This window comes from Niveibacterium microcysteis (assembly GCF_017161445.1).
Lineage (GTDB): Bacteria > Pseudomonadota > Gammaproteobacteria > Burkholderiales > Rhodocyclaceae > Niveibacterium > Niveibacterium microcysteis.
The window spans coordinates 3,261,311-3,374,746 of record NZ_CP071060.1 but is presented as its reverse complement, the minus strand read 5'-3'; the positions used below and the strand labels follow the sequence as shown (position 1 = coordinate 3,374,746).

Annotated in this window: 106 protein-coding genes and 3 tRNA genes (2 of these 109 only partly in view); 64 read left to right on the top strand and 45 right to left on the bottom strand. The window is 63.4% G+C overall.

Translation table 11 applies throughout. The annotated features are described in order from the left end of the window. The 3 genes from JY500_RS15270 to JY500_RS15260 form a co-directional block, all read left to right on the top strand. On the top strand, positions 1-132 hold the final stretch of the coding sequence (locus JY500_RS15270; protein ID WP_206253693.1) for a beta-ketoacyl synthase N-terminal-like domain-containing protein. 921 nt of this gene lie to the left of the window's left edge; the window shows 132 of its 1,053 coding nt (coding positions 922-1,053); its start codon lies beyond the left edge, outside the window; the stop codon is at positions 130-132. Next, the gene (locus JY500_RS15265) at positions 129-602 is read left to right on the top strand and encodes a hypothetical protein (RefSeq protein ID WP_206253692.1); all 474 of its coding nucleotides are present in this window, start codon (positions 129-131) and stop codon (positions 600-602) included. Before JY500_RS15270 ends, JY500_RS15265 begins: the two co-directional genes overlap by 4 nt. Before the next feature lie 164 nt (positions 603-766). Next, complete coding sequence (locus tag JY500_RS15260) at positions 767-1,201, top strand: excinuclease ATPase subunit (RefSeq protein ID WP_172197656.1); 435 nt, start codon at positions 767-769, stop codon at positions 1,199-1,201. A 45-nt stretch (positions 1,202-1,246) separates the two neighbouring features. Here the strand turns inward: JY500_RS15260 and glnE are convergent, their stop codons facing one another. Then, entirely contained in the window at positions 1,247-3,931 is a 2,685-nt protein-coding gene (gene glnE, locus JY500_RS15255; RefSeq protein WP_206253691.1) for a bifunctional [glutamate--ammonia ligase]-adenylyl-L-tyrosine phosphorylase/[glutamate--ammonia-ligase] adenylyltransferase, read from the bottom strand. A gap of 136 nt (positions 3,932-4,067) precedes the next feature. Here glnE and JY500_RS15250 point away from each other — a divergent pair, with 136 nt between their 5' ends. From JY500_RS15250 to JY500_RS15210, 9 genes are all read left to right on the top strand, one after another. Continuing rightward, entirely contained in the window at positions 4,068-7,928 is a 3,861-nt protein-coding gene (locus JY500_RS15250; protein WP_206253690.1) for a YhdP family protein, read from the top strand. A 29-nt stretch (positions 7,929-7,957) separates the two neighbouring features. Beyond that, on the top strand, positions 7,958-8,731 hold the full coding sequence (locus tag JY500_RS15245; protein ID WP_206256509.1) for a carbon-nitrogen hydrolase family protein: 774 nt from the start codon (positions 7,958-7,960) through the stop codon (positions 8,729-8,731). A gap of 10 nt (positions 8,732-8,741) precedes the next feature. Continuing rightward, on the top strand, positions 8,742-10,193 hold the full coding sequence (tldD, locus tag JY500_RS15240) for a metalloprotease TldD (RefSeq protein WP_172197665.1): 1,452 nt from the start codon (positions 8,742-8,744) through the stop codon (positions 10,191-10,193). A 10-nt stretch (positions 10,194-10,203) separates the two neighbouring features. Then, positions 10,204-10,968 carry a hypothetical protein gene (locus tag JY500_RS15235; protein ID WP_206253689.1) on the top strand — a complete coding sequence of 255 codons (765 nt, stop codon included), beginning with the start codon at positions 10,204-10,206 and terminating at the stop codon, positions 10,966-10,968. A 147-nt stretch (positions 10,969-11,115) separates the two neighbouring features. Beyond that, positions 11,116-12,105: a sulfate ABC transporter substrate-binding protein gene (locus JY500_RS15230; RefSeq protein ID WP_206253688.1), complete on the top strand. Its 990-nt coding sequence runs from the start codon at positions 11,116-11,118 to the stop codon at positions 12,103-12,105. A gap of 39 nt (positions 12,106-12,144) precedes the next feature. After that, the gene (cysT, locus tag JY500_RS15225; protein ID WP_206253687.1) at positions 12,145-13,029 is read left to right on the top strand and encodes a sulfate ABC transporter permease subunit CysT; all 885 of its coding nucleotides are present in this window, start codon (positions 12,145-12,147) and stop codon (positions 13,027-13,029) included. Beyond that, positions 13,026-13,928 (top strand): sulfate ABC transporter permease subunit CysW, encoded by a 903-nt coding sequence (cysW, locus tag JY500_RS15220; protein WP_206253686.1) that lies wholly within the window; start codon positions 13,026-13,028, stop codon positions 13,926-13,928. Before cysT ends, cysW begins: the two co-directional genes overlap by 4 nt. Further along, a complete protein-coding gene (locus tag JY500_RS15215) occupies positions 13,925-14,986 on the top strand; it encodes a sulfate/molybdate ABC transporter ATP-binding protein (RefSeq protein WP_206253685.1) in 1,062 nt (353 codons plus the stop codon). Before cysW ends, JY500_RS15215 begins: the two co-directional genes overlap by 4 nt. A gap of 230 nt (positions 14,987-15,216) precedes the next feature. Next, positions 15,217-16,242, top strand: a complete 1,026-nt coding sequence (locus JY500_RS15210; protein WP_206253684.1) for an SGNH/GDSL hydrolase family protein — start codon at positions 15,217-15,219, stop codon at positions 16,240-16,242. A gap of 27 nt (positions 16,243-16,269) precedes the next feature. On the opposite strand, the gene JY500_RS15205 is transcribed toward JY500_RS15210, so the two are convergent. Next, complete coding sequence (locus JY500_RS15205; RefSeq protein ID WP_206253683.1) at positions 16,270-17,448, bottom strand: esterase/lipase family protein; 1,179 nt, start codon at positions 17,446-17,448, stop codon at positions 16,270-16,272. Positions 17,449-17,564: 116 nt separating this feature from the next. Continuing rightward, positions 17,565-18,656, bottom strand: a complete 1,092-nt coding sequence (locus tag JY500_RS15200; protein WP_206253682.1) for a PA0069 family radical SAM protein — start codon at positions 18,654-18,656, stop codon at positions 17,565-17,567. A gap of 124 nt (positions 18,657-18,780) precedes the next feature. On the opposite strand from JY500_RS15200, the gene aroG reads away from it, so the two are divergent. Continuing rightward, the gene (gene aroG, locus JY500_RS15195; RefSeq protein WP_172197692.1) at positions 18,781-19,860 is read left to right on the top strand and encodes a 3-deoxy-7-phosphoheptulonate synthase AroG; all 1,080 of its coding nucleotides are present in this window, start codon (positions 18,781-18,783) and stop codon (positions 19,858-19,860) included. 63 nt (positions 19,861-19,923) lie between these two features. Here the strand turns inward: aroG and JY500_RS15190 are convergent, their stop codons facing one another. The 3 genes from JY500_RS15190 to moaC are packed head-to-tail and all read right to left on the bottom strand — an operon-like array spanning position 19,924 to position 22,421. Then, positions 19,924-20,376, bottom strand: a complete 453-nt coding sequence (locus tag JY500_RS15190; RefSeq protein WP_206256508.1) for a SixA phosphatase family protein — start codon at positions 20,374-20,376, stop codon at positions 19,924-19,926. 14 nt (positions 20,377-20,390) lie between these two features. Then, a complete protein-coding gene (locus JY500_RS15185) occupies positions 20,391-21,896 on the bottom strand; it encodes a CYTH and CHAD domain-containing protein (RefSeq protein WP_206253681.1) in 1,506 nt (501 codons plus the stop codon). Between the two features lie 33 nt (positions 21,897-21,929). Further along, positions 21,930-22,421, bottom strand: a complete 492-nt coding sequence (gene moaC / locus JY500_RS15180; RefSeq protein WP_172197698.1) for a cyclic pyranopterin monophosphate synthase MoaC — start codon at positions 22,419-22,421, stop codon at positions 21,930-21,932. A gap of 103 nt (positions 22,422-22,524) precedes the next feature. Here moaC and JY500_RS15175 point away from each other — a divergent pair, with 103 nt between their 5' ends. The 4 genes from JY500_RS15175 to JY500_RS15160 all read left to right on the top strand — a co-directional run bounded on the left by JY500_RS15175 (position 22,525) and on the right by JY500_RS15160 (position 27,570). Beyond that, complete coding sequence (locus tag JY500_RS15175; protein WP_206253680.1) at positions 22,525-23,961, top strand: M48 family metalloprotease; 1,437 nt, start codon at positions 22,525-22,527, stop codon at positions 23,959-23,961. Between the two features lie 70 nt (positions 23,962-24,031). After that, a complete protein-coding gene (locus JY500_RS15170) occupies positions 24,032-24,262 on the top strand; it encodes a sulfurtransferase TusA family protein (RefSeq protein ID WP_172197704.1) in 231 nt (76 codons plus the stop codon). Between the two features lie 113 nt (positions 24,263-24,375). Beyond that, on the top strand, positions 24,376-27,150 hold the full coding sequence (locus JY500_RS15165) for a M16 family metallopeptidase (protein ID WP_206253679.1): 2,775 nt from the start codon (positions 24,376-24,378) through the stop codon (positions 27,148-27,150). Between the two features lie 96 nt (positions 27,151-27,246). Then, positions 27,247-27,570 (top strand): hypothetical protein, encoded by a 324-nt coding sequence (locus tag JY500_RS15160; protein WP_206253678.1) that lies wholly within the window; start codon positions 27,247-27,249, stop codon positions 27,568-27,570. Between the two features lie 195 nt (positions 27,571-27,765). On the opposite strand, the gene aceA is transcribed toward JY500_RS15160, so the two are convergent. From aceA to clpS, 4 genes are all read right to left on the bottom strand, one after another. Continuing rightward, positions 27,766-29,070 carry an isocitrate lyase gene (aceA, locus tag JY500_RS15155; RefSeq protein ID WP_172197713.1) on the bottom strand — a complete coding sequence of 435 codons (1,305 nt, stop codon included), beginning with the start codon at positions 29,068-29,070 and terminating at the stop codon, positions 27,766-27,768. Positions 29,071-29,381: 311 nt separating this feature from the next. Further along, positions 29,382-29,876 (bottom strand): ribonuclease E activity regulator RraA, encoded by a 495-nt coding sequence (gene rraA / locus JY500_RS15150; RefSeq protein ID WP_172197716.1) that lies wholly within the window; start codon positions 29,874-29,876, stop codon positions 29,382-29,384. A 109-nt stretch (positions 29,877-29,985) separates the two neighbouring features. Beyond that, a complete protein-coding gene (gene clpA / locus JY500_RS15145; protein ID WP_172197719.1) occupies positions 29,986-32,265 on the bottom strand; it encodes an ATP-dependent Clp protease ATP-binding subunit ClpA in 2,280 nt (759 codons plus the stop codon). Position 32,266: 1 nt separating this feature from the next. Continuing rightward, on the bottom strand, positions 32,267-32,575 hold the full coding sequence (gene clpS / locus JY500_RS15140) for an ATP-dependent Clp protease adapter ClpS (RefSeq protein ID WP_172200639.1): 309 nt from the start codon (positions 32,573-32,575) through the stop codon (positions 32,267-32,269). Positions 32,576-32,959: 384 nt separating this feature from the next. Between clpS and JY500_RS15135 the strand changes: the two genes are divergently transcribed. From JY500_RS15135 to JY500_RS15125, 3 genes are all read left to right on the top strand, one after another. Next, positions 32,960-33,163, top strand: coding sequence for a cold-shock protein (locus tag JY500_RS15135; RefSeq protein ID WP_172197722.1), 204 nt, complete (start codon positions 32,960-32,962; stop codon positions 33,161-33,163). Between the two features lie 74 nt (positions 33,164-33,237). Next, the gene (locus JY500_RS15130; protein WP_206253677.1) at positions 33,238-33,822 is read left to right on the top strand and encodes a pseudouridine synthase; all 585 of its coding nucleotides are present in this window, start codon (positions 33,238-33,240) and stop codon (positions 33,820-33,822) included. Between the two features lie 63 nt (positions 33,823-33,885). Next, positions 33,886-34,317 (top strand): DUF192 domain-containing protein, encoded by a 432-nt coding sequence (locus JY500_RS15125; RefSeq protein ID WP_374605256.1) that lies wholly within the window; start codon positions 33,886-33,888, stop codon positions 34,315-34,317. An 11-nt stretch (positions 34,318-34,328) separates the two neighbouring features. On the opposite strand, the gene gspN is transcribed toward JY500_RS15125, so the two are convergent. The 13 genes from gspN to JY500_RS15060 all read right to left on the bottom strand — a co-directional run bounded on the left by gspN (position 34,329) and on the right by JY500_RS15060 (position 46,564). Next, a complete protein-coding gene (gene gspN, locus JY500_RS15120) occupies positions 34,329-35,075 on the bottom strand; it encodes a type II secretion system protein N (RefSeq protein ID WP_206253676.1) in 747 nt (248 codons plus the stop codon). Continuing rightward, positions 35,072-35,566: a type II secretion system protein GspM gene (gene gspM / locus JY500_RS15115; protein ID WP_172197731.1), complete on the bottom strand. Its 495-nt coding sequence runs from the start codon at positions 35,564-35,566 to the stop codon at positions 35,072-35,074. Before gspM ends, gspN begins: the two co-directional genes overlap by 4 nt. After that, positions 35,563-36,756 (bottom strand): type II secretion system protein GspL, encoded by a 1,194-nt coding sequence (gene gspL, locus JY500_RS15110; protein WP_172197750.1) that lies wholly within the window; start codon positions 36,754-36,756, stop codon positions 35,563-35,565. Before gspL ends, gspM begins: the two co-directional genes overlap by 4 nt. Beyond that, positions 36,753-37,721, bottom strand: a complete 969-nt coding sequence (gene gspK, locus JY500_RS15105) for a type II secretion system minor pseudopilin GspK (protein WP_172197753.1) — start codon at positions 37,719-37,721, stop codon at positions 36,753-36,755. The genes gspL and gspK overlap by 4 nt, the downstream gene beginning before the upstream one ends. Next, on the bottom strand, positions 37,684-38,313 hold the full coding sequence (gspJ, locus tag JY500_RS15100) for a type II secretion system minor pseudopilin GspJ (RefSeq protein WP_246479644.1): 630 nt from the start codon (positions 38,311-38,313) through the stop codon (positions 37,684-37,686). Before gspJ ends, gspK begins: the two co-directional genes overlap by 38 nt. 5 nt (positions 38,314-38,318) lie before the next feature. Continuing rightward, complete coding sequence (gene gspI / locus JY500_RS15095) at positions 38,319-38,690, bottom strand: type II secretion system minor pseudopilin GspI (protein ID WP_172197759.1); 372 nt, start codon at positions 38,688-38,690, stop codon at positions 38,319-38,321. Next, complete coding sequence (locus JY500_RS15090; RefSeq protein ID WP_172197762.1) at positions 38,687-39,199, bottom strand: prepilin-type N-terminal cleavage/methylation domain-containing protein; 513 nt, start codon at positions 39,197-39,199, stop codon at positions 38,687-38,689. The genes gspI and JY500_RS15090 overlap by 4 nt, the downstream gene beginning before the upstream one ends. Positions 39,200-39,204: 5 nt before the next feature. Continuing rightward, positions 39,205-39,645, bottom strand: coding sequence for a type II secretion system major pseudopilin GspG (gene gspG, locus JY500_RS15085; RefSeq protein ID WP_172197765.1), 441 nt, complete (start codon positions 39,643-39,645; stop codon positions 39,205-39,207). Between the two features lie 58 nt (positions 39,646-39,703). Further along, a complete protein-coding gene (gene gspF / locus JY500_RS15080; protein WP_172197768.1) occupies positions 39,704-40,906 on the bottom strand; it encodes a type II secretion system inner membrane protein GspF in 1,203 nt (400 codons plus the stop codon). A 10-nt stretch (positions 40,907-40,916) separates the two neighbouring features. Next, positions 40,917-42,389, bottom strand: a complete 1,473-nt coding sequence (gene gspE / locus JY500_RS15075) for a type II secretion system ATPase GspE (RefSeq protein ID WP_172197771.1) — start codon at positions 42,387-42,389, stop codon at positions 40,917-40,919. Beyond that, a complete protein-coding gene (gspD, locus tag JY500_RS15070) occupies positions 42,386-44,419 on the bottom strand; it encodes a type II secretion system secretin GspD (protein WP_206253675.1) in 2,034 nt (677 codons plus the stop codon). Before gspD ends, gspE begins: the two co-directional genes overlap by 4 nt. Before the next feature lie 38 nt (positions 44,420-44,457). After that, a complete protein-coding gene (locus tag JY500_RS15065; RefSeq protein WP_206253674.1) occupies positions 44,458-45,093 on the bottom strand; it encodes a type II secretion system protein N in 636 nt (211 codons plus the stop codon). 583 nt (positions 45,094-45,676) lie between these two features. Then, positions 45,677-46,564 (bottom strand): AraC family transcriptional regulator, encoded by an 888-nt coding sequence (locus JY500_RS15060; RefSeq protein WP_172197782.1) that lies wholly within the window; start codon positions 46,562-46,564, stop codon positions 45,677-45,679. A 230-nt stretch (positions 46,565-46,794) separates the two neighbouring features. Between JY500_RS15060 and JY500_RS15055 the strand changes: the two genes are divergently transcribed. After that, positions 46,795-50,661: an alpha-1,6-glucosidase domain-containing protein gene (locus tag JY500_RS15055; RefSeq protein ID WP_206253673.1), complete on the top strand. Its 3,867-nt coding sequence runs from the start codon at positions 46,795-46,797 to the stop codon at positions 50,659-50,661. A gap of 114 nt (positions 50,662-50,775) precedes the next feature. Here the strand turns inward: JY500_RS15055 and JY500_RS15050 are convergent, their stop codons facing one another. The 3 genes from JY500_RS15050 to JY500_RS15040 form a co-directional block, all read right to left on the bottom strand. After that, positions 50,776-51,807: an alpha/beta hydrolase-fold protein gene (locus JY500_RS15050; protein WP_206253672.1), complete on the bottom strand. Its 1,032-nt coding sequence runs from the start codon at positions 51,805-51,807 to the stop codon at positions 50,776-50,778. 199 nt (positions 51,808-52,006) lie between these two features. Beyond that, a complete protein-coding gene (gene rsgA, locus JY500_RS15045; protein ID WP_206253671.1) occupies positions 52,007-52,906 on the bottom strand; it encodes a ribosome small subunit-dependent GTPase A in 900 nt (299 codons plus the stop codon). Beyond that, positions 52,903-54,150: a M48 family metallopeptidase gene (locus JY500_RS15040; protein WP_206253670.1), complete on the bottom strand. Its 1,248-nt coding sequence runs from the start codon at positions 54,148-54,150 to the stop codon at positions 52,903-52,905. The genes rsgA and JY500_RS15040 overlap by 4 nt, the downstream gene beginning before the upstream one ends. Before the next feature lie 76 nt (positions 54,151-54,226). Between JY500_RS15040 and orn the strand changes: the two genes are divergently transcribed. Further along, the gene (gene orn, locus JY500_RS15035; RefSeq protein WP_172197797.1) at positions 54,227-54,775 is read left to right on the top strand and encodes an oligoribonuclease; all 549 of its coding nucleotides are present in this window, start codon (positions 54,227-54,229) and stop codon (positions 54,773-54,775) included. Between the two features lie 13 nt (positions 54,776-54,788). Here the strand turns inward: orn and JY500_RS15030 are convergent, their stop codons facing one another. Further along, a complete protein-coding gene (locus JY500_RS15030; protein ID WP_206253669.1) occupies positions 54,789-56,420 on the bottom strand; it encodes an ArnT family glycosyltransferase in 1,632 nt (543 codons plus the stop codon). A gap of 145 nt (positions 56,421-56,565) precedes the next feature. Next, complete coding sequence (rpmE, locus tag JY500_RS15025) at positions 56,566-56,769, bottom strand: 50S ribosomal protein L31 (RefSeq protein WP_172197803.1); 204 nt, start codon at positions 56,767-56,769, stop codon at positions 56,566-56,568. 137 nt (positions 56,770-56,906) lie between these two features. Here rpmE and JY500_RS15020 point away from each other — a divergent pair, with 137 nt between their 5' ends. Continuing rightward, positions 56,907-57,296, top strand: coding sequence for a thioredoxin family protein (locus tag JY500_RS15020; RefSeq protein WP_246479643.1), 390 nt, complete (start codon positions 56,907-56,909; stop codon positions 57,294-57,296). A 48-nt stretch (positions 57,297-57,344) separates the two neighbouring features. Here the strand turns inward: JY500_RS15020 and JY500_RS15015 are convergent, their stop codons facing one another. Continuing rightward, complete coding sequence (locus JY500_RS15015; protein ID WP_206253667.1) at positions 57,345-58,553, bottom strand: amino acid aminotransferase; 1,209 nt, start codon at positions 58,551-58,553, stop codon at positions 57,345-57,347. 142 nt (positions 58,554-58,695) lie between these two features. Continuing rightward, entirely contained in the window at positions 58,696-59,703 is a 1,008-nt protein-coding gene (gene glpX, locus JY500_RS15010) for a class II fructose-bisphosphatase (protein ID WP_206253666.1), read from the bottom strand. A gap of 175 nt (positions 59,704-59,878) precedes the next feature. Between glpX and uvrB the strand changes: the two genes are divergently transcribed. Then, positions 59,879-61,909 (top strand): excinuclease ABC subunit UvrB, encoded by a 2,031-nt coding sequence (uvrB, locus tag JY500_RS15005; RefSeq protein WP_246479909.1) that lies wholly within the window; start codon positions 59,879-59,881, stop codon positions 61,907-61,909. 75 nt (positions 61,910-61,984) lie between these two features. Further along, positions 61,985-62,452, top strand: a complete 468-nt coding sequence (locus tag JY500_RS15000) for a low molecular weight protein-tyrosine-phosphatase (protein WP_172197818.1) — start codon at positions 61,985-61,987, stop codon at positions 62,450-62,452. A gap of 98 nt (positions 62,453-62,550) precedes the next feature. Here JY500_RS15000 and JY500_RS14995 read toward each other — a convergent pair whose 3' ends face one another. Further along, complete coding sequence (locus JY500_RS14995; RefSeq protein WP_206253664.1) at positions 62,551-65,514, bottom strand: Rne/Rng family ribonuclease; 2,964 nt, start codon at positions 65,512-65,514, stop codon at positions 62,551-62,553. Positions 65,515-65,882: 368 nt separating this feature from the next. Between JY500_RS14995 and JY500_RS14990 the strand changes: the two genes are divergently transcribed. The 4 genes from JY500_RS14990 to JY500_RS14975 are packed head-to-tail and all read left to right on the top strand — an operon-like array spanning position 65,883 to position 68,764. Next, the gene (locus tag JY500_RS14990; protein WP_172200645.1) at positions 65,883-66,851 is read left to right on the top strand and encodes an RluA family pseudouridine synthase; all 969 of its coding nucleotides are present in this window, start codon (positions 65,883-65,885) and stop codon (positions 66,849-66,851) included. After that, positions 66,844-67,503 (top strand): HAD-IA family hydrolase, encoded by a 660-nt coding sequence (locus tag JY500_RS14985; protein WP_206253663.1) that lies wholly within the window; start codon positions 66,844-66,846, stop codon positions 67,501-67,503. Before JY500_RS14990 ends, JY500_RS14985 begins: the two co-directional genes overlap by 8 nt. After that, on the top strand, positions 67,482-67,835 hold the full coding sequence (locus tag JY500_RS14980; protein ID WP_206253662.1) for a Rieske (2Fe-2S) protein: 354 nt from the start codon (positions 67,482-67,484) through the stop codon (positions 67,833-67,835). Before JY500_RS14985 ends, JY500_RS14980 begins: the two co-directional genes overlap by 22 nt. After that, positions 67,832-68,764, top strand: coding sequence for a S49 family peptidase (locus JY500_RS14975; protein WP_172197830.1), 933 nt, complete (start codon positions 67,832-67,834; stop codon positions 68,762-68,764). Before JY500_RS14980 ends, JY500_RS14975 begins: the two co-directional genes overlap by 4 nt. Before the next feature lie 27 nt (positions 68,765-68,791). On the opposite strand, the gene JY500_RS14970 is transcribed toward JY500_RS14975, so the two are convergent. Then, positions 68,792-69,499 carry an SAM-dependent methyltransferase gene (locus JY500_RS14970; RefSeq protein WP_206253661.1) on the bottom strand — a complete coding sequence of 236 codons (708 nt, stop codon included), beginning with the start codon at positions 69,497-69,499 and terminating at the stop codon, positions 68,792-68,794. Beyond that, a complete protein-coding gene (locus tag JY500_RS14965; RefSeq protein ID WP_206253660.1) occupies positions 69,499-70,077 on the bottom strand; it encodes a Maf family protein in 579 nt (192 codons plus the stop codon). Before JY500_RS14965 ends, JY500_RS14970 begins: the two co-directional genes overlap by 1 nt. A gap of 74 nt (positions 70,078-70,151) precedes the next feature. Here JY500_RS14965 and JY500_RS14960 point away from each other — a divergent pair, with 74 nt between their 5' ends. The 9 genes from JY500_RS14960 to JY500_RS22450 all read left to right on the top strand — a co-directional run bounded on the left by JY500_RS14960 (position 70,152) and on the right by JY500_RS22450 (position 76,773). Further along, positions 70,152-70,670: a YceD family protein gene (locus JY500_RS14960; RefSeq protein WP_206253658.1), complete on the top strand. Its 519-nt coding sequence runs from the start codon at positions 70,152-70,154 to the stop codon at positions 70,668-70,670. A 55-nt stretch (positions 70,671-70,725) separates the two neighbouring features. Next, on the top strand, positions 70,726-70,905 hold the full coding sequence (rpmF, locus tag JY500_RS14955; RefSeq protein WP_172197842.1) for a 50S ribosomal protein L32: 180 nt from the start codon (positions 70,726-70,728) through the stop codon (positions 70,903-70,905). A 74-nt stretch (positions 70,906-70,979) separates the two neighbouring features. Beyond that, positions 70,980-72,005, top strand: a complete 1,026-nt coding sequence (gene plsX / locus JY500_RS14950; protein ID WP_206253652.1) for a phosphate acyltransferase PlsX — start codon at positions 70,980-70,982, stop codon at positions 72,003-72,005. Further along, a complete protein-coding gene (locus tag JY500_RS14945; protein ID WP_172197848.1) occupies positions 72,002-72,964 on the top strand; it encodes a beta-ketoacyl-ACP synthase III in 963 nt (320 codons plus the stop codon). Before plsX ends, JY500_RS14945 begins: the two co-directional genes overlap by 4 nt. Positions 72,965-72,981: 17 nt before the next feature. Next, positions 72,982-73,923, top strand: coding sequence for an ACP S-malonyltransferase (gene fabD / locus JY500_RS14940; RefSeq protein WP_206253645.1), 942 nt, complete (start codon positions 72,982-72,984; stop codon positions 73,921-73,923). Beyond that, on the top strand, positions 73,920-74,666 hold the full coding sequence (gene fabG, locus JY500_RS14935) for a 3-oxoacyl-ACP reductase FabG (RefSeq protein ID WP_172197854.1): 747 nt from the start codon (positions 73,920-73,922) through the stop codon (positions 74,664-74,666). The genes fabD and fabG overlap by 4 nt, the downstream gene beginning before the upstream one ends. Positions 74,667-74,773: 107 nt before the next feature. Further along, positions 74,774-75,010: an acyl carrier protein gene (acpP, locus tag JY500_RS14930; RefSeq protein ID WP_172197857.1), complete on the top strand. Its 237-nt coding sequence runs from the start codon at positions 74,774-74,776 to the stop codon at positions 75,008-75,010. A gap of 39 nt (positions 75,011-75,049) precedes the next feature. Beyond that, entirely contained in the window at positions 75,050-76,288 is a 1,239-nt protein-coding gene (gene fabF / locus JY500_RS14925) for a beta-ketoacyl-ACP synthase II (RefSeq protein WP_172197860.1), read from the top strand. Positions 76,289-76,305: 17 nt separating this feature from the next. Beyond that, positions 76,306-76,773 carry a protein YgfX gene (locus tag JY500_RS22450; protein ID WP_425493184.1) on the top strand — a complete coding sequence of 156 codons (468 nt, stop codon included), beginning with the start codon at positions 76,306-76,308 and terminating at the stop codon, positions 76,771-76,773. Here JY500_RS22450 and nadB read toward each other — a convergent pair. Beyond that, the gene (gene nadB / locus JY500_RS14920) at positions 76,718-78,334 is read right to left on the bottom strand and encodes an L-aspartate oxidase (protein WP_206253644.1); all 1,617 of its coding nucleotides are present in this window, start codon (positions 78,332-78,334) and stop codon (positions 76,718-76,720) included. The two genes, JY500_RS22450 and nadB, sit on opposite strands and share 56 nt — an antisense overlap. Positions 78,335-78,556: 222 nt before the next feature. Here nadB and rpoE point away from each other — a divergent pair, with 222 nt between their 5' ends. The 21 genes from rpoE (at position 78,557) to JY500_RS14815 (ending at position 93,844) form a co-directional block, all read left to right on the top strand. Further along, a complete protein-coding gene (gene rpoE / locus JY500_RS14915; RefSeq protein WP_172197871.1) occupies positions 78,557-79,156 on the top strand; it encodes an RNA polymerase sigma factor RpoE in 600 nt (199 codons plus the stop codon). Positions 79,157-79,163: 7 nt separating this feature from the next. After that, a complete protein-coding gene (locus JY500_RS14910) occupies positions 79,164-79,670 on the top strand; it encodes a sigma-E factor negative regulatory protein (RefSeq protein ID WP_206253642.1) in 507 nt (168 codons plus the stop codon). Next, positions 79,667-80,638: a MucB/RseB C-terminal domain-containing protein gene (locus JY500_RS14905; RefSeq protein ID WP_206253641.1), complete on the top strand. Its 972-nt coding sequence runs from the start codon at positions 79,667-79,669 to the stop codon at positions 80,636-80,638. The genes JY500_RS14910 and JY500_RS14905 overlap by 4 nt, the downstream gene beginning before the upstream one ends. Further along, the gene (locus tag JY500_RS14900) at positions 80,635-81,066 is read left to right on the top strand and encodes a SoxR reducing system RseC family protein (protein WP_206253635.1); all 432 of its coding nucleotides are present in this window, start codon (positions 80,635-80,637) and stop codon (positions 81,064-81,066) included. Before JY500_RS14905 ends, JY500_RS14900 begins: the two co-directional genes overlap by 4 nt. 32 nt (positions 81,067-81,098) lie before the next feature. Next, complete coding sequence (locus JY500_RS14895) at positions 81,099-82,496, top strand: DegQ family serine endoprotease (protein WP_206253628.1); 1,398 nt, start codon at positions 81,099-81,101, stop codon at positions 82,494-82,496. A 93-nt stretch (positions 82,497-82,589) separates the two neighbouring features. Continuing rightward, positions 82,590-84,386: a translation elongation factor 4 gene (gene lepA / locus JY500_RS14890; protein ID WP_206253627.1), complete on the top strand. Its 1,797-nt coding sequence runs from the start codon at positions 82,590-82,592 to the stop codon at positions 84,384-84,386. 23 nt (positions 84,387-84,409) lie between these two features. Next, positions 84,410-85,198 carry a signal peptidase I gene (gene lepB / locus JY500_RS14885; protein ID WP_206253625.1) on the top strand — a complete coding sequence of 263 codons (789 nt, stop codon included), beginning with the start codon at positions 84,410-84,412 and terminating at the stop codon, positions 85,196-85,198. A gap of 16 nt (positions 85,199-85,214) precedes the next feature. Beyond that, positions 85,215-85,586, top strand: coding sequence for a DUF4845 domain-containing protein (locus JY500_RS14880; RefSeq protein ID WP_206253623.1), 372 nt, complete (start codon positions 85,215-85,217; stop codon positions 85,584-85,586). A 3-nt stretch (positions 85,587-85,589) separates the two neighbouring features. After that, positions 85,590-86,261, top strand: a complete 672-nt coding sequence (gene rnc / locus JY500_RS14875) for a ribonuclease III (protein WP_206253622.1) — start codon at positions 85,590-85,592, stop codon at positions 86,259-86,261. Continuing rightward, positions 86,258-87,166 carry a GTPase Era gene (gene era / locus JY500_RS14870; RefSeq protein ID WP_172197902.1) on the top strand — a complete coding sequence of 303 codons (909 nt, stop codon included), beginning with the start codon at positions 86,258-86,260 and terminating at the stop codon, positions 87,164-87,166. Before rnc ends, era begins: the two co-directional genes overlap by 4 nt. A gap of 30 nt (positions 87,167-87,196) precedes the next feature. Continuing rightward, positions 87,197-87,913 (top strand): DNA repair protein RecO, encoded by a 717-nt coding sequence (recO, locus tag JY500_RS14865; protein WP_206253620.1) that lies wholly within the window; start codon positions 87,197-87,199, stop codon positions 87,911-87,913. Continuing rightward, entirely contained in the window at positions 87,910-88,674 is a 765-nt protein-coding gene (locus JY500_RS14860; RefSeq protein ID WP_172197908.1) for a pyridoxine 5'-phosphate synthase, read from the top strand. The genes recO and JY500_RS14860 overlap by 4 nt, the downstream gene beginning before the upstream one ends. 12 nt (positions 88,675-88,686) lie before the next feature. Continuing rightward, complete coding sequence (acpS, locus tag JY500_RS14855; RefSeq protein WP_206253618.1) at positions 88,687-89,067, top strand: holo-ACP synthase; 381 nt, start codon at positions 88,687-88,689, stop codon at positions 89,065-89,067. Between the two features lie 56 nt (positions 89,068-89,123). Then, on the top strand, positions 89,124-90,170 hold the full coding sequence (nagZ, locus tag JY500_RS14850) for a beta-N-acetylhexosaminidase (RefSeq protein WP_246479641.1): 1,047 nt from the start codon (positions 89,124-89,126) through the stop codon (positions 90,168-90,170). A 56-nt stretch (positions 90,171-90,226) separates the two neighbouring features. Continuing rightward, positions 90,227-91,969: an excinuclease ABC subunit UvrC gene (uvrC, locus tag JY500_RS14845; protein WP_218044790.1), complete on the top strand. Its 1,743-nt coding sequence runs from the start codon at positions 90,227-90,229 to the stop codon at positions 91,967-91,969. A 27-nt stretch (positions 91,970-91,996) separates the two neighbouring features. Continuing rightward, on the top strand, positions 91,997-92,572 hold the full coding sequence (pgsA, locus tag JY500_RS14840) for a CDP-diacylglycerol--glycerol-3-phosphate 3-phosphatidyltransferase (RefSeq protein WP_206253615.1): 576 nt from the start codon (positions 91,997-91,999) through the stop codon (positions 92,570-92,572). 39 nt (positions 92,573-92,611) lie between these two features. Then, a tRNA-Gly gene (locus JY500_RS14835) sits at positions 92,612-92,687 on the top strand. A gap of 73 nt (positions 92,688-92,760) precedes the next feature. After that, positions 92,761-92,834, top strand: a tRNA-Cys gene (locus tag JY500_RS14830). 8 nt (positions 92,835-92,842) lie between these two features. Then, positions 92,843-92,918: transfer RNA gene (locus JY500_RS14825), tRNA-Gly, on the top strand. A 135-nt stretch (positions 92,919-93,053) separates the two neighbouring features. Then, complete coding sequence (locus JY500_RS14820; RefSeq protein WP_206253613.1) at positions 93,054-93,419, top strand: hypothetical protein; 366 nt, start codon at positions 93,054-93,056, stop codon at positions 93,417-93,419. Next, positions 93,401-93,844: a hypothetical protein gene (locus JY500_RS14815; protein ID WP_206253611.1), complete on the top strand. Its 444-nt coding sequence runs from the start codon at positions 93,401-93,403 to the stop codon at positions 93,842-93,844. The genes JY500_RS14820 and JY500_RS14815 overlap by 19 nt, the downstream gene beginning before the upstream one ends. Positions 93,845-93,896: 52 nt before the next feature. Here the strand turns inward: JY500_RS14815 and minE are convergent, their stop codons facing one another. The 5 genes from minE to JY500_RS22380 all read right to left on the bottom strand — a co-directional run bounded on the left by minE (position 93,897) and on the right by JY500_RS22380 (position 97,317). After that, on the bottom strand, positions 93,897-94,169 hold the full coding sequence (gene minE / locus JY500_RS14810) for a cell division topological specificity factor MinE (protein ID WP_172197926.1): 273 nt from the start codon (positions 94,167-94,169) through the stop codon (positions 93,897-93,899). Between the two features lies 1 nt (position 94,170). Continuing rightward, positions 94,171-94,983, bottom strand: coding sequence for a septum site-determining protein MinD (gene minD / locus JY500_RS14805; RefSeq protein WP_218044784.1), 813 nt, complete (start codon positions 94,981-94,983; stop codon positions 94,171-94,173). 57 nt (positions 94,984-95,040) lie between these two features. After that, on the bottom strand, positions 95,041-95,832 hold the full coding sequence (gene minC / locus JY500_RS14800; protein WP_343073297.1) for a septum site-determining protein MinC: 792 nt from the start codon (positions 95,830-95,832) through the stop codon (positions 95,041-95,043). Positions 95,833-95,908: 76 nt separating this feature from the next. Beyond that, entirely contained in the window at positions 95,909-96,760 is an 852-nt protein-coding gene (hslO, locus tag JY500_RS14795) for an Hsp33 family molecular chaperone HslO (protein WP_172197929.1), read from the bottom strand. A 2-nt stretch (positions 96,761-96,762) separates the two neighbouring features. Continuing rightward, entirely contained in the window at positions 96,763-97,317 is a 555-nt protein-coding gene (locus JY500_RS22380; RefSeq protein ID WP_343073296.1) for an ArsC family reductase, read from the bottom strand. Between the two features lie 33 nt (positions 97,318-97,350). Between JY500_RS22380 and JY500_RS14785 the strand changes: the two genes are divergently transcribed. After that, positions 97,351-97,557, top strand: coding sequence for a cold-shock protein (locus tag JY500_RS14785; RefSeq protein WP_172197932.1), 207 nt, complete (start codon positions 97,351-97,353; stop codon positions 97,555-97,557). Positions 97,558-97,670: 113 nt separating this feature from the next. On the opposite strand, the gene JY500_RS14780 is transcribed toward JY500_RS14785, so the two are convergent. After that, positions 97,671-98,519, bottom strand: coding sequence for a 23S rRNA (adenine(2030)-N(6))-methyltransferase RlmJ (locus JY500_RS14780; protein ID WP_206253609.1), 849 nt, complete (start codon positions 98,517-98,519; stop codon positions 97,671-97,673). A gap of 93 nt (positions 98,520-98,612) precedes the next feature. Continuing rightward, on the bottom strand, positions 98,613-100,928 hold the full coding sequence (locus tag JY500_RS14775; RefSeq protein WP_206253607.1) for a Tex family protein: 2,316 nt from the start codon (positions 100,926-100,928) through the stop codon (positions 98,613-98,615). Positions 100,929-101,091: 163 nt separating this feature from the next. Here JY500_RS14775 and JY500_RS14770 point away from each other — a divergent pair, with 163 nt between their 5' ends. Then, a complete protein-coding gene (locus tag JY500_RS14770) occupies positions 101,092-101,745 on the top strand; it encodes a hypothetical protein (protein WP_206253599.1) in 654 nt (217 codons plus the stop codon). A 13-nt stretch (positions 101,746-101,758) separates the two neighbouring features. Here the strand turns inward: JY500_RS14770 and JY500_RS14765 are convergent, their stop codons facing one another. The 3 genes from JY500_RS14765 to JY500_RS14755 all read right to left on the bottom strand — a co-directional run bounded on the left by JY500_RS14765 (position 101,759) and on the right by JY500_RS14755 (position 106,083). After that, positions 101,759-103,423 carry a methyl-accepting chemotaxis protein gene (locus JY500_RS14765; RefSeq protein WP_206253597.1) on the bottom strand — a complete coding sequence of 555 codons (1,665 nt, stop codon included), beginning with the start codon at positions 103,421-103,423 and terminating at the stop codon, positions 101,759-101,761. 42 nt (positions 103,424-103,465) lie between these two features. Then, a complete protein-coding gene (locus tag JY500_RS14760) occupies positions 103,466-105,130 on the bottom strand; it encodes a methyl-accepting chemotaxis protein (protein ID WP_206253595.1) in 1,665 nt (554 codons plus the stop codon). An 89-nt stretch (positions 105,131-105,219) separates the two neighbouring features. Beyond that, positions 105,220-106,083, bottom strand: a complete 864-nt coding sequence (locus tag JY500_RS14755; protein WP_206253593.1) for a tetratricopeptide repeat protein — start codon at positions 106,081-106,083, stop codon at positions 105,220-105,222. 182 nt (positions 106,084-106,265) lie between these two features. On the opposite strand from JY500_RS14755, the gene purL reads away from it, so the two are divergent. From purL to JY500_RS14740, 3 genes are read left to right on the top strand one after another with little or no spacing between them, the layout of a single operon-like run. After that, positions 106,266-110,201 (top strand): phosphoribosylformylglycinamidine synthase, encoded by a 3,936-nt coding sequence (gene purL, locus JY500_RS14750; RefSeq protein ID WP_206253591.1) that lies wholly within the window; start codon positions 106,266-106,268, stop codon positions 110,199-110,201. Continuing rightward, a complete protein-coding gene (locus JY500_RS14745) occupies positions 110,159-111,328 on the top strand; it encodes a BamA/TamA family outer membrane protein (protein WP_206253589.1) in 1,170 nt (389 codons plus the stop codon). Before purL ends, JY500_RS14745 begins: the two co-directional genes overlap by 43 nt. Positions 111,329-111,388: 60 nt before the next feature. Continuing rightward, positions 111,389-111,889 carry a pullulanase-associated domain-containing protein gene (locus JY500_RS14740; protein WP_172197957.1) on the top strand — a complete coding sequence of 167 codons (501 nt, stop codon included), beginning with the start codon at positions 111,389-111,391 and terminating at the stop codon, positions 111,887-111,889. Between the two features lie 46 nt (positions 111,890-111,935). On the opposite strand, the gene JY500_RS22195 is transcribed toward JY500_RS14740, so the two are convergent. Beyond that, positions 111,936-113,436, bottom strand: partial view of an HD domain-containing phosphohydrolase gene (locus JY500_RS22195; RefSeq protein WP_246479640.1) — the 3' portion only. It continues 1,442 nt past the right edge of the window; only the last 1,501 of its 2,943 coding nucleotides appear in the window; its start codon lies off the right edge, out of view; it ends in the stop codon at positions 111,936-111,938.

Below are 113,436 nucleotides of genomic sequence, written 5' to 3'. Positions count from 1 at the left end.
GACGCCGCGGACCCTGCTCTGGGCATCGCGCCATCTACCACGGCGCGGCGCTGGGACGGTCGTCCGGCGCTCGTGCTGGCGATGGGTTTTGGCGGTCAGGTATGGGCTGGCGTGCTGGAGCACCGGGTATGAGTCGCGTCGTCCAACAAAGCCGCAATACCTTCGACGAGGCAGGTGCTCGCGCCTGTCTGCGGGCCCGGCTTGGGGCCGTGCCGCGCCGCTTGGGGGGCTGGACTGAACTTGCGCTGGCCGGCGCGTTGTCGATTGAAGTGCCCGCGGGTCCGGTCGGCTTGATCCTGGGGAGTGCGTTGGGGCCGGTGAACGAGACGCTCGGCGTGCTGAACGATGTACTTGATGGCGCACCCACGATGCCGTTTGGTTTCATGCAATCGCAGCCCGCGATCAGCTTGTCGGTGATGGCGGCGCAGTGGCCACAGATCATCCGAACAACCTGCATGCTGGCCGACGACGATTTCTGGGACTTTGCCGCACGGTTGGCGGACCACTGGGCATTGGACGGCGTCGAGTCGGTGCTGGCGGGTTGGGTAGATAGCGATGCGAGGCGATCGGATTGGATTTTGTTCGCCCTCGACGCCACCTGAATCGCTGTGCACTCGCGACACAGTGCGAAAGATTGCCGCGCCACATCGACGGGCAGGGACGTATAAGCTTGCCGGGCTGCGGTATGCCATTTGCAGTTTGCCTCGGCGTGCGCGCAAGAATCTGGAACAAGGGGAGCACGGCTTCCCGCATGGAAAGGAAAACGATGAAACGACAACTGTTGCTGGCCGCGATGGCCGTGAGCCTTGCCGCGCCGGTCTGCGCACGCGATACCGAACTGCACCTGCCGATCCAGGACGCGATGAACCGCGCGGATGCGCAGGCCAAGCTGAACGACGGCGTGAAGTTCTATTTCGGCAAGCAGAAGTACGGCAAGGTCGACAAGAGTCTCGGTGACGATGTCGCCAACACCAAGACCAACGCCTTCAACAAGAGCGACGAGGAAGCCTGTTACTGGACCTTCCTGTCCGCGATGATCAAGCTGCAAGAGAAGGCGAAGAAACTCGGCGCCGACGCGGTCGTGGACATCGAGAGCTACTACAAGAAAGAGCCCTTCGTCAGCGACACCGAGTTCGAATGCCATGCGGGCGGCCTGATGGCCGGTGTTGCGCTGCGTGGCCGCTACGTGAAGCTGAAGTAAGCGCTGTTTGGGCGGCGTGCAATGCGCCGCCCGCGCTGTGACGCCTCAGGCTGGCCGCCCGAATACGTCCATCCACAAGGTACGGATTGCCTCACGCTCGGCTTCGGCCGCGCCCTCCGGCAGCCGTGCTTTCTCTCCGTTGAGCCGCAGCCGGTGTTGCATGCGGCGCAGGGTGCGATAGGCGTCAGCCGCGGCTTTGGCATGGGCGGCGTCGACCAGACCGAGTTCCCCAGAGATCCGCGCGAGCGCGATGTTGCCGAGGTTGGCAACCAGCTTCGGATGCGCGTGGGCGTGGCCCAGCACGAGATACTGGATGATGAACTCGAAGTCGATGAGGCCGCCGGTGTCGTCCTTGACCTTGAAGCTCGCGTCGCGACTTGCGTGTTGGTCGAGCATCTTGCGCCGCATGGCGATCACTTCTTCCGCCAGCTTCGTGAGGTCGCGCGGGCGGCGCAGCAGTTCTTCGCGGGCGCGTTCGAACTTGGCACCGACTTCGGCATCGCCGGCGACAAAACGGGCGCGTGTCAGCGCCTGGTGTTCCCATAGCCACGCCGATTCGTCCTGGTACTTGCGGAACGCATCGATGCCGCTGACCAGCAGGCCCGATTCGCCGTTGGGGCGCAGCCGGGTGTCGGTGTCGAACAGGGTGCCGGCTGAGGTGCGTGCAGATAGCCAGGTCAGCAGGCGCTGTGCGAGGCGGGCATAGTTCTCGGAGGCGGACGGATCTTCGTCGTCGTAGAGGAACACGATGTCCAGATCGGATGCATAGCCGAGCTCCTTGCCGCCCAGCTTGCCGTAGCCGATCACCGCAAAGCGCGGCGTCTCGCGGTGGCGTTGCTTGAGCTTGCGCCAGCACTGGCGCAGCGTTTCCTCCAGCACCACATCGGCCAGCGCCGAGAGGTGATCGCCGATCGCTTCCACCTCCCATTTGCCGGCAATGTCCTGGTGCAGGATGCGGAATACCTGCGCATGGTGCTGCTCGCGCATCAGATCCATTTGCCGTTCGATATCCGGTTCGGCTGCGTCAAGCTGTTCGCGCAGGTGCTGGGCGAAGGCAGGCCAGTCCGGCGCTTCTTCCAGCTGACGTGCGTCGAGCAGTTCGTCGAGCAAGATCGGGTGCGTGGTCAGGTAGTCCGCCGCCCAGCTCGATGCGGACATCAGCTCCATCAGGCGACGCAGGGCTTGCGGGTACTGCTGCAGTAGCGCGAGGTAGGCACCGCGGCGGTTGATGGCATCGAGCAGCGTGAGGATGCGCGCCAGCGTGTCGTCCGGATTCGGTTGTGCAGCACAGCCTTCGATGATGCGCGGGATCAGCGCGTCGACGCGGCCGCGGATGCTTTCCGGCAGTTGGCGGTAGCGGTGGCCTTCGCGCATCTGCGCGAGGCGGTCGGCCGCTGCGGTCGGATTGCGGAACTGCATCGCCTCGAAGCGGTTCGCGACATGTTCCGGCGTGATCGTCGCATCCCACAGTTCATCGAGCGCGTGGTCGGCTTCGTTCGGGTCGCCGCAGGCGGCTTGGAAGCTGGCGCTGACGACTGTACGGTGATGCTCCAGCTCCGCCGCCATGGCGGCTTCGTCCGCAAAGCCCATGGCGATCGCGATGCGCGCGCGGTCTTCCGGCGTCGCCGGCAGGTCGTGCGTCTGTGCGTCATCGAGGTATTGCAGCCGGTGTTCGAGCCGGCGCAGGAAGACATAGGCATCGCCCATCGCGGTAACGGCGCCATAGTCGAGCACGCCGCGGTCGGCGAGCGCTTCGAGCACCTGCATCGTCGGCTTGATCTGCAGCCCTGCGTCGCGGCCGCCGCGGATGATCTGGAACACCTGCGCAGTGAATTCGATCTCGCGGATGCCGCCCGGCCCGAGCTTGATGTTGGTCGCCATTTCGCGCCGCGCGACTTGCGCCCGGATCTGCGCATGCAGCGCGCGCATCGCGTTGATTGCGCCGAAGTCCAGGTACTTGCGGAACACGAAGGGGCGCACGATGTCGGCCAGCTCATCCAGCCGCTCACCGCACAGCGGGCGTGCCTTGATCCACGCAAAACGTTCCCACTCACGGCCTTGTGCGATGAAGTAGTGCTCAAGCGCGTCGAAGCTCGATACCAGCGGGCCCGAGTCACCGTTCGGGCGCAGGCGCATGTCCACACGGAACACGAAGCCGTCTTCGGTGACTTCGCCGATCGCAGCGATGATCTGGCGCCCGAGGCGGGTGAAGAAGTCGAAGTGCGACAACGGCCGCGGGCCGGTGGTGTCGCCGTCTTCCGGGTAGGCGAAGATCAGGTCGATGTCGGACGATACGTTCAGCTCGCGTCCGCCCAGCTTGCCCATGCCGATGATCACCATGCGCATTGGCGTGCCGTCGGCGCAGGCCGGCGCGCCGTGGCGCTCGGCGAGCCCGGTGTGGAGCTGGTCGTGCGCATGCGCGATGCAGACCTCGGCGAGCCGCGTCATCGTCTCGGTGACTTCTGCGAGCGGGGCGAGGCCCAGCAGGTCGCGCGCCGCGGTGTGGCAGATCACCCAGGTGCGCAGGCGGCGCAGGCCACGTTTGAGCTGCGCCTCGTCGGGCGCCTCGCGGGCGAGGAAGTCGCGCATCGCCTCGGCGCCCATCGGTGCGTCGATTGATGCCTCCAGCAAGGGCGCCAGCCAGGGGCGCGCGGCAAGCTCGCGTTGCAGGTAGCGGCTCGCGGCGAGTGCAGGCGTAAGCCGTTCAGTCAGTGTGCCGACGGTTTCCATGGGGCCTCGGGTCGGGTTTCCAATAGAATTCGGGTTCGCATCGGTGCAATAGCCTGTTCGAAGCGGAGCCGGTGTGGCGGCGCGGAACAGGCCAGAGTGGGGTGCGTCTGTACCTCGATTGTATTCGCCGCCCCTGATGCTGCCTTCGTATTTCCGCTTTCAGCTTTCCCGCTATGCCCCGGCTGGCGCGCAGACCCCATGGGTGCGCGTGGCCGTGCGGCTGGCCGTGGCGGCCTTCTTCATCGCTGGCCTTGCGCTGCTGGCCCTGCGCTATGCCGTACTGCCGCGCGTAGGTGAGTGGCGCCCGCAGGTCGAGCAGCGCCTGTCACTGGCGATTGGACTGCCGGTCAAGCTCGCACGCCTCGACGCCGATTGGGATGGCTTGCGCCCGCGTCTGCGCCTGCACGACCTGCGGCTGCACGACGCCAACGGCGCCGAAGCGCTTCGGCTCGCGTCGGTTGATGCTTCCTTGTCGTGGCGTTCGCTCTTCGTTGGCGCGGTGCGCCTGCATCAGCTGACCGTCGATCGGCCGGTGCTGAGCCTGCAGCGCGATACCGACGGCGCCGTGCATTTGCAGGGCTTGCCTGCTACTCGCGGGGCCGATCACAACGCGCTGACCGAATGGGTCTTCGCTCAGCCGAGCATCGTGATTCGCGGGGCCCGGCTGACCTGGGTGGATCTGAAACGCGGTGCGCCCCCGCTGGCGATGACGCAGCTGAACCTGCGCCTTGAGAACGATGGCCGCGAGCACCGATTCGGCCTGACGGCGCAGCCGCCGATAGCGCTGGCCTCGCCGATCGACCTGCGCGGTCGGCTGGAAGGTGAGCGCGGCAGCACGGCGGACCATTGGTCCGGCCAGCTCTATGCAAGCGTCGATCGTGCCGATTTCGCTGCCTGGCACCCGTGGTTCGACTGGCCGATGCATGTGGCAAGCGGCGTTGGCGGCACGCGGCTGTGGCTGACGCTGGAGGCCGGGGCGCCGGTCGCAGCCGTCAGCGAGCTTGCGTTGCGTGATGTAAAACTGCTGTTCGGCGACCGGCTCGGCGCGCTCTCGCTGCGCCGCCTGACCGGCCATCTCGAAGCGGCGCGGCGGGGTGGCACCTGGCTGATTGGTGGGCGCGAATTGGCGCTTCATACCGGTGCGGGGCAGGCGCTTGCCCCGGCCAGCTTCCATCTGGAGCGCAGCGCGGCCGAAGGCGGCAAGCCGGCGCATGGCGAGTTTTCTGCAACCCAGCTGGATGTGGGCGCCCTGGCTGCCATGGCCGCGCACCTGCCGCTGCCTTCTGCGTGGCGCGACCGCTTGCAAGTGCTCGCGCCGCACGGCGTGTTCGAGCAGATCAAGCTTGCCTGGACCGGTGAAGACGGCGTGCCCGCGCAGTATCGGGTTGCCACCCGCTTCAAGGGGCTCGGGCTTGCGCCACACGGCCTCTGGCCTGGCGGCGACGGTTGGTCGGGTTCGCTGGAAGCGAATGAGCGCGGCGGGCGCTACGACCTCAGCGTCGCCAAGGGCGAGATCGCGCTGCCAGCGGTGTTCGAGCAAGGCGAGATCCCGATCGACGAAGCCGCTTTTGTTGGCGACTGGACGCTGCGCAAAGGCGAAGCCAGCGTACGCCTGACCGATGGCCGCTTCAGCAACGCCGATGCGGCGGGCAGCGCAAGTGGTGTGTGGCGCACGCGCGGCACCGGGCCCGGCGAGATCGACATCACCGCCCAGCTGAGCCGCGCCGACGGCCGCGCCGTGTGGCGCTACATGCCGTTGGTGGTGGCCGCCGACGTGCGGCACTGGCTGCGCGATGCGATCACCGGTGGTGTGGCCGAGGATGCGCGACTGGTGTTGCGCGGCGATCTGGCGCATTTCCCGTTTACCGACGATCCGAAGGGCGCCTTCACCGTCGACGCGCGTGTGCGCGGTTCAAGGCTTGCCTACGCGCCGGCTTGGCCCGCAATCGACGACATCGACGGCTCGCTGCACTTCAACCGCGCGCGGATGGAAATCGACGCCGATCGCGGCAAGGTGTTCGGCGCAAACGTATCGAAGGTGAAGGCGGTGGTCGCCGACCTGAACCAGGGGCATCTGGTGGTGGATGGCCATGCCGCCGGCCCGACGCGGGAGTTTCTGCAGTTTCTCAACGCCAGCCCCATCGCCGCGAGCGTCGGCTATTTCACGCGCGGCGTCGAGGCGGTGGGCGATGGTGCGCTGAGTTTGCATCTCGCCGTGCCCCTGGCCGATCCAGTGAAGACCACGACCGAGGGCGAATTCCGGTTTGCCGACAACCGGCTGCGTCTGCTGCCGGGCTTGCCGGAACTCTCGTCTGCCAGCGGGCGCTTCAGCTTCACCGAGTCGCGCTTCGCGATTCCCGAGGCGAGCGGCTTGTTCCTCGGCACACCGGTCAAGGTGCGCGGTGATACCCGGCGCGATGGCGCCATCGAGATCGAGGCGCGCGGCAGCGTCGCGGTGCGGCATCTGGCGAGTCAGTTCCCTTCGCCGGTATGGGATCACCTCGCGGGGGAAACGCCGGTCACGGCGCGCGTCGTAACGCGCGAACACGATGTCAGCCTTGCGCTCGACACCAGCTTGCTCGGCGTGGCATCCAGCCTGCCCGAACCGTTCAACAAACCCGCCAGCCAGGTGCAGCCGATGCATCTGGACTGGCGCTGGTCGGGTAGCGGGCAGCAGGGTCGGCAGCAGGTGGAGGGCGGATTGGCCGGGCGTGCGCGGGTCAGGTTCGAACTCTTCGATCGCCCCGAGGGTTTGCAGATCGAGCAAGGTGTGCTGGCACTTGGCGGCGCCGAGGCCAGCCTTCCGGCGCACGGGCTGGCGCTGCGTGCGCGACTCGATCGCCTTGACCTCGACGCGTGGCGCAGCGCGATCGGGCGTTCTGGCTATGACGAGGGTGCGCCGCCTTTCGACAGCATCGACGTGCGTGCCGGCGATCTGGTGCTCAAGGGTCTGCGCTTCCACGATCAGGGCTTCACTGCCCAGCGTACCGGTACGCTGTGGCAGGGGCAGTTGAAGGGCCCGGCAGCCGAAGGCGACGTTTCTATCGACATGGCGGGTGCAGGGCGTGTGCAGGGGCGGCTATCTCGCCTTGCGCTGTTGCCCGCGCAGCGCCGCACATTGCCGCTGGTTGAGCAGGTGAACGGTGGCGAGCGGCAGATGCCGCGGCTGGACATCAAGGTGGCGTCGTTTGCGCATGCCGCCCGCGAACTGGGCGCGCTGACCCTCCGCGGCACGCCGGATGGGAACGATTGGTTGCTCGATGAACTGCTGTTGAGCAACGACGACGGCAAGGTGGCGATGACCGGTGCCTACATCGATGGGCATACGCGGGTGCGCTTCGAACTGGATGCACACGATGCCGGCGCATTGCTGGGCCGGCTGGGCCATGCGGGCTTGCTGCGCCGGGGTGAGGTGAGCGCCAAAGGCTTCCTCGACTGGCAAGGGGCGCCGGAGGCACCGCAGCTCGCCTCGCTGTCCGGCGGCTTCGATATCAAGGCCTCATCGGGTCAGTTCAGCAAGATCGATCCAGGCATGGGGCGCCTGCTCGGCGTGTTCAGCCTGCAGGCGCTGCCGCGCCGCGCCACGCTGGACTTCCGCGACGTGTTTTCCGAAGGATTCGCCTTCGACAGCGTTTCCGGTAGCATGAAAATCAGCCATGGGGTGATGCGGACCGAAGACCTCTCGATCCGCGGGCCCGCGGCGCAGGTGTCGATGCGCGGTAGTGTGGACCTGAGCGCGGAGACCCAGCGGCTGCAGGTTCAGGTACAGCCAACGCTGTCGGAAACCGTTGCGCTCGGGGCGGCGCTGGGGCCGGCGATCGGCACGCTCAACCCGGCGGTCGGCCTGGTGGCGTATCTTGCGCAGAAGGTCTTGCGCGACCCGATCGAGAAGATCTTTACCTACGAGTACGCCGTGGACGGCAGCTGGGACGAACCGCGGGTGCGCAAGCTCTCGGGCGGCGCCGCACATTCGGACAACAACGGAGGTGAGCAGTGAGCAAGGCATACCGTGTGGCCGCGGTGCAAATGGTGTCGGGCCCCGACGTTGCGGCAAACCTGCAGGAGGCCGAGCGGCTGATTGCCGACGCTGCTGCGGGTGGGGCGCAGCTGGTGGTGTTGCCCGAGTACTTTGCGCTGATCTCGCCGGACGAAACGGCCAAGCTCGCGCTGCGCGAGCCCGATGGCGATGGCCCGTTGCAACGCTTTCTGGCCGAGACCGCCGTACGGCATCGGGTGTGGCTCGTCGGCGGCACGATCCCGCTCACCGCTGAAGCGGACGACAAGGTGCGTAACGCGATCCTGGTGTACGACGACACCGGACACCGCGTCGCGCGTTACGACAAGCTGCATCTGTTCGGCTTCCGCAAGGGTGCGGAAGCCTATGATGAGTCGCGCACGATTGAGGCTGGCGCCGAGGTCGTCACCTTCGATGCCCCGTTTGGCCGCGTCGGGCTCTCGGTCTGCTACGACCTGCGATTCCCTGAACTCTTCCGTGCAATGGGCGATCTGGCACTGATCGTGCTGCCCGCTGCATTCACCGAAACCACTGGCCGCGCGCACTGGGAAGTGTTGCTGCGCGCACGGGCCGTTGAAAACCTCTGCTACGTGCTGGCGAGCGCGCAAGGGGGTGAGCACCCTGGCGGCCGTCGCACCTGGGGCGACAGCATGCTGATCGACCCTTGGGGCACGGTGCTGGCGCACCTGCCACGCGGCGCCGGCGTGGTGCTGGGCGACATCGACACCGAACATCAGCGCACGCTGCGCGAGAGCCTGCCGGCCCTGCAGCACCGCCGACTTTGACTGGAACAACATGACGACTACGACAACCGAGCGCGCAATGGACACCGCCGAGCGCCTGCTGCTGGCACCGGGGCGCTTGAACCTGGCTTCGATCGAGCGATGCTTTGGCACGCTGATGGCACATCGCCTCGACTATGCCGACCTGTACTTCCAATACCAGCGCGCCGAGGGCTGGAGCCTGGAGGAGGGCATCGTCAAGTCCGGCTCCTTCAACATCGAGCAAGGGGTTGGCGTGCGTGCGGTGAGCGGCGAGAAGACCGCCTTCGCCTATTCGGACGACATCAGCGCCGCAGCACTGGAAGCGGCGGCGAAGACCACGCGCGCGATCGCTGCGGCGGGTGCAACCGCCGTGGTGCCGGTGCGCGCCGCAAAACAGCGGCCTGCGCTGTACCCGGCGCACGATCCGATCGGTTCGCTGCCGGATGCCGAGAAGGTGCGCCTGCTCGAACGCATCGAGCAGATCGCTCGTGGCCTCGACCCGCGCGTGACTCAGGTGATGGCCTCGCTCGCGGCAACCTGGGAAGTGGTCATGGTGGCGCGCGCTGATGGCCACATGGCGGCCGATGTGCGGCCGCTGTCCCGTCTGTCGGTGGTGGTGATCATGGAAGAGGGCGGGCGCCGTGAGCAGGGTTCGGCCGGCGGCGGCGGCCGTCACGATTACGCCGCCTTTACCGACGAAGTGCTGCGCGATTTCGCGCAGAAAGCGGTGCACCAAGCCAGTACCAACCTTGCCGCACGGCCCGCGCCGGCCGGCATGATGACGGTGGTGCTGGGCAACGGCTGGCCAGGCATCCTGCTGCACGAGGCGATCGGCCATGGCCTCGAGGGCGACTTCAACCGCAAGGGCAGCTCGGCCTTTGCTGGCCGCATTGGTGAACGCGTCGCCGCGAAGGGCGTCACCGTGGTGGATGACGGCACCCTGCCGGGCCGTCGCGGATCGCTGACGGTCGACGACGAAGGCAATCCCACGCAACGCACCGTACTGATCGAGGATGGCATCCTCACCGGCTACATGCAGGACATGACCAACGCGCGGCTGATGGGCGTGGCACCCACCGGCAATGGTCGCCGCGAATCGTTTTCGCACCTGCCGTTGCCGCGTATGACCAACACCATCATGCTGGCCGGCCAGCATGATCCGCAGGAGATCATCGCGTCGGTCGAGCGCGGCCTCTACGCGGTCAATTTCGGTGGCGGGCAGGTCGACATCACCTCAGGCAAGTTCGTCTTCTCTGCTGCCGAGGCGTGGATGATCGAGAACGGCAAACTGGCCTATCCGGTGAAAGGGGCGACGCTGATCGGCAACGGCCCTGACGCGCTGACACGGGTTTCAATGATCGGGAATGACCTTGCGCTGGATCCGGGCGTCGGCACCTGCGGCAAGGAAGGGCAGAGCGTCCCGGTCGGCGTCGGCCAGCCGACGATCCGGCTCGATGGCCTGACGGTTGGCGGTACCGCGTAAGGAGGCTTTGATGCGTAGACGTGAGCTTGTGCTGCTGGGCTTTGCCTCGCTGGTCTCGGGCCCGCTCGCCGCTGCGGTGAAGAAGGCCGCGCCGCAGGTGTCGCCACGCGTGTTGATCAACCAGGCGGGGCAACTCGCGATGCATGCCGAGCGGATCGGCAAGTACTGGATGCAGATGGGCGTGGGTATCGACGTTCAGCGCGCCGGCCTGCATCTGCAGGATTCGACCCGCGCGTTCGATCAGCTGTTCGCCGCCCTCGGACGCAGCGTGCATGGTGAGCAGATGCTGCTGATCGAACAGCGCTGGCGGGTGTACCGCATGGCCTGGGGAGCGAAACCCGCGCCGGAAGGCGTGCGCCGTGTTGCGTCGCTGGCGCAGGACCTGGGTGAGCAGGGCATGAAGCTCGTCAATCAACTTGCCAAGGCGCAGGCGGGTGACGAAGCGCGTCGCGTTGCGGATGCGAGCGAGGCACGCATGCTGACCCAGCGCATGGCCCGCATCGCGCTGATGCGCCAGTGGAGTCAGGCAGCGCCCGACGCGTCGCTGCAACTGGATCAGATGCGCAAGACGTTTTCCGCCCGCCTTGATTCGCTCAACGCGGACACTGGCTTGCCGGACACAGCGAAGGGCGATCTTCAACTCGCACGCCAGCAGTGGGCGTTCCTGGATCAGGCGCTTGCCACCAAGGAGGACCTGAAGGCGACCACGCAAGCTGCCAATCTCGCCGAACGCGAGCGCGAACTCCTCGACAGCTTTTGCGGTCACCTCGCCTGAGCCCGTTCCTGGCTGCCGTGCCACGCGCGCTGCGGTGGTGCGGCGCTCGTTATTCGAATTTCCTCTTTTGAAATACAGTTTTCGTGGTTTGTTGATCTAAAGCGTTCGCGGAAAATGCGGGCATTGCATCGCTGGACGATTCCAACAATGAAACGCACGCTTTTCGCTGCCGCGCTCGCGCTGGCCGCATTCGGGGCCCAGGCGCAGACTTCGCTGCTGAACGTGTCCTACGACGTGGCCCGCGATTTCTACAAGGACTACAACCCGCTCTTCGCCGCAGCGTGGAAAACCAAGACCGGCGAAGTGTTGGAGCTCAAGCAGTCCCACTCGGGCTCGACGAAGCAGGTGCGCGCCGTGGCCGACGGGTTGGAAGCCGACGTCGTGACGATGAATCAGGCCACCGACATCCAGTTCCTCGCCGACAAGGGGCTGGTAGCGGCCGACTGGGCCAAGAAGTTCCCGAACAACGCCTCGCCTTACACCTCGACGATGGTGTTCATCGTGCGCAAGGGCAACCCGAAGCAGTTGCGTAACTGGCCCGACCTGGCCAAGAGCGGCATCAGCGTGATCCTGCCGCACCCGAAGAACACCGGGAATGGCCGCTACAGCTACCTCGCGGCCTGGGGTTGGGCGCAACGCCAGCCGGGTGCCACCGAGGCGAGTGCGAAAGGCTTCGTGGCGGCGCTGCTGCGCAATGCGCCGCTGTTTGCATCGGGCGGTCGCGATGCGACGACGACCTTCATGCAGCGCAAGCTCGGCGACGTGCTGATCACGTTCGAATCCGAAGCCGAGCTGATTGCCCGCGAATTCGGCCGTGGCGAGTTCGAGGTGGTGTACCCGAGTGAATCGATCCTCGCGGAGTTCCCGGTTGCGCTGGTCGAGAAGACCGTGGACAAGCGCAACACGCGCAAGCAGGCGCAGGCTTACCTCGAATACCTCTGGTCGCCTGCAGGCCAGGAGAATGCCGCACAGAACTACCTGCGCCCGCGCGACCCGGCGGTGCTGAAGAAGTACGCGGCGCAGTTTCCGGCGATCAAGACCTTCACGGTGGATGAGGTCTTTGGTGGCTGGAGCAAGGCGGCGGCGACGCACTTCAAGGACGGCGGCAGCTTCGACCAGCTGTACGTCAACAAATAACCTGACGCGGGGCCGCTACCAGCGGCCCCAAGGCGCTTCATGACCAGCAGACTCGCTCACAATGTTTTGCCGGGCTTTCGGCTCTCGCTCGGCTACGCCATCACCTATCTATCGCTGCTGGTGCTGATACCGCTGGGTGCCCTGATCGCCAAGAGCAGCGCGCTGAGCCCGGCCGACTTCTGGGCCGTGGCGACCAACGAACGCGCCCTTGCGGCCTATCGTGTGACCTTCGGCGCATCGCTCGTTGCGGCACTGATCAACGCCGTGTTCGGGCTGATCGTGGCTTGGGTGCTGGTGCGCTATCCCTTTCACGGCAAGCGCTTTGTCGACGCGCTGGTGGACCTTCCTTTCGCGCTGCCGACAGCGGTGGCCGGTATCACGCTGACCACCCTGTACGCGGGCAACGGGTGGATTGGCCGCCTGATCGAACCGTTCGGTATCAAGGTGGCCTTTACACCGCTGGGCATCATGGTGGCGCTGACCTTTGTGACGCTGCCCTTCGTCGTACGTACGCTGCAACCGGTGATCGAGGACATCGAGCCCGAGATCGAGGAGGCAGCCGCGACGCTGGGTGCAAGTCGCGCGCAGACGCTGTGGCGCGTGGTGCTGCCCCAGCTTTTTCCTGCCTGGCTGACCGGGTTTGCGTTGGCGTTTTCGCGTGCCGTTGGCGAGTACGGCTCGGTGATCTTCATCGCCGGCAACATGCCGATGGTCTCCGAGATCACGCCGCTGTTGATCATCTCCAAGCTCGAACAGTACGACCTCGTCGGCGCGACGGTGCTGGCGGTGGTGATGTTGGTGATCTCGTTTGTGCTGTTGCTGTCGATCAACCTGCTGCAGTGGTGGGCCGCAAACCGGCACACCGGGCGTACGCCCGTGGAAGCGGCGGCGCCGGGTGCGCGTATCGAAGGGGCCGCAGCATGAGCGGCAGAATCGCGAACACCGAATCGCGCTGTGTGCGCTGGCTGCTGTGCGGCCTGGCCTTCGCTTTCCTGTTCCTGTTCCTCGTGCTACCGCTTGCGGCGGTGTTCAGCGAGGCGCTGGCCAAGGGCTGGGGCGCCTACCTTGAAGCCTTGAAGGAGCCGGATACCCTTAAGGCGGCAAAGCTGACGATCCTGATCGCGCTGATGGTGCTACCGCTGAACATTGCGTTTGGTGTTGCCGCGGCCTGGGCGATCGCGAAGTTCGACTTCCGTGGCAAGAGCCTGCTCACGACCCTGATCGACTTGCCTTTCGCGGTGAGCCCGGTGGTCGCGGGCTTGCTGTTCATCCTGATCTTCGGTGCGCAGGGTTGGTTTGGGCCGTGGCTTGCTGCGCACGACATCAAGATCATCTTCGCCGTACCCGGCATGGTGATCGCCACGCTCTTCATCAGCGTGCCCTACATCGCGCGCGAGCTGATCCCGCTGATGCAGGCACAGGGGCGCGACGAGGAGGAGGCCGCGGTGTCGCTCGGCGCTTCCGGCTGGCAGATGTTCTGGCGCGTGACGCTGCCCAACATCAAATGGGGCTTGCTGTACGGCGTGATTCTCGCCAACGCGCGGGCGATGGGCGAGTTTGGCGCGGTGAGTGTGGTGTCTGGCCATATCCGTGGCGAGACGAACACGCTGCCGCTGCACGTCGAGATTCTCTACAACGAATACAACGCAATCGGTGCGTTTGCGGCGGCGAGCATCCTTGCCCTGTTGGCACTCGTCACCCTTGCGGCCAAGACCTTCGTCGAGTGGCGCATGCGACGCGAAACAGAAGTGCTGTCGGCGGCATTGCCTCCGGAGCGCGGCGCCGCCGCCAGCGACCTGCGCATCAACGGGAACCCCTCATGAGTATCGGCATTCGCAACATCGGCAAGCGCTTCGGCAGCTTTGTAGCGCTCGACAACATCTCGCTAGAGATCCCCACCGGGGAACTGGTGGCGCTGCTGGGGCCGTCGGGCTGCGGCAAGACCACGTTGCTGCGCATCATCGCCGGTATGGAGGTCGCCGATTCGGGCCAGATCGCCTTTTCGGGTGAGGAAGCCACGCACCTGCATACGCGCGAGCGGCAGGTCGGCTTCGTGTTCCAGCACTACGCGCTGTTCCGTCATATGACGGTGTTCGAGAACGTCGCCTTCGGCCTGCGTGTGAAGCCGCGCAGTGAGCGCCCCTCGGAAGCGAAGATCCGCGAGAAAGTGATCGATCTGCTCAAGCTGGTGCAGCTTGACTGGCTTGCCGAGCGCTACCCCAGTCAATTGTCTGGCGGTCAGCGTCAGCGCATCGCACTGGCACGTGCGCTGGCGGTAGAGCCGCGCGTGCTGCTGCTCGACGAGCCCTTTGGCGCACTTGATACGCAGGTACGCAAGGAGTTGCGCCGCTGGCTGCGCCGTTTGCACGACGAAATGCACATCTCCAGCGTGTTCGTTACGCACGATCAGGAAGAAGCGCTGGAAGTCGCCGATCGCGTGGTCGTCATGAACCAGGGGCGAATCGAACAGGTGGGCTCGCCGGACGAGGTTTACTCGAATCCTGCGACGCCCTTCGTCTACCAGTTTCTTGGCAACGTGAACGTCTTCCATAGCCGCCTGCATGGCCCCTGGGCCGAGGTGGCGCGCGATTCGAATTCGCAGGCAACCGCCTTCGTGCGCCCGCACGATATCGAGATCCTGCGCGAAGCCGTGGCGGGGGCGCTTGCCGCCGAAGTGGCGCATGTGCAGGCGATCGGCCCGGCGGTGCGTGTCGAGCTCACTCATCAATCCGAAGTGATCGAGGTTGAGCTGTCGCGTGAGCGCCATCTGCAGCTCGGCTTGTCGAGCGGCGATGCGGTATGGCTGTTGCCAAAGAGCGTCACGGTATTTGACGCAGCGGGCAGTGAGCCGCGTCGTTGGGTGCCCGACTGGGTGATCTGATCTCCCGCCCTGTGAACTAAACCAGGCCGCAGAGTCGGAGGCGGCCGCTCGCGTTACATTCCGATTAATGCATTCGGCATTATCCGATAAGCACGTCACGGCGCGTCGCGAAAACACGACGCTGTCGCCTTTAAGCCTGTCGTAGCAGGTCTACATTCTCCATTGCGGCAGCCCTGAAGCCACCAGCTGAACGAGCCTGAGCCGCGGCCCTTTGTTGATGGAGACGAGTCATGACTTGCAGACCTGGTCTGCTGCGGACCTTGATCGCGGCAGCATCCCTTATCGTGGCGGCGCCAATGCCCGCCCACGCCTCGGCGTTGTTCAGTCAGATGGTGGTGTTCGGCGATTCGCTGTCGGACAACGGAAACTTCGCCGCAGCCACGGGCGGCATCCTGCCGCCGGCGACGGTCTACCCGGGGGGGCGCTTCAGCAACGGGCAGGTCGCCGTGGAGTACCTCGCCTCCCGGCTGGGGCTCGCGTCTTCGCAAGTTCATGACTATGCAACCGGCGGCGCGCTGACTGGTTACGATAACCTTGCCAAGCATGATCCGGCGCTGACGAGCGATCCGATCCTGAAGGGCATCATCGATGCGGCGGATCTGCCCGGCATGCGCACCCAGGTCGATCGCTACGCGTCCACGACGCCGATCGACCCGACCGCGCTGTATGTGGTGTGGGGGGGCGCAAACGACTTGTCCGCCGCGGCAAGCAGCCCGCTGGCAACCCCGGCCACGCTGGGCGCCGCGATCGCGGAAGCTGTTACCAACCTTGGCACCATCACGCAGCAATTGATCCTTGGCGGTGCGCAGCATGTGCTCGTCGCCGGGATGCCGAATCTCGGGCTGACGCCGTCTGCGCGCGCTGCCGGCCCGACCGTTGCGGCGCAGTCCGCGGCGCTGAGCGGCATGTTCAACACCGCGTTGAACGGCGTGCTGGATTCGGTCGATATCGCGGCGCCGGGCCGTGTCATCCGCTTCGATACCTACGGCTTTCTTGGCAAGCTCGTTGCGAACGCGGCGGACGAGGGCCTGGGCGACGTCGCCGATGCTTGCCTATACACCGCTTGTGCCGCCAATCCGGCGGACTGGAGCAGTTACCTGTTCTGGGATGCGCAGCACCCGACCACGCGCGGGCATGAGTTGATTGCCGATGGTCTCTACGACGCCGTGGTGCCCGAACCGCCGGCACTGGCGCTGAGTCTGCTTGGCGTCGCGATGCTTGGGCTCACTCGGCGATCGCGCGCGGCTCGCGTCTGATCGGGCGGATGCGCCACCAACGGTGGCTTAGTGTTGGGGCGCAGCCGTTTCCACCAGGCTGCGCCACGCCTGCCGCACCGCGCTCGCATGCAGGATCGAGGTGTGCGTCTCATCAAAGCCCAGCATGCGTTGCGCCTCGGTCTGTGCCTCGCTGCGCAGTTGGCTTGCGAGGCTGATCGTGCCGTCGCCAGAATCGCCGTGATAGCCGAAGAACAGGCCGAAGCGGGTTGTCGGAGGCATCGGGGTGCTGAAGAGCGCACGCTGAAAATCGCTATCGACCTGCATATCGATCCATGACGGGATCGCAACCGGCGCGTACTTCACACCGAGTTCGGCCGCTTCGTGACCACGCCACGGGGTCGAGAGTGTGACGAGCAGGGGCACCTGACGCTCGTCGCCCCGCGCCGCAAGCCGTTTCAGATAGCTCATCGAGACAAGCCCGCCCATGCTGTGAGCGGTCACGACAAGCTGCTCGAAGCCGTATTCGCGGCGCAGGCTGGTCACGATGCCATCCAGCATTTGCACAACGGTGCCGAGGCGCAGCCCGGAGGGGTAGTAGTACACCCAGGGTTGAAAGCGCTTGCGATCGAGTTCGGCGATGAGTGATTCAAACTCGCGCGGATTGCCGCCCGCGCCATGTACGAACAGCACTGGTGTCTTCTTCGGATCGAAGGCTTGCAGGAAGTAAACGCCGCCCCCTATTTCGCTGAGAAAGTCGGTCGGTGCCCACAAGCCCTTCTTGCCCCCGTCCGGTGAGAACGCCGGATCGTCCAGATCCACCTGATCACCGAGTGCGATCTGCAACTCCTGACGCTTCACCTCCGCCAGGCCAGCGAGCGCGGCGCGCTCGGCGGGCGATAAGGGTGCTGCGCTGTCCAGCGAAAAATCGAGGCGCCCCACGCTCCGACCACCCTGCGCCGTAACGGCGTGATCGAGGGCGCCGAACGGCTCGCTGGCATCGAGGCGCCGGTTGCGGTTGCGGTCGGCGAACGCCACCAGTCGATAGGTCTTGCCCGCCTGAACGCGCAACAGGTAACGCCCATTCGCCCCCGCTTCGGCGTAGTTGAGTACCGACTCATCGCCCTCAGCACCGGCCAGCGCGGCGACGATCACCGGCGCGGCGTCGCCTGCAACGCCGCTGACCTCGCCGTAAAGGCCGGATAGTGCTTCGAGGTCCCGCACGTTGCGCTGCAATTCGTTGAACATGCGTGGCATGCAAGCGGTGCAGCTCAGGCACAGGAGAATCAAAGCGAGTCGGCGGATGCTTGCTGGGTGCATGGCGATTGTCGAAGGTCTGCGTCCGGGCTGCGAACCCGGAATGGTTAGTCGAACAGATCGGCCTGCGGACCGGCTGTGCGTGGGGGACGAAACCCTGCGCAGTTTAGTGTGTCGCGGGTCTGGTTCAAACCGAGGCGCTCAACCGCGAGTGCGAAACGCTTGCGATACAGCTCGGCGAAAACGCCGCTACCTTTCATGCGCTGGCCGAAACGGCTGTCGTAGATCTGCCCGCCGTGCATCTGGCGCAATACGCTGAGCACATGCTCGGCACGCCCCGGCACGTGCTGTTGCAGCCACTCCGGAAAGAGCGTCTTTAATTCGTGTGGTAGGCGCAGCAGCACGTAGCCCGCATTGGTGGCGCCCGCTGCCTGGCTGGCCTGCAACACGGCTTCCATCTCATGATCGTTCAGCGCAGGAATCAGCGGTGCGAATAGCACACCGACCGGCACGCCCGCCTCATGCAGCGTACGCATCGCATCAAGGCGCCGGGCCGGCGTAGCCGCGCGGGGCTCCATCACGCGGGCAAGTTCGCGGTCGAGCGTGGTGATCGAGAACATCACATGCACAAGCTTGTCGCGCGCCATGTCGGCGAGCAGATCTGCGTCGCGTTCGATCAGCGCACCCTTTGTCACGATGCTGACCGGGTGTCTGGTTTCGCAAAGGACTTCGAGCAGGCGACGGGTGAGGCCGAGTTTGCGTTCGATCGGCTGCCAGGCGTCGGTGTTGATGCCGAGCGCGATGGGCCTGCACTGGTAGCGCGGGCGGGCCAGTTCACGCCGCAGCACCTCGGGTGCGTCGGGTTTCCAGAGAATCTTCGTTTCGAAATCGAGTCCGGCGGAGTAGCCGAGGTAGCTGTGCGTCGGGCGGGCGAAGCAGTAGCTGCAGCCGTGTTCGCATCCGCGGTAGGGGTTGATCGACAACTCGAACGGGATGTCGGGCGAGCGTGCCTCGACGATCACGCTCTTGGCCGTGTCGACGATCAATTCCGTCTTCGGCAGGGCGGCTTCTTCCTCCGCCGTCCAGCCGTCGTCGAAAGCCGCGCGCTGCCATTGTTCGAAGCGGCCGTCGGGGCGCGAAGCCGCGCCGCGCCCGCGTATCGGGACGCTCGGCGGCTTGGAGGGTGTGTCGTCCGTCATGCTGCGCTGCGGCGTTCTGGAAAATGTTGAGCTATAATCGTGCGCTCAATTCGGGATGTGGTTAAAAAAATTGCGCGCGGTCTTGCGCCCCATCTCCCGGCCGTCTGACCTGGAACCGGAAATTATGAACGCCTCAACCCGCCTGCACATCGACGACGTCCGCATCCGAGAAATCAAGGAACTGGTGCCCCCATCCCATGTTCTGCGCGAGTTTCCGGCCACGCCCCAGGCGGCGCAGACGGCGTATGACGCGCGCAGCGGCATCCATCGCATTCTCCATGGTCAGGACGATCGCCTGCTCGTCGTGATCGGCCCGTGCTCGATTCACGATACCGAGGCTGCCAAGGATTACGCCCGCCGCCTCAAGGCCGAGGCTGATCGTTTGAAAGACGATCTGCTGGTCGTGATGCGGGTGTACTTCGAGAAGCCGCGCACCACCGTTGGCTGGAAGGGCCTGATCAACGACCCGATGCTCGACGGCAGCTTCCGCATCAACGATGGCATCCGTATTGCCCGCGAGTTGCTGTGGGAGATCAACGAGATGGGCCTGCCCTGCGCGACCGAGTTCCTCGACATGATCACGCCGCAATACATCGCCGACCTGATCTCCTGGGGCGCGATCGGTGCGCGTACGACCGAGTCGCAGGTGCACCGCGAGCTGGCTTCGGGCCTGTCGTGCCCGGTCGGGTTCAAGAACGGCACCGACGGTAACGTCAAGATCGCGGTGGATGCGATCAAGGCTGCTGCCGCGCCGCACCACTTCCTGTCGGTGACGAAGGCCGGTCATTCGGCCATCGTGTCGACCGGAGGCAACGAGGACTGCCACGTCATCCTGCGCGGCGGCAAGACCACCAACTACGACGCCGCCAGCGTGGACGCGGCGTGCAAGGAACTGGCCGCATCAAGCGTGGCCGCCAAGGTGATGGTGGACTTCTCGCACGCCAACAGCAGCAAGAAGTACGAGCGCCAGATCGTTGTGGCGCAGGACGTTGCCGGCCAGATGGCTGCCGGTGAAGACCGCATCGTCGGTGTGATGGTCGAATCGCACATCAAGGATGGTCGTCAGGATCTGGTGCCGGGCAAGCCGCTGGAATACGGCAAGAGCATCACGGACGCCTGCATCGGCTGGGAAGACAGCCTGGGCGTGCTGGAAACGCTGGCCGCCGCAGTGCGTCAGCGGCGCGTTGCACGCGCTACCGACTGAGCGTGCTCACAGCATCAAAAAGGGCGCACTTCGGTGCGCCCTTTTTGTTTTGGGTCGGTCAGATCAGGTCAACTCGGCCGGGATCACGGCGCGGAGCACTGTCTCTGGCACGCCGTAGCGCTCGCGCACTCGGAACCACCACAGCGCGCCTTTCTTGAACGAAAGTTCGCCACCCGGTTGGCCAAGAAGCTCAGCGGCGACCTGGCCTAGCGTTGGCTGGTGCCCCACGATCAACACTGCACCACGTGCATCGGGCCAACCCGCGGCGCGCAGCAGATCTTCGGGCCCTGCCTCGGTGCCGACATCGGCGTTGATCTCATGCTCGCGACCCAGCGGGGCCACTGTCTGCCGGGTGCGGGTTGCGGGGCTGACAATGATCTTGAGCTTGTCGGGGGCATGGGTCTTGAGCCATGCCGCCATGCGTTCGGCCTGGCGCTGACCGCGCTCGGTCAGCTTGCGCTGTGCGTCCGGGTAGCCATCTTCCGCTTCGGCATGGCGCCAAAGCAGCAGGTCCAGCGTGTCGGGCTCGCTCATTTTGCGTTGCCTTTCTTCCAGGGGGCCGGGCTGCCGAGCAGGGCGTCGGCATCGACAAGCGCGTGGGCGCGCAGCTGCGCGATGCGTGGTGCGTGCCAACCCGCGGTGAATGCCCGCGCTGCGGCGAGCCCGGGGTCGCTGCCGGCAAGTTCGCCAAGCAGACGATTGCCCATCGCTGCGTCGTTGATCGCGCCCAGGCTCTCTTGCAGTTCCGCCAGCGCGCGTGCGTATTCCGGCACTTTTTGCGGCCACAGCGAGGCAAAGAAATCGAGGCCATAGCGCAAGCGTTTGAGCACGATGCGCAGTCGATGGAGCTGTGCCACATCGCCGGCAACCGCTTCAGCGAGGCTGGTGCGCGCGTCACGCCGCACCCGTTTCATGGCGCGACGTGCAACGCTGCCGACCAACTCGTCGGCGTCCGGTTTCAGTGCATGCAAGACCGCAGCGAATTCAAGTTGCGCACGGCCGCGTTCGGCGGAGGCTTCGATCTGCCGCAGGCTCGCGCGTTCGGTATCCCGATGGGCCTCGAGCGCGGCGACGAGGCGTTGCATGTCGCCGCCGACGGGGCCTTGTGTCGTGATCGGCGCGAGCAGGGTGTCCAGCACCACGTCGGCGTCGCGCGCCGCGCCAAGGCCGTTGGCGAGCGCGGCGAAGCGGGGCCGCCACTCCTGCGTCAGAGTGTTCGGCAGCGCGCGGCGGAACAACCCGAGCAAGGTGCGCAAGCGGCGTAGCGCCACTCGGGCCTGATGCACGTACTCGGGGTCGTCGAGGCGCAGTGCTAGGGCCTCATTCGTCTGCCACATCGCGAGTAGCTCGTAGGCAAGTTGCCGGAACGCCTCGCGTGCCTCGGTCTTGGCGCTGAGCGCTACCGGCCGGGCGCGCCGGGGGGCGGGCCTGAGGTTCTGGTACAGCTCATAACCGCGCTGCGCCTTGCTCGCGTCTTCGGGGCGCAAAGGCAAGTCGGCCGCGAGCCGGCAGGCGAGCGCATAGAGATCTTTGCCGTCACCGCTGACCAGTTCGAGTTCGAGTTCGCAGATCGGGCTGCTGCGGCCGCCAGCCTCAATCGTGCCCTCGTCGATCATCGCGAGGATCACGATACCGGGCGCGGGGGTCAGTCGCCGTGTCTGGCGGTGAAAGGTCGTTGTGAACACCGGCGCGAGTCGGCTACGGACGCTTTCTAGTTCGGTCCGCACATCCGGGATGTCGACAACGCTGAAGTCAAAGCGCTCGTCGCGGTAGGGGTGTTCCCACTCGGGTCGGCTGGCGAGGCCGCCCAGTGACGCGGCAGCGCATTTCACCGTCTGCAGCCAGCGCTCGCCATCCTTGCGCAAGCGAACCGCAATCTTGCGCGATCGCAGTTCAAGCCCGGGCGTGTCGAAGTAGGTGTTGAGCAGCACGCCGTCGGCGCCTTCAACCGGGGCGTCGGCAATCAGCGGGTGCGCGCGCAATGCGGGCAGCGCCTGCGCTGGTAGCGCGAGTTTGAGTTCGACTTCCTTGCTCATGGTCTCTGGTCGTTCCGCTTGCGGGGGCGTGCTTCAGTCTGCTTGCCAGTGACCGGACTTGCCGCCGAGTTTTTCGACGAGCCGGATCGCCTCGATCTGCATGCCGCGATCGACCGCTTTGCACATGTCGTAGATCGTCAGCAGCGCAACCGAGGCGGCGGTCAGGGCTTCCATCTCGACGCCGGTGCGGCCAACGGTCTCTGCGGTGACTTCGACTTCGACCGCCGATGCGGCAACGTCGGGCTTCAGGTCGACCGCAACACGCGTCAGCGGGATCGGATGGCACAGCGGGATCAATTCGGCCGTGCGCTTCGATGCCTGAATACCCGCGATGCGTGCGATGCCGAGCACGTCGCCTTTCTTCGCATCGCCGCGCAGGATCAGCGCGAGTGTTTCCGGTTGCATCGTGATTCGGCCGCGCACCCGCGCTACGCGGGTGGTTTCGCCCTTCGCGCCGATATCGACCATATGCGCTTCACCGCGCGCGTTGAAGTGGGTGAGCGGAGAGTCGGGGCTGTCGGGCATGGTGGGCGGGCGAGTGACGATGTCGGGCGACCGGAAGAGGAAGATTTGTTACCTTCTGTACCCCGGCACAAGGGCTGCGAAGGCCGCCCGGTATCATACCCTCATGAAAAAGCGACTGCTGGCGGGCCTGCTCGCCTTCCTGTTCTCCGTGCGCGTGCTGGCCGACGGCTTGCCCGATCTGGGTGATTCCGCGCAGGCCGACATCTCGCCGCAGATGGAACGCCAGATTGGCGCGGCGATCGTGCGCGAGATCCGCTTCGGTGACGCGCGCTATGTGGACGATCCCGAGCTGGAGGACTACCTCGAGCGCATCGGTTCGCGGCTAGTCGCCGTGAGCGCCACGCCGAGCCAGCAGTACCGCTACTTCGTGCTGCACGACAAGTCGATCAACGCCGCGGCAACCCTTGGCGGCGTGCTGTACTTCCATACCGGGCTGTTCGTCGCGGCGCAGTCCGAATCCGAGCTGGCCTCGGTGATGGCGCACGAAATCTCGCACGTGCAGCAGCGCCACATGGCGCGGATGGTCGCGCAGCAGCAGAACATGGGTTACATGATGCTCGCCTCGCTGGTACTGGCGATCCTTGCCTCCCGCTCGAGCGGCGATGCCGCAGGTGCAGCGCTTTCGGCGGGGCAGGCGGCGATGGCGAGCGCGCAGCTGGCGTATTCGCGCGACTACGAACGCGAAGCGGATCGCATTGGCCTACAGGTGCTCGACGCCGCGGGTTTCGACACGCGCGGCATGGTGAGTTTTTTCGAGCGTCTCGATCGCGCGACGCGGCTCTTCGATAGCGGCTCGTTTGCTTACCTGCGCTCCCACCCGCTGACCAGCGAGCGGATCGGTGATGTGGCCAACCGGGTGCAGCAACTGCCATATCGGCAAGTGGTCGATTCGATCGACTTCTCCTTGGTCAAGGCGAAGATCGAGAGCCTTGAGCAGGTGCCGGAAGACATCCTGACGCGCTTTGCCGGCGAGCCACCACAACGCGTGAATGCCGCTGCCGTCCATTGGTACGCACGCGGTCGCGCCCACCTTCGGCTCAACCAGGTCGCCGATGCGCAGAAGGATGTCGCTGCCTTGCGCAAGCTCGACCTCAGCAGCGCCATGGTCGATCTGCTTGATGCAGATGTGCACCGGGCCGCTGGCGCCAACATGGATGCGGTGCGCATCCTGCGGGCGGCGCGACAGCGTTTTCCGCAGAGCAGCGCGCTGGTCTACGGCGAGATTGATGCCCTGATGGCGGCCGGCAAACCCCGCGAGGCAGCGGCGCTCGCGAATGACCAGATCCGCTTCGACAGCGCCGACGAGCGGCTCTACAGCCGCCTCGCCAAGGCGAGTGCGGCGCAAGGCAAGCGCCTGTCGCAACATCGTGCCCAGGCGGAGGTCTACGTCCTGCGTGGGTCGCTCTACTCCGCGATCGAACAACTCACGCTCGGCCTTCGCGCGCGCGACGGCGATTACTACGAGAAGGCCGCCGCCGAAGCGCGCTTGGCGGAGCTGCAAGACCGGCGTCGTGAGCTGGAGAAGCAACAGCAACGATGACGTGCGCGGGGGCGGCGCGTGCCGCGCGCTAGAATGAAACTTCAGCCTTTACCTGTCTCGGGAGTCTTGGATGGACGTTAATCGCGATCTGGATGTGCGCGGGCTCAATTGCCCCTTGCCGATCCTGCGGGCGAAGAAGGCGCTTGCCGAAATGCACACCGGGGAGACGCTGCGCGTGGTCGCCACGGACCCTGGCTCGGTGCGTGATTTCCAGGCCTTCTGCCGACAGACCGGCCACGAGCTTGCATCGCACGCCGAAACGGCAGCGAAAGAATTCGAGTTCGTGATCCGCTGCAAGTGAGCTGAACTTCGTGCCGAACCCGTTTGGGAGCGGCCGGTCATAGCCAGACAGGCGGCCGCGATGCGGCCGTCGTTCATTCGTGGCACTTGGTGCCGAACCATCTGGGAGTATGCATGCACGTCCGTAGCGGCTTTTCGCGGGCCCTTGTGCTGGGGCTTTGGCTGGTAATCACACCTGCAGTCGGTTGGGCCGATGCGGCACCGGCTGCCGTCAGCGTTCCGCAAGGGATTCAGCGCGTGACCAGCGTGGAGGGCATCACCGAATACCGTTTGCCGAACGGCCTGCGGGTCTTGCTCGCGCCGGACGAGACCAAGCCCAGCACCACGGTGAATATCACCTATCTGGTGGGCTCCCGGCATGAACACTACGGTGAGACCGGCATGGCGCACCTGCTTGAGCACCTGATGTTCAAGGGGTCGAAGAATTTCCCCGGCAACACCATCGACTCCGAGTTCAAGCGCCGTGGCATGCAGATGAACGGCACGACGTGGTTCGATCGCACGAACTACTACGAGACGTTCACGGCCTCGGACGACAACCTAGACTGGGCTTTGCGTATGGAGGCGGACCGCATGGTCAATTCCTACATTGCGAAGGCCGATCTCGATTCAGAGATGACCGTCGTGCGCAACGAAATGGAGTCTGGCGAGAACAATCCGGGCCAGATCCTGTGGGAAAAGATGGCGGCCGCAGCCTACCAGTGGCACAACTACGGCAAATCGACGATTGGCGCGCGTGCTGACGTCGAAGGCGTGCGCATCGAGAATCTGCAGGCGTTCTACCGCCGTTACTACCAACCGGACAACGCGGTGCTGACCGTGACCGGCAAGTTCGATGCCGCTGCCACGCTGCAGAAGATCGCCAACTACTTCATGCCGATTGCGCGGCCTGCGCGGGAGCTGACGCCGACCTGGACACGCGAACCGGTGCAGGACGGCGAGCGCGAAGTCGCGCTGGCGCGGGTGGGTGACATACAGCTCGTTGGCACTCTCTACCATGTGCCGGCGGGCTCACATCCGGATACCGCGGCGCTCTCATTACTCTCATACATACTCGGTGATGCGCCGAGCGGCCGCTTGCACAAGGCCCTGGTGGAGCGAGGCAAGGCGGCGAGCGTCAGCGCCTGGAACTTCGAGTTGGCCGAGCCGGGCTACATGACCTTCTTCGTGCAACTCACGAAGCAGCAGTCGCGCAGCGAAGCCCGCAAGATCCTCGTCGACGTGGTCGAGAACCTCGCGCGCAAGCCGATCACCCAGGCCGAACTCGATCGCGCCCGCGTTGCCCTGCTCAATGGCTTTGAGAAGACGCTCAATGATCCGGCGCATTTCGGCGTGGGCCTGTCCGAAGCCATTGCGCTTGGTGACTGGCGACTGTTCTTCCTCGGGCGCGACCGTATTGAACAGGCAACGCTTGCCGATGTGCAGCGGGTTGCCAACGCCTACTTCAAGGCGTCAAACCGGACTTTTGGCCAGTTCATCCCGACCGACAAGCCGGTGCGGGTCGACGTGCCCGAGGCGCCCGCGCTCGCCGGCGTGCTGGATGGCTACCAAGGCAAGGAGGCCCAAGCAGCAGGTGAGGCCTTCGATCCGTCGCCGGAAACCATCGAAGCGCGGGTTCATCGCAGCGCGTTGCCGAATGGCGCAAAGATCGCCCTGCTGCCCAAGCGCACCCGCGGCAACACGGTGCATGGCCAGATCGTGCTGCGTATGGGCAATGAACGTTCCTTGGTGGGGCAGGAAACCGTTGCTGACTTCACTGCGGCGATGCTGACGCGGGGTGCTGGCGGTCAGAGCCGTCAGCAGATTGCGGACGCGCTCGACGCGATGAAGGCGCAGTTGTCCATTTCTGCGCAGGACGGCAACGCTGTTTTGATCAGTTTCGAGACGCGCCGTGACAAGCTTGCTGCCTTCCTCGATCTGCTCGAGCGCGTGCTGCGCAAGCCGGAGTTCCCGGCTGCCGAGCTTGAGCAACTCCGCACCGAGTCCCTCGCAGGGCTTGAGAGTGGTCGCCGGGAACCGCAGTCGGTCGCGATGCGTGCGATCGGCCGCTACGACAACCCATGGCCCAAGGGCGATGTGCGCTACGTTGGCACGGTGGACGAAGAAATCGCCGACATCAAGGCGGTGACACCCAAGGCACTGTCGGCCTTCCATCGGCGTTTCTACGGCGCCAGTAACGCGCAGGCAGCGCTGGTGGGGGACTTTGACGAGGCCGCAACCAAGGCACAGCTCACCCGCCTGTTGGGCTCGTGGAAGTCCGGCGAGTCCTACGCGCGCGTGCCGCAGCCGTTCCGCCAGAAGAAGCCGACCGAGATCTCGCTCGAAACGCCGGACAAGGCGAACGCCTTCTTCATCGGCGGATTGACGATGCCGCTGCGCGACGACTCTGCCGACTACCCGGCCGTGGTGCTTGCCAACCAGATCCTGGGCGGTGGGGCGGGTCTCAAGAGCCGGCTGGCAGATCGCTTGCGGCAGAAGGAGGGCCTGAGCTACGGTGCGGGATCGGCGCTGCGCGCCAACGCCCGTGAGGAGAACACCGGGCTCGTGCTTTACGCGATTTACGCGCCGCAGGGCCTGCAGCGTTTGCGCACGGCCTTGGACGAGGAGCTTCAGCGCTTCGTACGCGATGGTGTCAGCGAAGAAGAGCTGAACGAGGCGCGCACCGGGCTGCTGCAGCAGATCTCGCTCGGCCGTACTCAAGACGGTGGCTTGGCCGGCCTGCTCGCCGGGCAGCTCGATCTGGGGCGTTCGATGAGCTTCGAGCGGCAGCGCGAAGACCGCCTCAACGCGGTGACGCTCGAGCAGGTGAATGCTGCGATTCGCAAGTATTTCGACCCGGCCAAGCTGGTTCAGGTATTCGCAGGCGACTTCAAGGCGACCGCGAAGTAGTGAAGGGCGCCGCGCCGGTGATCCTGCGCGCGGCGACTATAGTGACGGCAGCAGAAGTGTTGTTCGTGTGACGACGTGAATGACAAGGAGAGCCAAATGCGCATCACCCACGCAAGCGTTTCATCCCTGATCGCAGCCACGGCTGCAGCCTGTTTGATGATGTCCGGTGCTGCGCTCGCGGCGGCCGAGAAGGACGAAAAGAAGGCGGACCCCTGTGCCGCACTGCCTGACGTTGTGAAGCTGGACGGCGGCAAGCATTCGCTCACCCGCAAGGGCGACCGCTGGCTGTTGAAGGCGCCTACGCCGTATGTGGATCAACTCGTGTATCAGGATGAAGGGCCAGACCGCCGCATCTACCGCTTCAAGCGTTGGACGAGCAACCAGTATTCCTGCTGGGATACCGGACAGACGGGCAAGTAACACCCTCGCCGCTTGATGCGGCGCCGTCGCATAGCATTCGCGGGGGCGCCGCCACGGCGTTCTGTACGTGCAAAAAAAGAGCGCCGCTGCGTCCCCCCACGCGATGCGGCGCTAGCCCCCGGGTCATAGACCCGGGAAGTGGCTTCTTGGACCTTCTACACAGTTGGCTTCTGTGACCGGGTGGCTCCCAGGGGTTCAGTGGTCCTTCTTATCAAAGAACTGCTCATCCTCGGTCGAGCCCTTCAGTGCCGCGGTTGAGGCATCGCGTTCGATCGTTGTCGTAACAGCGTCGAAGTAGCCGGTGCCGACCTCGCGCTGATGCTTGACCGCGGTGAAGCCGCGCTCGGCTGCGGCGAACTCGTTTTCCTGCAGTTCGACGAAGGCCTTCATTTGCTCGCGGGCATAGCCGTAGGCGAGGTTGAACATCGAGTAGTTCAGGCTGTGGAAGCCGGCCAGCGTGATGAACTGGAACTTGTAGCCCATCGCGCCGAGTTCCTTCTGGAACTTCGCAATCGTCGCGTCGTCGAGGTTCTTCTTCCAGTTGAACGACGGCGAGCAGTTGTAGGCCAGCATCTTGCCCGGGAACTTCGCGTGGATCGCCTCGGCGAAGGCCTTGGCATAGGCCAGATCCGGCTTGCCGGTTTCACACCAGATCAGGTCTGCGTACGGCGCGTAGGCGAGGCCGCGCGAGATCGCCTGCTCCAGGCCCGGCTTGGTACGGTAGAAGCCTTCGATGGTGCGCTCGCCGGTGCAGAACGGCTTGTCGGTGTCATCGACATCGCTGGTGATCAGGTCGGCGGCTTCGGCATCGGTACGCGCGACCAGCACCGTCGGCACGCCCATCACGTCGGCGGCGAGGCGGGCTGCGACGAGCTTTGCGACCGCTTCACGCGTCGGCACCAGCACCTTGCCACCCATGTGGCCGCACTTCTTTACCGAGGCGAGCTGGTCTTCGAAGTGCACACCGGCCGCGCCGGCTTCGATCATCGACTTCATCAGCTCGAAGGCGTTCAGCACGCCGCCGAAACCGGCTTCCGCATCCGCAACGATCGGTGCGAAGAAATCGACATAGCCTTCGTCGCCGACGTTCTTGCCTTCCGACCACTGGATCTGGTCAGCACGGGTGAAGGTGTTGTTGATGCGCTTGACCACCATCGGCACCGAGTTGGCCGGGTAGAGCGACTGGTCGGGATACATCTCGCCAGCGAGGTTGGCGTCGCCGGCGACTTGCCAGCCAGACAGGTAGATCGCCTTCAGGCCGGCCTTCACTTGCTGCATCGCCTGGTTGCCGGTGAGGGCGCCCAGCGCGTTAACGAAGGGTTCGTTGTTGATCAGGGTCCACAGCTTTTCAGCGCCGCGGCGGGCGAGAGTGTGCTCCACCTGAACCGAACCGCGCAGGCGCACGACATCCTCCGCGGTGTAGCCACGCTTGATGCCTTTCCAGCGCGGATTCTCGGCCCATTCCTTCTTCAGAAGCTCAACTTGCATGTCGCGGTTCATGGTGTTCCCCCTACAGAACTTGCGTCGTCCAATTTCAGCTCACGCCTCGAACGAGGGTTTGCTGTTCCCGTTGATGAGCAGTATAGGCAGCTTGATGGTCAGTAGCAATATGTCTTATATAAGATATAAGAAAAAATGTTGACCAATAAAAACAACGAGTTGCGCTTTGTGTTTCGTGATGTGGGATGGGTTGGCGTAAAATGAAACGGACGTTTGAATTATTCGACGCCGAGCGTTGCACAGCAGACGCGGCGCTCGGGCACAAAAAAGGGCGCGAATCGCGCCCTTGTCTCGAAGCTGGTGCCGTCCGCTCAGTCGAGCGCGGACTCGCTGACGAGGATGCCGTCTTCATCGGCGTAGACCCACTCACCCGGTTGGATGCGGACCCCGCCGAAACTGATGGTCACATCAATCTCGCCCACGTTCCGTTTCACGCTCTTCTGCGGGTGCGTGGCCAGTGCCATCACGCCGAGGTCGAGCGTCGCGATGGCGAGCGAGTCACGGATGCAGCCATGCACGACCACGCCAGCCCAGGTGTTGCGGACGGCCATTTCGGCGAGCTGATCGCCGAGTAAGGCGCATCGGAGTGAGCCCGCACCTTCGATCACCAACACCCGACCGTAGCCCGGTTGCTCGAGCATCTTGCGCACGAAGCTGTTGTCTTCGAAAACCTTCAGGGTCGTGGCGGGGCCGGCGAAGCGTTTGCGCCCGCCATAGTGCCGAAGGATCGGAGCGAGTATGCGAAGTCGTCCCGCCGTGATCGCTTCTTCGTTTGCGTCGCACAAATCCGTGGTCTGGAAACTCATCTGAACCTCCCCGGGTGGCTGCATGAAATCCTGTTCAGCATAACGCCCGGCGCCCGGAAAAGAAAAAGGCCGCCTTCCGGCGGCCTTTGGATGCCTTGCACGCATCGCATCAGACGTGCGCTGATTCCTTTTCCTCTTCAAAGGCGAGGGCGACCTTGCCGTCGCTGCCAACGTCGATCGTCACATGGCCGCCATCGACCAGGCGGCCGAACAGCAGCTCGTCGGCCAGCGCGGCGCGGATCGTGTCCTGGATCAGGCGTGCCATCGGGCGAGCACCCATCAGCGGATCGAATCCCTTGCTCGCCAGCCACTCACGCAGTGCATCGGTGAAGCTTGCCTCGACCTTCTTCTCGGCCAGCTGACCTTCCAGTTGCATGAGGAACTTGTCGACGACCTGCAGGATGATCTCCCGATCGAGCGGTTTGAACGAGATGATCGCGTCGAGCCGGTTGCGGAACTCCGGCGTGAACAGGCGCTTGATCTCGACCATCTCGTCGCCCAGTTCGCGCGTTTGCGTGAAGCCCATCGTGGCTCTCTGGATCGTCTCCTGCCCCGCGTTGGTGGTCATGATGATGATCACGTTGCGGAAGTCAGCCTGGCGGCCGTTGTTGTCCGTCAGCGTCCCGTGGTCAAGCACCTGAAGCAGGATGTTGTAGATGTCCGGGTGCGCCTTTTCGATCTCGTCGAGCAGCAGCACGCAATGCGGCTTCTTGTTGATCGCCTCGGTCAGCAGACCACCCTGATCAAAGCCAACGTATCCCGGCGGCGCCCCAATCAGGCGGCTCACCGCATGCCGCTCCATGTACTCGGACATGTCGAAGCGCACCAGCTCGATTCCCAGCGTATAGGCCAGCTGGCGAGCGACTTCCGTCTTGCCGACGCCGGTTGGCCCGCTGAACAGGAAGCCCCCGATCGGTTTCTGCGGATTGCCGAGGCCGGACCGCGACATCTTGATCGCCTTGGCCAGCGCATCGATTGCAGCGCTCTGGCCAAACACCACGTTCTTCAGATCGCGATCCAGGTTCCGAAGCGCGGTCTTGTCGTCGGACGACACGCTGCGCGGCGGGATGCGGGCGATCTTGGCGACGATCTCCTCAATCTCGCCCTTGCCGATGGTCTTCTTCTGGCGGGACTTCGGCAGGATCCGCTGTGCGGCACCGGCTTCGTCGATGACGTCGATCGCCTTGTCCGGCAGGTGGCGGTCATTGATGTAGCGCGCCGACAACTCGGCCGCACAGGTCAGCGCGGCGTGCGAATACTTCACGCCGTGGTGCTGCTCGAAGCGCGACTTGAGGCCCTTGAGGATCTCGATCGTTTCCGGCACCGACGGCTCATGCACATCCACCTTCTGGAAGCGGCGTGACAGTGCGTGGTCTTTCTCGAAGATCTGGCGGAACTCGTTGTAGGTGGTTGCGCCGATGCACTTGAGCTGGCCGCTGGAAAGCGCCGGCTTGAGCAGGTTGGAGGCGTCCAGCGTGCCGCCCGACGCCGCACCGGCACCGATCAGCGTATGGATCTCGTCGATGAACAGGATCGCGTTGTCGGTCTCGACCAGCGCCTTCAGCACCGCTTTCAGCCGCTGCTCGAAGTCACCGCGGTACTTGGTGCCGGCCAGCAAGGAGCCCATGTCCAGCGCGAACACCTGGGCATTTTCAAGGATCTCGGGCACGCGCCCTTCGATGATGCGGCGCGCAAGGCCCTCCGCGATTGCGGTCTTGCCGACGCCAGCCTCACCGACCAGCAGCGGGTTGTTCTTGCGGCGACGGCACAGCGTCTGGATCACGCGCTCGATTTCCTTGTCGCGACCGATCAGCGGGTCAATCTTGCCCACCAGCGCGGCCTGGTTCAGGTTCTGCGTGAAGTTTTCCAGCGCACCGTTGGTGCTGGCGGTTTCCTGTTCGCCTTCACCCTGTTCGGACTCGGATTTGTCCGACTGCGGTTTTTGCGAGGGCTGCGGCGTCTTCGTGATGCCGTGGGAAATGAAATTCACCACATCCAGCCGGGTAATGCCCTGGCGGTTGAGGAAGTAGACCGCGTGCGATTCCTTTTCGCCGAAGATCGCGACCAGCACGTTGGCGCCGGTCACTTCCTTCTTGCCCGAGGATTGCACATGCAGGATCGCGCGCTGGATCACGCGCTGGAATCCGAGGGTCGGCTGTGTGTCGATGTCTTCTTCGCCACCCACGGTGGGGGTGTGTTCTACGATGAACTGCGTGAGCTCACGGCGCAGTTCGTCGGTATTCGCGGCGCAGGCGCGCAGCACCTCCGCCGCTGAAGGGTTGTCCAGCAGCGCCAGCAGCAGGTGCTCGACGGTGATGAACTCGTGACGCTTCTGGCGTGCTTCCACAAACGCCATGTGCAGGCTGACTTCTAGTTCCTGGGCGATCATCTCAGTTCTCCTCCATCACGCAGGCCAGCGGATGCTGGTGCTGCCGCGCGAACGCACTCACCTGTTCAACCTTGGTCGCGGCGATGTCCTTGGGAAAGACTCCGCAGACGCCACGACCCTCCCTGTGCACTTGGAGCATGACTCGTGTTGCTTGTTCGCGATCTAGCGAAAAAAACTTCTGCAGGACAATCACCACGAAATCCATCGGGGTGAAATCATCATTGAGAAGGAGCACCTTGAAGAGCCGGGGCGGCCGGGTTTTCGTGTGCTCAACGTCAAGAACGAATTCGGACTGCTTTTTTGTTGCCATGCGGCTCATTCTAAACACTCCGACTGATACTTCAACAACACGGAATGTCGGGGCTTTCGGCTGTTTTTCCACACTATCGGTGTAGTGCTGGTCAGGCTGCCGGCAGCGCGATAAATTAATGATCTGTTACCAGTCAGCACTTGATTTTCCGGGCTAACTATTTGTCATGGGTGGGCCGGCATGCACAAAGTGCTTGACGGCGACTTCCTGCAAGGCGTAAAAGCCGCGGGAACACGCGCTTTCGAGGCTTGGGCGCGCCGCGAATCCCGGCTGTCAATGGATTGCGGTGACGACCCGCCGTAGAGCGGCTTCGCAGGCCGCGTGTCGGACCGCCCGGAAACGGGAGCATCGACAGCAACACACCGAAGGACTAGAGGAAGCAATATGGCAACTGGCACCGTCAAGTGGTTCAACGACGCCAAGGGTTTCGGATTCATCACGCCGGACGACGGCAGCGAAGACCTGTTCGCGCATTTTTCCGCCATCAACATGAACGGCTTCAAGTCGCTCAAGGAAGGCGAGAAAGTTTCGTTTGATTCCGTGCAAGGCCCAAAAGGCAAGCAGGCATCGAACATCCAGCGCGCCTGACCCGCGTCCGCCGCATCTCGGCGTGACAGCGAAGCCCGCCCGCCCCGGCGGGCTTCGTTCTTTTCGGAAGCACCATGTCTCGCGTCATCCTCCTCAACAAGCCGTTCGGCGTCATGAGCCAATTCACAGGCGAGCCGCACCAGCGCACGCTGGCAGAGTGCGGATTGCCGGCCGGCGTCTATGCGGCCGGCCGCCTCGATGCCGACAGTGAGGGTCTGTTGCTGTTGACGGACGATGGTGCCCTACAGCACCAGTTGGCCGACCCGCGATACAAGCAAGCCAAGACCTATCACGTGCAGGTCGAACGAGAACCCGACGACGCTGCGTTGGCGGCTTTGCGCGGCCGCCTGGATCTTGGCGATTTCGTAACCATGCCGTGTGAGGCCCGCCGAATCGACGAACCAGACTGGCTCTGGCCACGCGATCCGCCGGTGCGTTTTCGGAAATCGGTGCCTACGGCGTGGATCGAGATCCGTCTGCGTGAAGGCAAGAACCGCCAGGTGAGGCGGATGACCGCGAAGGTTGGCTTCCCGACGCTGCGCCTGGTTCGCGTGGCGATCGGGCCCTGGCAGCTGGGCGCCTTGCAGCCCGGCGAATGGCGCGAGGCGATCGCGGAGCCGCCCGCACCGGCGCGGCGAATTGTCGCGCGACGGCGCTGATGGGTGCCGACTGCTAAGATCGCGCCCGATCGTGTCCACCCCTGATCGAACGAAAGGCCCAATGTGCTGAAGAACCTGTTGATCGCCGCCTGCTATGCGGTGCTACCCGTTGCAGCGTTGGCGGATGTGTTGCCGCACGCTGAACTGAACATCGGCATGCACCGTATCGACGCCGAGGTGGCCGCGACAGACGAATCGCGGATGGTGGGACTGATGCACCGCAAGAGCATGCCGGAAGCGCGCGGCATGCTATTCATCTTCGATGGTGTCGGAAGCCACTGCATGTGGATGAAGGACACCTGGTTACCGCTGTCGGTGGCCTTCATCGATGAAAGCGGGCGCATCACCAACGTTGAAGACATGGCGCCAGAGACCGAGGACAGCCACTGTGCCGCAAGCCCGGCCCGTTACGCGCTTGAGATGAACCGCGGTTGGTTCAAGACCCGCGGCATCAAGCCGGGCGCACGCATCAGCGGCTTGCCGCGCCCGCGCTGAGCGCCGATTAATCAGTTCTGCACGCGGAAACGGTATTCGCCCGGCGTGGCGCCCGGTTGCACCCAGTTGCCTGCCACCGAGGGCAGTCGTTGCAGGAATGCGGGATCGCCGCGAACCGTGCCTTCGAAATGCCCATGACCGCCCTCGATCTGCCCCTGGGCATTGATCTGGGTCTCGCCGCGCAGCGTCAGCCAGGCGATTGCGAGGCGCTCGCTCTCACCGCGCAGATCGATCTGGTAATCGCCCAGGGGGCGGCCGCGCAATACGTCAACCGCCGCGCCTGACCAACGCAGGCCGGCGCGGCCCTCGCAGCGCATCTTCCAGCTGCAGCGCCACTGCGTTGTTTCAAACTGCAGGTCACCACGCCAGCCGAGACGCCCGAAGGCATGTGGGATACGCTCCATGGCAAAGCGCGCCGGCGCGGCCAGCGATACACCGTCCGCGCGCCAGCCGCGCACACCTGCTCCGACTTCGCCCGCCTGTTTGTCGTCGGCGGTGAGCTGCCATGCCGCTTCGCCACGCAGCAGGGAACCAGGCAGCCAGCGCCACTGTAGCGTCACCCACGGCTGCGCACGTAGGCTGACCGGATCGACCGCCGTGAGCGTGCCACGGCCGTTCCAGAGAGTGCCTTCGATCAGCGCCAGGCGAATCTCGCCCGACGTGGCGCGACTGACCGCCTGGTCAATCAGCCAGGACGGCGCCCGGATTACAAGCGAGAGCGCGAACAGCGCGAGAAACAGCGCGAGGCGGCGGATCACTGTGCGCCCGACGGTTGCAGATCGGCTTCGATGGCGACGCCATTCGGCCCGCGATTGGTGATCAGGCGTGCGACGCCCAAACCGTGGTCGCGCTGTGCTTCAGCCAACCATTCGACGATCAGGTCGAAGCTGCCGCCGCCTTTTGCATGCACGCCACCACCATCGACACGCACGTCCATCGTGAGGCCACGCGCACGCGCGCTGGCCTGCAGCGGCTCAGCAAGGCTTGCCGGCGGCACAGCGGGGCGCGCCTGCATGCGCTGCAGGCGCTGCACCTCTGCGGCGTCATCCCGCATGGCGGCGAGTCGCGCCTTGGCTTGCGGCAATGCCCGTGCCAGGCGCTTGCGCTCGGCCTGCGTCCAATCGGCGAGCGACCAGATTGCCGCGATGCCCAGTACCGCAACCATCGCGGCCACCAGGGCGCGCTCACGCGGTACCAAACCGGACCACCAGGCGCGAGCCTCTTGCAACTTGGCTTGCAGCGCGTTCATTGGGACACCTCCTTGCGGATCGCGAGCTGTTTGTCGCCTTGCTGGACGACGATCAGGCCGCGCGCCGTCAGGCGTTGTTGAACTGTCGCGATGTTGGCGCTCAAGCGTGGCGAAAGCGTCAGGTCGAGCCGCCCATTTTCATATTTGAGTCCGTCCAACCCGTCGCGGGCATCGCCCGCGAGCGCCTCGCCAACCAGCGAGAGCAGGGCGAGCGCATCGTCATCGCCAAGCTGCCCGTGCGCGCGTTTGAGTTGATTGAGCTGGCTGCGCATCTGCGCTGCCGGGTCGACGATCGGCTGATTCGGAAACGCTGTTTTGAAAACGGCCTGCATGCGTTCGCGAGCATCCTTCAGCTGACCGCGCTGCACCAGCACCTGACCGGTTGAAAGCAGCAGCTCCAGTGCGATCGCGGCACCTGCCGCCCACAGCACCGGCTTGGCGCGCCGCAGCCATGCGGACCGTTCCTTGTCCGGCATGAACTCGCCGTGCAGCAGGTTGGTGCCTGTCGAGAATGCGGACCACTGATAGGGCGCTGCTTCCTCTACGGGGATGCCCAAGACATGTTGCCAAGCCTCGCAATCCAGCGCGACGCTATCCGGCGCGCGGTGCACCACGCAACGTCCTGGCAGGCGATTGGTTTCGCGCGCATGCGCTGCGGCGGCGATCAAGAGGCTGGGCGGGGCAGTGCCATCGAGATCGAGCGCGAACGGCGTGGGTCCGATGCCGCTGGCCACGGCCTGGGCCGGGCCGCAGTGAAGCACCCACTCGCCTTCGGCTGCGGCGCCCACGGTTTGAATTTCGGCAAGCGCCCGTATCGGGGCGCGCCCCAGCGCGTCGAGCTGGGCAACGATCTGGCGCAGGCGATCGCGCGCGCACACCAGCACGCGTGCGGCGTCGCCGTCGCGGTCAGTGATCGTGTAGTGCTGGCTATCCGGCTCCTGAACCAGTTGGTCTTCCAGAGCGAAGCGCACCAGCTTGTCCTGCTCGCGCTTCGGTGCGCGCGGGAGGCGCGCGGAGAGCCAGACCGCCTGGGTGCCGGCCAGCACAAACTCGGTTTGCTCCGCGGCGGGCCAGTGCCGTGGCTCCGAGCGGCCTGCCGAAGTGGCCCGGCCGTCGGGGCCCACGAGCTCCCAGTCGCAGATCGGATCCTGCGGCCAGGTTTCGGTGATGTAGAGGCGAAGCTGCGTCATAGAATCTTCTGCCAGATGATTTCGGGCCAGTTCTTCCTGACCGAGTTGGCAATAACGCCACGGGCCAGAAGAACCTGCATGCGGGTGGTGGCGGTGCCGAAATGGGCGCGACCGGAAACGAGAAAGTAGTAGCTTTTGAGGCTGAAGCGCGATTCGTCGAGCGTCAGCCCGGTGCGTCGTTCGAAGTCCGATTTTTGCGTGAACCAAGCGGTGTTGCGACCACTCACCAAGTTGCGTGCGCGGTCCAGCGAGTAGTTTTCGAGCGTTGCAGCGAGGACTTCGGCTGGCGCCGTGTTCACGTTGATCAGGCTGCGCGCCGGGCTGGCCGGCACGGCAGTGACGAATGGGCGCAGACGCTCGACCGTTGCAGCATCGAAGCCCGGCACGTTGGCCAGTTCATCGACGCTCACGAAGGGGGCGTTGAGTGGTTTGACCGTCGTGGCGCTGTCGGTGGGCTGCGGGTAGAAGCTCGGATCTTCCTGCGCAGCGTCGATCCAACCGCCAAGAATCGTGGCCATGCTCGCCGCTTGCGCCCCACTCACGCCCACGGCTTCGAGCAGGCGACCAAATTGCTTCACGGCATCCTTGTCGACCACGCCGTTCGGGGCCAGGTTGTTGAGGTTGAAGCGGCCGGAAAGGTCTTCGATCTCGCCGCTGACTTCGCCCTCATCGACCGGGGTAGGCGGAACCTTGACGGCCCACGTTTCGCCAAGATGATCGATGTCGCCGGTGCGGCGCGAATCGTCGGCCAACACGTTGCGTGCCCAGTCTATTGCGCCGCGCGCCAGCCAGCGCGCCTGCGCGAGGTCATGGCGGCCCGACAGGCTTTCGACCGCAAAACCGAACGCGGCGACCACCGAGGCTGCGAGCGCGGCGACCAGCGCGACGGTCAGCATCGCCATGATCACCGCCACGCCGCGTTGGCGCTCAATGCACGGCGAAGAGTCGCGTGACCTTGCCGACATCGTCGAGCTCCAGTTCCATTTTGATTGCAGCGGGCAGCAGGCCATTCAGGTTTGCGCCGGGTGGCCAGGTGTCGGTCTCTTTTCCGTCAGACGTAACGAAGCGCCAGTTCAACGCCTTCACCCGATCGAGCATGGCGTCGTTGCGCGCGGTTGATGTGTCCGCGCCGGTACTGGCGTTGGCGTTGCCGACGTCCGCACTTTTGTCCTTTTTCTGTGTCGTGGTGGCTTCACGCTGACGTGTCAGGAACAGCGTGCCGTCATCGACGTGCCAGGTGTGAGTTTCCACGCCGCCATTGCTGCCATCGTGGCGGACCAGCATCAGCTGTGTCTGCGTGCCGCCGCGCATCAGCGTCAGGGCGTCCTGCACCTGGACCGTGCCGCCGGTAGGGCGGGGGGCGAGTTGGGTGAGGTCGTTGTCGATCAACTGCATCACGCGGGCGATCTGCCGCCACCGCGCGTACTCCGCTTCCATGCGATCACGCGTGGCGATCATGCTGCTGACAGCGCGATAGGACAGCACGCCGAGCACTGCAAAGATCGCGATCGCGACCATCACCTCGATCAGGGTTAGCCCAAGTGCTTTACGGCGCATCGGCATCATGGGAGTGGCTTGACCATGAAGCCCGCGAGCCGAGACAAGGCATGATCGCCTTCGCCCGCCAAGGTCACACGTACATCGATGCGGCGAAACAGGGCGTTGGGGGTGGCGGTCACTTCCTCGTACCAGCGGTATTCGCGGCCGGCTTGGGTGACGCTGCCCTCGTAACGACCGACCTCAAGAAAGTGCTCCATCGCGCGGTGCTCGGCGAGCCGGTCTTGGGCGATCCAGTCTGCGATCAGGCGCTCACGCAACTCACCAGCGCTGCCGGTGGCGAGGCTCACCGCGCGGAAGCCGGCGGCGAGCACGATTGCGAGGATCGCCAATGCGACCAGCACTTCAAGCAAGGTGAAACCGGCGGCGCGCTTCACGGCGCGACCTCCGTCGCGGCGATGCGTTCGAGTACGACTTCACCACCCGGTCTTGAGCGGTAAAGGCGTTCGCCTTCCGGCGTACGCAGGCGGACTTCAAAATCCGGCATCTCGGCGCCGAACACCAGTGGTGGCTCCACGCTGGTGGGCCGGCCACGCAACTTCACGCCGAGCCACACGAAGCCTTCCGGCAAGGGGCGCTCGGCGAGTGAATCGCCTTCCGCGATCGGGCGCCAATGTCCTTCGGTGTCGAGCGTGCTGAAGCGATAGCGGCCCGGCAGGAACTCGGCCGCTATCGGCGTGCCATGTACTGCAGCGCGTTCGCCCGCAGCCTCCAGAACCAGGCGCAGCCGATCGACCTCGCGGTCGTCATCGCGTCGAGACATGCCTTCAAGACTGAAGGTGACCGCCGAAGCGGTAATCGCGAGCACGACGAGCACCACCATCACCTCGATCAGGGTGAAGCCGTGCGCCGGACGCGCAGCGGGGCGTGGTGCCGGTCGAGCCATCGAGGTCAGAGCGCCCAGTTACCGATGTCGGCGTCGTTGCCTTCGCCGCCGGCCTGGCCGTCAGCGCCGAAGCTGAAGACATCAAATTCGCCGTGCACGCCGGGCGAAAGATACTGGTAGGGGCTGTTCCACGGATCCTTCGGCAGCTTTTCTAGGTAGCCGCCAGCCTTCCAGTTGTCTGGCACAGGCGCAACCGTGGGCTTCTGAACGAGGGCCTGCAGGCCTTGCTCGGTTGTCGGGTACTTGCGGTTGTCCAGCTTGTAGAGCTTCAGCGCCTGGCTGATCGCGGCGATGTCCTGGCGGGCGGCGACGGCGCGCGCTTCGTCCGGGCGGCCCATCACCTTGGGCACGATCAGGGCGGCGAGTACGCCGAGGATGACGATGACGACCATCACTTCGATCAGCGTGAAGCCGCTGTTACGGCGGAGGTTGCGTGTATTCGACATGGTTCAGTCCTGAGGGTTTGATCCGTGTGGTTGCCGCGGCTTGCGGCGTGTTCTCTGGCTATTTGAGCAGCGTGTTGATTTCGATGATCGGCTGCATCACTGCAAGCACGATGATCAGCACCATGCCGCCCATCATCAGCAGAAGCAGCGGTTCGAGCAGGCTTGTCAGCACCGCGGTGCGGGTTTCGAGTTCGCCTTGCTGGAGGCGGGCGGCGCGGTCGAGCATCGCGTCGAGCTGGCCGGTGGCTTCGCCACTGGCGATCATGTGCGTCAGCAGGGGCGGAAAGCGGCGGGTCGCGCCGAGCGCGCGGGACAGGCTCATGCCTTCGCGCACGCGGTCCGATGCCTGGCCGATTGCATCGCGCAGCGGCAGCCGCACGACCACCTGCCGCCCGGCGTCGAGCGCTGCGAGCAGCGGTACGCCACTGCCGACCAGGATGGCCAGCGTGCTTGCAAAGCGTGTGGTGTCGAGCGCGCGCAGATGGCGGCCGATCAGCGGTAGCCCCAGCAGCCAGGTATCCCATTTGCGGCGCACCGCATCCTCACGCAACGACTGGCGCAGGCCGAAGATGCCGCCAGCGATGGCCAGGGCGAGCAGCCAGCCCCAGTTGCGCAGGAAGTCCGATACGACGATCAGCGCGCGGGTGAGCCAGGGCAAAGTCTGCTTGCTGCTCTGGAACACGCCGACGACCTGCGGCACCACATACGTCAGCAGGCCGATCACAACCATCAGCGCCACCGCGGCGACGATGGCAGGGTAGATCAGGGCCTGCAGCGTTTTGCGTCGCAGCTCGTCGCGCCGCTCGAGGTAGTCGGCAAGCTGGTTCATCACCGTGGCGAGTTCGCCGGACTTTTCGCCGGCAGCCACCGAGGCGCGATAGATCGTCGGGAACGAGGTTGCGTGGCGATCCAGCGCGGCGCGCAAGGAGTAACCCGCCAGGATCTCGCTGCGCACGCCCGCCAACACCTGTCGCGTTGCTTCGCGCTCGGCCTGATCGCCGAGGGCTGAGAGCGCCTGTTCGACGGTGAGGCCGGAGGTCAGGAGTGCTGCCCACTGGCGCGTGAGCAGCACGAGTTCAGACTCTCGCAGCTTGCGTGTCGAGCCGAGGCCCGACTTCTTGCTGCCGCTGGCCGCCACTTCGAGCGGGAACAGTCCGCGTTCACGCAACTGCGTACGTGCCGAGCGCGCGCTATCGGCTTCAACGATGCCACTGAGGTTGCGACCGTCGGCGTCGACCGCACGGTACTGGAATGCCGCCATCGTGCCGCCCTCAGTCGCGCGTCACGCGCAGCAGCTCTTCCGCCGAGGTGATGCCCTCTGCCAGCAGTCGCATGCCGTCTTCGCGCAGCGTTCGCAGGCCGCTATGGCGGGCCACGTCGCGCAGGTCGTTCTCGGACGCGCGGTCATGCACCAAGCGCTGCACCGAGTCGTCGACCGTCAGCATCTCGTAGACGCCGGTACGCCCGCTGTAGCCGGTGTGGCCACAGGCGCTGCAACCCACCGCATGCCACAGCGTGGGCGGGCAGCCTTCGCCAACCGCTTGCCGATCGGCGTCGTCCGCCGGCCGCGCTTCGCGGCACTGCGGGCAAAGGCGGCGCACCAGGCGTTGCGCGAGCACGCCGCGCAGCGTGGAGGCCAGCAGGAAGGGCTCGACGCCCATGTCGATCAGCCGTGTCACAGCCGACGGCGCGTCGTTCGTGTGCAAGGTGGCGAGCACCATGTGGCCGGTCAGCGAGGCTTGCACCGCGATCTGCGCGGTTTCCAGATCGCGGATTTCACCGATCATGATGACGTCCGGATCCTGACGCAGGATCGAGCGCAGCGCCCGTGCAAACGTCAGATCAATCCGGGCGTTGACCTGGATCTGGCCGACCCCGGCGAGGTCGTATTCGACCGGGTCTTCCACCGTCACGATGTTGAGCGTGCGGCCATCGAGCGTGCGCAAGGCGGCATACAGCGTGGTGGTCTTGCCGGAGCCGGTCGGGCCAGTGACGAGCAGGATGCCGTGCGGCTGCGAAAGGATGCCGTCGAACGTTTTGCGGGTCGTGTCGGCCATGCCGAGGGCGTTGAGGCCGAACTGTGTGGCGTCCTTGTCCAGCAGGCGCAGTACGATACGCTCGCCATGCGAGGTGGGCAGGGTCGACACGCGCACATCGATCTGGCGGCCTGCGAGGCGCACACCGATGCGCCCGTCCTGAGGCAGGCGCTTCTCGGCGATGTCGAGGTTGGCCATGATCTTGATACGCGACGACATCGCGGCGTGCAGCGCACGATGCGGCCGTGCGATTTCGACCAGAACGCCATCGCGGCGCAACCGGACCACCGAATACGTTTCGTAGGGCTCGATGTGGATGTCAGACGCCCGTTCGCGCACCGCTTGCGTGAGTAGCGCGTTGATCATGCGGATGATCGGCGCGTCGTCCTCCGCCTCGAGCAGGTCCTCGACCGGGGGGAGCTCCTGCATCAGCTGCGAGACGTCGATGTCCTGACCCACGTCCGCGGCCACCTCGGCAGCGTTGCTTTCGCCCTGGCTGTAGATCTCGGAGAGCCGGGACTCGAATGCGCCGCGCCCAATCGGCGTGATCTTCAGCGGGCGCGCGGTCAGCCTGCGGACCTCTGCCAGTGCGACGGGATTCGCATCCTCGCGTGCAATGACTTCGGCGCTGTCGTCCGAGACTTCGCCGAGCAACACGCCGTTCGCCCGCGCGAAGGCGTAGGGCAGCCGGGGGAGTGGCGCGTTCATTTTGTTGCGCTGGCCGGGGCCGAACTGGGATCAGACTCCGCAGCCGTTGCCGGCGCAGCGGCTGGCATCAGCGAGCGAGCAGGCAGTTGAGGCGGCGCGCCGTCATCCGGCATCAGATAGTTGCGCGTGGTGCCCGGCTGTCGCTGGAGGCCGAGAATTTCGTCGTAGCGCTCATGCGTGAAGCTGCGGGCGTCCATCTCGCTGCGAACGATCTTCGGGCGCAGGAAAACCACAAGATTGGTCTTCTTGCGCGAGCGCGTGTCGTAACGGAACAGGCTGCCGATGATCGGGATGTTGCCGAGATACGGCACCTTGTCCGCGCCATCTTGCGATTCGTCCTGGATCAGGCCGCCGAGCGCGATGATTGAACCGTCATCGACAATGACATTGGTGTCGATTGACCGCTTCTTGGTGGTCGGGCCGGCAGCGGTGGTCGCCTTGACGGTCGAGTTCTCCTCGGAGATCAGCATCCGGATCGATCCGCCCTCAGAGATCTGCGGCTTGATCTTCAAGGTCAGGCCGACGTCTTTTCGTTCAATCGTCTGGAACGGATTGTTCGGTGTCGTGCCGCCGCCGGTATTGCTGTACTGGCCGGTCAGGAAGGGCAGGTTTTCGGCAACGACGATCTTGGCCTCTTCGTTGTCGAGGGTCAGCAGGGTTGGTGTCGAGAGGATGTTGGCCTTGCTTTGCGACTCAAGGAAGCGCGCCAGCACCTGCAGGTTCAGGATGTCGCCGATGCCTGGAATGTTGACCTTGCCCGAGCCCACCAGCACGTTCAGACCGGCGCCAAGCAGGCTTTCCGTACCTGTGGACGCCCCCAGCAAGGAGGGCGTTGCACCGGTGAAGTTCGTGCCGCCGCCGACGAAGCTACCGTTGCTGCCCGGCTTCTCGCCAGCGAACCACTGCACGCCAAATTCGGCCGCATTCTCCGAACTCATCTCGGCGATCAGCGCTTCGACGTAGACCTGCGCCCGGCGGCGATCGAGCTGATCGATCACTTTGCGCAAGTTGTTGTAGACCGGCTCAGGTGCAGTAATGATCAGCGCGTTGTTCGTCGTGTCGGCCTGGATCATGCCGCCACCGCTCGGTGTGCCGGCGGTGCTGGTACCCGAACTGGAAAACGAGCTGCTGTTGCTTTGACCGCCCTGAGCGTTTCCGGACGGCGTGCTTGATGTCGTCAGCGAGCTGGAGGTGTCGCCCGTCATGATCGCGCGCAGTGTTTGCGCGACCTTGGCGGCTTCTGCATTCTTCAGGTAGACGACCCGGATGTTCCCGGCCGCGCCGGGCTGGTCGAGCGTCGTCACCAGCTGCCGGACGGTCGCGAGCTTGGACGGGTTGTCGCTCCGCACCAGCAGGCTGTTGGTGCGGTTGTCCGCCTGGACGCTGATCTTCTGGCTCTGGTCGCCACCACCGGCGCCCTGATCGGCGAGAAGCCGGTTGATCGACTGCGCCAGATCAAGTGCTGACGCGTTTTGCACCGGAATTACACGGATGTCGCCCTGCGGCACGTCGATCGACGCAAGGACTTGCCCGATACGAGCAATGTTCTCAGCGTAGTCGGTGACGATCAGCGTGTTGTTGCCCGGATAGGCCGTAACGGTGTTGTTGGGCGATACCAGAGGGCGAATCACCGGCACCAGTTGAGCCGCTGATTCGTGACGGACCTGGAAGATCTGCGTCACGATGCGATCGCCCGCAGCCGTGGTCTTGCGGCCGCTCGGCACCGCATGCAGTTTGGCATCGACCTCGGGGAGGATCTTTACCACCCCGTTTGACTCGACCGCGGTGTAGCCCTGCATCCGCAAGGCCGAAAGCAGGATCTGATAGGTCAGCTCCTTCGGCACCGGGGTCTGTGTCGTGATGTTCAGCGTGCCGCGGACGCGCGGATCCACCAGAAAGTTCTTGCCTGTGATCTTGCTGATCGCGCGGATCACCGCGTCAATCTCCGCGTTTACGAAGTTCAGCGCGACGGTCTCGCCTTCTGCCGCCGTGGCTGGTGCGACGTGAGCTGCAAGGGTGGCTGCAATCATCAGTCCGGCGATGCTTCGCCGGGCAAAGTTCGAGTGGATCATGGGTTCGGTTGATTCTCGGGGCTGCTGACGGGCTGTACTTGTGGTGCTTCACCCGCCATGCCGGGGGCGCCGCGTTGGGGCTGCATGCCTGGCGGCTGTCCGCCGGCTTGGTTGACCTGATACTGAAGCTGGGGCGGCAGCCCGGGGGCCGCCGCGGGCGGAGGGGTGGCGCCACCGGCTTGCCGCGGCGCTTCGCTCAACATGATCCGCTCGCGAGCGCCGCTCCGTTCGATTTCGACACTATCGGGCAAAACGCTGACCAGTTTGACGCCAGGCGCAATTTCGTCGCCCAGCACGAAGCCTTGCGCGGGCTTGCCGTCTTCAGCGATCACAGCCCAGCCTGGGCTCTTGCGCGAATGGGCGGCCACGCCGACCAAGGTGTAGCGGCTTGCAGTAACGACCTGCTGTTGGACGATCACCTCGCCAAACAAATGGCGGGTGCCGATTTCCCGTGCGGCAGTTGATGGGTCTGTTGCGAGTTGATTGGGCGCGGAGGCGGCCGGCGGCGCCGACAATCGCCAATACCAGCTCGCGGCAAACCAAGCCCACAGCGCAATCACTGCCAACCATAGCAGGCCGGTACCTGCGGCAGGGGCAATTGACTGGAGACGGCGAATCGGGAGGGCGGGCACTTAGGTGAATCCCTTTGTCTGCTCTGGCACAAAAACCGACGAATCGTACGCGAGCGCGTTGCGAGTTTGAAGCATCATCGTTGTCGGGTTTCGCGTCATTACCGCTTGCTACAAAAAAATTGACCGGATCGACCCAAGGGTCGTCCGGTCCAACGGCTGCGCGTAATGAAAAGCTTGCGTACCGTTTCCGATACGCCGCGACAGGTCTTGAGCTCGGTGCAGTCCGGATCCGAAGGGGAGGAGGGTGAGGCTGGCAACACCTGCGGCATAAGCGCCGCGACTGCCTGTGTGCCGGCTTCGAGTGCCCGGGGGAGCGTGTTCGAAGCGCCTCGCGAATCCTTCGTGACCGTGCATCAAGTTGCGCGTTCGGGATGAATACTCGTCCGCAGTGGCGCTCAAGTCTTGATCGGGATTGCTGTTGATGATTATTGCGCTGCAGCAACGGTCGCGGGCTGCTGTGGGCAGAAGCTTGGCGGGGAATTGTCAGGGCTTTGGGGGCTCGTGCTCACCCCCAAAGTCCAGTCGTTCAGAAATTGCTTTTGATGTTTTTTGCGCCCCGGGTGTTTTGGGGCCGGGCGATCGGCTACTTGAGCGCGAGCCAGTAGTCCATTTCCGGATCGGCCGAAAACGGCGAGTGCGTGGTGTCAAAGGTGAAGTAGGCAGGTTGGTCCGCGACCGCAAAGTGGCTGTCGGGAAGCCAGGCGCCAAATATGTACTGCAGTGTGTATTCCCAAGTTTGCCCTGCACCACGGTGGTGAAAGCGCGCTTCGCGGCAGGGGGGGCGCATCAGTGCGACGACGCCTTCAGGAAGACCGGCGAACTCCGTTACCTCCACGCACGCCATGACGTAGCCCTGGATGCTTCGTTCGTCGGCCGCAACAATGTCGCTGCACAGGCCGGCGAGCGTGTTGGCTCGCACCGGGATGCGCGCGATCAATGGTTCAAACGTCTTCCAGGCTTCCGATCCCAGTTCGATGAGGTCGAAAGCCTCCGGTGCCACAGAGAACTCAGTCTTGATGCCGACCAATCGTCGCGCGGGGCTGTCAATGAACTCGGGGGTCGTTGTAAGCCCCGAATGCATGTGCGCCAGATACTCGGTAGTGATGTGCGGGATCCCACGGGGCAGCTGCGGCGGCTTGCCGGCGGTCCGGAACTCTCGCGGGCTGGCGCCGAACTGCGCTCGAAATGCCCGCGTGAATGCTTCATGCGTCTCGAAACCTGCACCGAGCGCGATGTCGATAATGTTCTGCTGAGTCTCGAGCAACTCGTAGGCCGCGCGTGTAAGGCGCCGTCTGCGGATGTAGTCCTTGACGGTCTCACCAACGGTCGCCCGGAACACACGCAGGAAGTGCCAGAACGACATCTCGGTCTGGGCGGCAAGCTCCTGGATGTCCAGCGGATCGTCGAGATGATCGTCGATGTAATCGATGGTGGCCTGGATGCGAACAATACTGGCTGGTAGACGTTCCATGGCGAGACTTTACCGTAGAGCGGGGCGGCGTCGAAATCAGGAGGCGCAAGGATGCCTTGAAGGCCGTTTGACTGTAGTCAAACTACGTTATGAGTCCATAAGAATTCTTGACATATGTAACCCGAACGAGCACATTTGCGCCTCGATCGCCCCCCGGCTGCGCGCACACATAAGTAACAAAACTACAACATGGGGCGGTCTCGTAACCACACTTTCCTTGGAGGTGACATATGACAAGGCAAAGCGCTGGGGCGATCTGGAAGCGTGCGCGCTCACTGGTAGCTCTTTCATGCTTGGCTATTCTGGCCGCTTGCGGTGGTGGTGATGACGCACCTCCTCCGCCTGCGCCCGAGACTGAACTCTCGTTCCTGGATTCTTCGGACTTCCAGAAGGTGCTCCATGCTGTCCCCGCAGATTCTGCGGCAAACGCAAAGGCGGCTGCAGCCACCACTACCACCCTTACCGTTCACTACAAACGCAAAGCTGGCGACTACACCGGCTGGCAGCTTCATACTTGGGGCGCTGGCGCTGATCCGGGCTGGAACAAGGGTTATGACCCGACCGGCACCGATTCCTTCGGGGCGATCTACAAGCCCACTCTGAGTGCAGACAGTGGCGCAGTGGGTTATCTGTTCCACAAGGGCGAAACCAAGGATCACGGTGGTGCTGACCAGAGCTACACGCTTGCTCCGGGCGCCAACGAAATCTGGCGCATCGAAGGTGATACCGTCACCTACACGAAGAACCCCGATGCGGCAGGCCCCGTCGATATCAAAACCGTTCGCGTACACTACAAGCGCTATGACGGCAAGTACGCCGACTGGGGCGTGCATATGTGGAACGGCGGTGGTGTGGACGTAACGAAGTTGCCGGCCGGCACCACAATCGACGTCTGGACGAACCCTGTGGCGTTCGCCGAGCTTGCCGCTCCGGGCTATACGCCTTCTGCGTCGGAAGTGGTGTTTGATATTCCAGTCGTGAATCCGAAGACTGACAGTACCAAGAAATCGCTGACCTTCATTATTCATGACCGAACGGGCGGGGGATCTGACGCGAACAAGGACGGTCGCCATGATGATATCGTCATCAACTATGCGAATCTGACCGTCAATTCGCAAGTGGGAGAGGTTTGGCTGGTACAAGAGGATGCGACGGTTTACACGGCCGTGCCCGATACGCGCTCGGCCTCGACCAAGGATGCGAAGGCGTATTGGCTGACCAAATCGCTGATTCAGTGGCCGCGTGTCGATAGCACGGGCGTCTTCAAGCTCTACTACTCGAAGAATGCTCAGATCGTCGCGAAGAAAGATTCTGCTGTTGCGGGCGCTGACGGCTCTGTGACGCTGGATGTTGGCGGCACTGTGCCGGCCGACGTTGCGACCCGCTTCAAGTATGTCTCGGCAGGTGTCGTGCTGTCCGTGAAGGCGGCGGATGTCGACAAGCTCGCCGCCCTGCACACCAACCAAGTTGTGCTGGTTCAGGAGAACGACACGGGCAAAGTCCAGAACGCCACCACCGCGCAGATCGCTGGTGCGATGGACGATCTGTATGCCACAGCGAAGGATGTCAAGGATCTGGGTGTCACGCTTGTTGGTGGCAACACGGTCTTCAAGGTTTGGGCTCCCACTGCGCAGCAGGTCAAGCTCGGCCTGTACGATTCCGCTACGAGCAGTGGCAAGTCTCTTGACCTGATGACGTTTGATGCAGCCACTGGTGTGTGGTCGATCACCAAGACCGGTGACCTGACCGGTAATTACTACGTCTACGTCGCCGACGTGTTCGTCCGCGGTGTCGGTGTCGTGCGTAACCGTGTGACCGATCCGTACTCGATCAGCTTGAACGCCAACTCCAAGCGCAGCTACATTGCGAATTTGGATTCCGATAGTCTGAAACCTGCTGGTTGGGCTGATTCAGTGGGCCCGGTGCTTGCGAATCAGGTCGACATGTCGATCTATGAGTTGTCGGTGCGCGATTTCTCCGCGAACGACCCTTCAGTGTCGGCAGCAAATCGCGGTAAGTTCCTTGCTTTCACGGAAGAGAACTCCAACGGTATGAAGCACCTCAAGGCGCTCCAGGCTGTTGGCCTTACCGACGTACATCTTCTACCGGTGTTCGACCTTGCAACCGTGCCAGAAGTTGGCTGCAAGAACCCAGATATTGCTGGTTCGACGAACGACTCGATGGTCGCTCAAAATGCTATCAAGGCCGTTCAAGACACCGATTGTTTCAACTGGGGCTACGACCCATTCCACTACACATCACTCGAGGGTAGCTACTCAACTGACGCAAATGATGGTGCGAAACGCATCGTCGAGTTCCGTCGGATGGTCATGGCGATGCACAAGGCGGGACTCAGGGTCGGGATGGACGTGGTGTACAACCACACCAGCGCTCATGGTCAGAATGCCAACTCAGTGCTTGATCGGCTTGTACCTGGCTACTATCAGCGCTTGAATTCGATTGGTGGCGTCGAAAATTCCACTTGTTGCTCGAATACGGCTACTGAGAACCTGATGATGGGCAAGTTGATGACCGACTCGGTCACGACTTTGGCAACGCAGTACAAGATCGACTCTTTCCGCTTCGACCTGATGGGTCACCAACCGAAAGATAAGATGGTTGCCTTGAAGGATGCTGTCAAGACCGCCGCCGGTCGGGACGTCTTCCTGATTGGTGAGGGTTGGAACTACGGTGAGGTTGAAAACGGCAAGCGTTTTGTGCAGGCGTCGCAGCTTTCGCTCAACGGTACGGGTATCGGTACGTTCAGTGACCGTGGTCGCGATCGGATTCGTGGTGGTAACTATCAAGCCTCTCGTGACCAAGGATATGTCACTGGTTATTTCTATGACCAGAATGATGTCGCCAAGGATCAGACCAAAGAGGGCCTGATGGACATGGCCGACATCGTCCGCGTTGCATTGGCTGGATCGCTCCGTACGTACTCGTTTGAGAGTCGCAAGGGCACTGTTACTACCGGCGAAACGTTCCTATACGGTTCGGATCCGGCGGGCTACGTTAGCCAACCGCAGGAAGTCGTCAATTACTACGAGAACCACGACAACGCTACGTTGTGGGATGCGATTGTCGCCAAGATGCCCAAGGCGACAAGTCTCGACGACCGTGTCCGTGCTCAGACTCTTGCCGCGGCCCTGAACAGCTTCAGTCAGGGTATTGGTTACTTCCACGCAGGTTCGGACATCCTTCGCTCCAAGTCGATGGATACCAATAGCTACAACTCGGGTGACTGGTTTAATCGTCTCGACTGGAGCTACACCAGCAACAACTTCGGCGTTGGCTTGCCTTTCAATGCTGACGACATCGCCAGAATGTTCTTGGCCCCCGCAGATGCTGGCAAGTACGCGCCCACTTCGGCTCAGATTCAGAACGCTGGCAGCATGTTCCGCGACCTGCTGGCGATCCGTAAGAGCTCGCAGCTGTTCCGTCTGCGCACCGCCGATGACGTGAAGAAGTGTTTGAAGTTCTACAACACGGGCACCGCGCAGGAACCGACGGTGATCGCCGGTCACCTGAACGGTACGGTGTGTTCGGAGAACGCCGGGTTCAAGCAGGTAATGTACTTCATCAACGTCGACAAGGTTGCTCATGACCTGACGATCGAAGCGCAGAAGGGCATGTCCTACGCGCTGCACCCGGTTCAAGCTTCTGGCTCGGATGCGCGCGCAAAGACCGCCACGTATGACAACGCAACCGGCAAATTCTCGATCCCGGCACGCACTGCAGTTGTGTTCGTGACGAGCAAGGACGCGCCGGCTGCGCCGACCGGTCCTGTGACGGTTACCTTCAAGGTGACGGCAAATACCAACTACGGTCAGAACATCTACATCGTTGGTGATCAGCCGGAGCTTGGTAAATGGGGTACGACGGCGAGTGATTCGCGTAAGTGCACGACAGGTGCAGACTATCCGGTATGGACTTGCGCGGTAGTCTTTCCGACGCCCGGTACGGCTATTGCATACAAGTTCCAGAAGTATGGAAGCGACGGTTCGTTTATCGGATGGGAGGGCGGCAGTACCAACCGCACCTATGTGATTCCGACAGCGAATGCAGTTGTCGACTCAGGCGCCTGGACGAACTAAGCGCCAGTCTGTAACGGGCACTCGTTGCGAGTGCCCGAAAAAAAAGCCCGGAGCGCCGTTGAAGTCCGGGCTTTTTTACTTCCCGCCGCCTGTCGTTGGGGGCAGAAATACTGGTTAGGTAGCCCGCTTGAGGGCGCGATGGAAATGATCTGAGACTGTCGCCAAAAATTCCGGCGTCATTTCGTTCCAGTTGCGCCACGTCGGCACGCCATCCAGGCGCATGAATGGTACGGTGATGCCAAGCGAACGCGAGCGCTCCATGAGCTGCCGGTATTGTGGCGGGGCACAGCCTTCGGTGGTGCAGAAAAGGTGCAGCCGGAAGGGCTGTTTATCGAGTTGGCCTGCGATCACCGCGTCGCTGAAAGTCTCATTCATCGGCACCACAAGGCTGAATGCCTTGGGGTGAGCGAGTGCGATGGCGAGTGGGCCATATTCACTGATTGACATGCCACCGATCGCCCTCTGTGCAGAGTCGTTGGTGATCGGCTGCTGTTTGGCCAGCCAGGGCAGGGCAGTTTGAATTACCGCGTCGGCGTATTTTGGCATCGCGTGGCCCGCGTGACCGCCTGGCAGGTAGATCGCGAAGGGGCGCAGCAGCCCCTGCGCGAGCAGGTTGTCCATGTACTGCTTGATGCGGCCGTTGGTTGCCCACTGATTGGCGCGCATCTGGTGCCCGTGCATCAACACGAGGAGAGGCAGCTTGTCTTTTTCTCGGGTGCCGGGCGGGAGGTAGAGCTGGCCGGGCAGGACACCGCCGAGTTTGGTGCATGGGATGTTCAGATCCAGCAACTCTCCGCGCGGCACTTTCGGCTTGTCGAGCCAGTCGCCTTCACCGAGGAAAAGGTACGAGTGACACTCGCCCATGCCCATTCCGTCTTCGGCCACCAGAGGATTGAGCGGATCAGGGATCCGGCGGGTATCAACATCGAATTTGTAATGCCACTGCCCGCGTCGCAGCTGAAGCTTGAGGTGCCAGACGCCATCTTCACCGCGGGTCATCGGGACTTTGCCGTCCTGCCAATGAGTCATGTCCCCAAACAGGAACACTTCTTTGGCCGATGGCGCATAAAGCGAGAATTCGCACGGCAGAAGCGAGCCTGCGAGGTCCGATTGGGTGAGGATGAGCGAGTGAAGTCCGAACGGCATGCATACCTCCTGGGCCCGCAATTCTATCAGCGGGTGTTTGCATCACTGTGGCCGCAGCCATTGCAGGTGTTGCTGCGTTGATTCGGCGCAACATGTTTAGCGCCGCACCTGGGCTGGCGTAATTGTTCCATCGAACGTGCAGCGAGTGCGAGTAGGGCTTGGGCGTTGTGGCTGATGGCCTGAAAACCAGCCGGCCGTACTAGTGGCCGACGCGTGCTTGATGCGCACGCGCGAGCTCGTCCCGCAGCATCTGATACTGCGCAAAGCGGAGCGGCGAAATCGTTTTTTCCGACAGGGCGGATTGCAACGCGCAGCCGGGCTCGGCCTCATGTCGACAATCCCTGAAACGGCATTGTCCAAGGAAAGGCCGGAATTCGCGGAACGACCAAGCGAGCGAGGTCTGCGTAAGCTGTGCAAGACCGAACATTTGCAGCCCCGGGCTATCAATCAAAGTGCCGCCGCCGGGGAGACGATAAAGCCGCGAGAAGGTCGTTGTATGTCGGCCAGAATCGAGTGCGGTCGAGATCGTCGCAGTCGTGGCGTCGGCCTCTGGAATCAAGGCGTTGGTCAGCGTCGACTTGCCCATGCCGGATTGCCCGACCAGCAGGCTTGTCTCGCCAGCAAGGCGCGAGCGGAGAATCTCGACGGTGTCCTTGGCGCAGGTTTCGATGACCTCGTAGCCCAAGGCCGCAAAGGGAGTCAACAGAGCCCGCGCGGCATCAAGCCCGCCGGTCAGATCTGCCTTGTTGAGGATGATCAGCGTCTTGACCTCCTGATCCTCCGCCGCGCAAAGGCAGCGGGTGATCAGTTCGGGGCTGAAACTCGGTTCGGTTGCCACTACGATCGCCACCTGGGTGACGTTGGCGGCGATCAGCTTCAGCTTGAACGCGTCTTCCCGATACAGCAGGCTGCTGCGGTCAAGCAGGCGTTCGATGACGCCTTGGTCAGGTGCGGTTGCGCTGACCTGGACACGATCACCGCAGGCGTAGCTGCTCTTTTTTGCTCGGGTAAAGCACAGGAGGCGGGCACCGTCCGCCAGTTCGACTTCGTATTGCCGCCCGAAGGCGGCCACGATAGTGCCGTCTACGCCGGACTTCATGCGCTTCGCAGGTGCGCTACGCGAATCGGCGCAGGCGGGTGAGAGTCATAAAACGCCGAGTAGAGCGGATCGGGCGTGAGCGTGCCGGCGTTGTCACGATAAAGCTTGACCAAGGCGGAGACGAGGTCCTCCGCCTGTGCATGATGTGCGGCGTAGGCGTCCGCCTGAAACTCGTGTCGCCGCGACCACAAGCTGGTCAATGGTGTGAGCGGGAATGTAAAAACCGGTAGAGCGAAGAGCACCAAGGCCAGAGCGGCCGCCTCGCCGTGCGACTGCATGCCCAGTCCGGCGAAGAACCAGTCTTCGCCCATCAACCAGCCGAGCAGGGCGAGGATTGCGAGGCTCATCGCGGCCATCACCGCCACACGCTGCCACAGATGCCTTAGCTTGAAGTGGCCGAGTTCATGTGCAAGAACGGCCTCCACTTCCTGAGGTGTGAGGCGTTCGACCAGCGTATCGAAGAAAACGATGCGCTTGGCGGCACCCAGGCCCGTGAAGTAGGCGTTTCCGTGGGCGGAGCGCTTTGATCCGTCCATCACGAAGAGGCCCGAGCTCTTGAACCCGCAGCGCGCGAGAAGCGCTTCAATGCGTTCCTTGAGCGGTCCATCTTCCAGTGGCACGAATTTGTTGAAAAGTGGCGCAATCACGACCGGGTAGAGCACCATGATCAACAGGTTGAAACTGAGCCAGAACGCCCACACCCAAAGCCACCAACGGTTCCCCGTTGCCTGCATCATCCACAAGACCAGCGCGATGACCGGCAGCCCAATTGCGGCGCCGACGAGCACGCCCTTGGCGAGATCACCGATGAAGGTCGCCGGGCTGGTCTTGTTGAAGCCGAAGCGAGCCTCGGTGACGAAAGTCCGCCACACGGAGAACGGCAGGCCGACCACGAACGAGACGATCGCAATGAGGGAAAGGAAGGCGACGCCGTGCCAAATGCCGCCTGCATCGAAGATGCGCGCGGCGCTGTCGAATAGCCACTGCAAACCGCCGCCCACGGTGAGTGCCAGCAGAAGACCTGTTTCGACGATGAGTTCGATTGCGCCGACTGCAAGGCGAGCCCGCGTATAGTCGGCCGCCTTCTGGTGTGCATCCAGCGGGATGCGGTCCGTAAACGGGGACGGCACCGAAGCGCGATGCGCGGATACCGCCCGGGCCTGACGCCAGGACAGCCACAAACGCAGACCGAGCGTCAGCGCGACGACAAACAGAAAAACCAGCGAAAAAACAGAGGCGGTCATGGGCAGTCGGTGGCCGCGTTGCGAGAGCCGGCAACGCGTATGAGAGAATGGGGCTTTGAATCAGGAGCTTGCGATTATGGCACAGGATCCAAACCGCCTCGTCTGGGTGGACATGGAGATGACCGGGCTGGAGCCCGACCGCGATCGTGTACTGGAGATTGCGGTCGTGGTGACCGACGCGGCGCTTACCGTGGTCGCCGAAGGTCCGGTCCTGGTCGTGCATCAGCCCGATTCAGTGCTCGATGCCATGGACGACTGGAACAAGAACACCCATGGAAAGAGTGGCTTGATTGACCGTGTTCGCGCCTCGACCACCGATGAGGCGGAGGTTGAGCGGCTGATGATTGCGTTTCTCGACCAGCATGTGCCGCGTAGAACCAGCCCGATGTGCGGCAACTCCATCTGTCAGGATCGGCGCTTCATGGCGCGCCACATGCCCGCGCTGGAGGCGTGGTTCCATTACCGCAATCTCGATGTCAGCACGCTCAAGGAGCTTGCTCGCCGCTGGAATCCGCCGGTATTTGCCGGCCTGAAGAAGCAGGGCGCGCACACCGCGCTAGCAGACATCCTCGAATCGATCGAAGAGTTGCGCTACTACCGCGATACCTTCATGCGCGTGGTTTGACGCGCCGCGTGACTCAAAGGCGCCGGTAGAGTGTGAATTGCTCGCCGGTCCGGCGCCTGCCTCGGGAGAGGTCCCAAACCGGCACCCACGCGGCGCCCGGTTGTAGCGCCATAGAACGTCCGCTGCGATAAACGACCAGAAGTTCGCAGCGAGTCACGCCACGGTCGGCGGCCTCGAAGCGCAGGTTGGCGAAGTAGAGCAGCGCGGCGCGCTGCGATTCGCCCATGCCGCTCTCGGCGACACAGGCATGGGGCGTATCGGATATCCGCGCTGCAAGGTCGCCCGCAACAAGTTCGTAGCTCTTGTCGTGATTGACGAAGGGTAGGAATAGCGCGATCGCCAATGCCCACAGGAAGCTGGTGCCGACCGCCCAGGACAGCGGGCCGCGTAGCATCGAGCGCGGCGGACGAACGACCAAGGCCAGCCAGCCTAGCGAAAGGACGATGCCCGCTGCGACCGCAGGTGCCGACAGTGTCGGCACGTAATCGGGCACCAGCCGCGCCACGTTTCGCGCCAGCGGTGCTGGCCAGCCGAAGTGCATCGCGTACCAGGAGAGCCAGACGAAGACGCCAAAGGCCAGGAAGGTCATTCGGCCGAACCAGTCGAACGCACTGGCTGCGCCACGGCGCAGGCTCAGTGCGCCGTCCGACGCGAGCAACACAAGCGGCGGGATCAACGGCAGCGCGTGGGCGGGGCGCAGCGGGCCTGTTGTTGCGACGAGCAGGATCGCAAGAAGCAAGGACGCCAGTGGCAGCAGGATCCTCGTTTCCTTTATCCGCTTGCGTTCATGCCAGACAGTCCAGACTGCAATTGGCCACAACGGCCACATGAACCAGCCGAGAAGCTCAAGCAGCTGACGAATGTTCGTCAGGTGGGCAAAGTGGGGTGTAATCGACTCAAGCTCGTTCGACCACCAAAGGCGCAGATGTTCGGGCCGGAAGGTGACCAGAAGCAGCGGCCACAGCAGCGCGATCACAGTGGCAATGCCGGCGCCCAGCGCAAGTGCTCGTTTTCGGTCGGGGGTGCGGCATTCGCTGCACAGGCCGGGGAGTAGCGCCCATAGCGGCATCAGAATCAACAGAGCAGGCAGGCCGGCCGCCAGCGTCGCCAGGCCGATTGCGCTGCCCGCAATGATCGCGCCGTGTCGCGGTACGACAAGGAATTCCGCGAAACCAAGGAAAGCCGCTGCGGTGCAGGCGAGTAGCGCGAGCTGTGGCTGAAACTCGTGGGCGTGCGTCAGCAGGCCAAGCGTACCCAGGCCCAGAAGCACAGCAGCCCGATCCGACGGTGCGCCGTAGAAGCGTCGCGCTGCGCGGGCCAGGCAATAAAGCGTGATGGCGACGCAGACGCCAGACGCCAGGCGTGCCGCGTTGTGGATTGGCAGCGCCCAGCCGAGCAGTTGGCTCAATAGCGCGCCGAGCCAGTAGTAGAGCGGCCCGGTGTCGAAGGTCGGACGGTCCGCCACCGCTAGCGTAAGCCAGTCTCCGGTGCGGAGCATCTGATGGATCACGCCGAAGTGCGCGGCGTCGTCGCCGCGCCAGGGTGCGTGGTCGATGAGGCCTGGCAGTGCGTATAGCGCGAACAGCGCCCACAGGGCCCATGAGGGGATAGTCAGCGTCGAGGGTGCGCGCGGTTCGTTGGCCATGCGGTTTCTTCTGATTATTCTGAACGAGCGGATCGCCGCAATTCTAGCGGCTTGGGCGCCAGGCCGCAGGTCGCGACTGTGTCAGGCGGTGATACAAACGAAAAAGGCAGCCGAAGCTGCCTTTTTTCGGAATGCCGAAGTCGGCTTAGCGGCCGTACTTCTGGCGGAAACGCTCGACGCGGCCCGCGGTATCGACGATCTTCTGCTTGCCGGTCCAGAACGGGTGGCACTCTGAGCAGACTTCAACGTGATAGGCGTCTTTCGCCATCGTCGAACGGGTCGTGAAGTTGTTGCCGCAGGAGCAGGTCACCTTCACGTCGTGGTAATTCGGGTGGGTATCGGCTTTCATTTCGAATCCTTGTGCGCGCAGTCGGCGAATGTGACCGACCAAGTCGGAAAGTCGGCAATCATCCCACGCGCAGACTGCGCAAGTCAAGGCCCGCAGCGCTGGCATAATGCGCGCTGTTCCCGATTGCGATGCAACGAATGACGCCTGTTCCTGTCGATCCCGGCGAAGAGTTCTTTGTCGCCTGCCTCTGTGCGCAATGGTGCGGCACCTGTCGTGACTACCGTACCGGTTTCGAGGCGTTGGCTGCGCAGTTTCCGAAGATGGGCTTTGCTTGGGTAGACATCGAAGATCATGCCGACCTGATTGGCGACATCGACGTCGAGAACTTCCCGACGATCCTCATTCAGCGTCAGGAGTCGGTGCTGTTCTTCGGTACGGTGTTGCCGGACCACGCTTTACTCAAGCGTTTGCTTGAGACCTATGCTGCCCAGACGCCGGATGAGTCGGAGCGTTATGCGCTGGCGACGCCGGAGCGCCGTGAGTGGCAGCGGGATGCCAATTTGCGGGCGTTGCTGCGCGCGAACTGAAAGAAAAAGCGGCGCCGAGGCGCCGCTTTTGTTTGACTGGGCGAATGGTCAGCCCTTCATCACGCTCGCCAGGGCGTCCGCGACGTAGTCAAGGTTCTTGCTGTTGAGCGCGGCGACACAGATGCGGCCGGTCGAGACGGCGTAGATGCCGAATTCATTCTTCAGCACTTCGACTTGCGCAGCCGAAAGGCCCGTGTAGGAGAACATGCCGCGCTGGCGGGTCACGAACGACAGATCGCGCGTCACGCCGCGAGCGGCGAGGCGCTCGGCGAGGCCCTTGCGCATCTCACGAATGCGCAGGCGCATGCCGGCAAGTTCGTCTTCCCACTGCTGGCGCAGTTCCGGGCTGGAAAGCACTGCTGCGACAACGGCGCCGCCATGCGTCGGCGGGTTGGAGTAGTTGGTGCGGACGACGCGCTTCACTTGCGACAGCACGCGGGCCGACTCTTCCTTCGATGCGGTGATGATCGACAGCGCACCGACGCGCTCGCCGTACAGCGAGAAAGACTTCGAGAAAGAGCTCGACACGAAGAACTGCAGGCCGCTGGCCGAGAATGCGCGCACGGCAACCGCATCGGCATCGATGCCATCGGCAAAGCCCTGGTAGGCCATGTCGAGGAAGGGCACTAGACCCTTCGCGCGACAAACGGCGACGACTTCTTCCCACTGGGCGTCCGTGATGTCCGCGCCGGTCGGGTTGTGGCAGCAAGCGTGCAGCACGATGATCGAGCCGGCCGGCAGGCTTTCGAGCTTGGCTTTCATGCCAGCGAAGTTCGCACCGCCGGTCGCTGCGTCGTAGTACGGGTAGGTGTCGACCGGGAAGCCGGCGGACTCGAACAGGGCGCGGTGGTTTTCCCAGCTCGGGTCGGAGATGTAGACCGTGGCACCCGGGTTCAGGCGCTTGAGGAAGTCGGCGCCGACCTTCAGTGCGCCGGTGCCACCAAGCGCTTCGACGGTGATGACCTGGCCGTTGGCGATGAGTGCCGAATCCTTGCCCAGCAGCAGTGCTTGCACCGCGTTGTTGTAAGCGGCGAGGCCTTCGATCGGCTGATAGCCGCGCGCCGGGGCGGCTTCCAGGCGTGCCTTTTCGGCGGCCTTGACTGCGCCGAGCAGCGGGATCTTCCCGTTGTCGTCGTAGTAGACGCCCACGCCGAGGTTCACCTTGGTGGTGCGGGTGTCAGCGTTGAAGGCTTCGTTGAGGCCGAGAATCGGGTCACGCGGGGCCATCTCCACCGCGGCGAAAATCGAGGCAGTCATCGGAACTCCAGTTGCAGGTTTGGGCGACAGACGGGGGGAAAGTCGCAGGAAATCAAGCTTTTAAGTTTAGCACGCGGCCATGCGACTGTCGCCCGGATGGCCGTCCCGCCCGGGGCGTCGGTGGCCGACGTGCTGTCGCTTGTCAGAGGATCAGCGACTTGATCGCGTCGTCCTTGCGGGCGAGGTAATGCGTCGAATGGATACGGCGGATCGTGCGCGATTTGCCGCGGATCAGCAGCGTTTCGGTGGTCGCGAAGGTGCCGTCACTGGTGACCCCTTCGAGCAGATCGCCCTTGGTGATGCCGGTGACCGCGATGATCACGTTGTCGGTGCGGGCCATCTCGTCGAGCGTCAGCACCGTGTCGACCGCGATGCCCATCTTTGCGCAACGTGCGCGCTCTTCGGCGCCGAGCGCCACGTTTTCCGGCGTCGCGCCCTTGGCGATATCCCTCGGTATCAGGCGGCCCTGCATGTCGCCATCGAGCGCGCGGGCGACTGCGGCGGAGACAACGCCTTCCGGTGCGCCGCCGATGCAGTACAACATGTCCACTTCGTTGTCCGGCATGCAGGCCATCACCGACGCGGCGACATCGCCGTCGGGGATCGCGAAGACCTTGCAGCCAAGCGCATGCATTTCCTTGATGGCGGCCTCATGGCGCGGCTTCGCCAGCGTGATCACGGTCAGCCGGTTGAGCGGCTTGCCGAGTGCGGCGGCGACCGAGCGCAGGTTGTCTTCGAGCGGCTTGTGCAGATCGATCGCGCCCTTGGCCGGGTTGCCGACGATCAGCTTCTCCATGTACATGTCCGGCGCGCGCATGAAGCTGCCCTTGTCGCCCGCGGCCAGCACCGCTACCGCGTTGTTCTGGCCCATTGCGGTCATGCGGGTGCCATCGATCGGGTCGACCGCGATATCCACGCCGTCGCCGCCACGACCGACGTGTTCGCCGATGTAGAGCATGGGGGCCTCGTCGATCTCGCCCTCGCCGATAACGATCTCGCCGTCGATCTGGATCTGGTTCAGCACGAAGCGCATCGCCTCGACGGCAGCGCCGTCGGCCTTGTTCTTGTCGCCGCGGCCAAGCCATTTGTAGCCGGCGAGGGCGGCGGCTTCGGTTACGCGGGTGAATTCGATCGCAAGTTCGCGTCTCATGCTGTGGGATTCCTGTTGTGGGCCGCGACGCTCGTGGCGTGCCGGCGGGTCAATTCAGGGGCGGGATTGTAAACGGATGGGCGCCGTCCTGCCGGCTCGCCGAAACAAGCCGCGGCCGAACTTGCGATGCGGCATACAATCCAAGGTTCGGCCAGTTTTCCGGAGCGCCCTTGTGATCGTCGAATTTCCTGGAAGTCCGTTCCGCCTGCATCAGCCGTTTCCGCCCGCTGGGGACCAGCCCACCGCGATCGCAAAGCTGACCGAAGGGGTCGAGGACGGGCTGATGTACCAGACCTTGCTCGGCGTTACCGGCTCGGGCAAGACTTACACGATGGCCAACGTCATCGCGCGCACTGGCAAACCCGCGCTGGTGCTGGCGCCGAACAAGACGCTCGCCGCGCAGCTTTACGCCGAGTTCCGCGAATTCTTCCCCGAGAACGCGGTCGAGTACTTCGTTTCCTACTACGACTACTATCAGCCCGAGGCCTATGTGCCGAGCCGCGATCTCTTCATCGAGAAGGATTCGGCGATCAACGAGCACATCGAACAGATGCGGCTGTCGGCGACCAAGAGCCTGCTGGAGCGGAGGGATGTGGTGATCGTCGCGACCGTGTCCTGCATCTACGGTATCGGCGACCCGGTGGACTACCACTCGATGATCCTGCACCTGCGCGAGGGCGAGAAGATGCCGCAACGCGATGTCGTGCAGCGCTTGGTTGGCATGCAGTACTCGCGTTCGGACCTGGATTTCAAACGCGGCACCTTCCGCGTGCGCGGTGATGTGATCGACATCTTCCCGGCCGAAAACGCCGAAATGGCGGTGCGGCTGGAGTTGTTCGACGATGAGATCGAGCACATCACGCTGTTCGACCCCTTGACCGGGCATCTGAAGCAGAAGCTTGGCCGCTTTACGGTATTCCCATCCAGCCACTACGTGACGCCGCGTGCGACAGTGCTCAAGGCGATCGAGGGCATCAAGGAGGAGTTGCGTGAGCGCATCGACTTCTATGTGCGTGAGAACAAGCTGGTCGAAGCGCAGCGCATCGAGCAGCGCACCCGCTTCGATCTGGAGATGCTGACTGAGGTGGGTTTCTGCAAGGGCATCGAGAACTACTCGCGGCATCTCTCCGGTCGTGCGCCCGGCGAGCCGCCGCCGACGCTGATCGACTACCTGCCGCGCGATGCGCTGATGTTCATCGACGAATCGCATGTGGCGATTCCGCAGGTGGGCGGCATGTTCAAGGGTGACCGGGCGCGCAAGGAGAACCTGGTGGGCTACGGCTTCCGGCTGCCCTCGGCGGTCGACAACCGACCGCTGAAGTTCGAGGAGTTCGAACGCCTGATGCCGCAGACGATCTTTGTCTCCGCGACGCCAGCGGCCTATGAAGAGCAGCATCAAGGACAGGTGGTGGAGCAGGTGGTGCGACCGACTGGTCTGGTCGACCCGGTGATCGACGTCCGGCCGGCGATTACGCAGGTCGACGACTTGCTGACTGAGATCCGCAAGCGCACCGCGGTGGAGGAGCGTGTGCTCGTCACCGTGCTGACCAAGCGGCTGGCCGAGGAGCTGACCGATTACCTCGGCGAGAACGGCATCCGGGTGCGCTACCTGCACTCCGATATCGATACGGTCGAGCGGGTCGAGATCATCCGCGATCTGCGCCTGGGCGAGTTCGATGTGCTCATCGGCATCAATCTGCTGCGCGAGGGGCTGGATATCCCTGAGGTCTCGCTGGTCGCGATCCTCGACGCAGACAAGGAAGGCTTCCTGCGTTCCGAGCGCAGCCTGATCCAGACGATTGGCCGCGCGGCGCGCCATTTGCACGGCACAGCGATCCTCTACGCCGACCGTATCACCGATTCGATGCGGGCCGCGATGGGCGAAACGGAGCGCCGTCGCGCCAAGCAGATCGCGCACAACGAGGCTAACGGCATCGTGCCGAAGTCCGTGCACAAGCGAATCAAGGACATCATCGATGGCGTCTATCACGAAGCGGAGGCCGGCAAGGCCCTCAAGGTCGCCGAGGCCGATGCCGACTATGCGTTGATGGACGAAAAGGCGCTGGCCAAGGCGATCAAGAAACTGGAGAAGGACATGCTTGAGCACGCGCGAAACCTGGAGTTCGAGAAGGCGGCCGCTGCGCGAGATGAACTGTTCCGGCTGCGCCAGCGCGCCTTTGGTGCCGATCAGCACGGCACACCCTGATTCACTCTCGGCTTCGATCCGCCTGTGCGGTGGGCGGCCGGCAATACGAAGACAACAACGAGAAAAACTCAGAGCATGAAGCGCGTACTGTTCATCTGTACTGGAAACATCTGCCGCTCCCCCACCGCAGAGGGGGTAGCGAGGGCCATGATCGCGGCATCGGGCGCCGACGTCGAAGTGGACTCGGCCGGGATTCAGGGCATGCATGCTGGCGAGGCGCCTGATCCGCGTTCGCAACGCGCGGCCAAACGGCGTGGCTACGAGCTTGGCAAATTGCGTGCGCGCAAGCTGGCTGCGGCGGATTTCGAGGTATTCGACTTGCTGGTTGCGATGGATCGCGGCCATCTCGCCCACATGAAACGACTCTGTCCGCCGGAGCATGCGGGCAAGCTGCACTTGTTCCGGGATTTCATCGCCGACGGCGTGGGTCTTGACGTGCCCGACCCCTACTACGGCGGTGACGCGGGTTTCGAGCATGTGCTCGATCTGTGCGAAGACGGTGTGGTGGCCATGTTGGCGGCCATCAAGGCGGGCAAGGTGTAGGTGCGTCGGCTACCGGCGCTGCGGTGCCGACCTCAAATGAGAACGCCCCGCTGACCAGAGGACAGCGGGGCGTTTTGGTTTGTGCGGCCCGAGCTGGTTTACTCGTTGCGCGTTTCGACTTGCTGCAGCGGCTCGTCGGCGACGACCGGGCGCGCCGGCCGTTGGCGACGGCGACGCGCGGGCGCTTCGTCCGAGCTTACCGGGGCGGCGGCAGGTGCTGCCGGTGCGTCGCTGCGCGTTTCGATCATGACGAGCTCATCGCTCTTCAGCACCGCGCTCAGGTCGAACGGCAGTTGAGCCTGGGTGCGTGCAGCGGCCGCGCGAACGGGCAGTGGTTCCTCTTGAGCAAGCTCGGCCTGCGCAACCGGAGCGATTGGCGCCGCTTCGACCACGGCAGGGGCCGGCTCGTTCGCGATTGCCTCAACGACTGCGGTGACGGCGACGGTTTCGCTTGCTGCGGTGGCTGGCGCGGCGACAGGCTCGACCACCGGCGCACTGCTGGGAAGCGCTTCGGTCGTCGCGGCCTCTTTCGCTGCAGCAGCGGCGGCAGCGGCTTCCGGCGTCGGGTAGAACATGATTTCTACCGGTGCCTGGCGTTGGCGACGTTCGCGGTGAGCTTGGCGCTCTGCGTCACGTTCGGCTCTGCGGGCTTTGGCTTCCGCACGGCGCGCAGCGTCGGCTGCGGCTTGTGCTTCCGCAGCGGCTGCGGCGGCCTCCGGTGTTGGATAGAACATGATCTCGACCGGGCGGTTCGCGCTATCGCCTTGCTCCTGCGCCGCAGCTTCGTTGTTACGGCGTTCGCCGCCGCGGCGGCCGCGGCGGTTGCGACGGCGGCTAGTGCCTTCGCCTTCATCCGCTTGCGGTGCGATCTCGGGGGCGGCGCTGGCACCTTCGATGGCGCCGGTGTCGATCACGGTCGCGATATCGGCTTCAGTTGCGGCCGGTTTCGGCTGACGCGGCTGACGCGGTTCACGTGGCTCGCGCGGCTGGCGTTCGCGGCGTTCCTGCGTCTGGCCCTCAGGCTTCTCCGCGCGTTCGCCACGGTTTTCATCGCGACGACCGCGTTCTCCACCTTCGCGTTGCGGCTTGGTTGCCTGTTCGGCAACGGCTTCGGGCTTGGCGCCCTGGCGGTCACGGCCTTTTTCGCCACGCGCTTCGTTGCGGTTGCGTTGCTCGTCGCGGCCTTTCTGGGCGTCGCGATTGCGCTCGCCGCGTTCGCCGCGTTCTTCCCGGTTGCCACGGCCACCGCGCTCGCCACGGCTACGCTCGTTGCGACGTCCGTTGCGGCCCGCGTCCTTGGTCTCGGCAGGCTTCGCGGCCGGCGCCGCGGTGGTGGCGTCACCACCACGGAACCAGTTCAGGATGCGTTGGAACAGGCTGGGGCCCAGCTGCACAGTCGCGCTAGGGGCGACCGGTGCGGCCTCGGTCTTCGGCTCAACGATCGGGGCCGGCTGGTCCGGCGTGAACGAGCGGATCGCGGCTTCCTGGCGCGGGGGCTTGCCTTCGGTGTTGGCGGACGGCGGCGCATAGGTTGCGTCGGCCGGCATCTGCGCCATCTTGTAGCTGGGCAGGTTCAGCTCTTCCGAGTTCAGCTGGTCGTGACGCAGACGGACGATCTCGTGCGCCGGCGTTTCCAGATGGCGGTTCGGGATCAGTAGCAGGTTGACCTTGTGGCGCAGCTCGATCTTGGCGATGTCGTCGCGCTTTTCGTTCAACAGGAAGGTTGCGACATCAACCGGTACCTGACAGTGCAGCGCGCCGGTGTTCTCCTTCATCGCTTCCTCTTCGAGGATGCGCAGGATGTGCAGCGCAGCCGATTCGGTCGAGCGGATATGGCCGGTGCCGGTACAGCGCGGGCAGGTGATGTAACTGGTTTCGGCGAGCGCCGGGCGCAGGCGCTGACGCGAGAGCTCCAACAGGCCGAAGCGGCTGATCTTGCCGGTCTGAACACGGGCGCGGTCATGGCGAAGGGCGTCGCGCAGGCGGTTTTCCACCTCGCGCTGGCTCTTCGGGTTTTCCATGTCGATGAAGTCGATGACGATCAGGCCGCCCAAGTCACGCAGGCGCAGCTGGCGGGCCACTTCGTCCGCGGCTTCGAGGTTGGTCTTCAGCGCGGTTTCTTCGATGTCCGCGCCGCGGGTTGCGCGGCCCGAGTTCACGTCGACCGCGACCAGCGCTTCGGTATGGTCGATCACCACGGCACCGCCCGAAGGCAGATTTACCTGGCGCGAGTACGCCGATTCGATCTGGTGTTCGATCTGAAAGCGCGAGAACAGCGGAACATCGTCGCGGTAGCGCTTCACGCGATGCACATTGGTCGGCATCACATGCGCCATGAACTGGCGCGCCTGCTCGTACACGTCGTCGGTGTCGATCAGGATTTCACCGATGTCGGAGGAGAAGTAGTCGCGGATCGCACGGATCACGAGGCTGCCTTCCTGATAGATCAGGTAGGCGCCGCTCTGGCCCTTGGCTGCTCCTTCGATTGCTTTCCACAGCTGGGCGAGGTAGTTCAGGTCCCACTGCAGTTCTTCGGCTGCACGGCCGATCGCTGCGGTGCGAGCGATCATGCTCATGCCGGTGGGCACGTCCAGTTGATCCAGCGCGTCGCGCAATTCCGCGCGGTCGTCACCCTCAACGCGGCGCGAAACGCCACCGCCGCGGGGGTTGTTCGGCATCAGCACCAGGTAGCGGCCGGCCAGTGAGATGAAGGTGGTCAGGGCTGCGCCCTTGTTGCCACGTTCGTCCTTCTCAACCTGGACGATCAGTTCCTGGCCTTCCTTGATCGCGTCCTGAATGCGGGCGCGGGAAGCTTCTACACCTTCCTTGAAATAGGCGCGGGAAATTTCCTTGAACGGCAGAAAGCCATGGCGTTCGGCGCCATAGTCAACAAAGGCTGCTTCGAGGCTGGGCTCGACGCGTGTCACGACGCCTTTGTAGATGTTGCTCTTGCGTTGTTCCTTGGCGGCCGATTCGATATCGAGATCGATCAATTTCTGACCATCTACGATCGCGACGCGCAGTTCTTCGGCCTGCGTCGCATTAAAAAGCATGCGCTTCATTGGTGTTGTTCTCCCGCGCGCAAGCGGGCAGAACGAACCGCACCGTCCGATTCGGACGGCGTACTCAGATTGTCGGGAACGCTGTCATGCGATGGTTCGTTTTCAAAAAGAGTCGCGGGATTCGTACTGATCGGTCCTGCAGTCTCGGCGAGGTTCGGCCGACCGCTCAGGGCCTTGCATTCTGCGAGTTGCGCGCCAACTATGTGGTCAAGTGTTTTTTGGGTACCATCGCGAGCTTTTGTGCTCCAGCGACGGTTGGCTTGGCGTTCCTCTGGGAGCTGAGCTCATCGCCGACTGGTCCGTACCTGCATCCTGCGAGGTGCGGCCCGAGCCGGACGTACCGGACGAACCCAAGCAGTATATTCAACATGGTCTTGCAAGGCAAAACCCCGTCCGCCCCCCCAGCCGTCCAGCGAGTGCTGATCGACGAAAACGATGCAGGTCAGCGCATCGACAATTTTCTGATCCGCGTCTGCAAAGGCGTGCCCAAGAGCCTGATCTACCGAATCTTGCGCAGCGGCGAGGTGCGGGTGAATAAAGGGCGCATCGATCAGACCTACCGGCTCGCGGCGGGCGATGAGGTGCGGATTCCGCCATTGCGCCTGGCTGAAAAGGCCGACAAGGCGCCGGTGCCGGGCCGTGAGTTCCCGATCCTGTTTGAAGACGACGCGCTTCTGGCGATCAACAAGCCGGCAGGTACTGCGGTGCATGGTGGCAGCGGGGTGAGCTTTGGCGTGATCGAGCAGTTGCGACAGCAGCGGCCGCAGCAGCGGTTTCTCGAGTTGGCGCACCGGCTCGATCGTGAGACCTCCGGCATCCTGCTGATCGGCAAGAAGCGGTCGGCGCTCAGCAAGCTGCATGATGTGCTGCGCGAAGGCGGCTTGGACAAGCGCTATCTGGCGCTGGTGGTTGGCAAGTGGCCGAACCCGGTTCAGCACATCAAGCTTGCTCTCACCAAGTACCTGACCGAAGAAGGCGAGCGGCGCGTTACGGTGGATAAGGATGGCAAGGCTTCGCACAGCATCGTACGGCTCGTGGCGCGCTGGGAGCGTTTCAGTCTGGTCGAGGTGCAGATCAAGACCGGCCGGACGCACCAGATCCGGGTGCACCTGACTCATCTTGGCTTCCCCTTGGCGGGTGACGATAAATACGGCGACTTCGCGCTGAACAAGGCGCTGCAGAAGGAAGGTCTGAAGCGCATGTTCCTGCATGCGGCGAGCCTGGTTGTGCCGCATCCGGTTACCGGCGAGCCCCTTGCGCTCTCCGCGCCGCTGCCGGATGAGTTAGCCGCTTTCGTGGCGCGCCTTGATGAGAAGGAGGCGCGTAGCTATGGCTGAACGCCGGTTTGACCTGGTCGTATTCGACTGGGATGGCACTTTGATGGATTCGACTGCCACGATCGTCGCAGCGATTCAGGCTGCGTGCGCGGATCTGGGTTTGCCGGTGCCCGATCGTGCTCAGGCGAGCCACGTCATCGGCCTGGGCTTGAACGACGCGTTGCATACGGCGGTGCCAACACTCGACCCGGCCGACTATCCGAGAATGGTTGAGCGTTATCGCCACCACTATTTCGCGCGCGACGGCGAACTGGTGCTGTTCGACGGCGTGCCGGCGCTGATCGATCGCTTGGCGGCTGAGGGCTACGGTCTTGCTGTGGCCACCGGCAAGAGCCGCGCCGGGCTTGATCGCGCTTTTGCTGCGAGCGGCCTGGGTGCGCGCTTCCACGGCTCGCGCACGGCGGACGAAACATTCTCGAAACCGCACCCGGCGATGCTGCTCGAATTGATCGACGAATTTGCCGTCTCGCCAGAGCGCACCTTGATGATCGGCGATACGACGCATGACTTGCTGATGGCGCAAAACGCCGGCACGCCAGCGGTTGGCGTGACCTACGGCGCGCACCCGCTCGATGTGCTCGACGCCCTTGCGCCGCTTGGTTTGGTGCATTCCGTTGCGGAGCTCGATGCATGGCTGGCAGCGAACGCCTGATCTGCACGAGCGGAGAGGTTCAGGAGGGGGGCGATGGCGTGCGCTTCCCGCTACGCACGGCTTTTGGTGACGAGACCGGTTTTGTCGTGCGCTACCGGGGTGAGGTGCGGGCGTACATCAACCGGTGTGCGCATGTGCCGGTTGAGTTGGACTGGCAACCGGGCAAGTTCTTCGATGACTCGGGCTTATACTTGATTTGTGCAACGCACGGTGCGTTGTACGACCCGGTCGGTGGGCATTGTCTGGCCGGCCCGTGTCGCGGCGGCCGTCTGCCGAAGCTCGATGTGATCGAGCGCGATGGGCATATCTACCTCCTTGAGAAAACTGCATGAGTGAACAAGTCTGGGAACGCAAGCTGATCGAAGATCTCGCCACCGAGGCGCTCAAGGAGCAGCGCCGCCGGCGCCGTTGGGGCATTTTCTTCAAGCTGCTGGGCGTGGCGTATTTCGGCGTGTTTCTCTGGATCATGTGGTCGGGCCGCAGCCCGGAAGGCGTTGATGGTCACCCGCATACAGCGGTCATCGAGCTGGATGGTGTTATCGCGGCGAACAACCCCGCGAGCGCGGCGCGCGTAAATACCGCGCTGCGTGAGGCGTTCAAGAACGACGCTGTCAAGGGCGTGGTGATCAAGATCAACAGCCCGGGCGGTAGCCCGGTGCAAGCCGGCGCGATCTACGACGAAATCAAGCGCCTCAAGGCGACAAAGCCTGCACTGCCGGTGTATGCGGTGGTTGAGGAGTTGTGTGCTTCGGGCGGTTACTACGTTGCGGCCGCTGCGGATAAGATCTACGTCGACAAAGCGAGCCTGATCGGTTCGATCGGCGTGATCATGGACGGCTTTGGCTTTACCGAGGCGATGCAGAAGTTCGGCGTCGAGCGGCGCGTCTATACGGCGGGGGACAACAAGGCGTTCCTCGATCCGTTCTCGCCGTCAGTGCCGCGCCATGTCGAGCACGCCAACGCGATGTTGCAAGAGATTCACTCGCAGTTCATCGATGCGGTGCGCAAAGGTCGTGGCAAGCGCCTGAAGGAAACCCCGGAGACATTCTCGGGGCTGGTCTGGACTGGCCAGAAGAGCATCGAACTCGGCCTCGCCGATGCGACCGGGACGGTCAGTTCGGTGGCGCGAGATGTGATCAAGGCCGAGAAGCTGCGCGACTACACCGAGCGTGAGCCGACTTTTGAGCGCCTTGCGCGCCGGCTTGGCGGCGTTGCGGCGCAAGCCTTCTCTGAGGGGATGGTCGAGACCCGCTATCGCTGAGCGTTTCTTCGGCGGCCGGCCCGGCCGCTAGGCGAGGAACAGGAATACCGTGGGGCGCCGATCCAGATCGGGCGCCTCACTTTTTTTCCAGCTTGCGATGCTGCGCGTGGCGATCCATTCGCCAGCTGTCGTCAGTTCGCGCGCGACGCAAAGCTGCGTTTCCGCCGAAAGGCCGGCAAGCAGGGCCGCAAACATCGCCTGGTTACGGTACGGCGTCTCGATGAAGAGTTGCGTGCGCTTGAAGCGACGCGACTCCTTTTCGAGTTCGCGCAGCGCGGCCGCACGTTCGGCTTCCTTCACCGGCAAATAGCCATGGAACGCAAAGCTCTGGCCGTTGAGCCCGGAGGCCATCAGGCTGAGCAGCAGAGACGATGGGCCGACTAGGGGTGCTACGCGAATGCCAAGCCGATGGGCTTGCCGGACCAACAAGGCACCGGGGTCTGCGACGGCTGGGCAGCCCGCTTCGGACATCAGGCCGATGTCCTGCCCTGCGAGGGCTGGGGCGAGCAGGGCGCTCAGGTCGGCATCGGTTGGGGTCTTCGGCAGTTCTCGAACATCCAGCGCTTGCAGCGGTTGCGGATGGCCGATGCGTTTCAGTTCGGCGCGCGCGCTTTTGGCGTTCTCTACCACGAAGTGCCGCAGCAGATGAGTGGTTCTGAGCGTCGCAGGCGGGTGAAGCGCGTCTGAGTCCGCGGGGCCGAGCGCGACAGGCAGCAGGAAGAGGGTGCCGGGCATCAGATCGTCTGGATCCCGGCTTCGCGCAACAGGCGGCACAGCGCAATCATCGGCAGGCCGACCAGCGCATTCGGATCGTCGCCGCGGATGTGGTCGAGCAGCGTGATTCCCAGGGCTTCGGATTTTGCGCTGCCGGCGCAATCCAGTGGCATCTCCCGTGAGACGTAACGCTCAATCTCTGCGTCGCTGAGGTGCCGGAAACCGACCTCGGTGGGCACGCATAGTGTCGAAGCATGCCCGGTGTTCGTGTCGAGCAGGCTTACGGCGGTATGGAAGATGATGGATCTGCCGCTCATCTGCTTCAGTTGGGCAATCGCCCGTTCTACGGTGCCTGGCTTGCCAAAGCGCTCATCTCCAACGCTGGCCACTTGATCAGAGCCGATGATCAGGGCGTCCGGGTGCCGTGCGGCGACCGCGCGCGCCTTGGCTTCGGCGAGGCGAATCGCTGTTTCGACTGGCGCTTCGCCAGCGAGTGGCGTTTCGTCGGTGTCCGGCTTGTCGGTTACGAACGGAAGTTCAAGTCTTGCGAGCAGTTCGCGGCGATAGCGGGAGGTGGAGGCCAGGACAATTGTGCGCATCGGAGCGGGCGTGTCGCCGGCGGCGGCGATTCGCCTTTGACAGAAAGGGTCTTGGATAATATCATTGCTCGTTTATGTCGCAACAGCAGGCTGGTTTTGCCTCGTGGTTGATTGCCGATCCGCTCGAATTCGCGCGGCGCGGCGAGCGTCTCGCGGGTGCAGTCGAGATTTCCGCACTCTCGCGTTTGCGTGCAGAGTTGGTGGATACGCAGGGCTCGGTTCAGGTTGAGGTGGTCGGAAGCGAGGTCGGTGACGACCGGTTTCTGCTGGTCTCAATCGAAGCGAAGCCTCGGGTTGAATGTCAGCGGTGCCTTGCGCCGCTTGCGCTTGATCTGGCGTTGGATGTTCGATTCCTGCTTGTTCCGCTCGGGCAGCCGATGCCGGATGACGAGCTGGAGGATGACTCCTTCGATCCGATTCACGCCGAGCGCAATCTCGATGTGCTGGCCTTGGTCGAGGATGAGCTGCTGCTGGCGTTGCCGATCTCGCCGCGACATGAGGTGTGTGAAACCCCGCAACCCCGCGAACGGGACGACAGCGCGTCGCCCTTCGCCGCGCTGGCGAACCTGCGCGGGGCGGGAAAGAAAGTTTGAGCCCGATCCGGTTTTCGGCGGGTCTGATTACTGAAATTGAGCGAAGGAGCATCAAATGGCTGTTCAACAGAACAAAAAGTCGCCGTCGAAGCGCGGCATGCATCGTGCCCACGATTTTCTGACCGGTCCCGCGACTGCCGTCGAACCGACCACCGGTGAAGTGCACCTGCGCCACCATGTGTCGCCGTCTGGCGTGTACCGTGGCCGCAAGGTCATGAAGGCTAAGGGCGAATAATTCCCTCTTCGACGAAAACGGCGCCAGAGTGCCTGGCGCCGTTTTCGTTCGTCCCTACCCACCAGTCACTATCGATGCAGGTAACGCTCGCGATCGACTGTATGGGCGGTGATTTTGGCCCTTCGGTCACACTGCCCGCAGCCCGCCAGTTCCTGCGCGACGATCCATACGCCAGCGTACTGCTGGTCGGTCTGCCCGAAGCCATCGAAGCGGAAGCTTCTAGGCTGGCTGGCGAATTCCCTGGTCGTGCCCGTTTTGTGCCGGCGACGCAAGTCGTTGAAATGCACGAAGCGCCCGCAAGCGCTTTGCGCGCCAAGAAAGACTCGTCGATGCGCGTTGCGATCGACCAGGTCAAGTCTGGCGATGCGCAAGCTGCGGTGTCGGCGGGCAATACCGGGGCGTTGATGGCGATCGCGCGTTTCGTTCTGAAAACCATCAATGGCATCGACCGGCCGGCAATCGCGACGATTCTGCCTGCGCTGGATGGTCACACCTACGTGCTCGACCTCGGTGCCAACGTCGATTGCACCGCCGAACACCTGCTCCAGTTCGGCATCATGGGGGCCATGCTCGTTTCCGCGCTTGAGCACAAGGAGCGCCCCACGGTTGGGTTGCTCAACATCGGCGAGGAAGAGATCAAAGGCAACGAGGTCGTCAAGCAAGCGGCAGAGTTGCTGCGCGGCAGCGGGCTCAACTTCTACGGCAACGTTGAGGGTAATGACATCTACAAGGCGACCACCGATGTGGTTGTCTGCGATGGTTTTGTAGGCAACGTGGCGCTGAAGGCTTCGGAGGGTGTGGCGCAAATGATGGCGACCACGCTCAAGCAAGAACTCAAGCGCAACCTGTACACGAGGCTGGTCGCGCTACTGGCAATCCCGGCTCTGCGTCACTTCAAGCAGCGCGTTGATCATCGGCGATACAACGGTGCCGCACTCCTTGGGCTGCGCGGGGTCGTGTTCAAGAGTCATGGTTCCGCCGATGCGTTTGCGTTTGAACAAGCGCTCCGCCGCGCGGCGGATGCCGCACGCAATCAGGTTGTCGATCGCATCACCGCGCGCGTCAGCGCGCACCTTGCAGCAGAAGGAGTGACGCAGTGATCTATTCCAGGGTCGTGGGTACAGGCAGCGTGCTGCCGGGAGATCCCGTCACCAATGATGATCTGGTGGCACGTGGCATCGACACGTCCGATAGCTGGATCATCGAACGTACAGGTATTCGGTCCCGCCACCTCGCGCCCGCCGGCGTTACTTCGAGTGTGCTGGGTGCAGAGGCTGCACGTCGTGCGCTCGAGGCGGCGGGGCGCACGGCCGCCGACGTCGATTTGATCATCGTCGCCACCTCCACGCCGGACAAAGTGTTCCCGAGCACAGCCTGCCTGATTCAGGCGGAGCTCGGGGTGTCAGGGTTTCCGGCCTTTGACGTGCAGGCGGTCTGCAGCGGCTTCGTCTACGCCCTGACGATTGCGGACAAGTTCATCCGCTCCGGCTCGAATCGTCGCGCGCTCGTTATTGGTGCTGAAGTGTTTTCCCGCATCATCGACTGGGAGGACCGCCGTACCTGCGTTCTGTTTGGCGATGGTGCAGGCGCTGTGTTGCTTGAGGCGTCGGAAACGCCTGGCCTGCTCGCGACTGCGCTGCATGCAGACGGCAGTCTGCACGAGATCCTCGAGGTGCCGGGCAATATCCGCGATGGTCATGTCGAGGGCTCGCCGTTTATTCACATGGACGGCGCTGCGGTCTTCAAGGTGGCCGTTCGCGTGCTGGGCGATATTGCCCATGAAGTGCTCGAACAGGCCGGCATGACGGCCGAGCAACTCGATTGGCTGATCCCGCATCAAGCGAATATCCGGATTCTTCAGGCGACCGCCAAGCGCCTGCATTTGCCGTTTGAAAAGGTGATCGTCACCGTCGACCGGCACGGCAACACGTCGGCGGCGTCCGTGCCGCTCGCGCTCGACGCAGCGGTGCGGGATGGTCGTGTGCGGCCGGGGCAGAGCGTGATGTTGCAGGGTGTGGGCGGTGGCTTTACCTGGGGTGCAGCGCTGCTGCGCCTGTAATACCGAGTGAGGGTGCGATGAGTTTTGCTTTTGTCTTTCCCGGCCAGGGGTCGCAGTCGGTCGGCATGATGGCGGCGTATGGCGAGTCCGAAGTGATTCGCGCGACGTTTGCCGAAGCGTCCGCCGCGCTTGGTGAGGACCTCTGGGCGATGGCTGCCGAAGGCCCAGCCGAGCGGCTGTCGCTGACGGTCAATACGCAGCCGCTGATGTTGACCGCCGGCGTCGCAGTCTGGCGCGCATGGCGTGCCGCGGGTGGCGCGACGCCGACTGTCGTCGCGGGTCACAGTCTTGGCGAGTATTCCGCCCTGGTCGCGGCAGGCGCACTTGAGCTTGCGGATGCGGTGCGTCTGGTGCGTTTGCGCGCACAGGCCATGCAGGATGCTGTGCCGGCCGGTACGGGCGGTATGGCGGCGATTCTCGGGTTGTCGCCGGAATTGGTGGCTGAAGCCTGCGCCGAGGCTGCGCAAGGCGAAGAGGTTGCCGCGGCTAACCTCAACGACCCGGGGCAAATTGTGATCGCCGGCCATGCTGGCGCGGTTGCGCGAGCCTGCGAGGCTGCCAAGGCGCGAGGCGCGAAGCGTGCGTTGCCGCTTCCGGTCAGCGCCCCTTTTCATAGTGCCCTGATGCGTCCTGCTGCTGAGCGTCTTGCGCTGGCGTTGCAGACGGTCGACGTTCGCACGCCTGCAATCCGCGTCGTCAACAATGTCGACGTCGCAATCGAGTCGGATCCGGTTCGCATCAAGGATGCGCTGGTGCGCCAGGCTTACTCTCCGGTTCGCTGGATCGAGACGGTGCAGGCCCTGGCCGCCCATGGTGTCACACAAGTCGTCGAATGCGGCCCCGGCAAGGTGCTGATGGGGCTGGTGAAGCGCTGTGGCGCGGGTCCGGAGGCACTTGCAATCTCGGATGCGGACACACTGGCAAAGATTCTCGAAGTGACCAAAGGGGCTGCAGCATGATGGCACTTGAAGGGCAAATTGCGCTGGTAACCGGCGCGAGTCGCGGCATCGGGCGTGCGACTGCGCTTGAGCTTGGGCGCCAAGGTGCGGTCGTCATTGGTACTGCGACGTCGGATTCCGGGGCCGAAGCGATCTCGGCGGCCCTCGCCGAGGCCGGTATCAAGGGTACCGGCTTGCGCCTGAATGTTACCGATGCCGCGGATTGCGAAGCTGCGCTGGCTCGGATCGAGAAGGAGTTCGGTGCGGTGTCGGTGTTGGTGAATAACGCCGGCATCACGCGCGACAACATCGCGATGCGGATGAAGGACGACGAGTGGGATGCGGTGATCGACACCAATCTCAAGGCCGTTTTCCGTATGTCCAAACTTGTCATGCGCGCGATGATGAAGGCGCGCTATGGCCGCATCGTCAACATCACCTCGGTGGTTGGGTCCTCCGGTAATGCCGGGCAGGCGAATTACGCGGCCGCAAAGGCGGGCGTTGCCGGCATGACGCGTGCCCTGGCGCGTGAGCTTGGGAGCCGGAACATCACCGTGAACTGTGTTGCGCCGGGTTTCATTGATACCGACATGACGCGCGCGCTTGGGGATGAGCAGCGCGACGCCCTGCTTGGTCAGATTGCCCTTGGGCGACTCGGGCGTCCTGAAGAGATTGCCGCTGCGGTGGCGTTCTTGGCCTCTCCCGCAGCCAGCTATGTTTCCGGCGTTACGCTGCACGCGAACGGCGGAATGTACATGTCATAAGCACCTGGTGAGTGCCTAGGCAGGATGGGCAGATGCCCGCATTTTATGGTTTCTTTTTGGTAAAATAGTGGGGTTATTCACCCCCGAATTTAGAGAAGGAGTGGTCAATGGAGAACATCGAACAACGCGTCAAGAAGATCGTTGCCGAACAACTCGGCGTCAACGAGGCTGACATCAAGAACGAGTCTTCCTTCGTGGACGATCTGGGCGCTGACTCGCTGGACACCGTTGAACTGGTCATGGCCCTCGAAGAAGAGTTCGAGTGCGAGATTCCGGACGAAGAAGCCGAGAAGATCACCAGCGTTCAGCAGGCAATCGACTACGTCGTTGCCAACAAGAAGTAGTCGTAGTTTTTAACCTCGTAACTCGATCCGGAGCGCACTTTGGGCGGTCGTAGAGTCGTCATCACCGGTCTCGGTATCATCAGTCCGGTCGGTAATTCCATCTCCGAAGCCTGGGACAACATCCTTAATGGGCGTTCCGGCATCACCCGCATCACTCGTTTCGATGCGTCGACCTTACCGGTGCAGATTGCCGGCGAGGTCAAGAACTTTGACGTGACGGCGTACGTTTCCGGTAAGGAAGCGCGCCGTTACGACAAGTTCATCCACTACGGCCTGGCCGCGGCAATCGACGCGCTCAAGGACGCAGGGCTCGGGGAGCATCCAGACAACGCAGAGCGTATCGGCGTGTGCATCGGTTCGGGCATCGGCGGTCTGCCGATGATAGAAGACACGCACAACGCAACGCTGGAGGGCGGCGCGCGCAAGATCTCGCCGTTCTTTGTGCCGGGTTCGATCATCAACATGATCTCCGGGCTGCTGTCGATTCAGTACGGCTTCAAGGGGCCGAACTTCGCCACCGTGAGTGCCTGCGCGACAGGTAATCACGCAATTGGTGAGGCTCAGCGCCTGATCGAGTACGGCGATGCGGACATCATGGTTGCCGGCGGAGCCGAAGGGACCGTTTCCTTCCTTGGTATGGGTGGCTTCTGTGCTGCGCGTGCCTTGTCGTGCCGCAACGATGACCCAACCGCGGCGAGCCGCCCTTGGGATGCTGGTCGCGATGGTTTCGTGCTCGGCGAAGGCGCCGGTGTTCTGGTGCTCGAAGAGTACGAGCATGCCAAGGCTCGCGGCGCAAAGATCTACGCCGAGCTGGCCGGTTACGGCATGAGTGCGGATGCGAACCACATCACTGCGCCTTGCGAGGACGGTGAAGGCGCCTCGCGCAGCATGCGCAATGCCTTGCGTAACGCCAAGACGGAGCTCGACGAAATCGACTACGTCAATGCACATGGCACATCCACGCCGCTCGGCGACTTGGCCGAGACGACGGCAGTGAAGCGCTGCTTCGGTGAGCATGCCTACAAGCTCTCGGTTAGCTCGACCAAGTCGATGACGGGTCATCTGCTGGGTGCTGCCGGGGGTATCGAGGCGGTATTTACCACGCTCGCAATTCGCGACCAGGTGGCGCCACCGACCATCAACCTCGAGACGCCAAGCGAAGGCTGTGACCTCGACTATGTGCCGAAGCAGGCACGGCCGATGACTATTCGCGCAGCGATGTCTAACTCGTTCGGTTTTGGTGGCACAAACTCAACGCTGATCTTCCGTCGCGTTTAGTCGGCGTCCACGCTGAGATGAGGCTCGCAGGCGATATACGGCTGCGGGCCTCTTTGCTTTTTGGGGTGGCGCTCGTGGCATTCCACGTCACGGCGCTGCTTTTGCTTTTCTACCCTGGCGTGGATGGCATGCTGCGCTGGTTTGGTATCCCGATCATCGCGGGCTCGGCGTTCCTTGCGTGGAGGCGGCGGTCCGCTACCGGCGGCGCGTCTTTGCGCCTTCACGATGACGGGTCGGCGGAAGCCTTGGCCTCAGACGGCCAGTTCTTGCCGATCGTGTTTTGCCGAACCACTCGGGATGGCGGCTGGTTTCTCGCTTTGTGTTGGCAGGAACTGGCAACAGGCAAGCGTCACCGGCTGTGGCTTGTCGCATCCGCCATGCCGGCCAGCGAGTGGCGATTGCTACGTGCCTGGTTGCGCTGGCGGGCCTTCAGTCGCGAGCGGATATCCAGCGAACCAAGCCGGACGGCCAGCGCGGATTCCTGAGGACGGTCGGTTTGCCCTTCGGCAGCGTTTCCGGATAGTCGCGGCTGTAGTGTAGACCGCGGCTCTCCTTGCGTGAGAGCGCACCGCGAACGATCAGATCGGCGCTTACAACCAGGTTGCGAAGTTCGATCAGGTCATTGCTGACACGGAAATTTGCGTAGTACTCGTCGATCTCGCGACGCAGCAGGGCGATCCGGTGTTGGGCGCGCTGCAGTCGTTTGGTTGTCCTGACGATTCCGACGTAATCCCACATGAAGCGGCGCAGTTCATCCCAGTTATGGGCAATCACGACTGCTTCGTCGGCATCGGTAACCTTGCTTTCGTCCCATTCCGGCAGCCCCTCGGCGATCGCCCTTGGGTGGGCCAGAATGTCGGCCGCGGCGGCCTCACCAAAAACGACGCATTCAAGCAGAGAGTTGCTTGCGAGGCGGTTGGCGCCGTGCAGGCCGGTGCAGGCGGTTTCGCCAATTGCGTAAAGGCCGGGCAGATCGGTTCGTGCGCGCAAATCGGTCAGCACTCCGCCACAGGTGTAGTGCGCGGCGGGTACGACGGGAATGGGTTCCTTCGTGATGTCGATGCCGAGCTCAAGGCAGCGCGCATAGATCGTCGGGAAGTGCGTGGTGATGAACTCGGTCGGGCGATGGCTGATGTCCAGATAGACGCAGTCCAGTCCGTGCCGCTTCATTTCATAGTCGATCGCTCTCGCGACAATGTCGCGCGGCGCCAGTTCGCCTCGTGGGTCGTGCTGCAGCATGAAGCGCGTGCCGTCAGGCAATTTCAGCAGACCGCCTTCGCCGCGAACCGCTTCTGAAATCAGGAAGGATTTAGCCTGCGGGTGGTAGAGGCAGGTCGGATGGAACTGGATGAATTCCATGTTCGCAACGCGACAACCCGCGCGCCAGGCCATGGCAATACCGTCACCGGTCGCCGTATCCGGATTGGTCGTATAGAGGTAGACCTTGCCTGCACCACCTGTGGCCACCACCGTATGGCGTGCCGCGAAGGTGACGACGTGATCTTCAGCGATGTCGAGAATGTAAGCGCCAAGGCAGCCTTGGTCTGCTCGGCCCAGGCGATGCCCGACGATCAAATCGACGGCGATGTGGTGTTCGAAGACGCGAATGTTCGGATGTGCGCGAACCTTCTGTGTCAGCGTCTCCTGCACGGCGGCGCCGGTAGCATCCGCCACATGAACGATGCGCCGGTGGCTGTGGCCGCCTTCGCGCGTCAAGTGCATGTGAAGCGGGCCTTCTTCCGCTGGTGTGAAGGGGACGCCTTGCTCCGCCAGCCATTGGATGGCCTCCCGTCCATGTTCGACAACGAAGCGGGTGGCTCCATCGTCGCAAATGCCCGCGCCGGCAATGTGGGTGTCGCGTGCATGGGACTCGGTTGAGTCCATCGGGTCGACGACCGCGGCAATGCCGCCCTGCGCCCAAGAACTGGCGCCGTCTTCAAGCTGGCACTTTGTAACCAGCGCTACGGAATGATGGTCGGCGAGACGGAGTGCGAGCGATTGGCCAGCAAGGCCGCTGCCAAGGATCAGGACATCGAACTGGAGCACGGCGGTCAGGGCGCGCGGAAGGCGCCGCCAGATAGGGACGGCCGAATATATCACGCGCTCCCTTGAGGTGCCGGCGTCGGGTGGCAGCAATACCCATGATGCCGGCTGAACTATTCTGCGCCCGTCGGGTCAATGGACGCATAAGCTGTCGCCTTCAGGGGCTGGGGTATACTGGATCGGCGCCGCCCAGAGCGCGAACCAATCCAGAAAATACCCCGTCCCATGAGTGATCGTCAGATAGACCAGCAGTTGGTCGAGCGTGCGCAACGCGGCGACAAGCATGCCTTCGGGCTGCTTGTGTCCAAGTATCAGCGCAAGCTTGCCCGTTTGCTGTCTCGAATGATCCGCGATCCGGCGGAAGTCGAGGACGTTGCGCAAGAGGCCTTCATCAAGGCATATCGCGCACTGCCCTCGTTCCGTGGCGACAGTGCGTTTTATACGTGGCTGTACCGTATCGGCATCAACACGGCGAAGAACTACCTCGTATCGCAGGGGCGGCGTGCGCCGACCTCGACTGATATTGATGCCGACGAGGCAGAGAACTACGACGACGGTGATTTGCTGCGCGACTACGACACGCCGGAGCGCCTGCTTGCGACCAAGCAGATTGGTGAAACGGTGAACGTCGCGATGGAAGCGTTGCCGGAGGAGTTGCGCACGGCGATCGTGCTGCGCGAGATTGAAGGCTTGAGTTACGACGAGATTGCGACGGTGATGGGATGTCCGATCGGTACCGTGCGATCGCGCATTTTCAGGGCGCGTGAGGCGATTGCCGAGCGCCTGCGCCCCTTGCTCGATACAAGTCCGGAAAAACGATGGTGAGTGAGACATGAAACAGCAGATTTCCGCCCTGCTGGATGGCGAGTTGGAGCCAACGGGCGTGCAGGCGATTTTGTCGCGGACGAAAACGGATCCGGCGTTGCGCGAATGCTGGGATGAGTACGCCTTGATCGGCGACGCGCTACGCGGCGAAACAGAATTATCCAGCGACTTCACCGCGAAGTTAATGGAGCGGCTCGAAGCCGAACCTACCGTTCTTGCTCCTGCCGCCAGTGCGGCTGTCGCCAAACGCCGATCTGCGCTCGACACCCTCTTGCCGATCGCAGCGACAGTTGCGGGCGTTGCCGTGGTGGCCTGGCTCGGCTTGCGTGTCGAGCCGGCTGCAGAGCCGGCTCGCGTGGCACGCGCTGCGGGGCAGGCGCACGCAGTGTCCGTCGGTGATGCAGATCGTGCCTACCTGCTTGCGCATCACGGCTATGCGGGTGCTCAGGCCGTACCTGGCGTCGGCTACTACATGCGTACTGCTGCCGAGCAGGTTGGGGACGGGGTTCAATGATCGGCAGGGCTTGGGTTGGCGCCCTACTGCTATTGTTGGGCGGCTTGGCGCACGCCAGTTCGCCGCAAGACGCCATTGCCTGGCTTGCCAAAGTGAGCGCTGCGTCGCAGACGCTCAACTACGCGGGCACGTTCGTTTATCAATCCGGCCGGACAACCGAGACCTCCCGCATTGCGCACATTACCGATGCGACAGGTGAGTACGAACGTCTGGAGACGCTGGACGGCGCTCCGCGCGAAATCGTGCGGAGTAACGGTGAGGTGCGGTTCTATCTCCCGCAGGAGAAGATGATCATCGCGGACCATGCGATGCCGCGTCGCTTTCCGGCGTGGGCGCACGTGTCGCCGGATCAGCTGATGGCCAACTATAGCCTTCGCCTCGGAACACTCGATCGCGTGGCAGGTTTGCCAGCGCAGCAGATCGTGCTCGAGCCGCGCGATGGATTTCGATACGGCCATACATTCTGGGTGGAGCCGGGCAGTGGGCTGATGCTGAAGTCGCGCATGCTTGACGCCGCGGGCGCCCTGGTCGAACAGTTTGCGTTTTCCGACGTGACGATCGGCGGCCTGATCGAGCGTGACAAGGTGCGCTCGCGTTATGCCGCAACGGCCAGTGGTTGGCGGGAAGTTAACGCGCGCGGCGTGGCGGTAACCCCCGAGGAGGCGGGCGTAACATGCCGTGGCTTATTGCCCGGGTTTCGCCCGATCAGCACGGTGCGCCGCCAGGTCAAGGACGGTGGTGCCGATGCGATCCATCTTGTGTATTCCGATGGTTTGGCAACGATCTCGGTGTTTGTCGAGCCGCTATCCTCCGGACGAAAGGCCCCGGTTGGTGGCGAGAGTGCGGCCGGGCCGACTCGAATTTTCAAACGCTTGATTGGTTCGCAGTACCTGGTGACTGCTTTGGGTGAAGTGCCGCCGGAATCGGTGCGGCGGCTGGCCGAATCGGTTGAGATCCGGCAGAAATGAATACCCGTAAAGCAATCGTGTTGCGCGTTGAAGGCGCCACGGCCGTGGTAAAGGTTGGCGGCGACGGGGGGTGCGGGCGGTGTTCGGAGACCGGCGGTTGCGGCAGTGACGTGCTCGGAAAGCTTTTTGGCGGGCGCTGCAGCAGCTACAGCGTCGTGACCGATCGCCCACTCACGCCCGGGTCCGAGGTTGAGGTTGCCGTCGAACCGCGAGCCCCCTTGCTGGCGGCTACACTGGCTTACGGTTTGCCATTGCTGGGCCTGCTTGTGGGTGGCGCGATCGGCGAACAGTATGTAGGCGATACCGGCGCGGTTCTTGGTGCCGCGTTGGGCTTGGCGGCTTTCTCCGTTGGCGCTGCATTCCTTGCGCGTCGACGGCTGGCAGGCGGGCTTGCGGTGCGCGTGGTCGAATCGTCGATATCGCATTGATGGGGGCTGCGATGTTGCTGCCAGAGAAGTACATGAACGTTCTGCGTCATATCGCCTTGCTGTTGGTCCTCATTGGGGCGACGGCCGTGCAGGCGCGCGACCTACCTGAGTTGGCGGACTTGGTCGATCGCTCCGCCGCTGCGGTGGTCAATGTCAGTTCCGAGCAGATTCGCCCGCGTGCAAAGTCTGATGCACGTGACCCGATGCAGGAATGGTTCCGCCGTTTCATGCCGAAGCACCCCCAGATTCCGCGCGACGGCGAGGAGGGCGATTCGATGGGGTCCGGCTTCATCGTTTCGGCAGACGGCTACATCCTGACCAATGCACATGTGGTCGAGGATGCCGACGAGATCCTGGTGCGGCTGACCGACAAGCGTGAATTTCGCGCTCGTTTGATTGGTGCGGATCGTCGCAGCGATGTGGCGGTGATCAAGATCGAAGCGACCGGTTTGCCCAAGGTTGCAATTGGGGATCCGGGCAAACTACGCGTCGGCGATTGGGTGGTAGCAATCGGCTCGCCGTTTGGCTTCGACCACACCGTTACCGCCGGTATCGTCAGTGCCAAGGGGCGTTCGCTGCCGGATGAATCCCTGGTGCCCTTCATTCAGACCGACGTCGCAATCAACCCGGGTAACTCTGGCGGCCCGCTGTTCAACCTGAGGGGTGAGGTCGTCGGTATCAACTCGCAGATCTACAGCGAGACCGGCGGGTTCATGGGCCTTTCGTTTGCGATCCCGATTGACGTGGCGATGGATGTGCACAACCAGCTGCGGACGTCCGGAAAGGTAACAAGAGGGCGCATCGGTGTCGTGATTCAGGAGGTCACCAAGGATGTGGCAGACAGCTTTGCTTTGAAGACGCCGCAGGGTGCGCTGGTGAGCGAAGTGGAAAAGGGTGGGCCGGCGGACAAAGCGGGTGTCGCGATCGGCGACGTGATTCTGCGGTTCGACGGCAAGGCGGTAAATGGTTCGTCGGATCTGCCGCGCATTGTCAGTGGTACTCGACCTGGCGCCCGGTCTTCGATGCAGGTCTGGCGCAAAGGGGCGGTTCGCGATGTGGCGTTGGTTGTCGATGAGTTCGCTGAGGAGTCGCCGACACCGAAGAAGCCGCCGTCCAAGCGTGTCGAGCCTGCTGGGGCGAATCGGCTGGGCCTCGTCGTCGGGCCGTTGACGTCCGAACAGAAGCGTCACTTCAAGAGTGACGGCGGCGTTGCGATCAAGGATGCCAAGGGGCTCGCCGCCCGCGCGCAGTTGCAGGGCGGCGATCTGATTGTTTCGGCGACACGCAAGGGCCTGCCGGTCGAATTCCGCAACGTTGAGCAGTTCAATCGATTCGTGGCAACGGTGGAGCGGGGCGAGAGCGTGTCCCTGCTGGTCAAGCGCGGTGACACCCAGAGTTTCGTCAGCCTGCGCGTGCCCGAGCAGCCGTAAACCGACGCGGCTGAGTGGATCGGCTATACTCGCGCGTTCTCCAACCCGATGGATTCCAGAGAAGGGTGCGGCAACGCACCCTTTTTTCGTGGCATGCAGCACATCAGAAACTTCTCGATCATCGCCCACATCGACCATGGCAAGTCGACCCTTGCCGACCGGCTCATCCAGCGCTGCGGGGGCCTCTCCGATCGCGAGATGGAGGCGCAGGTACTAGATTCGATGGATATCGAGCGTGAGCGCGGCATCACGATCAAGGCACAGACTGCGGCGCTGAGTTACCGCGCGCAGGACGGCCAAGTCTATAACCTGAACCTGATCGACACCCCGGGGCATGTGGACTTCTCGTACGAAGTCAGCCGCTCGCTGGCGGCCTGCGAGGGGGCGCTGCTGGTCGTTGATGCGTCTCAGGGCGTTGAGGCGCAGACCGTTGCGAACTGCTACACCGCGATTGAGCAGGGTGTTGAAGTCGTGCCGGTTCTGAACAAGATGGATCTGCCTTCCGCGGACCCGGACACCGCGCGCCAAGAGGTCGAGGACGTGATCGGCATCGACGCGACCGAGGCGATTCCGTGCTCGGCCAAGACCGGCATGGGCATCGACGAGATTCTTGAGGCGATCATTGCCAAGGTGCCCGCGCCGCGCGGGAAGGCTGATGCGCCGCTCAAGGCACTCATCATCGACTCGTGGTTCGATAACTACGTTGGTGTCGTGATGTTGGTGCGGGTTGTCGATGGGGTGCTGCGTCCGAAGGACAAGATCCTCTTCATGAGCACCGGCGCGCAGCATCTGTGCGAGCAGGTCGGTGTGTTCACGCCGAAGTCGATTTCTCGGGATCAGTTGTCGGCCGGAGAGGTCGGCTTCGTTATCGCGGGCATCAAGGAACTGACTTCCGCAAAGGTGGGCGACACCATCACGGTCGCGAACAAACCGGCGAGCGAAGCGCTGGCCGGCTTCAAGGAGATCAAGCCGCAGGTGTTCGCCGGGCTTTATCCGGTTGAAGCCAGCGAGTATGACCAACTGCGCGAATCGCTGGAAAAGCTGAAGCTCAACGACGCATCGCTTCAGTACGAACCGGAAGTGTCGCAGGCGCTGGGTTTTGGTTTCCGCTGCGGATTCCTTGGCTTGTTGCACATGGAGATCGTCCAGGAACGCCTCGAGCGCGAATTCGACATGGACCTGATTACCACGGCGCCGACCGTGGTTTACGAGGTCGTGCTTAACAGTGGTGAAGTTATCAAGGTCGAGAACCCGTCAAAGCTACCTGAGATCTCGAAGATCGAAGAAATCCGTGAGCCGATCATCACGGCAACGATCTTCGTGCCGCAGGATTACCTTGGGCCCGTGATCACACTGTGCAACCAGAAGCGCGGTAACCAGGTCGATATGCACTACCACGGCCGTCAGGTGAAGTTGATTTACGACATGCCGATGGCTGAAGTGGTGATGGACTTTTTCGACAAGCTGAAGTCCGTCTCGCGGGGCTATGCGTCGCTCGATTATGACTTCAAGGAGTACCGAACCGCTGACGTGGTGAAGCTCGATATCCTGGTCTCAAGCGAAAAGGTCGATGCATTGTCGGTCATCGTGCACCGCGCTAATTCGCAGTACCGTGGTCGTGAACTGGCCGCCAAGCTGCGCGAGCTGATTCCGCGCCAGATGTTCGATGTCGCGGTGCAGGCGGCAATCGGATCGCACATCATCGCTCGCGAAACGATCAAGGCGCTTCGCAAGAACGTGCTGGCCAAGTGCTACGGCGGCGATATCACGCGAAAGAAGAAGCTCCTCGAGAAGCAAAAAGAGGGCAAGCGCCGCATGAAACAGGTCGGTAACGTTGAGATTCCGCAGGAGGCGTTCCTCGCCGTGCTGCGCGTCGAAGACAACAAATAACCCCCGAAGAGTCAGGAGAGGTCGTGGATTTTGCGTTGATTCTGTTCGTGCTGTCCGTCTTGACCGGCGCCTTGTGGTGCGCGGACCGATTTGTGTTCCGAAAAAAGCGGCCGCAGGGCACGCCGGAGCCGGTCTGGGTTGAGTGGGGCGCCGGCTTCTTTCCGATCCTCCTTGCGATCTTTCTGCTGCGTTCGTTTCTCGTTGAGCCCTTCCGTATTCCGTCTGGCTCGATGATTCCGACGCTGCTGGTTGGGGACTTCATCCTTGTCAACAAATTCGCCTATGGTATTCGCCTGCCGGTGATCGACAAGAAGATCATCGACTCGGGTTCGCCGAAGCGCGGCGACGTGGTTGTTTTCCGGTACCCGCAGAATCCTTCGCAGGACTACATCAAACGGGTAATCGGCCTCCCCGGTGACAAGGTCGAATACATCAACAAACGCTTGCGCGTTAATGGCGAAGAAATCGCCGTCAAGCAAATCGAGGACTACCTGCATACCGACCGTCTGCAGTATTCACATCGCTATGTGGAAAAGATCGGTAGCGTCGAACACCAGATGCTCAACGACGCGGATGCGCCACCGTTCGTGAGTCAAACCCTGCCTTATCCGGGGCGTGAGAACTGTGTCTATACTGTTGAAGGCCTGCGATGCACCGTGCCGGCTGGGCACTACTTCATGATGGGCGACAACCGCGACCAGAGTTCCGACTCTCGGGTGTGGGGTTTCGTGCCGGACGCAAATCTGCGGGGCAAGGCTTTCTTCATCTGGTTCCATTTCGGCGATCTCTCCCGAATCGGATCCTTTCACTAATCGTCGGGAGCGATTGATGCGAAATCGTCAGCAAGGGATCTCCTTGATCGGCGCGCTAATTTCGGCGGCGTTGATTCTTGGAGCGCTAATACTTGGGATGCGAATTGTTCCCGTGTATACAGAGTACTTTGCCGTTAAAAAGGCCCTTTCTGGATTGGCGTCTAGCGCAGAGGCGACGAGCCCCGAAACGATCCGAATTCTGTTTGATCGTAGGTCCGGCGCTGAGGACATTAATTCGGTGCGTAAAGAGGACTTGGTCATCAGCAAGGAAAATGGTCGTTGGGTCATATCGGCCGACTGGCAGCGAACGATTCCTGTCGTTGCAAATGTTTCGCTGCTCTTTCAGTTTTCGGCGTCAAGCACCACAAATGCTGCTGCCAGCCAATAGCCCATGAGCCGTGCCGGGTTTCAGGAGGCGCTTGGGTATCATTTCTCGAGCCCAGCGCTGCTTGCCCAAGCGTTGACGCACCGAAGCTTTGGGACGCCCCACAACGAGCGACTTGAGTTCATCGGTGACTCGGTTCTGAATTGTGTCGTTGCGCGCGCGCTGTTCGATCGCTTCCCGGAGCTTGATGAAGGCACCTTGTCCCGCTTGCGGGCTGGGCTGGTCAAACAGGATGCGCTTCACGCTCACGCCCTGAGCTTGTCGCTCGGAGACCTCTTGCGCTTGGGTGAAGGCGAGCTGCGCAGTGGTGGGCATCGGCGTCCATCGATCCTCGCAGACGCGCTCGAGGCCGTGTTTGGCGCAATCTTTCTTGATGCCGGATTTGACGCGGCGAGCGGTGTTATTGATCGCTTGTATGCTGAATCGATCGCTGCGATCGACCCGCGTACTGCCGGCAAGGACCCGAAGACTGCGCTGCAGGAGTGGCTGCAGGCACGCCGTCACCCGTTGCCGAACTACGAAATGGCGCAAGTGCGCGGAGAAGCGCATGCGCAGGAATTTGAAGTGTCATGCCGGATCCCGGCCCTGATGCTAGAAACAAAGGGCCGTGGCGCGAGTCGTCGCGCGGCGGAACAGCAGGCTGCGCGCGCAGCGCTGGATCGGATCGAGAAACTATGACAGAGCTTCAGGCGCCGGACGCAAACGGATTCCGTACGGGTTTTCTCGCGATTGTTGGTCGGCCGAACGTTGGCAAGTCGACGCTGCTGAACCATTTGATCGGCCAGAAGATCAGCATTACCTCACGCAAGGCGCAGACGACGCGGCATCGGGTAAATGGTGTGCTGACCAACGATACACACCAGTTTGTGTTTGTCGATACGCCGGGCTTTCAGAAACAGCATTCGAACGCCCTCAATCGCGCGATGAACCGCAGCGTTACGCAAGCGCTTGGTGATGTGGACGTTGTGCTCTTCGTTATCGAAGCCGGGAAGCTGACTGCGGCTGATCGCGCAGTCATGGAACTGCTTCCGTCGCAGATTCCCGTGGTACTGGTCATCAATAAGGTGGACCGGATTGCGGATAAACGTCAGTTGCTCCCATTCATCGCAACCGTCGCGGCAGAGCGAGAATTTGCCGCGGTCGTCCCTTTGTCCGCTGAAACTGGTGCGAACGCAGACGAGCTGTTGAAGGCATGTGGGCCACTGCTCCCAGAGCAGCCGGCGATTTTCGATGCAGACGACATCACCGATCGAAGCGAACGCTTTCTTGCTGCTGAGTTCATTCGGGAGAAGCTCTTCCGCCTGCTTGGCGAAGAGCTGCCTTATGGCTTGGCGGTCGAAATCGAAAAGTTCGAGATCGACGGGCCGGTGCGTCGCATCTTTGCAGCCATCATCGTCGATCGGCCGAGCCACAAGGCCATGGTCATTGGACGCGGTGGTGAAAAGCTCAAACGCGTGTCGTCCGAGGCGCGTGTCGATTTGGAGAAACTGTTCGGCGGCCCCGTCTACCTTGAGGTGTGGGTGAAGGTCAAAGGCGGTTGGGCGGATGATGAGCGTGCGCTCAAGAGTCTCGGTATCGAATAACACTTCGCACCGATGGACTGACTGCGCCTGATGAGTAGCAAACGCGTCGAGCAGCAGTCGGCCTTCGTTCTGCACACCCGTCCGTGGCGAGAAACCAGCTACGTTGTTGACATGTTCTGCCGTGAACATGGCCGTGTGGCCATGGTCGCCAAGGGCGCGCGGCGTCCGCGTGCTGCGCTGCGTGGCGTCCTGCTCGCCTTTCAGCCGCTGGAGATCGGCTGGAGCGGCGCCGGGGAACTCAAAACGCTGGTCGCTGCGGAATGGCAAGGCGGCCAGCCGATGCTCGCCGGCAGCACGCTCATGTGTGGTTACTACGCCAACGAGTTATTGGTGCGCCTGCTGCCGCGCGAAGATGCGCATCCGCGTCTCTTCGATGCCTACGCGAGCCTGCTGCGGCGCCTCTCGGCGAATGCGCCGCAGGACGTCGCGCTGCGGACTTTCGAGCTGGTGCTCCTGCAGGAACTCGGCTATGCCCCCACCTTCGATACGGACGAGCATGGCGACGCCGTCCGGCCCGAGTGCGACTACCTCTTTATAATCGAGCGTGGACCGGTACTGGCGACCGACCCGGAGCAAAATGAGGCGACCCTCTCGGGGCGCGTACTGTTGGATCTCGCCCGCGAAGACTTGTCGAACCCCGAGACTCTTGCTCAGGCAAAGAACCTGATGCGGCGGCTCATTGCTCACCTTGTCGGCGCACGTGCGCTGGAATCGCGGCGAATTTTCATGGAGTTGCAGGAACTGTGATCGAACTCGGCGTCAACATTGACCATATCGCCACCCTGCGCCAAGCGCGCCGGACCTATGAACCGGACCCGGTATGGGGGGCGGTGGAAGCTCACCTGGGCGGCGCTGACGGAATTACGGTGCATTTGCGCGAAGACCGTCGTCACATTCAGGACGAGGACGTACGCCGTTTGCGCGAACTGACTCACATCAAGCTGAATCTTGAGATGGCCGCGACCGACGAAATGGTCGCAATCGCCTGCCGGCTCAAGCCCGAGATGGCTATGTTGGTTCCGGAGGGGCGCCAAGAGGTGACCACCGAGGGTGGCCTCGACATCGTCGCCAACGAGGCGCGTATTCGCGAGTGCATTGCGCGACTCGCCGACGCCGGGATCCAGTCCAGCGTTTTCATCGACGCTGAGCTGGCGCAGGTGGAAGCCGCCGCGCGAGTTGGCGCGCGGGTGTGCGAGATCCACACAGGCCCTTACGCGGAGGCCTTCCACAAAAAGGGCCGCGATGCGCGCAGTCCGGCCGTATTGGCTGAGATCGAGAAGATTCGTGCCGCGGGCGCCGCCATCATCGGTCATGGGATGCGCTTCAATGCCGGCCATGCGCTGAACTATTTCAATGTCCAGCCCGTCGCCGCACTGCCCGGGATTCGTGAATTACACATCGGCCACGCAATCGTGAGCCGTGCGGTATTCGTTGGCTTGCGCGAGGCGGTCGGCGAGATGAAGCGTCTGATGCGCGAATCTGCCGCGTCACCCCATCTGTACGGCTGAGTAGCCCGCACCATGATCGCTGGTATCGGCACCGACATCGTGTCGATCGCGCGGGTTCGAGCCTCGCTCGATCGACACGGCGAGGCGTTTGCCGAGCGCATCCTCGCGCCGCAAGAGCTGCTGGAGTTTCGTTCGGTACGAGACGGTGCTCGCTTTCTCGCCAAGCGTTTTGCTGCGAAGGAGGCTTTCGCCAAAGCCTTCGGCACCGGCTTGCGAGCACCTGCCACCCTGCATGCGATCGCAGTCGCCCATGACGAACTCGGCAAGCCGGTTTATGTCTTTGATGCGGCGCTCGAGGGGGCGATGCACGCGCGAGCATGGGCGGCGCATCTTTCTATCAGTGACGAGAAGGACAACGTCGTCGCATTTGCGCTGATCGAGCGCGATGCTTGACTGTGGCTGTGGGGCCAATCCCGCCCGGATGAAGTCCAAGCTTTAGGAAGCGCGCAATGAGTCCGCTGCAAATACCTCTCGGCCCGGTGATGTGCGATGTCGCCGCGTATTCGCTGACCGACGCTGAGCGCGAACGCCTCAAGCATCCGCTCGTCGGTGGTGTGATCCTCTTCGCGCGCAACTTCGAGTCGCCCGAGCAACTCACGGCGTTGACCCAGGAAATCCACGCGCTGCGCTCTCCGGCCTTGATCATCGCGGTCGATCACGAGGGTGGTCGTGTCCAGCGCTTCCGGAGTGGCTTTACCCGCTTGCCCCCGATGCGCGCACTGGGCGCGGCCTGGACGCTCGATCACGTGCGTGGCCTAGAGCTCGCGCGCCATACCGGCTACGTGCTGGCCGCGGAGTTGCGTGCCCACGGCGTCGATCTGAGTTTTACACCCGTGCTCGACCTTGACTACGGCCGCAGCGCGGTGGTCGGCGATCGCGCATTCTCAGGCGATCCGGCTGTTGCCGCGTCGCTCGCGCAGGCCCTTGTCGCCGGCTTGCGCGAGGCCGGCATGGGGGCGGTCGGCAAGCACTTCCCCGGCCACGGCTGGGCCGAAGCGGACTCGCATGTCGCGATGCCTCGCGACGAACGCAGCTTCGATGCCATCTGGGAGCAGGACATCGCGCCCTACCGTCATCGCCTGGGCCGCCAATTGGCCGGCGTGATGCCAGCCCACGTGGTGTATGAACAGGTCGACCCGGAGCCGGCTGGGTTCTCGCGCTACTGGCTGCAGACCATCTTGCGCGAGCGGCTCGGATTCGATGGCGTGATTTTTTCGGACGATCTGACGATGGAAGGGGCGACCCTGGCCGGCGATATTGTTGCTCGCGCATCCGCCGCACACGCGGCGGGCTGCGACATGGTCCTCGTCTGCAATCGGCCAGATCTGGCGAACGATTTGCTCGCCAAGTGGCAACCGCAGGTGTCCGCGCGCAGTGCGGCGCGCATCGATGCCTTGCGGCCCGCGACGGCGATCGATCCGTTCGCACTGGCGGTCGAGGCCCGCTATGTCGATGCGCAGCGCGCGGTCAGTGACCTCGTCGCAAGTCTGACGTGAGTTTCGACGCACGCGAATTTCTGCGGACGCTGCCTGACGCGCCCGGCGTCTACCGCATGATTGGTGCGGACGAGGAGGTGCTCTACGTCGGCAAGGCGAAGAACCTCAAGCGGCGTGTATCGAGTTACTTCCAGAAGAACCACACCAGTCCGCGTATCGCGCTGATGGTGACGCGGATCGAGCGCGTCGATACAACGGTCGTGCGCTCCGAGACCGAGGCGCTGATCCTCGAAAACAATCTCATCAAATCGCTCAAGCCGCGCTACAACATCCTGTTCCGCGACGACAAGAGCTATCCCTACATCATGCTCAGCGGCGATGCCTTCCCCCGCATCGCCTACTACCGTGGTGCCTTTGCAAAGGGCTCCCGTTACTTTGGGCCGTTCCCCAGTTCCTGGGCGGCGCGCGAGAGTGTCGCGCTGATCCAGCGCATGTTCCGTCTGCGCACCTGCGAAGAGAGCGTGTTCGCCAATCGCTCCCGTCCGTGCCTGCTGCACCAGATCAAGCGCTGCACCGCGCCGTGCGTCGATCTGGTTTCACCGGAAGACTATGCGCGTGATGTACGCATGGCGACGCTGTTCCTCGAAGGGCGTCACGGCGAAATCGTCGATCAGCTTGGTGTGCAGATGCAGCAGGCGGCTGAGCGTTTCGCCTACGAGGAGGCGGCGTTCTTTCGCGACCAGATCCGCGCCTTGCAGACGGTGTTGCACAAACAGTTTGTCGACTCGGGGCGCGACGAGGACGTCGATATCGTGGTGGCTGTCGAGGTGGCCGGCGTAGTCTGTGTGAACCTCGCGATGGTACGGGGCGGCCGCCATCTCGGTGATCGACCGCAGTTCCCGCTCGCCGGGGAGGGGCTCGGCGCAGCCGATGCCCTGCTGGCTTTCATTGAGCAGCACTACCAGGAACACCCCGCGCCGACGCGTCTAGTTCTCGTCGGCGCACCGCTGGACGAGGCTCGCCATCTGATCGACGAGACGCTGGATCTGCGGATGGGCGTTGTCGCACCACGCTTTGAGGCCGAGAAGGCGTGGGCCGACATGGCGGATCAGAATGCGCGTCTGGCGATCGAGGTGCGGCTGCGGGAGTCCGGCCGTGTGACGGACCAGTTGGAAGCGCTACGTACGGCGCTCGATTTGCAGGACCCTCCACAGCGTATCGAGTGCTTCGACATCAGCCACACCATGGGTGAAGCAACTGTCGCATCGTGTGTCGTGTGGGAAGGCGGCGGCATGAAGAAGTCCGAGTACCGTCGCTTCAATATCAGCGGTATTGAACCGGGTGACGACTACGGTGCGATGCGACAGGCACTCACGCGACGCTATGGCAAGGTTGCCGCGGGTGAGGGCGTTCGTCCGGATCTGATCCTGATCGACGGTGGCAAGGGCCAGGTTGGCGTGGCGCACGAGGTGCTCGTCGAGCTCGGACTTGAGTCGATTGCCATGCTCGGTGTGGCCAAGGGCGAGGCACGCAAAGCTGGCCTTGAGCAACTCGTCTTTGCCGATGGGCGAGAACCGCTGGTACTTGGCGGTGAACATGCAGGCCTGCATTTGATCCAGACCGTCCGTGATGAGGCGCACCGTTTTGCGATCACGGGCATGCGTGCCCGCCGAGCCAAGACCCGGATCGGATCGCGACTGGACGATATCCCCGGAATCGGGCCGACTCGCCGCAAGAAGCTGATCGAAACCTTCGGCGGTCTTGCTGGCGTCAAGAACGCAACGGTCGAAGATTTGTGCCGCGTGGCGGGCGTGAATCGAAAACTCGCTGAAGCGATCTACAATGCGCTACGCGACTGATATCGAGCCGCTACACGATCCTTATCCATGCAGCCAAATATCCCAAACACTCTTACTTGGGCACGAATTGTCCTGATTCCGTTGTTTGTCGGCGTCTTCTACCTGCCCGCGAGCTGGCTGGGGCTGGCTGACAAGAATCTCTGGGCCTGTGTCATGTTCGTACTGGCGGCCGTGACCGATTGGTTCGACGGCTACCTGGCGCGCAAGTTGGGCCAGACCTCCGCATTTGGCGCGTTTCTGGATCCGGTGGCCGACAAACTGATGGTGGGCGCCGCCTTGGTAATGCTGGTCGAGCTTGGGCGCGTTGATGCGCTGATCGCCTTCGTCATCATCGGTCGCGAGATTACGATCTCGGCGCTGCGTGAGTGGATGGCGCAGGTGGGGGCGTCGCGCAGTGTCGCTGTGTCCTTCATCGGCAAGCTCAAAACCACCGCCCAGATGATTGCGATCCCGGTCTTGTTGTACGACGGCACGCTGCTCGGTTTTCATGTGCGCCAAACCGGCACGGTACTGATCTGGGTTGCGGCGGTTCTAACCCTGTGGTCAATGGGCTACTACCTCAAGCGCGCTGCTGTCGCGTTATCGGAAGTTGAAAAGAGTTGACGCTGAGAGATTTCAGGCTATAATGCATCTCTCTGCGACGCGGGAGTAGCTCAGTTGGTAGAGCGCAACCTTGCCAAGGTTGAGGTCGCGAGTTCGAGACTCGTCTCCCGCTCCAGCCCAATTCAGGGGGAAAGCCTGGTGCTTTCCCCTTTTAGTTGAGCTGCGGGTCGTCAGGTTGATCCGCACACGGCGCGGTAGCAAAGCGGTTATGCACCGGATTGCAAATCCGTGTAGGTCGGTTCGACTCCGGCCCGCGCCTCCAGAAAATTTGCGGGAGTAGCTCAGTTGGTAGAGCGCAACCTTGCCAAGGTTGAGGTCGCGAGTTCGAGACTCGTCTCCCGCTCCAGTAGTAAGAAAAGGGAAGGCTTGATGCCTTCCCTTTTTGTTTTTACGCCTTCGGTTCGCTACGGTTAGGTCGTACCCGGCGCAGGGCTCCGGTAGAATCCCGCAGGTCAAGCGCAGAGCGGTTCTGGAGGGTGTGATGGTTCGCCGTCGAATGCAGTTTCTTGTTGCAATTATCGTCGCCGCGTTCGCTTCATCGTCTGCGCACGCATTCAACATGCAGTTTGCAAGCGATACACCGATCGCGAATTTCAGCAGTGAGGATCGTGCCAAGCACGAAGCCATGCTGACCGAGTTGCTTGAAAGCACGCCCGACGGCAAATCGGTGAGCTGGGCGACCGAATCGACCCGTTCAGGCGGGCAGGGGGTGGCGCTTCGGACGCTCAAGCGCCAAGGCAAAACCTGTCGCGATATACAGATCAAGACCTACTACCGCGCGCTGAAGGCGACAAACGGCCTGCGCGCATGTCGTGGAGAGGACGGAAAGTGGTCGCTGGAAAACTGATCGTTGCTGCGCTGCTTTGCGCGGCCGCCGTGGCCGCGCAAGCGGCGGATGTGAAGCTGCCGCAGACGCGGGAGGACTTCCGCAAGCTTGATGCGGCGGCAGCGCCTGCCGATTCGACGCGTCGTGGTGTGGTTCAGCGTGTAACCCCGGTCAAGACGACGAGCAAGGCGGCATCGCCCATGGATAACCAGGCGAACCGCACCAGCGCCGACATCATGTCGGATCGCCCCTTGGTTGTGGCCCCGCAGGTCGGCAAGGGGAACAAGGATGCAACGACCGCTGATACCACCAAGACCGAGTACCAGGTGGTGGTGCGTTGGGAGGATGGAACGGTTGGTGTCGTCCGAGTGGAGCGGGATCCCGGCGTCAAGAAGGGCGACGCAGTGGGTGTGATCGACGGCAAGCTGGTTCGCCTGGCGCGCTGACCGACACTAGGTCGAAATAGAAAACGCCGCGAATGCGGCGTTTTTCTTGTGCTTAGCGCGCTGCGCCGTGCTCGGGCAGCACGATGTTTACCTTGAGCGCTTCGTAGTTGTCCTGCTTCTCAAGCTGGACGGAAATATCGTTCGGATTCACCGTCACGTATTTCGAGATCACCGCGATCAAGTCTTTTTGCAGGTCTGGCAGGAAGTCCGGGCTCGAGGCGCTTTCATCCGAGCGCTGACGGGCGATGACGACCGTCAGGCGCTCGCGCGCGATGTCAGCGGGCCGGGGTTTCTTCTGAACGAAGAGGTCGGACAGCCACGACATCTCAGGCACCTCCGAAGAAACGCTTGAGCAGGCCCGGCTTCTCGTAGGCCACGAAGCGCAGTTCGCGTTGCTCGCCGAGGAAGCGTGCGACGACGTCCTGGTAGGCCTCGGCGACATCGGTGTTTTTCATGTGGATCGATGGGATGCCCTGGTTCGATGCCTGCAGCACGACCTCCGACTCAGGGATCACGCCTAGCAGCGGCACGCGCAGAAGTTCCTGCACGTCCTTGTAGGAGAGCATTTCACCTTCTTCCACGCGCTTGGGCGAGTAGCGGGTGACGATCAGATGTTCCTTGACCGGCTCGCGACCCTCTTTTGCGCGACGGCTCTTGCTCTGCAGGATGCCGAGGATGCGATCGGAGTCGCGGATCGATGAAACTTCCGGGTTGGTGACGACCAAGGCTTCGTCAGCAAACGTCAGCGACATCACTGCGCCATGCTCAATACCGGCCGGCGAATCGCAAACCGCATAGTCGAAGCCGAGGTGCTCAAGATCCTTCAGCACCTTTTCGACGCCTTCCTCAGTCAGCGCATCCTTGTCGCGAGTCTGCGAAGCCGGCAGAACGTAGAGGTTCTCGCAGTGCTTGTCCTTGATGAGCGCCTGATTCAGGTTTGCTTCGCCGTTGACCACATTGATCAGGTCGTACACCACGCGGCGTTCGCAGCCCATGATCAGATCGAGGTTGCGCAGGCCGACGTCGAAGTCGATCACGGCGGTCTTGAAGCCGCGCAGCGCCAGGCCGGAGGACACCGAGGCCGAGGTGGTGGTCTTGCCAACCCCACCTTTGCCAGAAGTCACCACGATGATTTTCACGATCTCCCCTTCAATTCAACGTCATTCATTTTTCTGGATGGTAATGCGGCGCGCTGCTCAGCTCAGCTGCAACGGGTCGAGACGCAACTGCGCCTTGTCGCCCTCGCCGGTCAATGTGATCAGTGCGGCACGGCCAGCAACCTCTTCGGGCAGGCCGCGCTCGAATGTGCGGAACACCCCGGCGATCGAGACGAGCTCGGCGCCTAGCGAAGTCGTGAAGATGCGCGCTTGATGGTCGCCCTGCGCGCCAGCTATCGCACGCCCCCGTAGTGGGCCGTAACAGTGGATGTTGCCGTCGGCAATGACCTCCGCACCGTTGCTCACGCCACCAATCACCACAAGATCAGCGCCGCGCGCATAGATCTGCTGGCCAGAGCGCAACGGACGGTCAATCACCATTGTGCGTCCGGCCGACACCGTGGGCGATTCGGCCTTTGGCGGTGCGGCGGGGGCAGGTGCTTCGGGTGGGGCTGCATCGAGCGCGCTGACCCGGCTGGCGGCGGATGAGGGTTTGCCGGCATCGGGTGGCAGCACTGCCAACCCGGCCTTGCGGGCGCCATCTGCATGCTGCTCCGGCGCGCCGCGAACCGCCACCGGCTGAAGGCCGTAACGCCGCAGCAGACTTGCCACGCCGGCCCAGTCCATGCGCTCGGGCAAGGATGTGCCGGAAACATCGATGACGGTCGGCTCGCCGGCGAAGAATTCGCCCATGCCGCCCAGCATCGCGTGCATGGCATCGGCAAGCTTCATCACGTTGGGATCCCGCACCACGGCCGTCATGGCCTGGAGTGTTCCGCCCTTGAATTCAATCGTTTTGCCGTTGCTGCGATTGGCCTGCATGCCTGTCATGTACCGGTAATTTTGCGCAAAGTTTACCATCGCCCCCGGCCTGCGCCGGCGGAAATGCTGCTGTCTGTTGAATCTGTCAGTGCAGGTTCGGCGGCGGGGTGTCGAAGAGCGCCCGCGCCTCGTCTGCGCTGAAGCGGTATTCGTGGTTCGACAGGTCGTCGGAGACCACCACTTCGCCGTGATCCGCGAGCAGGCTCTCGATCTCTTCCCGCCCGAGGGCGCGCAGCGTCGCGCTAATTTTTTCCCGGTCGGGCGGATAGTCATGCCTAACGGGTTTGGGTTCGAACACCCGCAGCGTTTCTTCGTGGAAGAGGCGCTGAAGCAATACCGACGCATCGAGCGACAGCAACTCGCCTGGCGTGACGGTTTGGGCGAGGCCGTGAACGCGGCGCCAGCCATCGGCATCCTTCTCGTCCGCCGCGGGAAGCTTCTGCAGGAACAAGCCTGCCGCGTTATCGCCGTCGGCAGCGAGGAATAGGGCGGCGGGCGCCTGCTCCGACTGCTGCAGATAGTGTTCGAATACCGCCGCGATGGTTTCGCCTTCGAGCGGCACATAGCTTTGGTAGGGCTGTTGCATACCTTCAACATCAAGCGAAAGCAAAAGCCGGCCGTCGCCCAGCAGTTCGCTAATCGAATTGCCGACGATAGGCCCTTCGGACTTTGCGAACCCGCGCAGGTTGAGTGTTTCGGAGCAATCGATCACCAGCAGTGATACCGCGCCGTGGCCGGATAGCTGGAAGGTGATCCGGCCAGGGGTCTTGAGATTGCCGGCAATGATCGCCGTGACCGCGGCCATTTCGCCGAGCAATGAACGAACTGCAGGCGGGTAGTCACGGTTGCGCTGGATTTGGCGCCACACCGGCCCTAATTGAACGAGGGCTCCGCGAACGTCGAGATCCTCGAATAGAAAGCGCTGGATAAGGTCCATCTTCAATCCTTCAGGGCTTGTGCGAACGCGGTTTCATCAAGGCCCACCAGCAGGGTTCGCCCGCCACTGATAACTGGGCGCTTGATCAGGCTTGGCTTTGCAACCATCAAGTCAATTGCCTTTGCTTCGTCGACGTCCTTCTTGTCGGAGGGGTCGAGGCCGCGCCAGGTCAGGCCCTGCGTGTTCAGTAGCTTCTGCCAACCGACCTGATTGGCCCACGCCTGCAGCGTCGCCGCATCGATGCCGGATTTCTTGTAGTCGTGAAAGGCGTAATCGACGTGGTTGGCGGCCAGCCAGTCGAACGCCTTCTTCATGCTGTTGCAGTTCTTGATGCCGTAGATCGTGATCACGTGAGTGCGCGGGGTCGGGAAGAAAATCACGCAATTATCGCTGATCGGGCGTAAACAGTTGCCGTTTCGGCCGTAGTGCATCCATAATGATTCGAGCAGGATTTCCAGGTTCTTGAATTGCGCGTGACCCAGCCGTCCCCAAAACGGTGAATGTTCGTCGGCTTTGCCTCCCTGAATTCCGTGCCAACGGGGCCGCCAGCCCCACAAAATAGTTATTTTTCGATTCGAGGACGCATCGACATGGCAACTGGTATCGTCAAGTGGTTCAATGACTCCAAAGGTTTCGGCTTCATCACCCCCGATGGTGGTGGCGACGACCTCTTTGCCCACTTCTCCGCAATTCAGTCGAAGGGTTTCCGCACCCTGGCTGAAAACCAACGCGTGACTTTCGACATCGTCGAAGGCCCGAAGGGCAAGCAGGCAGCGAACATCCGCCCGACCGAGTAAGTTGTTGCGGACTCGCAAATGAGAAACGCCCGGCTTGCCGGGCGTTTTGCTTTTCTCGGCCGCACACTGCTCGGCGCCCGCTGCGAACGTCGTCGTTCTGAATCTCGTACGGACTATTCAGCGCCGCCGGTTTCGAGTTGATAGCGGGCGTGGGTGTCCTGGGCCAGTTTGCCGACGAGCCAGGGCATCGTTTGCTTCAGCGTGTCGGCCAAGGTCCACGGCGGATTCAGCACGACGAGGCCGCTGCCATGCATGCCCAGCCCGCTCAGCGCGGGTTTATGCACCGACAGCGTGACATGCAGCCAGGACTTGGCGGGCAGTTCCTTGAGCTGCCGTGGCAATTCGTGGCATTCGGGCCGTTGCAGCAGGGGATACCAGACCGCATAGGTGCCGGTGGCGAAGCGTTGCAGGGCGTCCTGCAGCGTGCTGACGACGGTGCGGTAGTCGCTCTTGACCTCGTAGGGCGGATCGATCAGGACCAGGGCACGGCGCGGCGGCGGCGGCAGGAAGGCCTTCAGCCCTTTGAAGCCGTCGGCGCGATCGACGATCAACTGCTTGGCGAGGGGCTCGAAATTCTCGGCCAGCAGGTCCGCGTCGGCGGGATGCAGTTCGAAGAGCCGCATGCGATCCTGCTCGCGCATCAGTTCGGCGGCGAACCATGGGGAGCCTGGGTAGTGCTTGAGCGCACCCGGGCCATTGAAGCGGCGCACCAGATCAATGTAGGCGCCGAGGGCTGGCGGCAGATCGGGTGCGTCGACGATGCGCGCGATGCCACTCTCGAACTCGGCGTTCTGCGCCGCATAGCCACGATCCAGCTCGTAAGCGCCCGCGCCGGCGTGGGTGTCGATGTACCACCAGGCTTTCTCTTTCTGGTTCAGGTAGCGCAGCAATTCGACTTCGACGAAATGCTTGAGCACGTCGGCGTGGTTGCCGGCGTGGAAGGCATGGCGATAACTCAGCATGGGGTGGCTCCGGGCGTGTCGGCCCGTTCATTTTAGGTGACGCAGGCCGGGCGGCGGGAACCGCCCGGCGGGGCTTGGCGTGCGCAGTGCCGATCAGCGCTTCAGCGCCTTGGCAAAGGCGCTTGCGAAGGCGTTGGCGGGCGCGGGTTTGTCGTCGCGCCGTGGTGCGCGTGCCGGCGCGGTGTTACGGCGATCACCACTGTCGGGCTTACGGCCGGCATGGACTTCGTCTGCAAGCCGCATGGTCAGCGCGATGCGCTTGCGTGCAACATCGACCTCCAGCACCTTCACCTTGACGATGTCCCCAGCCTTCACGACTTCCGCGGGGTCCTTGACGAACTTGTTCGACAGCGCGGAGACGTGCACCAGACCGTCCTGATGCACGCCGATGTCCACGAATGCGCCGAAGTTGGTGACGTTGGTCACGACGCCTTCAAGCATCATGCCGGGAACGAGATCCTTCAGATCTTCGACGCCGTCGCGGAAGCTGGCGGTCTTGAACTCCGGGCGTGGGTCGCGGCCCGGCTTGTCGAGTTCCTTCAGGATGTCCTGCACGGTGGGCAGGCCGAAACGCTCGTCGGTGTAGCGCGCCGGCTGAAGCGAGCGGATGAAGCTCGCGTCGCCCATGATCTCGCGCACGTTGCGTTGCACGTCTGCAAGGATGCGCTCGACCACCGGATAGGCTTCCGGGTGTACCGCCGAGGCATCGAGCGGGTTGTCGCCGTTCATCACGCGCAGGAAGCCGGCGCATTGTTCGAAGGTTTTTTCACCGAGTCGCGGCACGGCCTTGAGCGACGCGCGGTTGCGGAAAGCGCCATGCGCGTCTCGGTGGGCGACGATGTTCTGCGCCAACGTGGTGTTGAGGCCGGAGATGCGTGTCAGCAGTGCGGCGGACGCGGTGTTCACATCAACGCCGACCGCGTTCACGCAGTCCTCCACTACCGCGTCGAGCGACTTGGCGAGGCGCGATTGGTTGACGTCGTGCTGGTACTGGCCGACGCCGATCGATTTCGGATCGATCTTGACCAGTTCGGCGAGCGGATCCTGCAGGCGGCGTGCGATCGACACGGCGCCGCGCAAGCTCACGTCGAGCTGCGGGAATTCCTTGGCCGCCAGCTCAGAGGCCGAGTACACCGATGCGCCGGCCTCAGACACGACGATCTTCGTCATGTGCAGTTCCGGCAGTTGCTTGACCAGATCGCCTGCGAGCTTGTCGGTCTCGCGGCTGGCAGTGCCGTTGCCGATCGCGATGAGTTGCACGTTGTGCTTCTTCGCCAGCAAGGCCAGCGTATGCAGCGCGCCATCCCAATCGCGGCGCGGCTCGTGCGGGTAGATCGTGGCGGTGTCGAGCAGCTTGCCGGTGGCGTCGACTACCGCGACCTTCACGCCGGTGCGCAGTCCCGGATCCAGGCCCATCGTGGCGCGCGGGCCGGCCGGTGCTGCGAGAAGCAGGTCCTTCAGGTTCTTTGCGAAGACGCGGATCGCTTCTTCCTCGGCCTTTTCGCGCAGCACGCCCATCAGATCCAGCTCGATATGCAGCGAGAGCTTCACGCTCCAGGCCCAGCGCGCGGTTTCCACCAGCCAGCGGTCGGCCGCGCGGCCTTCGTTGCGGATGCCGGCCGCGCTCATGATGCGCCGCTCGCAGGGGTTGGGCTCGGCGAGGCGGGTGCCGTCCTCGGGGTCGGTATCGAGCACCAGCTTCACGCGCAGGATGTCCTCGTTGCGGCCGCGGAAGAGGGCCAGCGCGCGGTGCGAGGGGATGTCCTTGAGCGGCTCGCGGTAGTCGAAGTAGTCGCGGAACTTCGCGCCGTCGCTCTCCTTGCCTTCGACGACGTTGGAGACGACGACGCCATGCGCCTCGACATACTCGCGCAGATTGCCGACCAGGCCAGCGTCTTCCGAGAAGCGCTCCATCAGGATCTGGCGTGCGCCGTCCAGCACTGCCTTGGTGTCTGCGAAGCCGGCCTCGGCGTTGAAGAAGCGCGCAGCCTCGGTTTCCGGCACCAGCGTCGGGTCGGCGAGCAGAGCGTCGGCCAGGGGTTCGATGCCGGCTTCGCGCGCAATCTGCGCCTTGGTGCGGCGTTTCTGCTTGTATGGCAGGTACAGGTCTTCCAGGCGCTGTTTGGTTTCCGCATGTTCGATCTCGTCGCGCAGCGCAGGCGTCAGCTTGCCTTGTTCGTCGATACTGGCGATGACCGCGGCGCGGCGGTCTTCCAGTTCGCGCAAGTAGCCCAGGCGCTCTTCCAGCGTGCGCAGCTGTGTGTCATCGAGCCCGCCAGTGACTTCCTTACGGTAGCGGGCGATAAAGGGCACGGTGGCGCCGGCGTCGAGCAGTTCTACGGCCGCGACGACTTGGCGCGGATGGGCGCCGAGCTCGGTGGCGAGGCGGGATTCAATAGGCGGAAGCATGGGGATGTGCTGCAGAAAAACGGAAGGCGCGGACTATGGCCGAAAGCGGGGTCGGCTTCAAGCGTGTCGGGATGTATCGCGCGGCGAGGGGCAAAACGGGGCTGCGGTAGAATGCTGGACTCGACTCAACCCAGAACGGGCCCGGCGCCCGGCAAGGTCACGCGTGAGCTCCAACCGTACCCCCCGTTTCCGGATTGCCGCAAGCCTGCTGGGCTTGGTGATCCTGTGCACAGCCGGCATGCCGAACGCAGCCAGCGCGACCACCAGCAAATCGCACGCCAAGAAGCCGACGACCAGTGCATCGGCGAAGTCCTCAAGCAAGAAATCGACGGCGTCCAAATCGACTGCCGGGAAAACAACCGCGAGCAAGTCGAAATCGAGCAAAGCCACCGGTTCGAAAGCCAAAGTCTGCTACGAGACGGTCAAGCGCAAAGGCAAGTCGGTCAAGGTCAAAAAGCCGTGCGGTGAGCCGGCCGAGACGCTGGTGACCAAGAGCCCGATCAATGCGCGTTCGCTGGAGAGTTCCGGTACGCCGCTTGAGGGTTCGCCTCTGAAGGCGCGCTCCGCACCGATTCGCGCTTACGCGGTGGATGGTTCGACCTTCTTCCACAACGGTCGCAAGATCGTGGTCGAGGGTTTGGGGCCCGAGGCCAGCGCTGGTTTGACGCATGAACACTCCGCCCAGCGTTTGCAGCGGCTGCTCGACGGTGGCACGGTCAGCATCGACCCGGTTGCGGCGGACGAAAATGGCGCGCTTCGCGCGCGTGTTCGCGTCGACGGACGCGATGTGGCCGACTTGATGCGGGCGCAGCCCTGAGCGTGTCCCGCGCCTAGACGCGGAACCGGTTGGCCGCTTCGCGCAGGGCGCCAGCGAAGCGGTTGAGTTCCTCCGCCACGCGCGATGTCTCTTGCGCGGCTTGGCTGTTGTCCTCGCTCATCTGGGCAACGCTTTCGACCTTGCGGGCAATATCCTGCGCGGCGGCGCTCTGTTCGGTCAGTGCGGCCGAGATCTCGTTGATCGCAGCGCTGACGTGCGTGGCGGAACCCTGGATCGCATTCATCCTGTCCGCCGCCTGATCCGACAGGCGCTTGCCGTCGAAGACCCGGGTCACGACCGAATCCATGCCGGCCACCGCATCGTGTGCCGAGCTTTGCATCGTCAGGACCATCTGGCTGATCTCTTCGGTCGCCTTGCGGGTACGTTCCGCCAGTTTGCGCACTTCGTCCGCCACGACCGCAAAGCCACGCCCCTGTTCGCCTGCCCGCGCCGCTTCGATCGCAGCGTTGAGCGCGAGCAGGTTGGTCTGGTCGGCAACTTCCTTGATCACCTGCATGATTCCGGAGATCTTGTCGGACTGGCGACCCAGGTCGTTGATCGTTTCGCCGGCGGTTTGCACCGTGCCGGCGATCTGATCCATCTCGCTGTTGGTCTGGGCGATGATGGTGGCGCCTGAGTCGGCGGCGCTGCCCGCCTCGTGCGCGCGGTGCTGCGCATCGTGTGTCGAGTCGGTGATGTGGTTGATCGAGACCGTCATCTCTTCGATCGCCGATGCCATGGCGGACGCGGATTCGCTCTGGCGCGACGAGGCTTCGGAGACCTGCTGTGCAGCGCCTGACGCGCGACCGGAAGCGTCAGCAATCCGCTCGGCGTTTACCAGCACCTCGCGCAACGAGCCTTGCATCTGCTCGACCAGTTGGTTGAATGCGGCGGCGGTCTGGCCCGTCTCATCGGTGGCACGGACCTGTGCGCGCAGTGTGAAGTCACCGCTGCCCGCCACCGCGACGATGGTGCTGCGGATTGCGTCGAGCGAGCCGACCACCGCCCGCACGATCACGAAGGCCAGTGCCGTCAGAACGGCGATCGAGCCCAGGGCGATCAGCGCGCCGAAGGCGGAGAAGCGTGAAATCGTCGCGGCTGCGCCGTTGCGCGTTTCACCCATCCGGTTGAGGCTCAGGGTCTGCAGTTTGCCCAGATGCTCGCGCACCACGGCCGCAGCGGCCCGTTGGGTATCGATCAGCTTGTAGTAGGTCTCGAACAACTCGCGTTGCTTGACCGGCTGGTCGTTGGTGCTAAGGCTTGCGATGACTTCGTTGAGCGCGGCGTCCTGCTCGCGCCAGGCCTCAAACGGCTGCTTCAGCGCGGCCCAGGCTTTTTCTTCTTCTGGTCCACGCGGGGCAGCGGCATAGGCCTTCCAGCCCGCGTCGATTTCCTTCCAGGCGCGGTCCTTGCTGGCCATGAGGTTCTTGAAGAACTCCTGCGCATACATGTCCTGCTCTTTAAGCGCGACCTCAAGGGTGGCCTCGATGACCTGGGCCTGGCCTGCGCGAACCTGCTGCAGACCCACCAGACCCGGCATCTGTTGCTGCGTGACGTCGGACAGCGTGCTGCCGATGGCGCGCAAGCCAACCCATCCGCCCACCGCAGCAACCACCACCGCAAGCACCGCGACCATCACCAGAATGCCAAGCCGGGTGCGGATGCTTAGGTTGCGCATGGCGCTGCTCCTATCGTGTGGGCGGGTTGGCTTCCTGCTTGCTCAAACCTTGAATCGCGAAGCGGCGTCGCGCAGCGCCGAGGCAAAGTTGTCCAGCTCTTGCGAGATGCGGGCCGTTTCCTGGGCGGCGTAGCTGTTGTCCTCGCTCATGCGGGCAACGTGCTCCACCTGGCGCGCGATGTCCTGCGCGGCGGCGCTCTGCTCATTCAGGGCGGCAGAGATCTCGTTGATCGCCTCCGTTACCTGGCTGGCCGACCCCTGGATCTCGTTCATGCGGGCGGCCGCTTGATCGGACAACTCCTTGCCCTCGAAAACACGGCTGACGACCGAATCCATGCCGGTGACCGCGTTGCGGGCAGAGCCCTGCATCGTGACGACCATCTGGCTGATTTCTTCGGTTGCCTTGCGGGTACGCTCCGCGAGCTTGCGCACTTCGTCCGCCACCACCGCGAACCCGCGGCCCTGTTCGCCCGCGCGAGCGGCTTCGATCGCGGCGTTGAGTGCGAGCAGGTTGGTCTGGTCGGCGACTTCCTTGATCACCTGCATGATCCCGGAGATCTTGTCGGACTGGCGGCCCAGGTCGTTGATCGTCTCGCCCGCGGTTTGCACCGTGCCCGCAATGTGATCCATCTCGCTGTTGGTCTGGGCGATGATGGTGGCGCCCGAATCGGCTGCGCTGCCGGCGTCGTGTGCACGGTGCTGCGCGTCGCGGGTGCTGTCGGTGATGTGGTTGATCGAGACGGTCATCTCTTCGATCGCCGAGGCCATCGCCGAAGCGGATTCGCTCTGGCTGGTGGAGGCGTCGGACACTTGCTGTGCCGCGTCGGATGCTTTGTGGGCAGCTTCCGAGATGTTCTGCGCGTTGCTCAGCACCTCGCGCAGCGATTCCTGCATCTGTTCGAGCAACTGGTTGAAGGCCTTGGCCGTCTGCCCGGTTTCGTCGTTGCTGGTGACGTCCGCGCGGATCGTGAAGTCGTTGTTGGCAGCCACCGAAGTGATCGCGCGCCGCATCTTGTCGAGCGCGCCGGTGATGCTCTTGAAGAAGATCCAGCCGAGCGCCAGCAGCGTGGCAACCGCGATTGCGAACACCGTCAGCATCGCCCCGACGGCGGCTTTGCGCGAGAGGGTGCCCGAGTCGCTGGCCTCTTTCGCATACTTGACGTTGAGCTCGACGAGCTTGTTCAGGTTGCGTTCGACGGCGTACTGGGCGTCCTTCCAGTCGGTGACATAGAAGTAGTACTTCTCGAACAGCTCGGCCTGGTGTTCGAACTCGGCGTTGTTGCCCAGATCGGTGATCACGGCGTTGAGCTTGACGTCGAAATCGCGCCAGCGTTTCAGGCCCGGTTCCAGTGTCTTCCAGGCTTTCTCTTCGTCTTCCGTACGTTTCTGGCTGGCATAGGCTTTCAGTGCCTTGTCGAGTGCCGCTGTGGCCTTTTCCTTGCGTTCAAGAATGTTCTTGAACTGGGAATTGGCGTACTTCTCTTTTTCCCAGGTAGCCGCTTCCAGCGTGTAGGCATACAGCGCGTACTGGTTGCTGCGCACATCGGAGAGTGCGATGACCGCGGGCAATTGCGTTTCGCCCAGTTGCGACATTGCGCTGCCGACCCGGCTAATGCCCACCCAGCCGGAAATGCCGACCAGCAGTAGCGTGCCGATCGAAATGAGAACCAGCAGACCAAGTTTGGCCTTGACGGTCAGGTTGCCCATGTGGGAGCTCCTCCAGCTTTCTGCTCTTGTTTATCCGGTGTGCCTGGTACGGCAGGCACTAACGGATAACGGCACCCACGGCGTGGTCTTTAGCGGTTCAGCGTTGAGGCCAATTCGGAACGGTAGCGGCGGACCAAGGTGTCATCGCTGATTGCGGCGAAAAGTTGCAGCATCATCAGCCGGCCGGCATCGTCCTCGAACGTACGGTCTCGCCGCACGATTTCCAGCAGTTGTGCGAGGGCGGGCTCATAGTCGCGGCGGGCGGACAGCAGGCGTGCAAGCGCCAGCCGCGCGCCCAGATCGGCCGGGTCTGCAGCGATGCGCGCCTCCAGTGCATCGCGCTCGCTTGTGTCGGGGGCCCCGTCGAGCAGCGCGAGGCGGGCGCGCAATGCGGCCACGCGGTCCGGGTCGCGGGCCGGTTCGGTGACGTTGTCGAGCAGCAGGCGCGCGGTCGGCAGATCCGGCTCGTCCAGCAGGACGTCCGCCAGGTCGAGGTAGCTCTCCTCGTCTCTCGGATCGACATCCAGCGCTTGCTCGAGCAGCGCGCGGGCTTCGTCGAGGCGACCCTGCTCGCGTGCCGTGCGTGCTGCTTCGCGAAGCGGGGCGGCGGCCGACGGGAGCAGGCTCTGCACGAACGCGCGCAGCGTTGCTTCGGGCAGGGCGCCGGTGAACTCATCCACCACTTCGCCATTGACGACAGCCTTCACGTTCGGGATGCCTCGCACGCCAAAACGTTGCGCAAGCGCCACGTTCTCGTCCGAATTGATCTTGGCGAGCAGGAACTTGCCGCCGAACTCGGCCGCGAGCTTCTCAAGCATGGGCCCCAGCGCGCGGCAAGGGCCACACCAAGGCGCCCAGAAGTCCACCAACACGGGCACCTGCATCGATGCTGCGATCACGCGGTCTTCGAAATTCTCAAGCGTGACGTCGAAGACAAATTCGCTGCTGGCCATGCTGGACTCCCGTCTCAATAACACTCTGTTCAAGTTTGGGCCGCGGCGAGCCGTTTCAAGAGCCTTCGAAAGCCTCCCGGAAAGTCGCCAAGTGCCGGTATAATCTAGGTTTTTTCAAGGGCGGCGCCCATTCAGCGCACCGCTCGCAACCGAATCCCCTGGCTAGCCCCTTCGGAACCACCATGCCCGAGATCCTCAAGCTGCGTGGCGCGCCCGCGCTTTCCGCTTCCCGTCTGGAGCGCCTCACGGCCCAGCTCAAATCCGCCCTGCCGAAGTTGAAGGGGCTTGCCGCTGAACACTGGTACTTCGTCGAGATCGACGCGCCGCTCGCTGGCGACGAGGCCGAGCGCTTGGCCGACCTGATCGGCGCCTATCCGCAGGGTGACGCGCCCGCGGGCGAACTGCTGCTGGTCACGCCGCGCCTGGGCACGATCTCGCCCTGGTCGTCGAAGGCCACCGACATCGCGCACAACTGCGGCTTCGCGAAGATCAAGCGGATCGAGCGCGGCACCGCCTACACGCTTGAAGTGCGTGGTGGCCTTGATGCCGACGCCCGCGCTGCCGCGCTGCCGGTGCTGCACGATCGCATGACCGAATCGGTGCTCGACAATGTCGACGCTGCGCACGGCCTATTCGCCCACTATGCGCCGCAGCCGCTCACCACGGTCGACATCATCGGCGGTGGCCGTGCCGCGCTGGAAGTGGCCAACGGCGAACTCGGCCTGGCCTTGTCGGATGACGAGATCGACTACCTGGTCGACAACTTCACGAAGATGGGCCGCAACCCGACCGACGTGGAGCTGATGATGTTCGCGCAGGCGAACTCTGAGCACTGCCGCCACAAGATCTTCAACGCCAGCTGGGTGATCGACGGCCGCGCCGAAGAGAAAACCCTGTTCGGCATGATTCGCGATACCCACAAGGCGCAGCCCGAGCACACCGTGGTCGCGTACTCGGATAACGCCGCGATCTTCGAGGGCGCCGAGGTCCAGCGCTTCTATCCGGAGAAGGATGGTCGCTGGAGCTACAAGCCGGAGCTGACCCACATCCTCGCCAAGGTCGAGACGCACAACCACCCGACCGCGATCTCGCCCTTCCCGGGCGCGTCGACCGGCGCGGGCGGCGAAATCCGCGACGAAGGCGCGACCGGCCGTGGCTCCAAGCCCAAGGCGGGCCTCGCGGGCTTCACCGTGTCGAACCTGCGTATCCCGGGCTATGAGCAGCCCTGGGAAGTGAACTACGGCAAGCCGGAACGCATTGCCTCGGCGCTGCAGATCATGATCGACGGCCCGCTCGGCGCGGCCGCGTTCAACAACGAGTTTGGTCGCCCGAACCTGACCGGCTACTTCCGTGCCTTCGAGCAGGAAGTGATGGGCGAGGTGCGCGGCTACCACAAGCCGATCATGATCGCGGGCGGCGTCGGCAGCATCCAGGCCGAGCAATCTTTCAAGAGCGACTTCGCACCCGGCACGCTGCTGATCCAGTTGGGGGGCCCCGGCATGCTGATTGGCCTGGGCGGCGGCGCTGCCTCGTCGATGGCGACCGGCACCAACACCGCGGATCTGGACTTCGCCTCGGTGCAGCGCGGCAACCCGGAAATCGAGCGTCGCGCCCAGGAGGTGATTGATGCTTGCTGGCAGCAGGGCGAGAACAACCCGATCCTGGCGATCCACGACGTTGGCGCGGGCGGCCTCTCCAACGCGATGCCGGAACTGGCCGATCACGCCAAGCTGGGCGCGCACTTCGAGCTGCGCAACATCCAGATCGAAGAGCCGGGCATGAGCCCGCGCGAGATCTGGTCGAACGAAGCGCAGGAGCGCTACGTGCTGGCGATCTCGCCGGACCGCCTGGCCGACTTCGAAGCGATCTGCGTGCGCGAGCGCTGCCCGTTTGCGGTGCTCGGCACTACTACCGCCGATGGCCGCCTGACGGTGAGCGACAGTCACTTCGGCAACAAGCCGGTCGACATGGACATGCAAGTGCTGCTCGGCAAGCCGCCGCGCATGACGCGCGACGTGGCCAAGCGCGATATCTTCCTGCCGCCGCTCGATACCACCGCGGTGGACCTGGCGGACGCCGTGGGCCGCGTGCTGCGCAACCCGACCGTCGCGTCGAAGAACTTCCTCATCACCATCGGAGACCGCTCGGTGGGCGGCCAGACCGCGCGCGATCAGATGGTCGGCCCGTGGCAGGTGCCGGTGGCCGACGTCGCGGTGACCACTGCCAGCTTCCACGGCTACCTGGGCGAAGCGATGGCGATGGGCGAGCGTACGCCGCTCGCCTGCGTGTCGCCGGCAGCGTCCGGTCGCATGGCGGTCGGCGAGTCGGTGACCAATCTGCTCGCCGCTGATGTGGCGGACATGAAGCAGATCAAGCTGTCCGCCAACTGGATGGCCGCCTGCGGCCACCGTGGCGAGGACGCCCACCTGTTCGCCACCGTGAAGGCGGTGTCCGAGTTCTGCCAGGGCGCACAGCTGGCGATCCCGGTCGGCAAGGATTCGCTGTCGATGAAGACGGTGTGGCAGGACGAAGGCGCCGAGAAGAAGGTCGTCGCACCGCTGTCGCTGATCGTGACTGCCTTCGCGCCGGTTGGCGATGTGCGCCGCACCCTGACGCCGGAACTCAAGACCCTGCCGGGCGTCGAGACCGAGCTGGTGCTGATCGATCTGGGCCGCGGCAAGCATCGCCTGGGTGGTTCGGTGTTTGCGCAGTGCTTCAACTCGGTCGGCGAACACGCGCCGGATATCGATGCGGAAACGCTGAAGGCCTTCGTGGCCGCGATGGCCGAGCTCAAGCGCGATGATCGCGTGCTCGCCTATCACGACCGCGGCGATGGTGGCCTGCTCGCCACCGTGGCCGAGATGGCCTTCGCGGGCCACACCGGTGTGTCGCTGGAACTTGATTCGATCGCCTACGACGGCCACCTGTCGGATGTGGATGGTGGCGAGAAGAAAGCCGGCATGCTCGCCGGCCGCTTCAACGATCGCGTGCTGGCGGCGCTCTTCGCCGAAGAACTCGGCGCGGTGATCCAGATTCGTCGCGACCAACGCGATGCGGTGCTGGCCACGCTGACCGCGCACCAACTCGGTGGCGCCGCCCACTTCATCGGTCAGCCGAACGATCGCGATGAACTGCGCATCTGGCGCAACGCGAAGATGATCTTCGCTGCCCCGCGCGCGGAACTGCAGCGCGCCTGGAGCGAAGTCAGCTACCAGATCGCGAAGATCCGCGACGACGCCACCTGTGCGCAGGAAGAATTCGATGGCCTGCTCGACGCCAGCAACCCGGGCCTGTCGGTATCGCTGTCCTTCGACGCGGCCGACGACATCGCTGCGCCGATGATCGCTACCGGCGCACGGCCGAAGATCGCGATCCTGCGCGAGCAGGGCGTGAACTCGCAGGCCGAAATGGCCTCCGCGTTCGAACGCGCCGGCTTCGAGCCGTTTGATGTGCACATGTCCGACCTGTTCTCCGGCCGCTACACGCTGGACCAGTTCAAGGGCCTCGCGGCCTGCGGCGGCTTCTCGTACGGCGACGTGCTGGGCGCGGGGCAGGGCTGGGCGAAGTCGATCCTGTTCTCGGATGCCCTGCGCGCACAGTTCGAGGCCTTCTTCGGCCGCAGCGACACCTTCGCGCTGGGCGTCTGCAATGGTTGCCAGATGATGGCGCACCTCGCTCCGATCATCCCCGGTGCAGTGTGCTGGCCTACCTTCCAGCGCAACCGCAGCGAGCAGTTCGAAGCGCGCTTCGTGATGGCGGAGATCCCTGAAAACCCGTCGATCCTGTTCGCCGGCATGGCGGGCAGCCGCATGCCGATCGTGGTGTCGCACGGCGAAGGCCGCGCGGTGTTCGACGGCATCGATGCGCAGGACAACGCCAAGATCGCACTGCGTTACATCGACAACGCGGGTCAGGTGGCAACGCGCTACCCGGCGAACCCGAACGGTTCGCCGGACGGCATCGCGGGCCTGACGACGCCGGACGGCCGCTTCACGATCATGATGCCGCATCCGGAGCGCTGCCGCCGCACGCTGCAGATGTCCTGGGCGCCAGACTTCCTCGGCGAGGATTCGCCGTGGATGCGCATGTTCCGCAACGCGCGCGTCTGGCTGGGCTGATGACTGCCTTGCTGGTTCGTGGCGGCACCTTGCTGCTGTTGGGGCTGTGTGCCGCGGCTGCGTTTGCCGCGCCGGAGAAGTTCACCGACCCCGAGGATGGCCGCTTCGACACCAGCGAGTATCTGCTCGACTACAAGGGCCTGCTGCCGGTTCCGGTGATCATCACCGAGCCGGCCGTGGGCTACGGCGGCGGCATGGTGGCCGCGTTCTTCGATCAGTCGGTGTCGGAGGCGGCGCAGAAGAACCTGGAGGAATCCGGGCGCGCGGCACCGCCGAACATCTCGGCGATCGGCGGCTTCAAGACCGAGAACGGCACCTGGGGCGGCTTCGCCGGCCACATGCATACCTGGCAGGGCGACCGCATCCGCTATCTCGGCGGCGTCGCGAAACTCGACATTCGGCTCGACTACTACGGACTGACTGGCCAGGCCCGGCGTTACGGCGTCGAGGGCGTTGGCACGGTGCAGCAGGTGCTGATGCGCGTTGCGGACACGCCATGGCTGATTGGCGCGCGCTATGCCTATCTCGACTCCACGATGAGCTTCGAGCGGGAGCGCCCGCCTGAACTGCTGCCGGAATCGACCAAGGCGCGCATCGGCAGCGCCGGCTTGCTGGTCGACTACGACACCCGCGACAACTTTCTCTCGCCCAACAAGGGTACCTACGTCGAGGGTGAAGCCAACTTCATCCGCCCGGCGCTCGGCGCATCGATGAGTTTCGATCTGTACGGGCTGCGTGCATACCATTGGTTGCAGCTCGCCCCGCAGTGGGTGCTCGGCCTGCGCGGCGACTATCAGCATGCGACGGACGGCGTGCCGTTCTGGGGCCAGCCTTTCGTCAAGCTGCGCGGTATTCCGGCAGCACGCTATCAGGACCGCAGTACCGCGGTCGGCGAACTGGAACTGCGTTGGGCGCTGGACGAGCGTTGGTGGCTGGTCGGATTCAGCGGTGCCGGCAAGGCCTATGGCCCGCGTACCGAATTCAGTGCGGCAGAGACCGCTTACGCCTGGGGCGGCGGTTTTCGCTATCTGATCGCCCGCAAACTCGGCTTACTGGCTGGCCTCGATGTCGCCCGTGGTCCGGAAGACAGTGCTTTCTATATCCAGGTGGGCAGTGCCTGGCGTTGATCGCGAGGCGCGGCCCTTTGGTGCATTCCTCCCAAAAACAACAGTCATACAGAGCCAGCCATGAAGTGTTCGTCAATCATCCAAGCCTCCATCCTTAGCCTCGGTGTCTCGGCGCTGGTGGCATGCAGCAAGGAAGAACCCCCGGTCGCGCAGTCGGCACCGCAAGTCGCTGCGTCCGCGCCAGTGGCGGCCGAGCAATCGCAGCCGGTAGCGAGCGGCACAATCGGTGCCGTGAAGCCCGGATCCGTGCGTTTCCACTACCAGCGCGTCGGTGGCGACTACGAGGGCTGGGGCGTGTATGCGTGGAAGGGCGTCAAGGACGAACCGCCGAAGTGGCCGGGCAATCTGGCCTTTGAAGGCAAGGACGCGTTCGGTGTCTACCTCGATATCGCGGTGTCGAGCGAGGCTGCGATGATGGACTTCCTGATCACCGATGGCACCGGCAAGAAGGATTGCGCGACCGATCAGTCCGTCACCTTCCCGCCGACGATCGCGCAGCGTGGTACCGAGGTGTGGATCAAGTCGGGCGATTGCAAGGTGTACACCGAGCAACCGCTCTGACGCCCCGGCGCGTCTGCCCGGACGGCCGGCCTGATGCCGGCCGTTTTCATTTCTGCGCGCTTGCGTGGGCGCCAAGGTAGCGTTCGATATCCACCGCGTCGACGTACTGCGGTTGCATGAAGCGCTGCGCGTAGTCGCGATACACGCCCGCGCGCAGGAACAGCGCGAAGAGCTCTGCGTCGATGTGCTGCTCGTCGCGCATGCGCGCCATGATGGCGATCGCCTCCGACAAGGTCTTCCCCTTCTTGTAGGGGCGATCGATGGCGGTGAGCGCCTCGAAGATGTCTGCAATCGCCATCATCCGCGCCAGCGGACTCATCTCGCTGCCTGTGAGGCGCTTCGGGTAGCCGGTGCCGTCCATCTTCTCGTGGTGCCCGCCGGCAATCTCCGGCACCTGTTGCAGATGCTTCGGGAAGGGCAGTTGCGACAACATGACGATCGTCTGCACGATGTGATCGTTGATCTTGTGCCGGTCCTCCGCTGTCAGTGTGCCGCGGCCAATCGAAAGGTTGTACAGCTCGCCTCGGTTGTAGCGCAGGGCCGGCGTATCGAGCCGGAAGCCCCATGGGTTGTCGGTGCCGATATGTTCTGCCGCGCCGCGCGCGATGGCGTGTTCCGGCTTGTCCGCAAGCAGCGCCTCCTGCACCGGCAGCGGCGCGGCGGGGACCATGGCCTTGCGCTCGCGTTCTTCATGCGAGATGCCGATGCGGTCGTCCAGCGTGCGCAGCCAGGTTCGTGCGGCGATGCATTGCAGTCGCCCAAGGTGTTCCGGCGCCATGAATTCGCCACCTTCATTGCAGCTTGCGACGAAGGCGAAATCGGCGTCGAGCGCGGCGAGTTCACGGTTGAGCGTGGCTTCAGCCGTTTCGCGCGGCTCACCGTCAAGGATGCGGCGCAGCGCCGCGATTTCCGCGTCGCGCTTGAGTACCTCGAAGCGGGTACGGATTTCGTGGATGCGGTCGTAGATCGTCTCCAGCTTGGTGGCCTTGTCGACGACGTACTCGGGTGTTGTGACCTTGCCGCAGTCGTGTAGCCATGCGGCCACATGCACCGCCTCCCACGCCTCTTCGCTGAGCGCAAAGTCCTTGAACGGGCCGCTGTCTGCGGCGCAGGCAGCGCGTGCCAGCATCTTTGTAAGCTCAGGCACGCGGGCGCAATGGCCACCGGTGTAGGGGCTCTTCGCGTCGATCGCGGATGCAATCAGTTTGATGAAGGCTTCGAACAGCGCCTTCTGCGCTTGCACCAGTTCGCGCGTTTCGAGCGAGATTGCCGCCGTGCCAGACAGCGCGCCGATGAAGCTGCGTTTGGCGTCGTCCGCTCCCGCCGCGCCGAAGAGCAGCATCGCGCCGACCCGCTGCTGCTTGCGGTTGTAGAGTGGTACCGCGAGCGAAGCCACCGCAGGTGCGGCGAACCCGTCGACATCCAGTTGCGCTGTCTGCAGTTCGGCCGCGCTTACCGATCCCGCCATTACTCCGGTCGTCGAGGAATCCAGCGCGCCCTGCAGCAGTGCGGGCAGGGTATCGAGCGCGAAGGATACGGGCTCGCTC

What these genes read in the sequence shown, in the direction of transcription:
- JY500_RS15030 (WP_206253669.1), bottom strand. Translation starts at nt 56,420, where the DNA reads ATGGCCAACGAACCGCGCGCACCCTCGACGCTGACTATCCCCTCATGG.
- JY500_RS15020 (WP_246479643.1), top strand. Translation starts at nt 56,907, where the DNA reads ATGACGCCTGTTCCTGTCGATCCCGGCGAAGAGTTCTTTGTCGCCTGC.
- JY500_RS15230 (WP_206253688.1), top strand. Translation starts at nt 11,116, where the DNA reads ATGAAACGCACGCTTTTCGCTGCCGCGCTCGCGCTGGCCGCATTCGGG.
- rpmF (WP_172197842.1), top strand. Translation starts at nt 70,726, where the DNA reads ATGGCTGTTCAACAGAACAAAAAGTCGCCGTCGAAGCGCGGCATGCAT.
- plsX (WP_206253652.1), top strand. Translation starts at nt 70,980, where the DNA reads ATGCAGGTAACGCTCGCGATCGACTGTATGGGCGGTGATTTTGGCCCT.
- clpA (WP_172197719.1), bottom strand. Translation starts at nt 32,265, where the DNA reads ATGATCGCCCAGGAACTAGAAGTCAGCCTGCACATGGCGTTTGTGGAA.
- JY500_RS15165 (WP_206253679.1), top strand. Translation starts at nt 24,376, where the DNA reads ATGCACGTCCGTAGCGGCTTTTCGCGGGCCCTTGTGCTGGGGCTTTGG.
- gspG (WP_172197765.1), bottom strand. Translation starts at nt 39,645, where the DNA reads ATGTCGAATACACGCAACCTCCGCCGTAACAGCGGCTTCACGCTGATC.
- cysW (WP_206253686.1), top strand. Translation starts at nt 13,026, where the DNA reads ATGAGCGGCAGAATCGCGAACACCGAATCGCGCTGTGTGCGCTGGCTG.
- acpP (WP_172197857.1), top strand. Translation starts at nt 74,774, where the DNA reads ATGGAGAACATCGAACAACGCGTCAAGAAGATCGTTGCCGAACAACTC.
- JY500_RS14820 (WP_206253613.1), top strand. Translation starts at nt 93,054, where the DNA reads ATGGTTCGCCGTCGAATGCAGTTTCTTGTTGCAATTATCGTCGCCGCG.
- tldD (WP_172197665.1), top strand. Translation starts at nt 8,742, where the DNA reads ATGACGACTACGACAACCGAGCGCGCAATGGACACCGCCGAGCGCCTG.
- JY500_RS14775 (WP_206253607.1), bottom strand. Translation starts at nt 100,928, where the DNA reads ATGCTTCCGCCTATTGAATCCCGCCTCGCCACCGAGCTCGGCGCCCAT.
- gspK (WP_172197753.1), bottom strand. Translation starts at nt 37,721, where the DNA reads ATGTCGGCAAGGTCACGCGACTCTTCGCCGTGCATTGAGCGCCAACGC.
- JY500_RS15060 (WP_172197782.1), bottom strand. Translation starts at nt 46,564, where the DNA reads ATGGAACGTCTACCAGCCAGTATTGTTCGCATCCAGGCCACCATCGAT.
- JY500_RS15205 (WP_206253683.1), bottom strand. Translation starts at nt 17,448, where the DNA reads ATGTTCAACGAATTGCAGCGCAACGTGCGGGACCTCGAAGCACTATCC.
- JY500_RS15200 (WP_206253682.1), bottom strand. Translation starts at nt 18,656, where the DNA reads ATGACGGACGACACACCCTCCAAGCCGCCGAGCGTCCCGATACGCGGG.
- gspF (WP_172197768.1), bottom strand. Translation starts at nt 40,906, where the DNA reads ATGGCGGCATTCCAGTACCGTGCGGTCGACGCCGACGGTCGCAACCTC.
- JY500_RS15055 (WP_206253673.1), top strand. Translation starts at nt 46,795, where the DNA reads ATGACAAGGCAAAGCGCTGGGGCGATCTGGAAGCGTGCGCGCTCACTG.
- aroG (WP_172197692.1), top strand. Translation starts at nt 18,781, where the DNA reads ATGAACGCCTCAACCCGCCTGCACATCGACGACGTCCGCATCCGAGAA.
- JY500_RS15215 (WP_206253685.1), top strand. Translation starts at nt 13,925, where the DNA reads ATGAGTATCGGCATTCGCAACATCGGCAAGCGCTTCGGCAGCTTTGTA.
- gspE (WP_172197771.1), bottom strand. Translation starts at nt 42,389, where the DNA reads ATGAACGCGCCACTCCCCCGGCTGCCCTACGCCTTCGCGCGGGCGAAC.
- JY500_RS15090 (WP_172197762.1), bottom strand. Translation starts at nt 39,199, where the DNA reads ATGGCTCGACCGGCACCACGCCCCGCTGCGCGTCCGGCGCACGGCTTC.
- JY500_RS14990 (WP_172200645.1), top strand. Translation starts at nt 65,883, where the DNA reads ATGGTCTTGCAAGGCAAAACCCCGTCCGCCCCCCCAGCCGTCCAGCGA.
- JY500_RS14760 (WP_206253595.1), bottom strand. Translation starts at nt 105,130, where the DNA reads ATGGGCAACCTGACCGTCAAGGCCAAACTTGGTCTGCTGGTTCTCATT.
- aceA (WP_172197713.1), bottom strand. Translation starts at nt 29,070, where the DNA reads ATGAACCGCGACATGCAAGTTGAGCTTCTGAAGAAGGAATGGGCCGAG.
- gspM (WP_172197731.1), bottom strand. Translation starts at nt 35,566, where the DNA reads ATGAACGCGCTGCAAGCCAAGTTGCAAGAGGCTCGCGCCTGGTGGTCC.
- glpX (WP_206253666.1), bottom strand. Translation starts at nt 59,703, where the DNA reads ATGAGACGCGAACTTGCGATCGAATTCACCCGCGTAACCGAAGCCGCC.
- JY500_RS14905 (WP_206253641.1), top strand. Translation starts at nt 79,667, where the DNA reads ATGATCGGCAGGGCTTGGGTTGGCGCCCTACTGCTATTGTTGGGCGGC.
- JY500_RS14765 (WP_206253597.1), bottom strand. Translation starts at nt 103,423, where the DNA reads ATGCGCAACCTAAGCATCCGCACCCGGCTTGGCATTCTGGTGATGGTC.
- purL (WP_206253591.1), top strand. Translation starts at nt 106,266, where the DNA reads ATGCCCGAGATCCTCAAGCTGCGTGGCGCGCCCGCGCTTTCCGCTTCC.
- fabG (WP_172197854.1), top strand. Translation starts at nt 73,920, where the DNA reads ATGATGGCACTTGAAGGGCAAATTGCGCTGGTAACCGGCGCGAGTCGC.
- JY500_RS15050 (WP_206253672.1), bottom strand. Translation starts at nt 51,807, where the DNA reads ATGCCGTTCGGACTTCACTCGCTCATCCTCACCCAATCGGACCTCGCA.
- JY500_RS14910 (WP_206253642.1), top strand. Translation starts at nt 79,164, where the DNA reads ATGAAACAGCAGATTTCCGCCCTGCTGGATGGCGAGTTGGAGCCAACG.
- JY500_RS15170 (WP_172197704.1), top strand. Translation starts at nt 24,032, where the DNA reads ATGGACGTTAATCGCGATCTGGATGTGCGCGGGCTCAATTGCCCCTTG.
- clpS (WP_172200639.1), bottom strand. Translation starts at nt 32,575, where the DNA reads ATGGCAACAAAAAAGCAGTCCGAATTCGTTCTTGACGTTGAGCACACG.
- JY500_RS14960 (WP_206253658.1), top strand. Translation starts at nt 70,152, where the DNA reads ATGTCGCAACAGCAGGCTGGTTTTGCCTCGTGGTTGATTGCCGATCCG.
- pgsA (WP_206253615.1), top strand. Translation starts at nt 91,997, where the DNA reads ATGCAGCCAAATATCCCAAACACTCTTACTTGGGCACGAATTGTCCTG.
- rnc (WP_206253622.1), top strand. Translation starts at nt 85,590, where the DNA reads ATGAGCCGTGCCGGGTTTCAGGAGGCGCTTGGGTATCATTTCTCGAGC.
- JY500_RS14975 (WP_172197830.1), top strand. Translation starts at nt 67,832, where the DNA reads ATGAGTGAACAAGTCTGGGAACGCAAGCTGATCGAAGATCTCGCCACC.
- rpmE (WP_172197803.1), bottom strand. Translation starts at nt 56,769, where the DNA reads ATGAAAGCCGATACCCACCCGAATTACCACGACGTGAAGGTGACCTGC.
- JY500_RS14980 (WP_206253662.1), top strand. Translation starts at nt 67,482, where the DNA reads ATGGCTGGCAGCGAACGCCTGATCTGCACGAGCGGAGAGGTTCAGGAG.
- JY500_RS15015 (WP_206253667.1), bottom strand. Translation starts at nt 58,553, where the DNA reads ATGACTGCCTCGATTTTCGCCGCGGTGGAGATGGCCCCGCGTGACCCG.
- era (WP_172197902.1), top strand. Translation starts at nt 86,258, where the DNA reads ATGACAGAGCTTCAGGCGCCGGACGCAAACGGATTCCGTACGGGTTTT.
- JY500_RS14985 (WP_206253663.1), top strand. Translation starts at nt 66,844, where the DNA reads ATGGCTGAACGCCGGTTTGACCTGGTCGTATTCGACTGGGATGGCACT.
- cysT (WP_206253687.1), top strand. Translation starts at nt 12,145, where the DNA reads ATGACCAGCAGACTCGCTCACAATGTTTTGCCGGGCTTTCGGCTCTCG.
- JY500_RS15245 (WP_206256509.1), top strand. Translation starts at nt 7,958, where the DNA reads ATGGTGTCGGGCCCCGACGTTGCGGCAAACCTGCAGGAGGCCGAGCGG.
- rraA (WP_172197716.1), bottom strand. Translation starts at nt 29,876, where the DNA reads ATGAGTTTCCAGACCACGGATTTGTGCGACGCAAACGAAGAAGCGATC.
- JY500_RS14900 (WP_206253635.1), top strand. Translation starts at nt 80,635, where the DNA reads ATGAATACCCGTAAAGCAATCGTGTTGCGCGTTGAAGGCGCCACGGCC.
- JY500_RS15130 (WP_206253677.1), top strand. Translation starts at nt 33,238, where the DNA reads ATGTCTCGCGTCATCCTCCTCAACAAGCCGTTCGGCGTCATGAGCCAA.
- JY500_RS15040 (WP_206253670.1), bottom strand. Translation starts at nt 54,150, where the DNA reads ATGACCGCCTCTGTTTTTTCGCTGGTTTTTCTGTTTGTCGTCGCGCTG.
- uvrC (WP_218044790.1), top strand. Translation starts at nt 90,227, where the DNA reads ATGATTGGTGCGGACGAGGAGGTGCTCTACGTCGGCAAGGCGAAGAAC.
- JY500_RS15160 (WP_206253678.1), top strand. Translation starts at nt 27,247, where the DNA reads ATGCGCATCACCCACGCAAGCGTTTCATCCCTGATCGCAGCCACGGCT.
- glnE (WP_206253691.1), bottom strand. Translation starts at nt 3,931, where the DNA reads ATGGAAACCGTCGGCACACTGACTGAACGGCTTACGCCTGCACTCGCC.
- JY500_RS14740 (WP_172197957.1), top strand. Translation starts at nt 111,389, where the DNA reads ATGAAGTGTTCGTCAATCATCCAAGCCTCCATCCTTAGCCTCGGTGTC.
- acpS (WP_206253618.1), top strand. Translation starts at nt 88,687, where the DNA reads ATGATCGCTGGTATCGGCACCGACATCGTGTCGATCGCGCGGGTTCGA.
- rpoE (WP_172197871.1), top strand. Translation starts at nt 78,557, where the DNA reads ATGAGTGATCGTCAGATAGACCAGCAGTTGGTCGAGCGTGCGCAACGC.
- JY500_RS15185 (WP_206253681.1), bottom strand. Translation starts at nt 21,896, where the DNA reads ATGAGCAAGGAAGTCGAACTCAAACTCGCGCTACCAGCGCAGGCGCTG.
- hslO (WP_172197929.1), bottom strand. Translation starts at nt 96,760, where the DNA reads ATGGACCTTATCCAGCGCTTTCTATTCGAGGATCTCGACGTTCGCGGA.
- JY500_RS15250 (WP_206253690.1), top strand. Translation starts at nt 4,068, where the DNA reads ATGCTGCCTTCGTATTTCCGCTTTCAGCTTTCCCGCTATGCCCCGGCT.
- JY500_RS15210 (WP_206253684.1), top strand. Translation starts at nt 15,217, where the DNA reads ATGACTTGCAGACCTGGTCTGCTGCGGACCTTGATCGCGGCAGCATCC.
- JY500_RS15175 (WP_206253680.1), top strand. Translation starts at nt 22,525, where the DNA reads ATGAAAAAGCGACTGCTGGCGGGCCTGCTCGCCTTCCTGTTCTCCGTG.
- JY500_RS15000 (WP_172197818.1), top strand. Translation starts at nt 61,985, where the DNA reads ATGAAGCGCGTACTGTTCATCTGTACTGGAAACATCTGCCGCTCCCCC.
- JY500_RS15265 (WP_206253692.1), top strand. Translation starts at nt 129, where the DNA reads ATGAGTCGCGTCGTCCAACAAAGCCGCAATACCTTCGACGAGGCAGGT.
- JY500_RS22450 (WP_425493184.1), top strand. Translation starts at nt 76,306, where the DNA reads ATGAGGCTCGCAGGCGATATACGGCTGCGGGCCTCTTTGCTTTTTGGG.
- JY500_RS14880 (WP_206253623.1), top strand. Translation starts at nt 85,215, where the DNA reads ATGCGAAATCGTCAGCAAGGGATCTCCTTGATCGGCGCGCTAATTTCG.
- JY500_RS14780 (WP_206253609.1), bottom strand. Translation starts at nt 98,519, where the DNA reads ATGCTGAGTTATCGCCATGCCTTCCACGCCGGCAACCACGCCGACGTG.
- minE (WP_172197926.1), bottom strand. Translation starts at nt 94,169, where the DNA reads ATGTCGTGGCTGTCCGACCTCTTCGTTCAGAAGAAACCCCGGCCCGCT.
- JY500_RS14785 (WP_172197932.1), top strand. Translation starts at nt 97,351, where the DNA reads ATGGCAACTGGTATCGTCAAGTGGTTCAATGACTCCAAAGGTTTCGGC.
- fabD (WP_206253645.1), top strand. Translation starts at nt 72,982, where the DNA reads ATGAGTTTTGCTTTTGTCTTTCCCGGCCAGGGGTCGCAGTCGGTCGGC.
- JY500_RS14970 (WP_206253661.1), bottom strand. Translation starts at nt 69,499, where the DNA reads ATGCCCGGCACCCTCTTCCTGCTGCCTGTCGCGCTCGGCCCCGCGGAC.
- orn (WP_172197797.1), top strand. Translation starts at nt 54,227, where the DNA reads ATGGCACAGGATCCAAACCGCCTCGTCTGGGTGGACATGGAGATGACC.
- JY500_RS14965 (WP_206253660.1), bottom strand. Translation starts at nt 70,077, where the DNA reads ATGCGCACAATTGTCCTGGCCTCCACCTCCCGCTATCGCCGCGAACTG.
- JY500_RS14755 (WP_206253593.1), bottom strand. Translation starts at nt 106,083, where the DNA reads ATGGCCAGCAGCGAATTTGTCTTCGACGTCACGCTTGAGAATTTCGAA.
- gspD (WP_206253675.1), bottom strand. Translation starts at nt 44,419, where the DNA reads ATGATTGCAGCCACCCTTGCAGCTCACGTCGCACCAGCCACGGCGGCA.
- minC (WP_343073297.1), bottom strand. Translation starts at nt 95,832, where the DNA reads ATGACAGGCATGCAGGCCAATCGCAGCAACGGCAAAACGATTGAATTC.
- lepA (WP_206253627.1), top strand. Translation starts at nt 82,590, where the DNA reads ATGCAGCACATCAGAAACTTCTCGATCATCGCCCACATCGACCATGGC.
- JY500_RS15135 (WP_172197722.1), top strand. Translation starts at nt 32,960, where the DNA reads ATGGCAACTGGCACCGTCAAGTGGTTCAACGACGCCAAGGGTTTCGGA.
- rsgA (WP_206253671.1), bottom strand. Translation starts at nt 52,906, where the DNA reads ATGAAGTCCGGCGTAGACGGCACTATCGTGGCCGCCTTCGGGCGGCAA.
- recO (WP_206253620.1), top strand. Translation starts at nt 87,197, where the DNA reads ATGAGTAGCAAACGCGTCGAGCAGCAGTCGGCCTTCGTTCTGCACACC.
- JY500_RS15260 (WP_172197656.1), top strand. Translation starts at nt 767, where the DNA reads ATGAAACGACAACTGTTGCTGGCCGCGATGGCCGTGAGCCTTGCCGCG.
- JY500_RS15235 (WP_206253689.1), top strand. Translation starts at nt 10,204, where the DNA reads ATGCGTAGACGTGAGCTTGTGCTGCTGGGCTTTGCCTCGCTGGTCTCG.
- JY500_RS14895 (WP_206253628.1), top strand. Translation starts at nt 81,099, where the DNA reads ATGAACGTTCTGCGTCATATCGCCTTGCTGTTGGTCCTCATTGGGGCG.
- JY500_RS14995 (WP_206253664.1), bottom strand. Translation starts at nt 65,514, where the DNA reads ATGAAGCGCATGCTTTTTAATGCGACGCAGGCCGAAGAACTGCGCGTC.
- gspL (WP_172197750.1), bottom strand. Translation starts at nt 36,756, where the DNA reads ATGACGCAGCTTCGCCTCTACATCACCGAAACCTGGCCGCAGGATCCG.
- moaC (WP_172197698.1), bottom strand. Translation starts at nt 22,421, where the DNA reads ATGCCCGACAGCCCCGACTCTCCGCTCACCCACTTCAACGCGCGCGGT.
- gspJ (WP_246479644.1), bottom strand. Translation starts at nt 38,313, where the DNA reads ATGCGCCGTAAAGCACTTGGGCTAACCCTGATCGAGGTGATGGTCGCG.
- nagZ (WP_246479641.1), top strand. Translation starts at nt 89,124, where the DNA reads ATGAGTCCGCTGCAAATACCTCTCGGCCCGGTGATGTGCGATGTCGCC.